Below are 112690 nucleotides of genomic sequence, written 5' to 3'. Positions count from 1 at the left end.
CCCGTCTTCCTTCGACGCAGAGCCTTCCTTTAGTACGTAGGAGAAGGTGCGGCCATTGGCGACGACCCGCGGCGAGCGCGCGGCCAGCGATCCGTCGACGACGCCATCCTCGGAAATGATGCCGGCGAGATACATCTCCGCCACGATCTCGATGATGCCGGAGCCGCAGATGCCGGTGACGCCGGTCGCCTGCACGCTGTCGAGGAAGCCCGGTTCGTCGGACCACAGTTCGGAGCCGATGACGCGGTATTTCGGCTCCAGCGTCTCCGGATCGATGCGCACCCGCTCGATGGCGCCCGGTGCGGCGCGCTGGCCGCCGGAGATTTCGGCACCCTCGAAGGCGGGACCGGTCGGAGAAGAGGCGGCCACGACCCGCTTGCGGTTGCCCAGCACGATCTCTGCATTGGTGCCGACGTCGACAATCAGCATCATCTCGTCCTGGCGGTGCGGGCCTTCCGACAGCGTCACCGCCGCCGCATCGGCGCCGACATGGCCGGCGATGCAAGGCAGCATGTAGAGCCGGGCGCCCTGGTTGAGCTTCAGGCCGATGTCGGAGGCCTTGATGCGCACCGCTCCGGAGACGGCGAGCGCGAAGGGCGCGCCGCCGAGTTCGGTCGGATCGATGCCGAGGAACAGATGGTGCATGATCGGATTGCCGACGAAGACGGAATCCAGGATGTCGTTGCGCTGGACGTTGCCTTCCGCGCAGACCTTGTCGACAAGGCTGGAGATCGCTTCGCGCACGGCGACCGTCATGCCTTCGCGGCCGTCCGGGTTCATCATCACGTAGGAGACACGGCTCATCAGATCCTCGCCGAAGCGGATCTGCGGGTTCGACGTGCCCGATGAGGCGGCGACGCGGCCGGACAGCAACGACACCAGATGCATGGCGATGGTGGTCGAGCCGATATCGCAGGCAAGGCCATAGGCCTCGTTCTTGAGGCCCGGCCACAGCGCGATGACCCGCGCTATGTCGCTTTCGGCATCCTTGTGAATGGCCGCGGTCGCGGTCCAGTTGCCCTTGCGCAGGATGCCCTGCACCTGCGGCAGCAGATAGAAATCGAATTCGAGGTTCTTGAAGCCCCAGTCCTTCATCAGCGCGATCTTGAGCCGATCGAGGTCGCCTGATGGATTGTGCATGTCGGGCTCTTCGATCTCGACATAGCACATGCGGATCGCCGTATCGCGGGCGATCACCCGGGTGTCGGCATCCTTGCGGATGGTCTGCGCATTGATGACCGTGTCCTGCGGCACGTCGATGACGAGGTCGCCGAGGATCTGCGCCGAGCAGGAGAGGCGGCGCCGTTCGGGCAGGCCGCGCACGCGCTCGTAGCGCTCTTCCTTGGGACCTTTGGGCGAAATGTGCTCGTTGGACGAGACGATCTTGTGCTTGGCGAAATTGCCTTCCTGCACCTCGACCTGGCAGCGCCCGCACGTGGCGCGTCCGCCGCACACGCTTTCGACATAGACGCCAAGCTGGCGCGCGGCATCCAGAACCGGCGTGCCGACAGGAAACCGCCCGCGCTTGCCCGATGGCATGAACAGCACGAGCGGATCGGTGATGTTTGCAGGTGAATTCACGATTGCGCGCTTATCCCCGGCCCATCCGGGCCTCACGACCGCCACGGCGGCGGCCACCATTGCCGGCGCCGTCGCCCGGCGCATTGACCTGCGTCGGCGCCGCGACCGCATGGCCGCCTTCGGCCGGCTTGTAATCCTTGTAGGTGCGGATCCAGTTGGTGCAGTTCTCATCGGTGCCGTTGAGCACATTGGCGCCGCGCACGGCTTCCATTTCCTGCGGACGCACCGGGTTCATGATCGCCGAGGTCATGCCGGCGCCGATCACCATCGGGATGAAGGCGGCGTTGATGCCGTGGCGGTGCGGCAGGCCGAACGAGATGTTGGACAGGCCGCAGGTGGTGTTGACCTTGAGTTCCTCACGCAGGCGGCGCAGCAGCGCGAACACCTGGCGGCCGGCATCGCCCAGCGCGCCGATCGGCATGACCAGCGGGTCGACGACGACGTCATGCGCCGGAATGCCGAAATCGGCACAGCGCTGCACGATCTTCTTGGCGACGGCGAAACGCACGTCCGGGTCCATCGAGATGCCGGTCTCGTCATTGGAGATGGCAACGACCGGCACATTGTATTTCTTGATCAGCGGCAGGATGGCTTCGAGCTTTTCCTCTTCGCCGGTGACGGAGTTGACCAGCGGGCGGCCCTTGGCGACCTTGAGCGCCGCCTCGATCGCGGCGGTGACGGAGGAGTCGATCGACAGCGGCAGGTCGACGAGGCCCTGGACGATCTCCAGCGTCTGCACCAGCAGCGCCGGCTCGGTTGCGTTGGGATCGACCGCGGTCACGCCTGCGTTGACGTCGAGCATGGTGGCGCCACAAGCGGCCTGTTCCAGCGCGTCCTTGATGACGGTCTCGAAGTTGCCGGCGATCATCTCGGCGGCGAGCTTCTTGCGGCCGGTAGGGTTGATGCGCTCGCCGATCACGCAGAAGGGCTGGTCGAAGCCGATGATGATTTCTCGTGTCGCCGAGGCGACGATGGTCCGGGTCATGAAATCTCTCCGTCGTGATATAAAGAGTTCTTTATATCGTTATCTCTTCTCGATCAAGCGAATGGTCGCTCTCCGCACGGATCAATGCGCGGTCTTCACCATGTCCACCTGGGTTTCGGTAATCTCGTCGTGCAGGATGTGGTCGAGCCGGTCGGCGACCATCTGGTCGTCGCGGCGAATCTCGCGCTTCCAGGGCTGGCGACCCTTGAGCACGCCCGATTCATCGACGATCTCGGCGACGTATTCCTCCTGGCGGTAGGCCATCACATGGATGCCCGAGACGCCGGGGATTTCCTTCACCTCGTTGATGATGTCGGTGCAGAGCTGCTTGCCTTCCTTTTTCTGGTCCTGGGCGCCCTCCAGCCGCTTGATGATGGCGTCCGGGATATGGATGCCCGGCACGTTGGAGCGGATCCACTTGGCCGTCTTGGCCGAGGCGAGCGGGCCGACGCCGCACAGGATGAACACCTTTTCTGTATGCCCCAAGTCCCGCGCCTTCTGCATGAAGGTCCTGAACATCGGCACGTCGAAACAATACTGCGTCTGTACGAACTGCGCGCCGGCGGCGATCTTCTTGCCGAGATGGATCGGGCGGAAATCGAAGGGCGGCGCGAACGGATTGACGGCGGCACCCAGGAACAGCTGCGGCGGCGTGGTGAGCTTGCGGCCGGACAGGAACTTGCCGTTGTCGCGCATGATGCGGCAGGTCTCGAGCAGCGACATGGAATCGAGGTCGAACACCGGCTTGGCGCCGGGCTGGTCGCCGGCCTGGACGCCGTCGCCGGTCAGGCACAGCATGTTGGCGACGCCCATCGCGGCACCGCCGAGCACGTCGCCCTGGATGGCGATGCGGTTCTTGTCGCGGCAGGCGATCTGCATGATCGGTGCATAGCCCATGCGGGTCAGCAGCGCGCAGATGCCGACCGACGACATGTGGCAGTTGGCGCCGGACGCGTCGACCGCGTTGATGGCGTCGACCCAGCCGTCGAAGATCTTCGCCCTGTTGTAGACGTCTTCCGGATCGGCGCTGTCTGGTGGATTGAGCTCGGTGGTCACCGCGAATTCGCCGCGCCGCAGCACGCGCTCGAGCCGGCCACGCGAGGTATGGCCGGGCAGGGGGTCGAGCGGCAGGTGAATGCCGGCCGGGTTCTCGTCACGCTGGCGGCCGATCATGCGGCGGCTCCGGTCTTGGCATCTGCGGTTTTGGCATCGGCCGCGGCCTGACGGGCCGCCGCCGCCTGCGCGGTGACGCGCAGCCAGGCCGAGGTTTCGCGCAGCGACTGGTCGACCGGCTTCTGCACGGCCAGGATCTTGTCGGAGTTGACCATGTTTTGCGAGCCTTCCCAGGCCTTGACCCAGACGCAAGGCATATCAGGCTCGACCTCGCAATTGCCGTTGGCGCGCACGCCGCCGCAGGGACCGTTGCGCAACTGCTTGGGGCAGTTCATCGGACACGACATGCCGGTCGAGGACAATATGCATTGGCCGCACATGCGGCAGTCGAACATGAAGCCTTTTACGCGCTTCTCGACGAACTTGATCGGGGCCTCGACGCGGCCGTAGCCGATGCCTTTCCACAAGGGATGCAGCAGCAGGAACATGTCGGCGAACCTGGAGTAGAACCATTCGAGCAATCGCGAGTGCCGGATCGACCACAGCCTGACGGCGAACGAGCGCTGCACGCGCCGCTGTGGCGACACGTCGGCCGGCTTGTAGTCGGATTTCGGCGCTGCCTTCTTGTTGAGCGTGGCCTGGGTAACCGCCGCCGCTTCGGTCTTGACGGGAGTGGTCTCAGACATTTTCTTTGCCGCCCGCCTTTACCAGAGCGACCAGCCGCTCACGGTCATACTTCGCGTCGATATCGTTGAATGCCTTTTCGACCTCGGCTTCGAGGTCGTCGCCGACCAGAACCGGATCGGCCTTGCGCCATTCGGCCAGATAGTCGTCCGTGCCGCCGGCGCCGGTGCGCATGGCGCACATGTCGATCGCCTCGGTGAAGCGTAAAGGCAGCTCACGCTTGGCATTCTGCCGGCCTTTCTTGACGATGACCTGGGCAGGGATGTCGCGCCAGTAGACGACGATCAGATCGGCCATGAATTCTCACTCCTCGAACTATCGAGCATTGCCGCATGCGCAATGGGCCCGCTTGTTATGGGACGACGCGCGCGCATTCAAAAGCGACGCATTTCGATGTCGTAAAATGAAAGGTGCGTTTATTCGTTTCCGGCACGGGCGACGGCAGGCCTGGCTCGACGGAAAAGCCGGCGTGCGGCAAGTGGCTCCGGACGAAGAATACGTTACCAGATGCCGGTTCTGATGCCTGTCCAGACGTAGAACCAGATCGTCGGGTGGTACCATTGCCGCGACGGCAGGCCGGGGTCGAAGGTGGCGAGCTTTCCGGCCAGCACGTCGCTGATGGCCTCGACGCAGATGTCGAGCGAGAATGCGGTCTGCCGGAGCGCATAGCTGGAAATAGTGTCGCCTGGTTTGGGCTGACCGCGCACCTGTTTCAGCACGGCACCGGTGTCGACGCCGGGATCGACCAGATGCACGGTGGTGCCGAAATTCTCGCGATCGCCCGATGCCAGGGCCCAGTAGCCGCCATTCATGCCGCGGTATTTCGGCGTGATGCCGGCGTGATAGTTGAGCACCGGGCAAGGCATCCTGGCCAACATGTCCTTCGACAGCAGCCGGCAGCCGTTGAGCAGGACGACGCCAGGCTGGAGCTTCTGGATCGCCTCGAGGCACTCCGGCCCGTTGGCCGAGGCAACATGGATGATCTCCTGGTCCCGCCTTGGCTCGGTCTCGAGTTTCTCCTCGGCGATCAACCGTGCGGCATGGCTGACGAGGAACCGTTTGCCCAGCCTGCTCAGCACCATCGTACCAAGCTGGCCGATGGCGGAGATCCAGCCCTGGCGGCGCGCCCGGCCAATCAGCAATTGCTTTTTGGATTCAGGCGTTTCGAGGACGACGCTTACAGGGCCGACGCGGTCCGCGATCGCGTTGATCATGGCCCAGACATGCTGGCCTCCTCCGGTGACGACCACGATCGGACGCGGACTGGACTGCGATGCTGCCATGGATCTTGCCACCCTCCAAGCGACCCGTTCTCGACAATGGGCGGATGCTAGGCGGGGCGGGTTAATTGTTGGTGTGTCCAAAGCTCGCCAGGCGAGACATCAACGGACCCGGTCAGCGCTTGAATTCGAGGATGTCGAGCTTCGATTCATAGTAAGGGGCGGGAAATTCGATGCGCCATTCGCTGGCGCCGGTGCGGAAGGCATAGCCGACCTGGTCGCTCTGCGGGCCGCTGCCGTAAGGCTTTGCCGGATCCTCGTTGACGGTGAAGGAGCCGAGATAGATCGCGCGCTTCTCGCTGTCGTCGAAAAACCGGCCCTGGGTTCGCTGCGAGCCGCTGATCTTTTCCAGCCGCCAGCCGGAGCCGTCGTCAGTCACCTTGCATTTGAACCAGCCATAGATGACGAGCGGGCTCAGGCCGCCGGCCTTGATGGTGCGGCACTTCCAGTTGCCGGTCAGGTCCTTGTCGGAAAAGGACACCAGGGGCTTGGCCAGCAAGGCATCGAGCTGCTTGACCTCGGCCGGGTTGCCGGCCTTCGCCTCGGTGAGGGCTGCCTTGCGCGTCTCGCCATATTTGTCGAGGCGTGTCTTGTCGGCCGGTGTGATCAGCTTCTGCACCTCGCCGTCGGCAAGGGCGGGCAGGGTGCAGCAGAGCAGGCCGATGGCGGCGAAAAGGGGACGAAGCATCATCTGGGACTCCCTGATAAAATGGCAATCGATAAAAATGGCAGTTAATGTCTGGAGCGGTGCCGCTGCCGGCCGATGCCTGACTTTACCGGGTCGCTCGCGCCTGTCATCCGTGCTTAACAGCGTCACCATCAAAAATCATGGTGTGAGGCATGCGAATCTTGCTGACGGGATCGTCGGGTTGGCTGGGCGGCGCGCTGGCGCCGCGGCTGCGGGGCCTTGGTCACGAGGTGATAGGTCTCGACCCCGTTCCATCTGTTGAAACGCAGATGATCGGCTCGATCGCCGACCGTGACCTGGTCATGCGGGTGGTCGGTGACAATCGTATCGAAGCCATCATCCACAGCGGCGCGCTGCACAAGCCCAACATAGAAAGCCGCGCCAACAGCGATTTCGTGACGACCAACGCACAGGGTACGCTGAACCTGCTCGACGCGGCGGTGGCGGCCGGTATGGAGCGTTTCGTCTTCACGTCGACGACCTCGCTGATGATCTCGCAGGCGATACGCGACGGGTTCAGTGGCGGTGCGCGCAAGGCGGCCTGGCTGACGGAAGAGATGTCGCCGGAACCGCGCAACATCTATGGCGTCACCAAGCTTTCGGCCGAACATCTCTGCCGCCTCTATCACCTTCAGCACGGCCTGCCGGTGGTCGTGCTGCGCACCGCCCGTTTCTTTCCCGAGGCCGACGACATGGCGCATGCCATCGAACAGTCTGATTCCAACACCAAGGCGAATGAATTGCTGTTCCGGCGGCTGACCGTCGAAGACGCGGCCGAGGCTCATGTCGCTGCCTTGGAGAAGGCGCCGCAGCTTGGCTTCGACATCTTCATCGTCTCGGCGCCGACCCCGTTTCAGCCCGGCGACTGCGACGCGCTGATCAGGGACGCGCCATCGGTCGTCGCGCGCTATTTCCCTGACTTTCCGGCGCTTTACGCGCGAAAGGGCTGGACGATGTTTTCCTCCATCGACCGGGTCTACGATGCGTCGCGGGCGCGGGACAGGCTGGGTTTCGTCTGTAAGACGAGCTTCGCCGATGTGCTGGCGGCGCTGCGGGTGGAAGAGAGTCCGGCTTAGATTAGCGCTGGCGCGGGGCGGCGCCAGCCGCGGCTTGTGCCATTCCGGCCGTCAGGTCGCCATAGCCCGTCGCGCGCCGCTCATAGGCGAGGCCGAGCAGGGCGGCGGCCTTTTCCGCGACCTTGTCGAGCTCCGGATCGTCGGTCTGGGCGAGATAGATCAGCTTCTCGTAATTGCCGAAATAGTCCTTGATCAGCTCCGGGTGCTTGTCGAGGCCGAGCGGCTTCATGAAGAAGGCGTCGAACTGACGACACAGGAAATCCGTCATGTAGAAGGACATCATGTCGTCGTCGTCGACCTTCGCATAGGCGTCCATGCCTTGGTAGAAGGCGAAGCAATGCGGGCCGTCCATGCGCTCGACGCCGTGCTTCTCGCAGACCCGGTCGAGCAGGCCGCCAGTGCCGCAATCGGCATAGCCGACGAAGATGTGCTTGTGGCCCTCCGCCTTGGCCTTCTCGATCGCCTTGTCCATGGCGGGCGCGATGCGGTCGGGATAGAAATGAAACTCCGCCGGCAGACAGGTCAATTCGAGGTGATCGAGCCCGAGCTGTTCCTTGACGGCCAACACCTCGCGCGCAATCATCCCGCAGGCGATGACGAGCAGCCTGTCTTCTTGATTCGGTTTCGTTTTCAGTGTTTTGGCCATGGAACCAGCCGAGCCGGCCTTCGTTGCTGTGGGGTTAATTTTTATCTTTTTGAGGGAGACACCATCCATGAAACTGCTACGCATCGCACCAATTGCCATTCTTGCCTGTGCGCTGGCCCTTACAGCTTGCGCGAACACTGTCCGCGGCGTCGGCAAGGACGTCAAGTCGACGGCCAGGGCGGTCAAGGATACCGTCAACTGATCGGCAGCCTCGTCCGTCATTTGGGAACAAAAAAGCCGCGCTGCAAGGCGCGGCTCTTTCCATCGGCCATGCCGGCCACTGTTCATGCCGGATTGGCCAATCAGGACGCAGCGCGCACATTGTGCTTGCGCTTCATGTAGTCCTTGGCGGTCTCGACCGCCACGGCGGCATCGCGGCAATAGGCATCGGCGCCGACGGCCTTGCCGAATTCCTCGTTGAGCGGCGCGCCGCCAACCAGCACGACATAGTCGTCGCGGATGCCCTTTTCCTTCATCGTGTCGATGACGACCTTCATGTAGGGCATGGTCGTGGTCAGCAATGCCGACATGCCGATGATGTCGGGCTGGTGCTGCTCGATGGCATCGAGATATTTCTCGACCGCGTTGTTGATGCCGAGGTCGATGACGTCGAAGCCGGCGCCCTCCATCATCATGCCGACTAGGTTCTTGCCGATGTCGTGGATGTCACCCTTGACGGTGCCGATCACCATCTTGCCCTGCTTGGGCGCTCCGGTGGCGGCCAGCAGCGGACGCAGGATGAACATGCCGGCCTTCATGGCGTTGGCCGACAACAGCACTTCGGGAACGAACAGGATGCCGTCGCGAAAATCCTCGCCGACGATGCGCATGCCTTCGACCAGCGCCTCGGTCAGCACCTTGTAGGGCACCCAGCCGCGCTCGAGCAGGATCCGCGTGCCTTCCTCGATCTCTTCCTTCAGCCCGTCATAGAGATCGTCGTGCATCTGCTGCACCAACTCATCGTCGGAAAGCTCGGAAAGGATGATCTCGTCGTCGGCCATTTTNGAGATCGTCGTGCATCTGCTGCACCAACTCATCGTCGGAAAGCTCGGAAAGGATGATCTCGTCGTCGGCCATTTTGATCCAACTCCTCACGGCATCGCGACTGCGTCGCAAGGCACAACAGATTTGCGTCCATACCTAACCCGCTGGGGGCGGGTATCCATAGCTGATTTGCGACTTCCCGCAAAAGGAAAGCGACTGGAAAATCTATTGGTTTTCTTGTCGATTTTGCGACAGGCGTTGGCGCGGACGGGCCGTTTCGAATAGGGTGCATGGCTACGATCCGGCGAAAGCCGCGCCATGCGGCCGCAACGGTTACGGACCGGTCCATATCGAGGCCCGGCCATATTCAGGGAAGAGCGATCATGAGCGAACACGCGGCAGTCGACCAGGAAGCGTCAAACGCGCGGCGTGGGCGAGGCGCCAGCGGTGGAGCGGCGGCCAGGCGCGCGGCGCGCTCCGGCGGCGGCCCCGGCACGCAGCTCACCTACATCAAGCGCAAGATCAACGTCTATGAGGTGCTCAACGAAGAGGGCCTGGCGCTGATCGAGAAGAACACCGACACGGTGCTGGAAGAGATCGGCATCATCTTCCGTGACGACGCCGAAGCGCTGCAACTGTGGAAAGAGGCGGGCGCCGACGTCAAGGGCGAGCGCGTGCATTTCCCGAAAGGTCTCTGCCGTTCGCTGCTGAAGACCGCGCCGTCCGTCTACATCCAGCATGCCCGCAATTCCGAGCGTTCGGTGCAGATCGGCGGCAATGCCACCGTGTTCGCGCCGGTCTACGGCCCGCCCTTCGTGCGCGATCTCGACGGTGTCAGGCGCTATGCCACGATCGAGGATTTCCGGAATTTCGTGAAGCTTGCCTATATGGCGCCGTCGATCCACCATTCGGGCGGCACGGTGTGCGAGCCTGTCGACGTGCCGGTCAACAAGCGCCACCTCGATATGATCTACAGCCACATCAAATATTCCGACAAGCCGTTCATGGGCTCGGTGACCGCGCCGGAGCGCGCCGAGGATACGGTGGCCATGGCCAAGCTGGTGTTCGGCGACGATTTCGTCGAGAACAACACGGTGCTGACCAGCCTGATCAACGCCAACTCGCCGATGGTATTCGACGAGACCATGCTGGGCGCGCTCAAGGTCTATTCGCGCCACAACCAGGCCTGCATCGTGACGCCGTTCATCCTGGCCGGCGCGATGAGCCCGGTGACGGTTGCCGGCACGCTGACGCAGGTCCTGGCAGAGGTGCTCGCCGGCGCATCGTTCACGCAGCTGATCCGGCCGGGCGCGCCGGTGCTGTTCGGCACCTTCGCCTCGTCGATCTCCATGCAGTCGGGCGCGCCGACCTTCGGTACGCCGGAGCCATCGCTGGTCTCCTACGGCGCGGCACAGCTCGCACGCCGCCTCGGCCTGCCGTTCCGCACCGGCGGTTCGCTCTGCGCCTCGAAAATCCCCGACGCGCAGGCGGCCTATGAGAGCGCCAACACGCTGAACTCGACCATCCTGGCCGGCACCAATTTCGTGCTGCATTCGGCCGGCTGGCTCGAAGGCGGGCTGGCGTCCTGCTACGAGAAGTTCATGATGGACATCGACCAGCTCGGCATGACGCAGAAATTCTCCGAGGGCGTCGACCTGTCGGAGAACGGCCAGGCGATGGACGCCATCCGCCAGGTTGGGCCGGGCAGCCACTATCTCGGCTGCGACCACACGCAGGCGAATTTCCAGACCGCCTTCTACCGCTCCAACATCGCCGACAACAATTCCTATGAGCAGTGGCTGGCCGAGGGCGAGAAGACCGCGCCGCAGCGCGCCAACGACCTCGCGCGCCGCTGGCTGGAAAGCTATGAGGCGCCGCATCTCGATCCGAGCATCGACGAGGCCCTGAAGGACTTCATCGCCAAGAAGAAGGGGTCGATGCCCGACGCCTTCACGTGAAAGGAGCCCGAGTCAGGCGGGGCTAAAGTCGCCAACATCATCCACAAGGAAGTCTGGCGGAGCGCGTTCTCCGATCCGGTCAAGAAGGAATGATGTTGTGCGCGGCATGATCGAGGAGATCACGGCCGCGCTTGGCGCCAATGGCCTCATCCTGCGTGGCGGCTTTGCGTTTGCAAACAGCGACGAGGCACCTGATGGCGTCTCGGGCGCGCCGGCAAAATCCGTCTTGCTGGTGGGGCAGGCGGGGGCGGATCCTTGGCCGCATTTCCTGCGCTGGCGCGAGCAGCAGCCGCAGCAAATCGCCAATCCGCTCGACAACTGGTCGCGCCAGGTCATCGGCGCGGTGGCGGAGGCATTCGGCGCACGCGCGGTTTCGCCCTCGGACAGGCCTTATTTGCCATTCCAGCAATGGGCAATGCGGGCGGAGGGGCTGAAGCCGTCGCCGCTCGGCATCCTCATGCACCCGCAATACGGGCTTTGGCATGCCTATCGCGGCGCGCTGCTGTTCGAGGACGAGATCGCGCTTCCGGAGCATAATGAGGCGATCCATCTTTGCGATGGCTGTGTCGAGAAACCGTGCCTGAAATCCTGTCCGGTCGACGCCTATTCCACTGAAGGGTTCGCCTACCAGGCCTGCCTTGCGCATGTGCGGGGAGCGAATGGCGGGCCGTGCCGCGGCGGCGGCTGCCTGGACCGCAATGCCTGCCCCTATGGTACGTCCAATCGCTATCCTCCCGAAGTCCAGGCCTTCCACATGGCGAGCTTTGCACGCCTGTAGATCCAGGCGGCATGCCGCACGAAATCTTGAACGCGCTTTGCGCCTTGCCCATCCGCCCAGCGCCGATATGTATCGCTCGACACCTAGTCGGAGCAGGCGATGACGAAGCAGGACCTTCAGATCAAAACCGGGGATGGCATTGCCAAGGCAGGGCTGTTCCGCCCGGCGGACCCTTCTCGAGCCAAGGCCGGCGTCGTGCTCTATATGGATGCGTTCGGGCCACGGCTGACGCTCGACGGCATGGCCGAGCGGCTGGCGAACGAAGGTTATGCGGTGCTGGTACCCGACCTGTTCTATCGCAATGCGCCCTACGGGCCCTTCGATGCCAAGACCGCTTTTGCCGTGGAGCATACCAAGACCGCGCTGACGGCGCTGATCAGCGGCACGACGCAGGAGATGACGATCCGCGACAGCGGCGCCTTCCTCGATGCGCTCGCCATGGAGGGCGTCACCGGGCCGGTCGGGACAATCGGCTACTGCATGGGCGGCGCGCGAGCGCTGAACGCGGCCGCGAGCTACCCCGATCGCATCGCCGTGGCAGCGAGCTTCCATGGCGGCAATCTGGCCAGCGACGCCGCCGACAGCCCGCATCGCAAGGCGGCCTCGATCAAGGCTCGTGTCTATGTCGGCACGGCCGGTATCGACAGGAGTTTCCCGCCGGAACAGTCGGGGCGGCTGGAGGAGGCGCTCAGAGCAGCGGAAGTCGACCATACGATCGAGAACTATGTCGGCATGGCGCATGGCTGGTGCGTGCCGGACCACAGCGTCTTTGATGCTGCCGGCGCGGAGCGGCATTGGAAACGGCTGATTACCCTGCTTGCGGAAACGCTGGGGTAGGACTGCGGCCAAAAAAATCTTTGCATCACCCCAAGGATCAGCCATTAGCCTTCGTCCAACAGGCAAATGATGGCGATGATGCTGGATGAGAGCGAAGCCTCCGACGCCGAACTGATCGGGCGGGCGAAGGGCGGAGACAGGGGGGCTTTCGGCACATTGCTGGAGCGTCACTACGACTTCGTCTATCGTGCCGCCTATCGCTGGTGCGGCAAGAAGGCGGATGCCGAAGACATCGCCCAGGAAGTCTGCGTGCGGCTCGGCAAGGCGATCCGCGACTATCGCGGCGGCGGCGCCTTCACGACATGGCTCTATTCCGTGACGATGAACGCCGCGCGAGACATGATGCGCAAGACCGCGCGCGAGACGGTCAAGACCGAGGCCTACGGCGTTCATGCGCTGATTTCCGGCGAGGCCTTGGCCGAGAGCGAGGATCCCGCCGAGGCCCTATGGGCAGCGGTGCGGCAGTTGCCGGACAAGCAGCGCGACGCGGTGCTGCTGGTCTATGGCGAGGGATTGAACCACGCGGCCGCCGCGGAGGCGATGGCGATCTCGGAGACGACGGTTTCCTGGCACATCCATGAAGCGAAGAAACGGCTGAAGACGCTGATGCGTTCGGCCGGGGAAGTGTGACCATGGTCGACGACAACGAACTCAAGAGACTGCGCGATGCAGCAGTACCGGCGCCCAGCGAGAACGCGAAGGCACGTGCCTTCGAAGCCGCCATGCGTGCCTATGATCAGGAAAATATTTCCGCCGTCACCCAAGGATCGGTTGGCGGTCTTCGTCTCACAGAGCGAGCACAAAAGCTCTGGAGCGAGATCATGCAAAAGAAACTCATTGCCACGCCGGCCCTTGCCGGGCTCGTCGCCCTGCCGATCGCCGGATACGCCACCTTCCATCTCCTAAGGGAACAGCCGCCTGAATTCGGCGGCGACGAGAAGATCACCGAGACGCTGGCCGACAAGCCGGCGACCGTGAGGCCGTTGGCCAAGCAGGCGCCGGGAGATCAGGCGGTCAACGGGCCGCTCGCAACGAGCTTGCCGGAGAAAGACAAGAAGGCGGACGCGGATGTGGAAAGCCGCGATGCGACGGATGCCCTTGTGGCACCGGCCTCGCCGCCGAAATCCGAACCCACTGTTGCTGGAGGTTTGGCGCAGCAGAATGCGCAGGGACAGGTTGCGCCGGCTGAACCGGCACCGGCGGCGCCAACGGGCGAATTCGCATTGGATAGCACTAGCGCGCCCAGCACATCGCGGGTCGCACGCATGCCTGCCGCCGAGTCCAAGCTGATGGCGCCGCAACAGCCTGCCACCGCACCGGCCGACCAGATCGCGCCCCAGGAAGAAAACCGCGACCGCGTCCAGGATTTCAAGACCAATCCGGTGCATGCGGCCCTGGAGGATCCGGTCTCGACCTTCTCGATCGATGTCGACACGGCATCCTATTCCTTCGTGCGCCGTTCGCTGAAGGAAGGCTTCGTGCCGCAGGCCGATACGGTGCGCGTCGAGGAGATGATCAACTACTTCCCTTATGACTGGAAGGGGCCGGACTCGGCGTCGACGCCGTTCAACTCGACTGTCAGCGTCATGCCGACGCCATGGAACACGCACACCAAGCTGATGCACGTCGCCATCAAGGGCTTTGACGTCAAGCCGGCCGAACAGCCGAAGGCCAATTTGGTGTTCCTGATCGACGTCTCGGGCTCGATGGACGAACCGGACAAGCTGCCGCTGCTCAAGTCGGCGTTCCGGCTGTTGGTCAGCAAGCTGAAGGCTGACGACACCATCTCGATCGTCACCTATGCGGGCGATGCCGGCACCGTGCTGATGCCGACGAAGATTGCCGAGAAGGACAAGATCCTCAATGCCATCGACAATTTGCAGCCGGGCGGCTCGACCGCAGGCGAGGCCGGCATCAAGGAAGCCTACAAGCTTGCCCAGCAGTCCTTCATCAAGGACGGCGTCAACCGCGTGATGCTTGCCACCGACGGCGACTTCAATGTCGGCCAGACCGATGATGACGACCTGAAGCGGTTGATCGAGCAGGAGCGCAAGACCGGGGTTTTCCTGTCGGTGTTCGGTTTTGGCCGCGGCAATCTGAACGATGAGATGATGCAGACCATCGCTCAGAACGGCAACGGCACGGCCGCCTACATCGATACGCTGGCCGAGGCCGAGAAGGTGCTGGTCGAGGATGCCTCCTCGACGCTGTTCACCATCGCCAAGGACGTGAAGATCCAGGTCGAATTCAATCCAGACAAGGTCTCGGAATACCGGCTGATCGGCTACGAGACCCGGGCGCTGAACCGCGAGGATTTCAACAATGACCGCGTCGATGCCGGTGATATCGGGTCGGGCCACTCGGTCACCGCGATCTACGAGATCACGCCCAAGGGCAGCGGCGGCGAGCAGATCGATCCGCTGCGCTATGGCCAGGCGGGGGTGAACAATGGCGGCGTCGCCAATGCGGACGAGTATGCCTTCGTCAAGATCCGCTACAAGCTGCCGAACGAAGACGTCTCGAAGCTGATCACCACGCCGGTGACCTCGGCCAACGAGGTCGCGTCCTTCGACCAGGCCAGCACCGACCAGCGTTTCTCCGTCGCCGTCGCGGCCTTCGGCCAAAAACTGCGCGACGAGGATGCGACCGCCAAGTTCGGCTACGACAAGATCATGGAGATTGCCACCGCCGCCCGAGGAGCCGACCCGTTTGGGTACAGGTCCGAGTTCCTTTCGCTTGTGCGCCTTGCCTCGGCGCTGGGCGGTAACCGGTAGTGGCAATACGCCGGTTCCTCTCAGACGGGGGTCGTTCTGATACGGGGAACCGGCCTACGGGCGGGTGAGGCAGGCCGGCGAGGGATCCATTCCCTTGCCGGCCTTTTTTGAATTTTCCCGGATCGTTAAATTGCACTCGATTTCCGGTACCGGATCGCAACTCCCCTCACGTTACACCGGCCATGTCTACGGGGCTTGAGGGAGCCGGAATTGCAGATCAGGACTATCGCCAACTCGACACCGCCGGCACGGGACGCTTCGGCGGTTTCATTAGCCCCATCATCCGAAGCCAGACGCATCAGCGACGATGTCGCGCAGGCGCGCAACACCGCCATGTCGGCTCTGACCAACGACCGCTTCCGCGTCATGCTGGAGCAGATCACCGACCCGGCTGCATCCGGCGCGCTGATGACGATGCACGGCGACAATGTGGTTGATTTCAAGTCGGCGCAGTCGAGCTACGCCGACAATAGCGAGTAACCGAACCCGACAAAGTCAGGCGCGACTGCGGCGACGCTCGCGACGGGCTTCGCTGGTCTCGGCGGTGTTTTCCGTCGCCACCTTGTTGCGCATCGGGCCGATGCGCTCGACAATTTTCTCAACCGTCGGACGATCCGCCTTGGTATGCGCATCGAGCGCCTTGCGCATTGCGGCAAGGTGCTGGAACGAGGTGCCGCAGCAGCCGCCGACGATTTTCGCGCCGGCATCGACGGCGAGACGGACATAGTCGGCCATCAGCTCCGGGGTGCCGGAATAGTGGATCTCGGCGCCACGAAATTCGGGAATGCCGCAATTGCCCTTGACGATCACCGTCGCCTCCGGCTTCGCGTCGGTCATGTCGAGCAGCGAGGCGAGGATATCGGAAGCGCCAACGCCGCAATTGGCGCCAACGCCGAGCGGCGATTGCGACAGGCCGTCGGTGACGCCGTGGATGTCTTTCGGCAGCAGGCCCATCATGGTGCGGCCGGCGGTGTCGAACGAGCCGGTGTAGGTATAGGGCAGTCCGACGCGGATCGCCGCTTCGGCGGCCGCGCGGATCTCGTCGGGCGCCGACATGGTTTCGATCCAGGCGACTTCGGCGCCGCCTTCCTTGAGACCCTCGATCTGCTCGGCGAAGGCGTTGACCGCTTCGTCATAGGTCATGGCGCCAAGCGGCATCAGCAATTCGCCGGTCGGGCCGACGGAGCCGGCGACGATCACCTTGCGGCCGGCCTTGTCGGCGACAGCACGGGCGATCTCGGCGGCGCGCTTGTTCAGCGCATGCACGCGGTCCTGCGCATGATGCAGCTTCAGCCGGTGACGGGTGCCGCCGAAGGAGTTGGTCAGGATGATGTCGGCGCCGGCATCGACGAAGTTCTGGTGCAGACTGGTGATGGTGTCGGGCGCCGTCTCGTTCAGCAGCTCCGGCGCCTCGCCGGCTTCCAGACCCATGGCGAACAAATTGGTGCCTGTGGCGCCATCGGCCAGCAGCACGCCTTTTTCAGCCAGCAGCGCATCGATCGGGTTGGTCGTCGTCATCGGATTGGCTTTCGTGTTTCGAATTCGAATAAGGATATAAAGAAGTCTTTATGTCCAGTCAATGAAATAGCAGTGAGATGGCCGGGGGCGATAGCCTGTTCGCGGCGCCACGATGATCAGAGAGTGCCCGACGGGAACGCCATGCCGGCCAGATTGCGCGCGAAGGCGGCCGCTTCATGCGGGTTGATGTCGGCGGCACGGATCAGATTGTCGAAATGCCGGGTCAGCGCCTGGACCGGCTGTGTGGCGTTCAGCACCACATACATGTCGCCGACATAGATGGCGGCGCGATAAGGACCGAAGATGGTGAGCGGGATCGAATAGCGCATGCGGCCGTCATAGAGAAACAGGCGGAAGGTCGGGTAGAGATCGTCAAGCAGCGTCGCCATATGGGCGAGCTGCTGCCGGCGGTCGGCCTCCGGAAAGCGGTCCCAGACGCCGAGGCCGCGCGCAAAGATTTCCAGTGTGTGGCGCGGCATGCAGACTTCCATGTCGGTTTCCGGGCGCCGGTTGTATTCGATGCGGTATTGCGTCTCGCTGGCCTGTGCCAGACGGCTCCTGTTGGTGATGTTGGCCTCATAGTCGACCAGCGCACGCGTGCGCAGAAGATCGGGAATGCCGGCCGGCACATAGCGGATCTTGGTGCCTGCAGCTTCAGCGAACCATTTGGCGAGCAGCGTTCGGTCGAAACCGTCGGGTGCCTCCTCGATCTCCAGGCTTTCGCGGATTTCACCGGTGACACCTTCGTCCTGGCTTAAGCCCAGCAGCCAGTCGAGCGACACCTTGAATTCGGCGGCGATGTTGAGCAGCGTCTCGGCCCGCGGCAGGCGCGTCGAGGCGCCCGACATCAGCTGCGACAACGCCGAGCGATCGATGCCGACAGCGGTCGCGAAAGCCGACTGGTTCAGGTCGGAGCGTGTCAGGAGCAGCTTCAGACGCTCCCGAAAGATTGCTGACAGGTCCCGTTTGTCCATCGCTTCGCTCCCCGAATCATGAGGAAAAATTTGCGCCGAAGTGGCCGAACCGGCGTCTTAGGCGTAAATGAATCCGTAGTGCTGTTTACAATGTATAACATGTGCGGTCAAAAATGCGCAATCGCAACATTTTGTACACTTTGTCTCGTTGAGTGGAATCACTTCTCCTGACATTATGCTGTCAGGAACCATTGGGGTTCCGGCGACTGAGGGGCAGTGGTCGATAGCATGACAGGCAAGAGCATCAAGCGACGCAACGCACCGGCCATCGAATGGCCAACCGTGGTCCTCGCTTTCTTCTGTTACGGAACATGGCTCGCCATCGGATTCCTGCTCTGGCCGTCTTATCCCATCCTGGCGCTCGCCATCCTTGGCTTCATCCTGGCATTGCAGTCGTCGATCATGCACGAAGTCCTGCATGGCCATCCGACGCGCAGCGCATCGATCAACGAGGCCTTCGTCTTCCTGCCGATCGGTCTGGTCTGGCCGTTCCGCCGCTTCAAGACGCTTCACCTGCGTCACCACGCCGATGAGCGGCTGACCGATCCGCTCGACGATCCGGAAAGCTACTATCAGGCGCTGTGGCATCATGACGACCTGCCGCCGACGATGAAGTTCCTGCTCAAGATCAACAACACGATGGTCGGCCGTTTCTTCCTCGGTCCGTGGCTGTCCTGCATCGGCTTCTTCATCGACGACGCCAAGCGTATGATTGCCGGCGACAAAGCGATCCGCAAAGCTTGGCTGCTGCATGCGGTCGGCCTCGCCATCGTGATGCCCATCGTGCAATTCGGCTTCGGTATTCCGCTGTGGCTCTACATCCTTGCGCCGGTCTGGCTCGGCCAGTCGCTGATCGCGATCCGCACTTTCGCCGAGCATCAATGGTCCGAGCACCCGGAAGGCCGCACGGTCATCATCGAGCGCTCGCCGCTGTCATTCCTGTTCCTCAACAACAATCTGCACTTCGTCCACCACAAGATCCCGACAGTGGCCTGGTACAGGCTGCCTCAGCTGTTCCGCGAGCGTCGTGAGGAATGGCTGCGGATGAACAATGGCTATGCCTACCCCAATTATTTCACGCTGATCAAAGCCTATGCCTTCAAGGCCAAGGAGCCGATCGTGCACCCGGTGCTGCGGCGCGCGCCGGAGCCGGGCAGGGCCTTCAAGCCACGTATCCGGGCGCGCAACATCAATGGGCTTGGCACCGCGCCGGTGCCCGCCGAGCCGCCCAAGGAATAATTCCGGGCATCCTGGAAACCCGTGTCGGCCAATTCTGATTGGGCGCCGTGTTTTTGCGATCCTTTCTCGATACACCATGATTGAGTGTCGGCATGAGTGAATTGGTTGCGGCCTTGCCGATGTATGACTGGCCGGAAGTGCGTGGCGAAGTCGACGCGCAGTGGGCAGGATTGCGCGATGTCTTCCGGCAGAGGGGCATCGACGCGCCGTCGACGATCGTTCGTCGCAATGGCGAGTTGCCGGCGGTACCAGGCGGCATCCGCGACGCCGAGGGAAAACTGATCGCGCCGGACCCGGCGACACTGCCACCGGACAAACTGGACTTTCACAAGCTTTGGCTGCACCCGGCGCTGCTGTTCGCGCAAACCTGCTGGGGCCCGATGGAGCTTGGCCTGTCCCGCCATGTGCAAGTGGTCGGCCAGCCGAGCTACGACGCCTATGAGGGCGGACAGGGCGAGCTCTATTCAAGCGCGCTGGTGATGCGGACAGGCGAAGGGCCGGAAGTGCGATCGCCGGCTGATGGCAGGGCCATGCTGCCGCTCGATCTGATCCGCGGCAAGCGCTTCACCTTCAACAGTCTCGATTCCATGTCGGGCATCATCGCGCTGACGCGTGATCTGGAAACAGCCGGCGAAAGCCTCGATATCTTTTCCTCGCGGAGTGAAAGCGGCGGCCATCGCGGCTCGATCGTCACTGTGGCCGAGGGCAGGGCGGATATAGCTGCGATCGACTGCGAAAGCTGGGCGCTGGCGCAGCGTTTCGAGCCGGCGGCGCGCAAGGTCGTGATCGTCGGCTGGACGGCACGGCGCAAGGGCCTGCCCTTTATCACCGCCAGGACAACACCGGAAAAAACGATCAAAGCAATGCGTGAGGCCCTTGTAGGGTTAGCCGAGCAGCCTCGCATCCAACGGGTAGGTTGAGAGCTGCTCGTTCCCGGTCTCTGTGATCAGGATCTGCTCCTCGATCTTGACGCCCTCGCGACCGCCGAGCCTGCCGATATAGCTTTCGACACAGAGCACCATGCCTGGTTCCAGAACGCCATCCGGCGTGTCCGGAGTCCAGTCGCTGGCATGCGGTAAGGTCGGGTATTCGTCGGCAAGGCCAACGCCGTGATAGAGCACACCATAGCGTGTCGGGAAGCAGTCTCCCGGCGGTACCGCTGAACGGTCGACAAGGTTTCGGAACGAGATGCCCGGCTGCATCAATTCGGTGTTGTGCTGGATCTGATCGGCGGCGATGCGGAACAGGTCGCGCTGTTCGTTCGAAGGTTCTGCATCGCCGCACAGCCAGGTGCGCGACAGGTCCGCGCAGAAGCCGTAGGGCCCGATCAGGTCGGTATCGAAGGCGACGAGGTCGCCCGCCTCGATCTTGCGCGAGGAGCATTCCTGGAACCATGGATTGGTGCGCGGGCCCGAGGCCAGTAGCCGCGTCTCGATCCATTCGCCACCGCGCGCAATGTTGCCGCGATGCAGTTCCGCCCACAGTTCGTTCTCGGAGATACCTGATATCAGCGCCTGTTCCATCTCGCCCATCGCCGCCTCGCAGGCGACGATGGCGCGGCGCATGGCGAGGATTTCGTCAGGCGATTTGATCAGCCGCGCGTTTTCCATCACCGCTTCGCCATTGCCGATCGAAATACCGAGGCGAGCGAGTGCCTCGACACCCTCCGGATTGATGTGATCGACGGCGATGCGGTTGTTGCCGCCGCCATGTTCCCTGACCAGGTCGGCGATGCCGGCGGCCCAGCGGCGAACCTTTTGCTCCGTGAGTTCGCCGCCATAGAGATAAATCCACGACACCGCCGGCCGCACCTCGTCGACGACGCCGGAATGGTCGGACAGATGCTCGCAGGAAAAATAGTCGAACAGCACCACCGGACCTTCGGTGGCAACGAAACAATGCCGCGTCGGGTTGTGCGCCACCCACAGCTGCATGTTGGTGCTGTCGGTCGCATAACGAATATTGACCGGATCGTAGAGCAGGGCGCCGGCATAGCCACTGCGCTTCAACTCGGCGCGGATGCGCTCCAGCCGATATTTGCGCATCGCCGGCAGGTCGGGGGCAGGAATGCCTGCCGCCGCCCATTCAGCTTCCGCTTGCGTGCCATAGCCCAGCACATGCTGGTTGAGTGACGCCGCCTTCTGGCGGGAGGCGTCGCGCAGGGCATCGATCGAGCCCGTCTCGAAGGGCATGATCTTGCGGTGGCGGCCGAAGCCGCCTTTGGGCCCCGCGCTGTCCATGGTCGAACCTCAGCTCCGCATCTTCTCGCCGCTCGGGTCGAACGGCGCCTCGACATTGATGCGCGCCGGCCGGCGGTGTCCGAGAATCTCGATCTCGAACAGCCCGGCGCTTTCGTCGTCGGCAAGCGCCGCCGGCACATAACCTTGCGCCATCGATTTCTGGACGTAGTGGGCATAGCCGCCCGAAGTCACCCAGCCGACCACGCGCCAGTCGCCGTCGATAATGCCGCGCACGGCGGAAGCGCCTTCCGCGGCCTTGGAGCCGCGCACTTCCTCGCCGGCATTGTCAAAGCGCGGCGCGCCGTAGCCGTGCGGCTTTTCCACCGTGCCAAAATCCTTGCTGACCTTGGCCCAGATCGGCTCGTCGCCCATCACGTCGGCATCGGCGGCGTCGACGATGAAGGAGACACGGCGCAGCTTCGGTCCTTCAGCCTGTTCCTTGGCGGCTGCCTCGCGGCCGATGAAGTCGTTCTTCTCGAGCTTGATGAAGCGGTCCATCGAGCCTTCGAACGGTCCGTAGATCGGCCGCAGCTCGCGGAACCAGGTCGGGAAGTTCTTTTCGAGGCGCATGGAAAGCAGGGCGCGCATGCCGAAATCGACCAGGCCGAATTCCTCGCCGGCGTCCTTGATCGCCTTGTAGACCAGCCTCTCATAGGCCGGCGCCATCCAGATTTCGTAGCCGAGATCGCCGGTGTAGGTGATGCGGTTGACCATGCAGGGCGCGCCGCCGACCGCCATCTCGCGAAAATCCATGAAGCGGAAGGCTTTTGTCGAGATGTCGACATCGACAAGCTTCTGCAAGAGGTCACGCGATTTTGGGCCGGCGATCGATAGACCCACCAGCGTCTGGTCGAAGCGGTGGATGCGTACGGACCCGTCCTTCGGCAGGTGCTTTTCGAACCAGCGCATATGGTACTTCTGCGCTGCCGACGAGCCCCAGATCATGAAGCGGTCTTCACCGGCCTTGGCGATGGTGAAGTCGCCGATCAGCTTGCCGAATTCGTTGATCATCGGGGTAAGCACGATGCGACCGGTTTTCGGCATGCGGTTGGTCATCAGCCGGTTGAGGAATTCTTCCGCGCCCAGGCCCGACACTTCGTATTTGGCGAAATTGGCGATCTCGGTGACGCCGACGCGCTCACGCGTGGCGCGCACTTCCTCGCCGATCGGACCGAAATCGTTGGAGCGGTGGAAGGAAACGATATCCTTGGGCTCTTTGCCTTTCGGTGCGAACCAGAGCGGCGTCTCGAGGCCCCAGGAGTCACCCATGACGGCGTTGTTGGCGAGCATCGTGTCGTAGAGCGGCGTCGTCTGCGCCGGACGTGCCGCCGGCAGTTCCTCGTTGGGGAAGCGGATGGAGAAGCGGCGAGAATAGTTTTCGCGCACCTTGGCGTTGGTGTAGCGCAGGCCGGCCCACTCGCCGAAGCGGGCGACATCCATGCCCCAGACGTCGAAGCCGGGATCGCCATGGACCATCCAGTTCGACAGAGCGAGACCGACGCCGCCACCCTGGCTGAAGCCGGCCATGACGGCGCAGGCGCACCAGAAATTGGTCAGGCCCTGCACCGGACCGACCAGTGGGTTGCCGTCGAGCGCGAAGGTGAAGGGGCCGTTGATGATCTGCTTGATGCCAGCCTTTTCGATGCCGGGGAAATGCTTGAAGCCGATCTCCAGCGACGGTGCGATGCGGTCGAGATCGGGCGGCAGCAGTTCATGGCCGAAATCCCACGGCGTGTTGACCGGCGACCACGGCTTGCAGGCCTTTTCATAGGTGCCGAGCAGGATGCCGTTGCGTTCCTGGCGCGTGTAGATCTCGCCCTTGAAGTCGAGCACGCCGATCATCTCGCGGCCGGTCGACTTGTTGAATTCCTCGACCTCGGGCATCGGCTCGGTGAGCAGGTACATGTGCTCCATGGCCAGCACCGGCAGTTCGACGCCGACCATGCGGCCGATCTCGCGCGCCCACAGGCCNAGGTACATGTGCTCCATGGCCAGCACCGGCAGTTCGACGCCGACCATGCGGCCGATCTCGCGCGCCCACAGGCCGCCGCAGTTGACGACATGCTCGGCGTGGACCGTGCCCTGTTCGGTGACGACGTTCCAGGTGCCGTCGGGCTGCTGCGTCAGGTCGACGACGCGGTTGCGCAGCACGATCTCGGCGCCGAGCTTCTTGGCCGCCTTGGAATAGGCGATCGTCGTGCCCGAGGGATCGAGATGGCCTTCGACGGGGTCCCACATGGCGCCGACGAAGTTGGTCTCGTCCATCAACGGGAACATCGCCTTGGCTTCGGACGGGGTGATCAGCTCGGTGTCCATGCCGAGATAACGGCCCTTGGCGTGGGCCAGGCGCAGGAAATCCATGCGCTCGGGCGTATCGGCCATCATCACGCCACCGGTCAGGTGCAGCGAGCAGGATTGGCCGGATATTTCCTCGATCTCCTTGTAGAGCTGCACGGTATAGGCCTGCAGCTTGGCGACGTTGGGATCGCCATTCAGCGTGTGGAAGCCGCCCGCCGCGTGCCAGGACGAGCCGGAAGTGAGCTCCGAGCGCTCGATCAGCATGATGTCGGTCCAGCCGGCCTTGGCCAGATGGTAAAGAACCGAGCAGCCGACGACGCCGCCGCCGATGACAACCGCTTTTACATGGGATTTCATGAAGATAGGTCCGTTTTTAGAGAGATTGAATCGAGTGAGTGCGGCGCGAAGACAAAGCGTAGGTCGGATACGGCGACGTTTTCCGCCAGCCTGCCATCAAGCGCGGCAAGAATGGTTTCACAGACGGGAGTACGATGTTTCAGGACGTCGTGGCTCCAGACACGCAAGATCGAATAGCCTTCGGCGCGCATGAAATCGTCGCGGCGGCGGTCAGAGGAACTGCCGGCGTGTTGTGAGCCGTCGATCTCGACGACGAGCCATTTTTCGCGGCAAGCGAAGTCTGCGAAGAAAGGGCCGATGGAGAATTGGCGGGTGAAACGATAGCCCGCAAGCTTGCGGGCTTTTAATTCAAGCCAAAGCAATGCTTCGGCTTGTTTATCGCCTTGCCTAAGGTTTCTCGCTCGCTGAGTTGTGTCCATCTTGCGGCGGCTGCGGGTTTCACGGGCGGCTCCCCCCACTCCGTCGCCGCTTCGCGGCGCCACCTCTCCCCCCTCCGGAGGGAAAGGACGGGAGCCAGCCTGCGCACGCTCGCGCCTTTCCTCTCCCCCGTCGATCAGGGGAGAGGTGGCGAGCGCAGCTCGACGGAGTGGGGGTCGACCGTTCATCAACAACATTGATCAGAAATCGGTCGGCGCGCCGCCCTCGGAGCGGCGCTTTTCGACGAAGGCGTTGAGTTCTTCACGGATCGCCGGGTCCATGTAGGGATCTTCGTAGGATGCCAGCCGTTCCTTCCAGACCTTGTTGGCCTTTTCCAATGCCGTTGGCGATCCGGCTTCCGCCCAGGTCTCGAAGTTGCGCCAGTCGGAGAGAATTGGCGAATAGAAGGCAGTCTTGTAGCGGTCCTGCGTGTGCTGGGTGCCGAAGAAATGGCCGCCGGGTCCGACAGACTGGATGGCGTCGAAGCCGAGCGCTTCATCGGACAGGTCAAGCGGGGTCAAAAACTCCGCCACCATCTGCAACAGGTCGATGTCGAGAATGGTCTTCTCGTAGGAGCAGCGCAGGCCGCCTTCGAGCCAGCCGGCGCCGTGCATCATCAGATTGCCGCCGCCCTGGATGGCGCCCCACAGCGAGAACACGCTTTCATAGGCCGCCTGCGCGTCGACCGTGTTGGCCGCGCATGTATTGGAGGTGCGGTAGGGGATGTTGTAGCGGCGGGCAAGCTGGCCGCCGACCAACTGCGCCTTCATGTATTCGGGCGTTCCGAAGGCCGGCGAGCCGGACTTCATGTCGACATTGGAGGTGAAGCCGCCATAGCCGACAGGCGCGCCTTTGCGCACCATCTGGGCAAAGGCGATGCCGGACAGCGCCTCGGCATTCTGCTGCACCAGCGCGCCGGCGATGGTGACGGGTGCCATTGCGCCCGACAGGGTGAAGGGCGTGACGACGACGACCTGGCCCTTGCTCGACATCTGGATGATGCCTTCCATCATCGGCACGTCGAGCTTGAGCGGCGAGTTGGTGTTGATGATGGTAAAGACCGATGGCTCCTCCAGCATCTGCTCATGGCTGATGCCGCGGGCGATGCGGGCGATCTCGATGCCGTCGACGTTGCGCTCCTTGCCGAGCGAATAGATGTGAAACACCTTGTCGGTCAGCGTGGCGAGGTCGCGTATGCATTCGAGGTGGCGGACCGACGGGTGAATGTCGGTCGGCTCGACCGGATAGCCGCCGGTGCAGTTCAGAATGTTGTGCATCTGCGCCAGGCGCAGGAAATTGCGGTAGTCAGCCTGATTGCCAGGGCGACGGCCGCGATCGATGTCGGAGCAGTTCGGCGCCGAGGCCATCATCGACAGGATTACATTGTTGCCGCCGAAGCGGAGATTGTGCGCGGGATTGCGGGCATGCATGGTGAATTCAGACGGGCAGTGCGACACCAATTCGAGGATCATGTCGCTGTCGAAGCGCACCCGCTCGCTGCCTTCGCGCACGTCGGCGCCATGCGCCTTCATGATGCGGCGGGCCTCGTCATGCAGCACGTCGACGCCGATTTCCCTGAGCACGCGCAAGGAGGCGAGGTGGATAGATTCCAGCTCGTCGTCCGAAACCAGCCTGGTCGGCGCCAGCGGGTTTTTCAGCTGGCGGAAAGGCGGCTGCTCGAACGCGGCCGAGCCTCCGGCGCGCTTCCCGGCGCGGCCGCCACGGCGGGCACGGTCGGGCGCCAAAGCCGGTTCTGCAGATTGTAGGGCGGCGGTCATGATGGTCCTCGTAGGATGCGATAGCGGGCGGCATAATGGACCGGCGGCCCGCCGACCATTGCGGAGGCGGCGACCACTAGGGCGAGGGAAGCGACATGACCGGACGGCAGCGGCGTGGCCGCGACATCGCCTCGATCATCCGACCATTGGCGCAAGCGGAATTCCCTTGCCGGCCCTTTCTTTCCCCCGGCCGAACCAGTAGCTGGTGACGCTTGCCGGCCGGGACGCCAGCCGGCATCCCACATGGATAATTACATGGTCGCAACCAGCACGAGCGAGGTCGAAGCGGGAACGCAGTGGGCAGCGCTCGCCGGCATCACCGCAGCGCTTGCCATGTTCGGCGCCGCGCAGGGGCTGAGCTCGCCGCTGTTCACGCTCCTGATGCAGAAGCAGGGCATGTCGCCGGGGTTGATCGGCCTGTCGGCGGCGATGATGCCGCTCGGTTTGATCCTGTCGGCTTCCTTCGTGCCGGCGGCGGTGCGGCTGGTCGGCGCGCGCGACCTCGCGGTCGGCTGTTCGCTGATCGGCGCGTTGTGCTTCCTGGGCGTCGGCTATCTGCAGAACTGGGTAGCCTGGTATGTCATCCGGTTCATCATCGGCGTGGTCATCAATCCGCTCTACATCCTTGGCGAGGTCTGGGCGCTGTCGCTGGCGGCGCCATCGCGGCGAGGCCGGGTCATGGGCGTGTTCAACACGCTGATGGGCGCCGGCTATGCGGCCGGGCCTTTCACCTTGACCCTGGTCGGTACGTCGGGCTGGGCTCCCTTCAGCGTCGGCATCGGCGGCTTCGTGCTTTGCGCGGTCATTCTGCGTCTTGTCTCGTCGAGGCTCACCGGTTTCGAAGATGACGGCCAGCCCGCCGGCAGTTTTTTCAGCTTCGCCCGCCTGGCGCCGGCTCTGCTGCTGGCCGTGCTGGTCTCGGCCGCCGTCCGGCAAAGCACCTATGCGCTTGTCCCGGTCTTCGGCGCCGCCTACGGCCTGCCGGAAGCGGTGCTCGCCGCGCTGGTGATGGCGCTTTCCCTCGGCAACATCCTGCTGCAGATCCCGCTCGGCCTGCTGGCGGAGCGGTTCGGCGGCCGCCCCATGATCCTGGCCTGCGCCATCGCAACCACCGTCTGCGCGGTTCTGCTGCCGCTGCTGATCATGACGCCGCTGGTCTGGGGCGTGCTGCTTGTCATGGGCGCGGTCGGCTACGGCGTCTACACGATGGCGCTGGTCGAACTCGGCAGCCGGTTCAGGGGCACGCTGCTGGTCACCGGCAATGCGGCCTTCGCCTTGCTGTGGGGCGTTGGCGGTGTTGTCGGCCCGCCGGGCGCGGGCCTGCTCATGCAGGGCATCGGCCCGCTTGGCCTGCCGATCGTGATCATCGGCCTCGACGCCTTGCTGGTGATCTTTGCACTCTATCGCTCGTCGGTCCGCCGGAGCCGGCAGACATGATCGCGGCCAGCCCCGGCAACGGCGAGGCAGGGATGCAATGGGCGGCGATCACCGGCGTGATCGCGACCGTCTCGGTGTTCGCCATCGCGCAGGGGTTATCCTACCCTTTGCTGAGCTTCATCCTGCAGCGGCAGGGCGTCTCGCCGGCGATGATCGGACTGTCGGCTGCCATGACGCCGATCGGCTTCATCGTCTCGTCGCCGCCCATTCCGGCGCTGGCACGCCGGTTCGGAGCAGGGCGCACGGCGCTCACCTGTGCAGCACTTTCGGCTGTCTTGCTGGCGCTGATCGGCTGGACGCAGAATGTCTATCTGTGGTTCCCGCTGCGTTTCCTGATCGGCGTCGTGACCAATCCGCTCTATGTCTTAAGCGAAATCTGGGTGATCGCGCTGGCGCCGCCGGCCCGGCGCGGCCGCATCATGGGCATCTATTCGACGATCATTTCGGCGGGCTTCGCGGCGGGTCCACTCTGCCTGCTTGCCGTCGGCACGCTGGGATGGCCGCCATTCCTGGTCGGCATTGGTGCTTTCGTGCTGTGCGGCATCTGCCTGGCGTCCGTGCTGCCGCGCCTGCCGAAAGTCGACGAGGCCGGTCACCAGGTTTCCATTCTTGGCTTCGTGCCGCTGGCGTGGCTGCTTTTGTTTGCCGTCATCGTGGCTGCCGGTTTCGAACAGGGAGCGCTGGCCTTGCTGCCGGTTTACGGCACGCATTACGGCATCGCCGAAGCCCGGATGTCGGCGCTGCTCACGGTGATGATTGCCGGCAACATCGCCATGCAGGTGCCGCTCGGCCTGCTGGCGGAAAGGCTGACGGCGCGGTTCGTGCGGCTGGTCTGCATAAGCGTTACGGCGCTAGGATGCGCGCTGTTGCCGTTTCTCATCGAGACACCGCTGATCTGGCCGATGATCTTCATCTGGGGCGCCGTCTCCTACGGCATCTACACGATGTCGATCATCGAACTCGGCGAACGCTTCACCGGTTCGACACTGGTCGCCGGCAATGCCGCCTTTTCGCTGATGTGGGGTGTCGGCGGCATCGCCGTGCCGCCGGTGGCGGGAAGCGCCATGGATGTGCTGGGCGCGGGCGGCCTGCCGCTTACGCTTGGCCTGCTGTGCCTGGCGCTGGCGGTTGCGAGCGTCGCTGGTCGCGAGAAAGCCTGAATCCTTGGCCTCGATGCCGCAGCTATTGAATATCGGACAAGGCATGTCGATGTTGCATGCCAAGACATGCCTATCGGAGATTCCATGACCAAGCCTATCGCCAAACCAGACTCCAGCACTGACGATCCCTTCCTCTGGCTGGAGGACAGGACCAGCAAACAGTCGCTGGATTGGGTCCACAGTCAGAACGAAGTCACGGTTGGGCAATTGCAGGGCGATCCGTCCTACCAGGCATCGTTCCAGACCGCGCTCGACCTAATGACGGCCGAGGACAACATGGCCGTGGGTGCGGCAATCGCCGGTTACGTCTATAATTTCTGGCAGGACAGGACCAATGCGCTTGGCCTGTGGCGCCGCACGACCGTCGCTTCCTACAAGACCGAGAAGCCCGAGTGGGAAACGATCATCGACTTCGACCAGCTCGCGGCGAAGGAGGGAATCAAATGGGTATTCAGCGGCGCCAGCCGGCTCTATCCGGAGTTCAGCCGCTGCCTGCTCTCGATGTCGCCGGATGGTGGCGATGCCAGCGAGATGCGCGAGTTCGACATCGAGACCAAATCGTTCATCGAGGGCGGGTTTCGTGCGCCGGCCTCGAAATCGGGATTTGGCTGGCTGGACAAGGACACGGTCATCGTCTCGGCGGCCTTCGAGGAAGGAGACAAGACAGAGTCCGGCTATCCGCGCGTGGTCAAGCTCTGGAAGCGGGGCACCAAGCTCGAAGACGCGGCGCCGATCTTCGAGGCAAAGACCGAGGATCTCGCCGTCGGCGCCGGTGTCGAGTTCGACGGCGAGAAGCGCCATCTGTTTCTGGCGCGGACACTCAACTTCTTCGCATCGCATAGTTTCGTGCATTTGCCGTCAGGCGAAAACAGGCACATCCCGCTGCCGGACGACGTCACCGACACCGCGCTTTTCAAGGACCAGATGGTGTTCGGGGTGCGCACCCCTTGGACGGCGCCGGATGGCACGGCCTGCCAGCCGGACGGGCTCTATTCGCTCGATTTCGCGCACTGGATCGAAACCGGCAGCCTTGGCGCCATCGAGACCTTGCTCCCGCCGGCGCATCGCGTGTCGATCGCGGGCCTTGCCCGCACCCAGGACCGGTTGTTCATCAGCCTGATGGACAATGTGCGCGGCAAGGTTCTCGTCTGCGAACGCAAGGACGGCGTCTGGTCGCTGACGCCGGTCGCTCTGCCTGAAAACGGCACCGTCGGCATCAGTCACGCTGAGCATTTCGGCTCCAGCGTCTCGTTCTCCTTCACCGATTTCCTGACACCGAGCTCGATCATCTGGTCTGACAACGATGGCGCGACGCTTGAAACCGTGAAGTCGCAGCCAGCGCGGTTCGATGCCTCGCCGCTGATTTCGGAGCAGTTCGAGGCGCGCTCGAAGGACGGCACGATGATCCCTTATTTTGTCGTCCGGCGGCGCGACCAGAAGGGCCCCGTGCCGACGTTGCTCTATGGCTATGGTGGCTTCGAAGTGCCGTTGCTGCCCGGCTATGCCGGCGTGCGCGGCAGGCTGTGGCTGGAGAAGGGCAACGCCTATGTGCAGGCCTGCATCCGCGGCGGCGGCGAATTCGGCCCGGCTTGGCATCAGGCGGCGCTGAAGGGCAAACGCCAGAATGGTTTTGACGATTTCGCTGCGGTCGCCGAGGACGTCGTCCGCCGCGGCATCGCCACGGCTGCCTCGCTCGGCATCCAGGGCGGCTCGAATGGCGGCTTGCTGACCGGTGTTTCCCTGACGCAGCACCCGGAGCTGTTCGGTGCCGTCATCGTCGAGGTGCCGCTGCTCGACATGCTGCGCTACACGCAATTGCCGCCCGGCGCCTCGTGGATGGCCGAATATGGCGATCCGTCGAAGCCCGAAGACGCCAAATGGCTTTCCGCCTATTCGCCCTACCAGCATGTCGATGCCGACGTCGCCTATCCGCCTGTGCTGCTGACCACATCGACGGCGGACGACCGGGTCCATCCCGGCCATGCGCGCAAGATGGCGGCCCGGCTGCAGGAGGCCGGTCACGCCAGGACGCTGTTCTTCGAGGAAACCGAGGGCGGGCATGGCGGGCGCGGCGACCGCCGGCCTCAAGCGATGCAGACGGCGATGAAATATGTGTTCCTGCAGAGGGCGCTAAGCAGCAAGGCCTAGCCACCACATCCCGTCATCGGCCAAGCAAAGGGTGGCTCACCGCCCTTTGCCCTGAATCCTTGTTCTGACGCAATTCCGGACGGAAAACCGTTTCACACTTTTCCTGGAATTGCTCTAAGGTGCCTGCCATGACTCTCGCTAGGCTATCAGCTCGCGCATTCCGGGTGGCGGTGACACCGTCATCGCGCACGCTGCGCGCCGAGCTTTTGCGGCTGTGCGCCCGCATCGGCTATTCGCCGCCTGCCATCCTCTGACGACTTCGCCCCGGCGCCAGCCGGAATGAATCCAGAGGAAAAATCAGACATGACCTATCAGAATTATTCGCTGAAGCAGCTTCAGCAGATCGACGCCGCGCACCATCTGCATCCCTTCACCGACCACAAGGAATTGCGTGAGGCGGGCGCGCGCATCATCACCCATGCCAACGGCCCGTTCATCTACGATTCCGAAGAAACGGAACTGCTGGACGGCATGGCCGGCCTGTGGTGCGTCAACATCGGCTATGGCCGCGACGAACTGGCCGAAGCCGCCTATGCGCAGATGAAGGAGCTGCCCTACTACAATTCCTTCTTCAAATGCTCGACGCCGACGCCGGTGCTGTTGTCCAAGAAACTGGCTGAAATCGCGCCGAAGAACGTCAACCAGGTCTTCTATGGTTCCTCCGGCTCGGAGGCGAACGATACGGCGCTGCGACTTGCCCGTCATTACTGGGTCCTGGAAGGCAAGCCGGAGAAGAACCGCGTCATCTCGCGCAAGATGGCCTATCACGGCTCGACCATAGCCGGCACCTCGCTCGGCGGCATGGATGCCATGCACAAGCAGCTCGGCGGCGCGGTGCCGAACATCGTGCATGTGATGATGCCCTATGCCTACGAGCTGGCGCTGCCGGGCGAAAGCGATCACGATTTTGGCCTGCGCGCGGCCAAGGCCGTGGAGGATGCCATCCTCGAGGCCGGCGCCGACAAGGTCGCTGCTTTCATCGGCGAGCCGGTTATGGGGGCAGGCGGCGTGAAAATACCGCCGATGAGCTACTGGCCGGAAGTGCAGCGCATCTGCCGTAAATACGATGTGCTGTTGATGCTGGACGAGGTCATCACCGGCTACGGCCGCACCGGCGAGTGGTTCGCCGCCCAGACTTTCGACATCGAGCCGGACACCATCACCACGGCCAAGGCGCTGACATCGGGCTATCAGCCGTTGTCGGCGCTGCTGGTCGGCGACCGCATCACCTCGACGCTGGTCGAGAAGGGCGGCGAGTTCAATCACGGCTACACCTATTCCGGGCACCCGGTGGCCTGCGCCGTGGCGCTGAAGAACCTGGAGATCATCGAGAGGGAAGGCCTGGTCGAGCGGGTCAGGAACGACACCGGGCCTTATTTCGCCAAGGCCCTGCAGGAACGCATCGCCGGGCATGATCTGGTCGGCGAGGTGCGCTCCATCGGCCTGATGGGCGCGATCGAGATCGTCAAGGACAAGGCGACCAAGGAACGGTTCCTGCCGTCGGGAAGTGCCGCGGTGACCGTGCGCGACCATGCGATCGCCAACGGCATGATGCTGCGCGCCACCGGCGACACGATGATCTTGTCGCCGCCGTTGATCTGGACCCGCGACACGATTGACATGGCTTGCGAGCGTATCGGCAAGGCGCTGGATCTGGCGCAAGCGGATCTGCGCAAGCGATAAGATATTGCAGGCGTCCCGTAGTTCGGGACGCCTGCCATCCGTCCTGAGCCGGTCTCTTGTTCGTCTTTCGCCGATGGCCCATGGGTTCCGGTCGTCGGCGCTATCGGCTACAAGCCGTCGAGGCCGTTCGCCGAAGGGAGAGTTGATGGCAGGACAACCGCTCAACCAGCCGGCTGAAATTCCGGCCGAGCTCGACCGCTGGAACTGGGGCGCCTTTTTCCTCAACTGGATCTGGGGCATCGGCAACAGCACCTTCATCGCGCTGCTGGCGCTGATCCCGTTGGTCAACATCGTCATGATCATCGTACTCGGCGCGCGCGGCAGTCGCTGGGCCTGGCGGAATCGTGCCTGGCGCGACGCCGAACAGTTCCGCAAGACGCAGCGGAACTGGGCGATCGCGGGACTGGCGGTGTGGGTGGTTGGGATCGGCGGCTGCGCGACGATGGTCGGCAGCATTCCTTTCGTTCTGAAAAGCAGCGACGCCTATCACATGACCATGGATGCCATTCGCGCCGACACGCGCGTGAAAGCCGCCATCGGCGAGGACGTGACCGACAATTTCTGGGTCGGAGGCAATCTCGACGTCAATGCGAATGGCGCGGGGGATGCCCAGTTCAGCATTCCGGTCCATGGCGCCAAGGGCAAGGGCACGGTGTATTCGCACCTGGTTCGCAACGCCGGCACATGGAGCACGCGCCTGCTCGTCGTCAGGGTGGACGGGGAGGATGCGCCGATCGTACTGACCAACGAAGATCACGTTCCAATCCCGAACGCGGCAATCGGAATATGAACCTCTGAAGCGGCAGAAACGCAAAAACCGCGCTCCATCGGGAACGCGGCTTTGCCAGATACGCAGGCGCTTCGCTACGCAAACATTTGCGAAACTTTATGGGCACTTGTCGAACTTACGGGCTCCGGTACGCGAGACCTGATCCGGAGCGCCGGGCGGATGTGATATGTCCGCCTCGCCATCCGTTTTATAGGGACATCGTTACCGCGGAGTTATCGAGAGCTTAAGCAAATCTAAATTTGCAATTTTTCTGACTGTAGAATTCAGAACATCTAATTATATCAGTTGGTTATGCGGGGTTCCCGCGCAAAAAATTAATTATGCCGGAGAAATCGGCGCCGCCGTTCCCTTGAGCGTTGAACAGGGCGTAGAGTTGGGCCGCCTCGGCGCCAAGCGGCGTCACGGCGCCGGAAGCCTGGGCGGCTTCCTGCGACAACTTCAGGTCTTTCAGCATCAATGCGGCCGCAAAGCCTGGCTTGTAGTCACTGTTGGCCGGCGAAGTGGGCACCGGGCCGGGCACGGGGCAATAGGTGGTCAGCGACCAGCACTGGCCGGACGATGTCGAGGCGACGTCGAACAGCGCCTGATGCGACAGGCCGAGCTTTTCCGCCAGCACGAAGGCTTCGGCGACGCCGATCATCGAAATGCCGAGGATCATGTTGTTGCAGATCTTCGCCGCCTGGCCGGCGCCGTCGCCGCCGCAATGGACGATGCGGCCGGCCATCGGCTTCAGGATCGGCTCGGCGGCGGCGAAGGCATCGTCTGAGCCGCCGGCCATGAAGGTCAGCGTGCCGGCCGTCGCACCGCCGGTGCCGCCCGAAACAGGCGCATCGATCGACAACAAGCCATGCCTTGCGGCTGTCGCATGCGCCTTGCGCGCCGATTCGACGTCGATTGTCGACGAATCGATGAACAGCGCGCCCCTTTTTGCCTTAGGCGCGATGTCCTCATAGACCGACAGCACGTGCTTGCCGGCCGGCAACATGGTGATGACCACATCGGCATCCTTCACCGCGGCCAAGGCATTCGCCATGACGACGACGCCGTGCTCTTTCGCTACAGTCAAGTTCTCGGGCACGAGGTCGAAACCGTTTACGGTATACCCGGCCTTGACCAGATTGGCAGCCATCGGATTGCCCATGTTGCCGAGGCCGATGAAGGCGATGGTGGTCATAGTGGCGCTCCGTCATTTGGGTAAGTGGGCAGTAGGCAGTAGGCAGTAGGCAGTAGGCAGTAGGCAGTAGGCAGTAGGCAGTAGGCAGTAGGCAGTAGGCAGTAGGCAGTAGGTGATCTATTCGGGTGCAAGCTTGAGAATAAGCTGGCGAAGCATTTTTCCGATGCCCTCGGTCGCCAACAGTGTCTGATAAGCTTGATCGTGCGTTGCAAGGCCAATGTGTTCAGCGATCAGGAGGTGTGTCTCGAACTCCTTCAGTGAGCCTTGGGCTATCCTGAGGAATTGCTGATAGGAGCCTCTATTGTCTCGGCCATAGCCTTCCGCGATGTTTGCAGGGATAGAGTTTGCCGAGCGACGGATTTGGCTGGTCAACCCGTACAGTTCTTCTTTCGGCCATGTCTTGGTAAGAGAATAGGTGGCGACGGCCAGATCCATCGCCTGCTGCCATACGATAAGATCCTTGTAAGAATTGATCTTGACGGCCATCTCGTTGCCTACTGCCTACTGCCTACTGCCTACTGCCTACTGCCTACTGCCTACTGCCTACTGCCTTACCGTCCGATTAGCGCCCGCGCGATGATGACGCGCATGATTTCGTTGGTGCCTTCGAGGATCTGGTGGACGCGCAGGTCACGCACCAGCTTCTCGATGCCGTAATCGTGCAGATAGCCATAACCGCCGAGCAATTGCAGCGCATCGTTGGCGACGTTGAAGCCGGTGTCGGTGACGAAGCGCTTGGCCATTGCCGACCATTTGCCGGCATCAGGCGCCTTGCGGTCGAGTTTGGAGGCAGCCGCATAAAGGAAGATGCGCGCTGCCTGCAACTCGGTCTCCATGTCGGCCAGCCTGAACTGCAAAGCCTGGAACTGATTGATCTTGGAGCCGAAGGCCTTGCGCTCGGCGGTGTAGGACAGCGCCTTGTCGAGTGCCGACTGCGCACCGCCTAGGGAACAGGCGGCGATGTTCAGCCGGCCGCCGTCGAGACCGGCCATGGCGATGCCAAAGCCGGCGCCTTCGCCCGACAAGAGGTTTTCCGCCGGCACCTTGCAATCCTCGAAGATAACCTGGCGGGTCGACTGCATGTGCCAGCCCATCTTGTGCTCGTTGGCGCCGAAGGAGAGGCCCGGCGCATCCCTGGGGACGATGATGGTGGAAATGCCTTTCGGACCATCGGCGCCAGTGCGGACCATGACAGCATAGACATCGCTGTCGCCGGCGCCCGAGATGAACTGCTTGGTGCCGTTGAGGATGTAGTCGCCGCCGCTCTTCACCGCGCGTGTCTTCAGCGCCGCCGCATCGGAGCCGGAACCCGGTTCGGTGAGGCAGTAGCTTGCCAGCCATTCCATCGAGGTGAGCTTGGGCAAAAAGCGCTGGCGCTGCTCTTCATTGCCGAAGCGGTCGATCATCGAGGCCACCATGTTGTGGATCGAGATGAAGGACGAGAAAGCCGGATCGGCGTGCGACAGCGCCTCGAAGATCAGCACGGCATCGAGCCGGCCGAGTGCGGAACCGCCAACATCGTCCCTGATATAGATGCCGCCGAGGCCGAGCGGGCCGGTCTCGCGGATCACATCGGCGGGGAAATGTTTTTTTCGGTCCCAGTCGAGCGCATTCGGCGCGACGCGGTCGGTGGCGAAGGCCCGTGCCATCTCTTGGATGGCGCGCTGTTCCTCATTGAGTTCGAACTGGCTGGTGCTCGCATCGACCGCGGCGTCCATGGCGTTCTCCCTGATGGTTTCGACCTGCTGGCCTGTCGTTTTTGGCTTTGCGCGCGCACCAATCTAGACCAATGATGCCGCCGCGCAACCCGACCCGCCGCGGAGCGGCTGTGCGCCAATGCATGTCCGGAGTGAGATGTGACGACAAAATTCGACGAACTGCTGGGGCGGTTCCACGCCTATCTTGGTTGCGTGGACAACGCGCTGGTGCGCGAGGCCGTGGCGCGCATCGGCTGGGATATGCCGGCTCGCCCACTGGAGGCACATCCGCTCGCTTGCCTTCGCCATCTCGATCGTGCCGCCGAACTGGCGCCGCCGAATGCGAAGCCTCTGGTGCGATGGCTTGCCGGGCAAAGCGGCAATCTGCATTGGGGGCAGACCTACAGCGAGTCGGATTTCGGCAGCGCATTCGTCGACAATTACGGCTGGCTGGAGGTATTCGGCACACGTGGCCACTTCGCCAATGACGAGGCCGCGGCTGGCCTGCTGATCCTTGGGCCTGACATCGTCTATCCCGACCATCACCATTTCGCCGAGGAGATCTACATTCCGTTGACTGGCGGCACGGAGTGGCGCATGGGCGAGGGTGGCTTTCGCATGCGAGAAGCCGGCGAGGTCGTCCACCACGCTTCCAATGTCAACCACGCCATGCGCACCGGCCAGGAGCCGCTGCTGGCACTCTACATCTGGCGCGGTGGGCCTCTGGCGCAGAAATCCGAGATCACCGGAACCACAGCGCAAGGCAGGGGCTGAACCATGGCCAAAGCCATTATGCTGCAGGGCACGGGTTCTGATGTCGGCAAGACGGTGCTGGTCGCCGGCCTGTGCCGTGCCGCGAAAAAGCGCGGGCTGAAGGTGCGGCCGTTCAAGCCGCAGAACATGTCGAACAATGCTGCTGTGGCCGACATTCCCGGCGACGGCAACCATGGCGGCGGCGAGATCGGCCGCGCGCAGTGGCTGCAGGCGATCGCCTGCGGCGTCGCGCCATCAGTTCACATGAACCCGGTGCTGCTCAAGCCGCAGACCGATGTCGGCGCGCAGGTCATTGTCCAGGGCAAGGTGTTCGGCGAGGCGCGGGCGCGCGACTATCAGGCGCTGAAGGGCCGGCTGATGGATGCCGTTCTGGATTCCTGGGGCAAAGTCGGCGAAGATGCGGATCTGGTCATCGTCGAGGGCGCCGGCTCACCGGCCGAAATCAATCTCAGAAGCCGCGACATCGCCAATATGGGCTTTGCGACGCGTGCGAACGTGCCGGTGGTGCTGGTCGGCGACATCGATCGCGGCGGTGTCATCGCCTCGGTCGCCGGCACGCATCTGATCCTGCCGGAAGAAGACCGACGCATGATCGTCGGCTACCTCATCAACAAGTTCCGCGGCGATGTCTCGCTGTTCGATGACGGCCTGAAGGCGATCGAAAAATTCACCGGCTGGCGCAGCTTTGGCGTCGTGCCGTGGCTGACGGCGGCGGCGCGGCTGCCTTCGGAGGATTCGGTCGTGCTGGAACGGCTCGTGTCCGGCGGGAAACGTGCGCTGAAGGTCGCGGTGCCGATGCTTGGGCGGATCGCCAATTTCGACGATCTCGACCCGCTGAAAGCCGAACCGCAGGTCGAAGTAGTGTTCGTGCCGCCGGGAAAGCCGTTGCCGGCCGATGCCGGGCTGGTGGTCATTCCCGGCTCCAAATCGACGATCGGCGATCTCCTGAAATTCCGCGAAAACGGCTGGGACAGGGATATTGCGGTGCATCGCAAGCGCGGCGGGCACGTCGTCGGCATTTGCGGCGGTTTTCAGATGCTTGGTCGGATGGTGCGTGATCCCGAGGGCATCGAGGGCAGCGTCACCGAGGCCGAAGGGCTCGGCCTGCTCGACATCGAAACGGTGATGGAGCCGGAGAAGACCGTGCGCAATGTCAGCGCGCGATCCGTCCCGTTCGATGTGCCGCTCGAAGGCTATGAGATCCATCTCGGCCGGACCACCGGCCCGGACACGATGCGACCGTCGGCAATCATCAACGGCGTCGAGGATGGTGCTGTTTCCACCGACGGCAAGGTGCTGGGCACCTATATGCATGGCCTGTTCGGCGCCGACGGCTTTCGCGGAAGATTCCTCGAAAGCCTGGGCGTCAAAGGCGGCGGCATCGATTATCGTGCCGACGTCGAGCGGGCGCTGGACGACGTCGCGGCCGAGTTGGAGACCCATCTCGACTGTGACGCGATTTTTGGGCTGGCTCGGTAGAGCGGCGTTACACTTTTTCTCCCGCCTTCGGCCAATCGGCCGGCGACCGAGCGATCCTGTTCCTTCCTGCGCTGCATCTCGATTGGCATCGGTCATCCTTCCGCCAAGGCAAATCCAGCAGAGCCTTCATTGGAATCAAAAGCGCCCGGCTTTTGGCCGGGCGCTCTCGGTCCCCACTTCAAGGGAAACTTGTCAGGCGCCGCGCATCAGACAGCCGGCGGCAAGCACGATGTAGGCGATGAGAACGATCCACACCGATGCGATTGGAATGAACGCAAGGACGCCAAGCGCGGCAAGAATGCCGATGATGGCGATGACAAGGGAAATGATGAAAACAATCTGGGTAGGCGCGCTGAGATTCATGTCTGGCTCCTCCAACATGATTCGAACAGCGTCATTCTATCAGGGCGTGTGGTCACACACCAATCATGACGCGCAGCGGGTTGGCCGGATCGGCCAGCAGCTTCACCGCCAGTGCGACGCAGACGACCACCAGCAGCGGCTTGATCAGTCTGGCGCCGATGCGCATGGCCAGGCTCGCGCCGACGCGGGCGCCGAGGAACTGGGCAATGCCCATCATCAGGCCGATCTTCCAGGAGATGACGCCGACGGCGGCAAAGACGATGAAGCCGCCGATGTTGGACGCGAAGTTGAGCAGTTTGGTATGCGCCGTCGCCTTGAGCACGCCGTAACCGGCCAGGGCGACGAAGGCGAGCATGTAGAAAGAGCCCGCTCCAGGCCCGAACAGGCCGTCATAGAAGCCGATTGCCGGCACAAGGGTCAGTCCAAACAGGAATGGCGACAGGCGTTCAGCGCGGTCGACGTCGTTCATGTTGGGCTTGAGCGCGAAATAGAGCGCGATGGCGATCAGAATCAGGGGCAGCAGGGCGCGCAGGAGATCACTCGGGACGATGGTGGCCAGCAACGCGCCTACGGCGCCTCCGGCGAGCGCCAGCAGCGCCGACGGCAATTGCCGGCGCAGATCGACATGGCCCTTGGAGGCATAATGGATTGTCGCCGATCCGGAGCCGAACATGCCCTGCAGTTTGTTGGTTCCAAGCGCCTCGACCGGCGAGAAACCGGCCAGCAGCAGCGCCGGAATGGTGATCAGTCCACCGCCGCCGGCAATCGAATCGACGATGCCCGCGGCAAAGGCGGCGAAGGCGAGCATGGCAACTGTCTGGATGCTGGGATCGATCATCGATGTGCGGAGCGTCCGGCCGGCGAGGATATCGGCGTTCGACCACGACCGCCCTGTTTGCGCAAGGCCGATTCCGCGCTAACTATTCCAACCGCGTCGCATCTCAATAGGAAAGAAGCCTGATGGCATTCGCATTGTTGGACCAGATACGCTCGATCTTCGATGGCGATCCCGGTGTGCGCAAGGTGGCGGACGATCCCGTCCTGTCGGCCGAACTTCTGATGCTGTTCCGCATGATCCTGGCCGACGGCACAGTCAGCGAGAGCGAGATGGTGGCCTTCCGGCGCATCTGCAAAGACGCCTTCGGCATCCAGGAAAGCAGCATCGACAGCGTTATCGAATATCTCAACGAGTTCGGCTACGAGACCAACGGCTCGCAGGCGATTGCACTGTTCCGCGATCTCGACGTCGAACGGCGCAAGCAATTGGCGCAGCATATGGCGGAGATCGCCAAGGCCGATTCGCAACTGGCAGAGACCGAGGTGCGCCTGCTGCGCCGCACACTCGACCTGCTCGACATCAGTCCAGTCGATGTGGTGAAGGCGGAAGAGTAGGGCGAACCGCCTTCTTAACCTTGCTCCCGCATCCGGCGCGCGATTGCCCTGTGCAGGTCCGGGGCGGCGGCAACCAGCGCCTTGGCGGCCTCGGATTGCGGATGATCGAGCACCTCGTTCGTCCTGCCGCGCTCGACGATCTTGCCGTCATGCATGACCAGCACCTCGTCGGTGATGGCTCGGGCGACGGTCAGGTCATGGGTAATGAAGAGATAGGCGATGCCAAGCTTCTGGTTGAGTTCGGCGAACAGATCGAGGACCTGGGCGCGGATCGAGACGTCGAGCGCCGAGACCGGCTCGTCGGCAACGACCAGCTTGGGGCGGGTGATGATGGCGCGGGCGATCGACAGGCGCTGGCGCTGGCCACCCGAAAATTCGTGCGGGTACTTGTCCATGTCGCTGATGCCGAGGCCAACCTCGTGCAGCGCATGCGCCACCATCTCGCGACGCTCGGCGCGGGTCGGTTTCTTTTCCAGCACATGCAGCGGCTCGGCGACCAGCCTTTCCACCTTCTGGCGCGGATCGAAGGAGCCATAGGGATCCTGGAAGACAACCTGCATGTCGCGTCGCGCCGGCTTCAGTTCTGGTTCGCGCTTGCCGGTGATGGTGTCGCCGCGAAACCGGATCGTGCCCGAACTCGGCCGATCCAGCGCCAGGATCATCCGGGCAAGCGTTGACTTGCCGCAGCCGGAGCGGCCGACCAGCGCCATTGATTGACCCGGCGCCATCGTCAGGGAGACATCGTCGACGGCGCGGATGTCGGGCGCGCGCCTGAACAGCGCGGTGCGCCGGCCGGCATAGTCACGGGTCACGTTCTCGACCTGAAGCAGGGGCTTGCCTGTTCCAGCGCCATGCGGCTTGGCGCGCGCCGGTACATGCATCGAGGCTTGCGCCAGTTGGCGCGTATAGGGGTGGAGCTGTTCGGACAACGTGCGCGCCGTGTCGCCGGCCTCCATCACCTCACCATGGCGCAGGATGGTGATGCGGTCGGCCATCTCGGTCACCACGGCGAGGTCGTGCGAGATCAGCAGCAGGCCCATGCGGCTCTCCGCCACGAGATCGCGCAGGAGGTCGAGGATCTGCGCCTGCAGCACCACGTCGAGAGCCGTCGTCGGTTCGTCGGCGATCAGCAGCTTCGGCTTCAGCGCACAGGCGATGGCGATGACGACGCGCTGGCGCTGGCCGCCGGACAACTCGTGCGGATAGCGCGACAGTGGAAATTTGGCCGAGGGAAGGCCGACGCGGTCGAGCATTTTTCGCGCTCGCTCCTCGGCTTCCGCGCGTGTGGCCTTGGTGTGCCAGCGTATGCCTTCGGCTACCTGTTCGCCGATGGTCTTGACCGGATTGAGAGCCGTCATTGGCTCCTGGAACACCATGCCGATGTCGTCGCCGCGCAGCGCGCACATCTGGTCCTCCGTCGCGGCGAGGATGTCTATGCCGTCGAATGTGACGCGCCCGGTGGCGCGCGCGGCGTGGGGCAGAAGGCGCATCACCGTCAGCGCGGTCATTGACTTACCGGAGCCGGATTCGCCGACCAGCCCCATGACTTCGCCTGATGCAACGGAGAGCTCCACGCCTTTCAGGATCGGCGTATCGCCGATGGCGAGCGACAGGTTCTCGATCTCCAGCAGGCTCATCGCCGCCGCCGCGATTTCGGGTCGAGAATGTCGGCGATGCCGTCGCCCAGCAGATTCAAGCCGAGCACGGCAACGACGATCGCCATGCCGGGAAAGATCGCCATCCACGGCGCCACCACAATGCGGGTCTGGGCGTCGAACAGCATGCGGCCCCAACTTGGCATTGGCGGCTGCGCGCCGAGGCCGAGATAGGAAAGCCCGGCTTCGGCCAGGATGCCCAGCGCGAACTGGATGGTGCCTTGCACCAGAAGCAGCGTGGCGATGTTGGGCAAGACATGCTCGATCGATATCTGCGTGCTGCTTTTTCCCGCGGCGCGCGCGGCCAGGATGAATTCGCGCGGCCAGATCGCCAGCGCGCCGGCCCTGGCGACCCGTGCGAACACCGGAATGTTGAAAATGCCGATGGCGATGATGGCGTTGACGGCGCCCGGCCCGAAGATGGCGGTGATCATGATCGCCGACAGCAGGGCGGGAAAGGCGAAGACGAGGTCGTTGATGCGCATCAGCGCCTCGTCGACGAGACCGCCGCGCGCCGCGGCAAAGGCGCCGAGCGGCACGCCGACGCCCATGCCGATGCCGACCGCTACAAAAGCCACCGCAATCGAATTGCGGGCGCCGACCATGATCATCGACAGGATATCGCGGCCGAAATGATCGGTGCCGAACCAATGCGCCGGCGAGGGCCCCTGCGTCTTGTCGGCTATGACCAGCTTCGTCACATCGTAGGGCGTCCAGACATAGGAGACGATTGCCATCACCAGGATGAGCAAGGTGATGACGAAGCCGGTGACGAAAGCGGTGTTCCGGAATGCCTTGGCCAGGATGCTGCCGAACGTTTCCTCGGGAATGTCGATGTGCAGGGTCATTGCCGGCTTCTCAGGCGCGGATCGACGACCGCATAGGAAAGATCGACGATGAGGTTGACGGCTATGACGGCGGCGACCAGCAGCATGACGACGCTTTCGACGACGATCAGGTCGCGCTGGGTGATGGCCTGGAACACCAGCCGGCCGAGGCCGGGGAGATAAAAAACATTCTCGATGATGATGGTCCCGGCAAGCAGGAAGGCGAATTGCAGTCCGAGTATGGTCAGCACCGGGATCATGGCGTTGCGCAGTGCATGCCGCCAAAGCACGGCGCGATAGGGCAGGCCCTTGGCGCGGGCGGTGCGGATGTAATCCTCGTTCAGCACCTCGATCAGCGCCGAGCGGGTGACACGTGCCAGGATCGCCGCTTGCGGCAAGGCAAGGGCGACTGCCGGCAACAGCAGCGATTTCAGCGCCGGCCAGACACCGGCTCCCCAGCCGGGAAAGCCACCGGCCGGAACCAGGCGCAGCCAGACCGCGAAGACATAGATCAGCATCAGCGCGAACCAGAAATTGGGCACGGCGACGCCAAGCTGCGCCGCGCCCATCGCCACGGTGTCGCCGGCGCGTCCGCGCCGGCTGGCGGAAAACAGGCCGACGGGAATGGCGATGACCGTGGACAGCACAAGCGCGATCAGCGCCAGCGGCAGCGACACGGCAAGCCGTTCGCGCACGAGATCGCTGACCGGCACCGAATAGGTATAGGAGCGGCCGAAATCGAGGCTGAGCAGGCCGCCGGCCCAGTGCAGGTAGCGCCAAGGCAGCGGTGCGTTGAGGCCCATCTGGTTACGCAGCAACTCGACCTGGTCTGCGCTGGCGTTCATGCCCAGCATCAGCCGGGCGGGGTCGCCGGGAAGGATTTCCAGCACCGCGAACACCACCATGGAAGCCAGCACCAGCGTGGCGAGCGCTATGGCGAGGCGCTTGAGGAGGTAGGCGGTCATGGGAGGTGGCGGAGCCCTGTTGCAAACGGGCGAAGGTCGAGTTCCCGCGCACCCCCCTCTGTCCTGCCGGACATCTCCCCCGCAAGGGGGAAGATCAGCAGTTTATGTATCGTCGACCAGTGTTCAACGTCGGCGATTGGCGAAAGCATAAAGGAGGACGCAATCTCCCCCCTTGCGGGGGAGATGCCCGGCAGGGCAGAGGGGGGTGTGACAGAGCGCAAGTTCCGCCAGACAGCCTGAGTGTTCACTCGCTCCACTTCACCTTGGTGAGGTCATTGGCCTGGATCGGGGCATTTTCCCACAGCCCTTGCAGCTTGGCGTCCCAGACTCCGACCTTGGGCAGTTCGTAGAGGAAGCCGACCACGGCGTCGTCGGCCAGGATCTTCTGCGCCTGTCCGAGCAACGCCTTGCGCTTGGCCGCGTCGGAGGTGAGGTTGAGGTCGGCGATCACCTTGTCGAAGGCCGGATTGTCATAGTTGAAATAGTAATCCTTGCGCGAATAGATATCGATGTCGTTGGGCTCGGTGTGGGAGACGATGGTCAGGTCGTAGTCCTTCTTGGTGAACACCTGGTCCAGCCACTGCGCCCATTCGACCGGTAGGATATCGAGGTTGATGCCGACGTCGCGAAGCTGCGAGGCGATGATCTCGCCGCCGAGCCGCGCATAGCCGGGCGGCGGCAGCTTCAGCGTGGCCTTGAAGCCGTTCTCCAGGCCTGCTTCCTTCAGCAATTCCTTGGCCTTGGCGACATCGTGCGGATAGCGGCCGGTGAGGTCGACATGGTCCTTGTTGGCCGGTGACATGTGCGAGCCGATCGGCTGGCCGAGGCCGGCCGAGGTGCCGTCGATGATTGCCTTGCGGTCGAGCGCGTAGGAGATCGCCTGCCTGACCTGCAGCTTGTCGAAAGGCGGCTTCTTGTTGTTGATCGACAGGATGGTTTCGCCCTCGGTCGAGCCGATCACCACCTTGAAACGCGGGTCGTCCTTGACCTGCGCCAGGCTGTCGGGATCGAAGAACGGGAAGGCCTGGATGTCGCCAGACAGCAGCGCTGGCACATTGGCGGCGGCATCCGGCACGATGCGGAACTCGACCTTATCGAGGAATGCCGGCGTGCCCCAGTAATGGTCGGCTTTCACCAGCGTGATCGACGATCCCTTGGCCCAACCCTGGAATTTGAACGGACCGGTGCCGATCGGGTTCTCCTTGTTGGTGTCAGCCGATTTTGGCGACACCATCACCGCGTCGCCCCAGCCCATATTGTAGAGGAAGGATCCTTGCGGGTTCTTCAGCGTGACCTTGATCGTCGCCGGATCGATGACATCGACCTTGTCGATGGCCGCGAACAGGTTCTTCTGAGCATTGACCGAATTGTCGGCGCGGGCGCGGTCCAGCGAGAATTTCACGTCGTCGGCGCTGAAGTCGGCGCCGTCGTGGAATTTCACGCCGGTATGCAGCTTGAAAGTGTAGGCCTTGCCATCGTCGGAAATGGTCCAGCTTTCGGCCAGGTCCGGCAGCACTTCGCCATTCGGGCCGATGCGCGTCAGGCCTTCGAACACATTGGCGTAGAGCACCTCATCGATGGCGGCGGCGGCGCCGGCGGTCGGGTCGAGATGCGGCGGCTCGAGCGGAATGCCGATGACAAGGTCGGTGCGCGCGGCAAAGGCCGGGCTTCCGGCGGCCAGTGCCAGGACGGCCGCGGCCAGAATGATTTTCCACAATCTCATCGTGCACTCCCATGCGTTCAGACACGTGCTCAAACCGGGCGATAGAAGCGTGATTTCGTGCGGGAGTAAATTGCGTTTCGTGCTGCCGGGCGTCGTGGTTGGGAAAGTTTTTCTCCTGGCGGCCGTTTCGATCGGTCGAAGCTTGTCCGGCGGGAGGCCTCAGCCCGCGGCCGTGCCGCGCAGCAGCACGTTCAGCCCGATCGCCATCACCTTGGCCGATTCCACCATGTCCGATATCCCGACCCACTCATCCGGCCGATGGGCAAGGTCGAGAATGCCGGGTCCATAGGCGATGCAATCATAGATGTGGCCAATGCGGGCAATGTGCTTCTGGTCGTAGGTGCCGGGAGAAATGACGTAGTCCGGCTCGCGGTCGAAGATCGCATGAATGCCTTGCGCCACGGCCCTGACCACGGGTGCGTCGCGCTCGGTCATCAGCGGCAGCACTTCCATGAGGTCGCGTATCTCGTAGTCGAACTTTTTGCGCTCGCGCTTCAGCCGGTCGAGAATGCCGGTCACTTCGCCTTTGACCGTGGCCAGATCCTCCTCGAGCAGGAAGCGGCGATCGATGGTCAGCCGGCAGGAATCGGGCACGTTGGGCGAGGGCAGGCCGGGCCGGAAATCCTCGGTCTGGCCGCCATGGATGGAATTGATGTTCATGGTCGAGCGCCTCGCCCCTTCAGGCACCACCGGCATGCGTGTCATCTTGCGGTCAAGCGCGGGGAACAACTCGTCCTCGAAAGCTTGCAGTACAGCGCCCATATGGTGCACTGCGTTGTCGCCGAGAAACGGCATGGAGCCATGCGCGATCTCGCCCTTGGTCTCGATTTCCGCCCACCAGACGCCGCGATGGCCAAGGCAGATCCGGTCCTTGTTGAGCGGCTCGGGGATGATGACGTGATCGACCCTGGGCTTCGAGAAGTAGCCGAGCCCGGCCAGATGGGCGACGCCGCCGAAGCCGCCGGATTCCTCGTCCACCGTGCCCGATATCTCGATGGCGCCGGGAAAGTCGGGGAATACTTCCATGAAGGCCTCGACAGCGATGATGGAGGCGGCGAGCCCACCCTTCATGTCGCAGGCGCCGCGGCCGTAGACCTTGCCGTCCTTGACGACGCCGGCGAAGGGATCGACGGTCCAACCATCGCCGGCTTCGACGACGTCGATATGCGAGTTGAAGTGGACGCAGGCGCCTGGAGAGCGTCCGTCAAATCGCGCGACGACATTGATTCGCGGATAGCGATCCGTATCGCCGGGCGTGCCTTCGGCGCGGATGAATTCCGTCTCGAAGCCGCGCTTCTTCAGCCGCGCACCGATGTATTCGGCGCATGGCCCATAGGCTTCGCCAGGCGGATTGATGGTCGGAAAACGGATGAGGTCGGCGGTCAGCGCAACGACATCGTCGCGCCTGTTGTCGATTGCCTTGAGGAGTCGCTCGTTCATATGACGAGTTGAGCAGCGATCTCGGCGGTTTTGCAAGCCCGCTGGTGATCAGGCCGGTGCGGCGTGTCGATGCGGCAACTATCGCGGGAAATCGTTCAAATTCTCTGCTTTGGATTGGCCAATTGGTCAATGAGTGTGTGTTACTTCATTCACCTGCCATTAAAAAGATGAAAAACATCGTGATGGCAGGCAGGCAAGCAAGGGGCAATCAAAGGGGTTTGATCGCATGAAAAAGACAGTTCTCATGGCGGCCGTATTTGTCGCGATGCTGTTCGGCGCTTCGGGGCAGGGCTGGGCAGCCAGCCTCGAGGCGAACATAGACGTATCTTCGCAGACGATGACGGTCCGGTATGGGCTGTCGGTTTACAGGTGGAGCGTGTCGACCGCGCGGACCGGCTATTTCACGCCGCGTGGCAACTATCGGCCGCAACGCACGGCCCGGATGTGGTATTCGCGCAAATACCATATGTCGCCGATGCCATATTCCGTGTTCTTCCATGGCGGCTATGCCATCCACGGAACCGGTGCCGTCAGGCAGCTCGGCCGCCCGGCTTCGCATGGCTGCGTGCGGTTGCACACGGCCAATGCCGCGGCCTTCTATTCAATGGTGCGGGAAGTGGGATTCGGCAACACGCGCATTGTCGTCTCCAACTGAGCGCTTGATTTCGCCGGTACATGATCGGCTGGCGTAAAACGCGTTTTCTTGCCATAGGCCTGGCTTAAAGCGCGTCGCGACGAAACAGATTCATGCGACGCGCTTTAAGTCTTTGGTTATGCATGTCGTTCTTCCAAAACCAGATCAGTTTGGGCGACATGCATTAGGTGTTTGCGACTGGAGTCGGCTTCGGGCGCTGTTTGCGACGCCAGTTGCTGATCTCCCACCTTTTGTGGAACCACATCCACTGGCCGGGATCCTCCCGCACCCAGCGCTCGACCACATCATTCAGCATCTGTGTGGTGGCGTGAACGTCGACGCTGCCGTTGGCGGTGCGCGGCAGGACCAGCTTGTCCTCGATCTCGAGCCGAAAGCGGTTGCCTGGCAGCCTGACGCAGCGCGCCGGATAGACATCGCAGTCGTAGTGGCGGGCGAGCGTGCCCAGCACGCGGTTGCTCTGGCAGGGACGGCCGAAGAAGGTCGTCTCCAGGCCGTTGGAGAATTTCTGGTCGACAAGGACGCCGATATTACCGCCGTTCTCCAGGATGCCCGCCAATGCGAACGAGGCGCCGGCCATCGATGGCAGCAGGGAACCCATGGTCGAGCGGCGCGTCGAGAGGATGTAGTCGGCAAGGTAGGGGTTGTTGGGCGGGCGAAACAGCGCCGTGATGTTCATGCCGAAGGTCGCGGCAGCCACCGGCAGCAGTTCGAAATTGCCGAGATGGCCGGTGAAGACGATATGCGGCTGTTTTTCGGCGGCTATCTCGACGAAGTGCTCCGTTCCCTTGACCTCGACGCGGCCGGGGTTGCTGGAGGCGGGGTCGTAGTCGAACAGGGCGTCGAGAAAGATGTATTCGGCGGCCAGCCGCGCCATGTTGCCCCACATGTCCGACGCGATGGCCTGGATCTCGCTTTCGCTCTTTTGCGGGTAGGCCTTGCGCAGATTGTCGATGGCGACCTGATGACGCCCGACCCAGGGGCCGATGCGGCGCGCGACGCGGTCGGCGAAATTCAGCGCGGCGTCGACCGGCAGCAGGCGCAGTATCGAGATGATGATCATCGCGGCGCGCGCAACCAGCCAGTAGTTCACCTGGCGCAGCTGTCTGCCGTAGCGAAACCTGAGATCGCGGCGAAACTTCTTGAGCACCGAAATCAAGGCTCTAGACGACGCGCAGGATGATCTTGCCGAAGACGTCGCGGCCTTCCATGCGCTTCAGCGCCGCATCGATGTCGTCGAAGCCGACCTCGGTGTCGATGACCGGCGAGACCTGGCCCGCCGCCATCTTCTGCATGGCGTTGGCCATGTTTTCCATGCGGCAGCCGAAGGATCCCAGCAGTTTTAGCTGCTGCTGGAACAGCTGCATCAAATTGATTTGTGTCGACACGCCCGACGTCGACCCACACGTCACCAGGCGGCCACCACGCTTCAGGCACAGCATCGAGCCGGCGAAAGTGTCGGCGCCGACATGTTCGAAGACGACGTCGACGCCCTTCTTCTTGGTCAGCTTGCGCACGACGCCTTCGAAACGGTCGTCACGGTAGTTGATGACATGGTCGGCGCCGAGCGCCTTGGCCTTGTCGATCTTGTCGTTGGAGCCGACCGTGGTGATGATTGTGCAGCCCATGCGCTTAGCCAGTTGGATCGCCGCCGAGCCGATGCCGGATCCGCCGGCATGGACCAGGATCGTCTCGCCGGGCTGAAGCCTGGCGTTGTCGAACAGCATGTGCTCGACGGTGCCGAAGGTCACGGGCGCCACTGCGGCCCCGATATCGGTCACGCCGGGAGGAGCGGGGACGAGCAGGCGCGCTGGCAGGTTGATCTTCTCCTGCGCGAAGCCGTCGAGGTGGAAGCCGTGGACTCCCGAGACATGCTCGCAGAGATTGTCGCGACCTTCGCGGCAGGCGCGGCAGAGGCCGCAGGTGCGCGCCCCGTAGATCGACACCAACTGTCCGGGCAGCAGGCTGGAAACACCGGGACCGACCGCCTCGACCTCGCCGGAGGCTTCGGCGCCGACGACCAGCGGCAGCTTGCGCTTGGCGAAGGCCATGCCGCGCCAGCCCCAGACGTCGATATGGTTCAGGGCCACCGCCTTGATGCGCAGCGTGACTTCGCCGAGTGCGGGTGGCGGCGGGGGCGGCAGGTCCACCGTTTCAAGACGGCGGTCCTCGATAAGTTGCAGTGCGCGCATGAGGCCTGTCGGTTCTGTATGGCTGAAAAAGGTCGCTTAGACCGGTTCCCGCGCCATGACAAGGCAAGTGTTCTGGCCACCGAAGCCGAAGGAGTTCGACAAAACGCTGCGAACCTCGGCATTGCGCTTCTTGTTCGGCACCACGTCGAGCACGATCGCGGGGTCCGGATTGTCGTAGTTGATGGTCGGCGGAATGACGCTTTCGCGCATCGTCATCAGCGAGAAAGCGGCCTCGACAGCGCCGGCCGCCGACAGCGTATGGCCGATCATCGACTTGTTCGACGAGACCGGCATGGAGCTTATGCGCTCGCCGAACACCGTCGACAGCGCCAGATGTTCCATCTTGTCGTTCTCCGGTGTCGACGTGCCGTGGGCGTTGACATAGTCGATTTCGTCTTCACCCAGGCCGGCATCGGCCAGCGCGGCGCGAACCGCGGCAATGGCCGGCGAAGCGTCCGGCTTCGAGCGGGTGCGGTGGAAGTCGTCGGCCTTTTCGCCGCAACCGCCCAGGATGCCAAGGATGGTGGCGCCGCGAGCCAAAGCCGCCTCAAGCGATTCCAACACCAGTGCTCCGGATCCCTCGGCCAGCACGAAGCCGTCGCGATCCCTGGAGAAAGGCTTCGATGCTTTTTCGGGAATGTCGTTGTGCGTAGATAACGCCGAAAGCAACGAGAAACGGATCAGTGCCTCGGCGGTCGCCGAGCCGTCGGCGCCGATCGAAAGCGCCCGGTCGCATTCGCCACGGCGGATCGCCTCGACACCGAGTTGGATCGCGGTGGCGCCCGAGGCGCAAGCCGTCGACAGCGTGATCGGAAGACCGCGCGTGCCAAGGCGGTCGGCAAGGCGGTCGGCGATCGAGCCGAACTGGGTCGTTTCGAAAATATCAAGCTCTTTCAAGCTGCGCGCCACCCGGAGCAGTCTTTCGGCGGCGGTGTCATCCTTGTCCTTGTCGGAATTGTAGAGCGAAAAGCGCTCGGCCCAGTCAAGTTCGACCGGCGGGGAGGCAAGGAAGAGCGGTCCGCCGAAATCGTTGGAATCAAGACCGGCTTCGGCCACGGCTTCGATACCCGCAAGCTCGGCCAACTCGTAGGTGAGGGGGCTCGCGCCTTTCGAACTCGACGGCAGGAAATCGACCATGCCGGAGATGCGGGTGTTCAATTGATCGATGGGAAAGCGGGTGATCGGATGGATGCCCGACTTGCCCGAGGTCAGTGCTGCCCAATTGTCCGATTTGCCGACGCCAAGCGAGGTCACCACGCCGATGCCGGTGACGGCGACGATTGGCCTGCCCATGTGATCTCTGAGATTGGCCATTCGGGAGCCCTCTTGTCGTTGCAGTATGGATCGTGGGGCCGCGTTACGCGGCGTTGACCAGCGCCATGCCCTCGAATTGGTGATAGCCGATCGCCGTTGCAAGGACGCTTACGGGAATGCCTTCGAACGATTTCTCGGCCGTGGCATCGAAGACAGGGTAGCCAGCCTTGCGGTCGACGGCGAGTGCGGCCAGGGCCACGGCGAACGGAAACTGCGCTTCCTTCATATGCCCGGTCAGTGTCGAGAAGCCGCGCGCCGCGATTGCCTCGACAGCATCGAGGGCCGCTTTCTCGGCGATGGTCGCCGCATGCGCGCCAGAGGCGCCGGACATCGCCAGCAGCTTGCCATTCGGCAAGGCCGCCCGGCTGAGCAGTGCCGCGATCTCGGCGTCGAGTTCCCCGCGCGAACGTCTCGCGCGGCCGGAGACGACCGGCCCGAGCTCGGCGTAGATCTTGCGCCCACGGCTTGCCGCGTGCTCGCGCTGCTCCAGCACCAGGAAGGCGCCGCCGGAGCCCGATACCACGCCACCGCCCTCGGCGCCCTGTCTTTGCCAGACGGGTTTCCAGGGGCCACGATGCAGGTAGCCGGCAAGTTCATAGCCGAGCAGCATGTCGGAATGTTCGGTCTGGAAGGCGCCGCCGACCAGGACATGCGTCGACTGGCCCGAGCGGATGCGCGCGGCCGCCGTCTCGACGGCCGAGACGCCGGCACCTTCCTCGCCCATGAAGGTGCGCGACGAGCCCGTCACCTTGTGGACGATCGAGATATTGCCGGCGAGCAGATTGGAGAGCTGGGCCAAAAACAAGGTCGGCCGCAATTCCGTCGTCAGCTTCTCGTTGAGCAGCACATCGCGGTCGTTGCGGCTTTCCGAGGCCGCGAGAATGGCGGCATCGACTGCCTCGTCGCGCTCGCCGCCGCCGGCGGCCACCACCATGTCCATGGTCGTGCACAGTTCGTCATTGCCCTTGATGCCGGCGTCATCCAGCGCAAGTCCCGCGGCATAGGTGCCGAGCCGCTGCCAGGTTTCCATCTGCCGCTGGTCGCCGCGCTTGGCGATCTGCAGGTTCCAGTCGATCTCGGGCAGTGGATGGACGGTGTAGGGCGCAAAGCGCGCCGCTTCGAGCACCGGCTGCAGGCCTGGCTGCGAGAGCTTCTGCCAGTGTGCGTCAGGGCCTTCTCCCAGCGAGGAGACAAGGCCGATGCCAGTGATGACGACGTCGTGGGGGCTGCTCATGAGCGGCTTTGTGGGTCAGGAGGCGCAGCCCGTCAAGGCCGCGCGCTTGCCCGATCTCAGGCGGTCTTGGCGGCAACCAGCGCGTCGATCTTGGCGCACAGGTTCTTCATGACGAAGTAGTCGTCGGTCGATGCCTTGCCGTCGTTGACTTCCTGGGTCCACTTTTCCAGCGGCACCTTGATGCCGAATTCCTTGTCGATGGCAAAGACGATGTCGAGGAAATCGAGGCTGTCGATGCCGAGATCGTCGATCGTGTGGCTCTCGGGCGTGATGGTGTCGATATCGATCTCGCTGGTGTCGGCAATGATCTTGGCGACTTTGTCGAACGTGGTGGACAAGGGCTTTTCCTTCTTTGCGGGCGGAATCTGTCCGCATTCGTTTGGGCGCTGTCTAATCGGTTTTTCCCGGCAGGAAAAGGCCTGATAAGCCGGGCGCAGATGGGAAGCGTGCCCAGGAAAGGCAAGAAGGGCCGCCGGTCAAACCTGCGGCCCTTCCCATTGACGTTGCGTCAGCCTTGTTTGGATGCATGTCGTTATCCCAAAACCGGCCCCACTTTTGGGCGACATGCATCAATCTTCGCGGAGCTTCACAAGGTCGTTGAGCAGCCCGCTCGTCCCGTTGTGGACGGTCAGCCGCTCGACCTTGCCGGCGATGGTTTCCAGAGCCTCGAGCTCCTTCAGCCGCAGCATCACCGGGTTCTCCGCCATCACCTTGGCCGTGTTGAGCAGGGAACGCGTGGCGTTCGTCTCCTCGCGACGGCGGATGACGTTGGCCTCGGCCTGCTTTTCGGCCGACACCACCTGGTTCAGGATCTCGCGCATCTCGCCCGGCAGGATGACATCCTTGAGCGCGATATCGCTGACCTCGACCCCGATCTCGGCCATATCGGCACGGACTTTGGCCGCCGCTTCCTCGTCGATCGTCACCTTCTTTTCCAGGATCTGGTCGAGGGTGAGCGAGCCAAGCGTCTTGCGGAAGGCGTACTGCAGGGCGCGGTAGAGGGCCTCGGAGAAGTCCTTCACAGCGCTCACTGCCTTGACCGGATCGACGACCCGGTATTCGGCGGCGATGTTGACGCGGATCGTGACGCGATCCTTGGTCAGCACTTCCTGCCCAGCGACATCGAGCGACTGGCGCTTGAGGTCGACGACCTTGATCTGCACCATGCGTCCGACATTCCAGAAGCCATGCACGCCAGCGGCGAGCGTGCGCACCAGCACACCGTCGATGAACAGCAGCCCGGCCTGGCCGTCGAGGACCGGGTGGACGGACATCAATTCCGCCTTCCGGGCCTGGCCGAGCCGGCGCATCACCGCCGGATCGATGGCGAGATCGGCCGAGGTGTCGACCAGCGTCACCTTCCACGGACCGGCATCCGTCCACAGCACCAGCTTGCGATCCGGCGCCAGAACGGCGTGCAGGTTGCCGTCACGCTCGATGATTGCGACATCCGCGCGACCGGTGCGAATGACGGTGAAATGACGTGCGGCCACATCCGGGAGCTTGTCGAACAACGCCTTCTCGTACGCCGAAACGAATTCCGGGTTCTTCAGATCGTGCCGCGACACTTCAAGGCTTCCACCCCGGTTGGCGAGCCAATGCTCGCCCGGCAGCAGGACAGCCTTGATCTCACCCTTGTAGAGGGTGAGGGCACGTTCATTTTCCTTCACGAGGACGCGCTGGCGTCCAAGAACCTTATCGAGAACAGTCATTGTCTTACTCCTGTCGGGCATGGCCCCATGCGAGGCGTCACGTCATGCGTCGATCTTCCCTTCGTTTCTCGTTTCACGTCGTCATGGTCCGGGCACGAATGATCCGGGGACTGGTGGCATCAATCCGCGGCGGGCCTTCGGGAGCGGATCGCGGGGGCAACGAAGCGGGCGCCGGAGGCCTTGGCCTCCCTTGCCGGCGACGCTGCGCCTTGATCGTCACCGCGGGCCTGGCCGCGAGCCGATGGCATCGGACCTTTCGATACGGCTGCGGCCCGAAGGCTTCTGCCGTCCGTCAGATCTTCAGCATTCCAGTCCCCGGACCGTTTTCAGATAACACCGTGATAGGGTGCTGGCTTTGAGGCCAATGGAGAAGGACTCGAACCTTCGACAGTCAGATTATGAGTCTGATGCTCTCCCAACTGAGCTATCCGTGGTGCAGACAGCGGGACTCGAACCCACAACCTCCGGACCAAATCCGGCGCTCTCCCAGTTGAGCTACATCCGCGATCCCAATCCCCGAAGCGGCGCCGTATACAGGGCGGCAAAGCCGCCTGCACGGGCGGAGGCAAAAGCTCCAACCGTTGTGCTCGCTTCGGTTTTCGTGACCGGGAGCGCGGCTATAGAGCCTGCGACGGGTTGTCGCAAGCGGCATTGTCGCGGCGAATTCGCGGCTTCTTCGGGTAGTGGTATTTCGGCAACACTGCCGCCGTCTCAAAACGTGACGCGGCCGAGCACCCGCAGGCCGTCGCCTTGCGGCTCGACGACCACGGCCTCGCCTTCGCGCGGCGAGATGCCGGTCAACGCCACGATGTCTTCCAGGTGGGTGACCATGACCAGATTGTCGGAGCCGGAATAGGCGCGGATTTCCTTCATGATCGCGGCGACCTGCTCTGCCTTCTGCGCATCGCCGCCCTTCAGCAGGTCGAGCGGCGCAAAGGGTTCCGGTTCGGCCTCGAAGGCGATGCGCGCGGTGTCGAGGCAGCGGCAATAGCGGCTGGACAGCACGCGCTCGATGGGAGCGGCGCGCGCGGCGAACAAGGCGCCGATCTTGCTCGCCTGTTGCTTGCCGCGCGCCGAGAGGTTGACCTGGGTGGCGCAGCTGTCGATGTCGAAATTGGCGGGGTCGGTGGTGCCGGTGACCATGGCGTGGCGAAGCAGCACGACATGGCCACCGTCACGCAGCAGTGCCCAGCCGGCATCCGTGGCATGAGCAGCGACGGGAATGACGAGCAGAAACAGCGCCAATGCAAATCGAATCATCGCAACCTTCCACGAGCGTGGCATCACGCTCCGGTCATTCGCATATAGGGATTGGAAAGCGGGCACAAAGACAAGCCGGGAGCTGCCCCTCCGAGTCTCCTGCCGCGTCTCCAGCCTCACTTTTTGGCGATCTGCTTCTTCACCAGGTCGATCTTCTGGTCGGTAAGCGGGATAGGCATGGTGTAGCCGGCCTCGGTAAAGCCCTGCTTGGCGTTCTCGAAGAATTCGATGGCCTTGAGATATTCCGGTTTGCCGCCGCCATAGCTGGCGCGGTTCCAGTGGATGTCGCCGAGATTGTTCTGTTCGAACGCCCATTGCATGGGCTGGCTTTCCCTGGTGAACACTTTCAGCGTCGCCGTGAAGGCCGCTTCCGCATCGTCGAGATATTTGCCGGTGCGCTGGATGTTCCCGAGGTTGAGCAGGCTCATGCCGATGCCGTTCTGGGCATTGGCCCAGTCGATGGGTGCCGTTTCCATGGTGAGAATTTCAAGCGCCGCCCGCCGCGCAGCGATCGAATCCTGCAAGGTCTTGGGATCGGCATTGCTCATGCTCAGCCAGTGCAGCGTCGATCCGATGCCGGCCTGGGTCAGCGCCCACTGCCGAGGGTTCGTCTCGCGCTTGTACTCGCGCAACGCATCGCGGTATGCGTCGACCGCTTGGCTGTAGTGCTCGGGTTTTTCCGTCACGCCGCCAAGAAGCTGCAGCGTGTTGCCGAGATTGTAGTAGCTCATGGCCCAGTCCAGCGGGAATTTCCGCCTGACATAGACCTGCCGGGCTGCCTGGAACGCTGCTGCCGACTGCTCGAGCTTGGCTGCGTCGCGGGTGCGCTGGCCAAGCGTCTGATAGATCGAGCCGAGATTGTTCTGGGCTGACGCCCAGTCCATCGGGAACCTTTGCCGGGTAAATACCGTCAGCGCATCGTCATAAGCTTCCGCCGCCTCTTCGAGCGTGCCGGTTCCCATGTCGAAGCGGGCGACGCCGCTCAGCGCATTGCCGAGGTTGAGACGGCTGGTGGCCCACGAGACCGGGAAGGTTTCACGGGTTCGCACTTCGAGCGCGGCGCGGAAGGCGTCGGCCGCCTCGTTGATCTTGGCCTTGTCGTTGAGCTGGATGCCAAGCGTCACAAGCGTGTTGCCGAGATTGTTCTCGACCATCGCCCATTCCACGGGTGCCTTTTGACGCGTGTATTCCTCAAGCGCCAGCCGATAGGCTGCTTCCGCCTGGCCGAGATGCTCGCCGGCGGGTTCGCGCTCGGAGAGCGCATAGAGCGCGAGGCCGAGATTGTTCTGCGACGAGGCCCAGTCGAGCGGAACCTTGTCGCGCGGGCGCTTCTCCAGTGTGGCGCGCATCGCCGCCACCGCTTCGTTCAGCCGCTTCGGGTCGCTTTCGCGCTCGCCGATCTTCAGCAGCACATTGGCCAAATTGTTCTGCGCGGCGGCCCAGTTAAGATCGTCCTTCACGCGATCGAACACGACAAGCGAATCGCGGAAGATCCGCGCTGCCTCTTCGAGGCGCGCGGTCTCGGTCTCGCGCTCGCCGATGGTCTGCAGCACCACCGCCATGTTGTTGCGGGTGATCGCCCAGTCGCGATTCTGTTCGCCATTGGGGATGAAGTTCAGGATGACGCGATAGGCCTCGATGGAATGCTGCAGCGCATCGAGGTCGCCGGTGGCGTAGCCATAGGCATTGAGCGCCTCCGCTTCCTGGTTCTTGTAGTTCCAGCGCAGCTTGTCGTCCCATTTCTGCGCCAGCGAAAACGCCTTGGCGTAATCGCCGGCGGCGGACTTGTAGTCGAACACCAGCGCCGAGGCGTCGGCGCGCCTGGCATAGATCGCAGCGTCCGCAAGGCGCTTCTGCTTGACAAGATCCTCGGCCTCGTCGACCGCATCGCTGGTCCGCTCGACCCGGCCGACCGCGTCGTCGAGGAACTTGCGCGCCGTCACGATCGCGCCCTGGCCGATGGCCTTGTCGGCGGAGGCGACCAGGCGCTTGATCTCCGGATCGTCGGTGCGCAGCGCGGCGCGATCGGACATCATCTTCTTCAGCCGCTCGGCCTGCGCGTCGAGCACTTTCTGCAGGTCGGTCGGATCCTCGGGGATCTTTTCCGTGCCAAGCGCCCTCAACACACCGTAGAGCGCGTCGAGCGGCACATTTTCCTGCAGCGAGGCCAGTTCCACTTGCGCCCGCTTCGGGTCGGGCAGGTCGGATATGGTCAAAAGCAGCTGCCGCCGTTCGCCGGTGATCAGCCCATCGTCGCCCGTCGGTTCCGGCGGCGCCACGCCGAAATAGAGCAGCCGGCGCAAGCTTTCATTGACCCAGGGGCGCTGCCTTGCCTTGGTGTCGAGATAGACCTCCTCGGTCACCATGCGCATGACCGAGCCGAACTCGGTGCCCTTCATCGCGGCGAGATGGCGCAGCAGCGCTGCCGCGTAGGGGCTGTTTTCGCCAGCAGCGCCATCCAACGCCGGGCGGCCGGGTTCGGCGGCGAAGCCGACCACCGTGCCGAGGCTGGCGTCGGCCGCCGGCGCGTTGCCGAGCGCCTTGGCGCCACGCACCGGCTCCAGTCCGCCAGCGCCAATCGGCTCGGCGGAGGCGGTCGGCGCCCGCCGGACCATGGCGTTGGCCGGGAAAGGGTTGGTGCGGCAGGCATCGAGCAGCACGATCGTCACCGGCACGGTCTTTTTCAACGCGTCCATGACGGCTGATATCGGCACCAACGCTTGGTCGGCATCTGCGAGCGACGACACGTCCGCATCGGTCGGAACCAGGTAGTTTTCGCCACCGGCTTCGATGCCGTGGCCGGAATAATAGATGAGGGCGACGTCGGCTCCCTCGGCATCTTCCGTAAAACGCTCGAGGTCGCGCTTGAGCTTGGCGGCATCGCGATTGCTGACATTGCGGGCGTCGAAGCCGAAGTCGGTCAGCATCTTGGCCATGTCGCGGGCGTCGTTGGCCGGATTGGGGAGGGCGGCGATGTGCTCGTATTGCGACTGGCCGATAATCAGCGCCACGCCTTTGAGGCTTTTGGTCTCGGCAAGTGAAAGCGTGGTCGCGGCAAGGCAGAACAGCGTGGCGACGAAAGCCGTCCGCCATGTCTGCCGGAAAAGATTACGCTTCGAGATTTCGACAAAGCCCATTTGTCGCCCGCGTCCGCCCTGATACTCCAACCCTGTATAACGCTGTCAGTCCACCGTGATCAAATTTGGGCGCGATTGCGCCACCGGCCTTGCTCGCCTATCCCTGAAAAATGTCTCCGCTTACCGAAACCGTGCTTTTTGTCTTTAGCCTCGTGGCGCTCGGCTATCTCGCCGGGCTCACGGGCTATCTCAGACCGGCGAGCGGCGAGGGGATAGCCGATTTCGCCGTCTCGGTGGCGATGCCGCTGCTTTTGTTCCAGACGATGGTGAACGCCGATTTCCACGGCGTGGCGCCATGGCCGCTGTGGGGCGCCTACTTCACCGCCGTGGCGATCACCTGGGCGGCGGGCCATGTCGTCACCACACGGGTTTTCGGGCGCGATGCACGCGCCGGCGTCGTCGGGGGCGTGTCATCAGCCTATTCCAATGTCGTGCTGCTTGGCGCGCCCTTCGTTCTCGGCATATTCGGCCCGAGCGGCTTCGAAGTGCTGTCACTGCTGGTTTCCGTTCATTTGCCTGTGATGATGATGGCATCGATCGTGCTGTTCGAGATGTTCGGCCGCGGCCGTGGCGAGCACGTGCATCCGCTGCGGGTGCTGCGCAGTTTCCTGCGGCGGTTGTTCATCAACCCGCTGATCATCGGCATTCTCCTGGGGCTGGCATGGCGGCTGAGCGGCGTGCCGCTGCCCGACCTCGTCATGCGGCTGGTCGATGCGCTGGCCGACACGGCAGGGCCGGTAGCGCTGTTTGCCATGGGGCTCAGCCTGCGCCGCTTCGGCATATCCGGCAATGTCCGCCCGGCACTGGCGCTTTCGTTGCTGAAGCTGTTCCTGATGCCGGCGCTGGTTCTTGCTTTCGTCTGGTTGCTTGGGCTGCCGCCGTTGACGGCCAAGGTCGCTGTCGTGGTTGCCGCCTTGCCGTCCGGCATCAATTCCTATCTCATCGCCGTTCAGTTCAACACCGGCCAGGCGCTGGCGTCGAACCAGATGACCATCGCCACGGCCTGCGCCGCTGTCACCACGGCTTTCTGGCTGACGGTTGTCTTGCACGTTTTCGGGTAGCTCTCGTCTCGCGCTGGCCCAAGCCCTATATGCCATCTTGCGATTGCTTGCGGGCCTTGCCCTAGGTAAAGAGCAGTGGCTCCGGCGTGCCGGCTTTTCCAAAGGCGTGGCGCCCGCTCACCGAAGAATTCACAGGCCGGCCCGTCAGTGCGCCGAACGGAGGATAGACCATGCTTCAGAAAACCAGCCATTTCATGCGGCAGGCCAATCTCATCAACGGCGAATGGGTGCAGGCCGACAGCGGCCAGACGGTCGACGTCAACAACCCGGCCACCGGCCTCAAGATCGGCACCGTGCCGAAGTCGGGCAAGGCCGAGACCCGCCGCGCCATCGAAGCNCGGCCACCGGCCTCAAGATCGGCACCGTGCCGAAGTCGGGCAAGGCCGAGACCCGCCGCGCCATCGAAGCCGCCAGCGAAGCTTTCAGGAGCTGGCGCAAGACCACCGCGCTCGAGCGCTCGAAGCTGCTGCGCAAGCTGCATGACGCGATGATGGATAATCAGGATGTGCTGGCCGAATTGCTCACCATCGAGCAGGGCAAGTCGCTGTTCGAATCGAAAGGCGAGATCGGCTCGGCCGCGGCCTACATATTGTGGTTCGCCGAGGAAGGCCGCCGCACCTATGGCGACGTCGTGCCGTCGCCGTGGGCGGACCGCCGCATCCTGGTGACCAAGGAACCGGTCGGCGTCATTGCCGCCATTACGCCGTGGAATTTCCCCTCCTCGATGCTGGCCCGCAAGCTTGGCCCGGCCCTTGCCGCCGGCTGCACCGCGGTCGTCAAGCCGGCCTCGCAGACGCCGTATTCGGGTCTGGCCTGGGGTGCGCTGGCCGAGGAAGTCGGCTTCCCCAAGGGCGTCGTCAACATCCTGACCGGTTCGGCCAGCGAGATCGGCGACGAGATCTGCGCCAGCCCGCTGGTGTCGAAGATCACCTTCACCGGCTCGACCGAGGTCGGCAAGCTTCTCATCCAGAAGTCATCGGTGACCGTCAAGAAGGTGTCGATGGAACTGGGCGGCAACGCGCCGTTCATCGTCTTCGATGATGCCGACATCGAGCGTGCGGTCGCCGGCGCGATCACCGCCAAGTACCGCAACTCCGGCCAGACCTGCGTCTGCACCAACCGCTTCCTGGTTCAGGCCGGCGTCTACGACAAGTTCGTCGAGAAGCTCGCCGCCGCCAGCAACGGGCTTAAGGTCGGTTCCGGCCTCGAAGAGGGCGTGCAGCAGGGACCGCTGATCGACGAGAAAGCGGTCGAGAAGGTCGAGGAACTGATCGCCGACGCCACGTCGAAGGGCGGCAAGGTCGTCGCCGGCGGCAAGCGCCATGCGCTGGGCGGCTCGTTCTTCCAGCCGACGGTCATCGCCAACGCCACGCCCAAGATGCGCTTCATGAAGGAAGAGATCTTCGGGCCGGTAGCACCCGTGTTCAAGTTCGAGACCGAGGAAGAGGCCGTCGCGCTCGCCAACGACACCGAATTCGGCCTTGCCTGCTACTTCTACACCGGCGATCTCGGCCGTGCCTTCCGGGTCATGGAAGGGCTGAAATACGGCATGGTCGGCGTCAATGAGGGCCTGATCACCACGCCGGAAGCGCCGTTCGGCGGCGTCAAGGAATCGGGCCTCGGCAAGGAAGGCGGGCATCAGGGCATCGAGGATTACCTCGATACCAAATATGTCTGCATCGGCGGTCTCGGCCTCTGATAGACTGCTCTGAGACGGGCCGGGCGGTGACCTGTCCACCTGGGCTTAAGAAAACCAGCCGAAGCCCTCTGGATCAATTTGGCATTTGCGGGCATGGCGATGAAAGATGGCGAGGTTTTCGGTACGACGCAGGCGGGCGAACCGGTGCGCCGCTTCACGATCAGGGGTGGCGGTCTCACCGCCAACATCATCGGACTCGGCGCCGTCATCCAGGATTTGCGGCTGGCCGGGCATGATGCACCGCTGGTGCTCGGCTACAACACCCTGGAAGCCTATGAGGCCGACAACGCCTTTTTCGGCGCGGTTGTCGGCCGCTATGCCAACCGCATCCGCGACGGCCGCTTCACCATTGGCGGCAACCGCTACCAGACCGAGCAGAATTTCCTCGACAAGCACACGCTGCATGGCGGCTCGCAAGGTTATGCGCGCCGCTCGTGGGCGGTTTCGCTGCATGGCAGGGACTTCGTTACGCTGACGCTACATGATCCCGACGGCGCGATGGGCTTTCCCGGCGCGCTCGATGTCACCTGCACCTACCGGCTGAAGATCCCCGGCACGCTCAGCGTCGAGCTGACGGCGACCTGCGAGGAGCCGACATTGTGCAATCTCACCCAGCATTCCTACTTCAACCTGGATGATGGCGGTGCCGGCGACGTTCTCGACCACAGGATGATGCTGAATGCCGGCGCCTATCTGCCTGTCGACAGCGATATGATTCCAACCGGCGTGGTCAAGCCGGTCGACGGCACACCCTTCGACTTCCGCCAGGCACGGCCGCTGCGCATGGAGACCGAGGGCGAACAGCTGCCTTATGACCAGAATTTCTGCCTCGGCGCGACGCGCGGGCCGCTGCGGCAGGCATCATGGACGCAAGGGGCGAGTTCCGGCGTCGAGATGGAAGTCTGGACCACGGAACCAGGCGTCCAGCTCTATACCGGCCAGTATGTGACGCCGCGCACTGGCCTGGAAGGGCGGGACTACAAGGCCTTTTCCGGCTTCTGCCTCGAGCCGCAGATATGGCCGGATGCGCCGAACCGGCCGTATTTCCCGCAAGCGACGTTGTGGCCAGGCGCGATCTACCATCATGTGACGGAATACCGGTTCAGACTGCCCTAAGATCAGCAGACCTCAGCGTCGAAGGCCGCTCTTAGTGTCTGGAACGGCGCCAGCGCGCCGCGCACCTGCACTACCGCGGCGGCGACGCGGTGGCCGCGTCGCGCGGCTTCCACCGGCTCATGGCCGGCAAGGCGGGCCGCAAGATAGCCGCCGTTGAAGGAATCTCCGGCTCCTGTCGTGTCGACAGGGGCGGCGACATGGATCGCCGGCACGTCGTGCAGTGTCCCCTCACTGGCAACCAGCGCGGGCGCCTCGCCGTTCTTGACGACCACCTCATCGACCAATTTGCCGAGACGGTCCGCCGTCGCTCGCGGGGTTTCGTCGCCGAACAGCATCTGCTCATCGGGGAAGGTCGGCAGTGCGATGTCGGTGACACCTAAGGCTTCGACGATCGCTGCCTGGGCGTCCTCGCGGCGCCGCCAGAGCCGTGGCCGATAGTTGGGGTCGAAGGCGATCAGCGAGCCTGCCGCCCGCGCCTTGGCGATGGCCGCCAGCAATGTGGCGCGCGCGGCATCGTCCAGAATTGCCAAAGTGATTCCGGAAAAGTACACAAGAGACTGATTTTCAATGTTTTTTGAAAGGGCTTTGGGATCCGAAGCAAGCTGCCGGGCAGCGGCGTCGCTGCGCCAATAGGTGAAGGAGCGCTCGGCGCCGGTCAGCGTGATCGCATAGAGGCCGGGCCGTGCGCCGGGTATGACCGGGCTGGAGCCGATGCCGATGCCATTTTCGGCGAAGAAGCCGATCTGGCCGTGCGAGAAGGGATCGTCGCCGAAGGCCGAGACATAGGTTGCCGGCCGGTCGCCGCTCAGCGCATGCAGCGCCCACAGCGTGTTGAATGTGTCGCCGGCAAAACCCATGCGCCAGTTCGGGCCCGTCTGACCCGACAGTTCGAGCATGCATTCGCCGATCGAGGCGACACCGTTTCCAGCCATCCAGAATCCTCCAGTGATTTCGGTGCTGTAGCTTTTTGCCACCGGCAGCGCCATGCTTGGCAAGCAGGCTTTTTTGCGCCACAGCGTTTTCCCACAGCCGACGGGATGCGATCCGCCCGGCAAACGTTGTCTGCAGAAGAGGAACCGGTTTGGCATCGTTATGGCGTTATCTGTTAGCGGGTCTTGGTCTGGCTGCCTTGCTGGTCAGCATCCTGGCGGTCGTCTACCTGACCGCGCCGCACTCGGCGCTGCCCGCCGGCCCGGATGTGTCGCGCACGAGGAACAGCGACAACGGGCTGTTCACGGCGAGTTTTTCGCCGGAGCGGGGCGTCGTGCGGCAGGGCGAGCTGGAATCCTGGCTGCTGACCCTGAAGACAAAAGCCGGCGTTCCGGTGGAAGGGGCCGCGATCGCGATCTCCGGAGGCATGCCGCTGCACAATCACGGCCTGCCGACCAGCCCGCAAGCGACCGACTATCTCGGCGACGGACGCTACCGGATCGAAGGGGTCAAGTTCACCATGAGCGGCTGGTGGCAGTTGCATTTCGCCATATCGGCCACCGCCGGTTCCGACACGGTGCTGTTCAACGTGGTGCTGTGAGCGAGCGATGAGGCGCCTTTCTTATTTTCTGGCGCTGATGGTGGCCGTTGTCCTCGCGGGCTGCGGCAAGCCGGATTTTTCCGACGCGGAGAAGAAGACGATCGCTTCGCTGGCGCTAAACACATTGCCGCCACTGAAGCCCGACACGACGAACCGATTTGCCGATGTGCCGGCGGCAGCCGCGCTCGGCTCGACGCTGTTCTTCGATCTCGGCATGAGCCGCGGCGGCACGGTGTCTTGCTCGACGTGCCACAAGATCGACCGCCAGTTCCAGGACGACCTGCCGCAAGCCGTCGGTGTCGGCCGCACCAACCGGCGCACCATGCCGTTGGCCGGCGTGGCGCGCGATCCCTGGTTCTTCTGGGACGGCCGCCGCGACAGCCTCTGGGCGCAAGCGCTGACGCCGCTTGAAAACCCGCTGGAGCAAGCGGGAAACCGCGCCGCTTACGCGCATTACATCAAGGCGCGCTTCGGCGAGCGCTATGAGCGCATCTTCGGGCCTTTGCCCGATTTTTCCGGCATTCCGGCGAATGCCAGTCCGCTTGGCACCGATGCCGAAAAGGCGGCCTGGAGCGCGATGAGCGACACGCAGCGCGACGCGATCAACCGCGTCTTTTCCAATATCGGCAAAGCGATCGCGGCCTTCGAGCGGTCGATCGAGCCGGCACAGACGCGCTTCGATCGCTTTGCACTGGACCTTGCCACCGGCGCAGAGCCGAAGGGCGATGCCGCCTTTTCCCGGGAGGAAATCCTCGGGCTGAAACTGTTCATCGGCAAGGCCAATTGCGTGACCTGCCACGACGGCCCGCGCTTCACCGACAACAGTTTTCACAACACTGGCGTGCCGCCCGTGACGGGCCTGCCACCGGATCGCGGCCGCGTCGACGCGGTGACACAGGTCGAGGCGGATCCGTTCAATTGCTTCGGTGCCTATCGCGACGGCGATGCCGGCGCTTGCGGCGAGCTGCGCTTCATGGTCAAGGATGCGCCGCAACTGGTTCGCGCCTACAAGACGCCGTCGCTGCGCGGTGCGGCGGCGCGACCGCCCTACATGCATGCCGGGCAGTTCTCGTCGCTCGACGAAGTGGTGGCTCATTATGCCAAGGCCGCGCCCACCATCGAGGGGATATCCGAGATTCACCCGCTGGAACTGTCCGATCGAGAGCGCGCGGCGCTGGTGGCTTTCCTGAAGACGCTGTCGGAGTGAGGTTGCCGAGTATCGGCGATTGAAAAATATTGCAAAAAAGGTATACTGGGCGGGATGAGTTGGTCAGTCGCATTTCTCAATATCGAGGTGAGGCGGGAGCTTGAGGCCCAACCGAAAGATATCTTGGCCAGTTTTCTCCGGATATCGCGTTTGATCGAGACGCATGGACTGCAAAAAGTCCACGAGCCCTATGTAAAGCATCTGGAAGGCAAGCTTTGGGAAATGCGCATGAAGGGCCGGGATGGCATCGGTCGTGCGATCTATGTGACTGCGGCCGAACGCCGTGTGATTGTGGTGCGTGTGTTCGCTAAAAAGACCCAGAAGACACCACGAAGCGAGATCGAGTTGGCTCTTAAACGAGCAAAGGAGGTTCTATGAGCCGGAAAACAATCCCTGTTGAGGATGTTGCCAAGGAATGGTTCAGAGATCCGGAATTCGTTGCTGAATACGAGGCGTTAGAGGAGGAGTTCGCGATCGCCGAAGCTCTGATCAAGGCCCGAGGTGAGGCCGACATGACGCAGGAAGAGGTCGCTACCGCCATGGGAACGACGCAGGCAGTGATTGCTCGCCTGGAGAGCGGTCGAAACATGCCTTCGACCCGAACCCTGCAGCGTTTCGCCAAGGCGACAGGCTCGAAGCTTCGCATCAGCTTCGAGCCTGAAAAGTCGAAATCGCGTATCGGTCATTGAACTCTATCGATCCTTCACCGTCTCCATCGCCACGAAGGTCGAGGTCTGGGCGACATGGGGCAGGGCGGAGATGCGCTCGCCCAGCACGCGGCGATAGGCGGCGATGTCCTTCGTGCGCACCTTCAGCAGATAGTCGAAGCTCGATGCCATCATGTGGCACTGCTCGATCTCGGGCACGCCCTGCACCGACCGGTTGAAAGCGTCGAGCGCCGCGGAGCGGGTGTCGGACAGTTTCACCTGGACGAAGGCGACGTGGCCTTCGCCCATGCGCTGGCGGTCGACGATTGCCTGATAGCCCCTGATATAGCCGTCCTTCTCCAGCCGCTTCACCCGTGCCTGCACCGGCGTTTTGGACAGACCGACCTTTGCCGCCAGTTCGGACATGGAAAGTCGGCCATTGCTTGCCAGTGCCGACAGGATGTTCCTGTCGATGCGGTCCAATTGGTCTTCAATCATCGAAAAGGCAGTCTATTTGTTAGATTTCGACCGTAATGATAGATCAAATGACCTGCCAAGTCGATTTCTTTGGACCGGCTGAAATTTCGCGCCTGTGCTAGCTTGCGCCATTCGGTCCGGTGACCGCCGGCCCGCTCTCCGATGCTCGCTCCGCAGGACCGCCATGCCGCTCGACACCATCCGCCAGCAGATCCGTGCCAACTACCTGCCCGACGAAGACGAGGCCGTGAAGCGGCTGGCGGAGACGGCAGCGCTGTCCGCGAAAGACCGCAAGGCGATTTCGGCGCGTGCCGCGGATCTGGTGCGCGCGGTGCGCGGCTCGTCCGATCCGCGGCTGATGGAAGTCTTTCTCTCCGCCTATGGCCTCTCCACCAAAGAGGGCGTGGCGCTGATGTGTCTGGCCGAGGCGCTGCTGCGCGTGCCGGACACCGAGACGATGGATGATCTCATCGCCGACAAGATCGCACCGCACGACTGGTCGTCGCATTCGGGCGGTTCGAGCTCGATCTTCGTCAACGCTTCGACCTGGGCGCTGATGCTGACCGGCCGCGTCCTCGACGAGGGCGAGGGCGGCATCGAAGGCACGCTGCGATCGATGGTGCGGCGGCTGGGCGAGCCGGTCATCCGCAAGGCGGTGGCGGCCGCGATGCGCGAAATGGGCGAACAATTCGTGCTCGGCCGCACCATCGCCGAAGCGGTCAAGCGCGGCCGACCGATGACGCAGAAGGGCTATCTGTATTCCTTCGACATGCTGGGCGAAGCGGCCCGCACAGAAGCCGACGCGCTGCGCTACCACAAGGCCTATGCCGACGCCATTTCCTCGCTCGACAGCGGTTCCAACGGCCCCGATATCCGGCAGAACCATGGCATCTCGGTCAAGCTGTCGGCGCTGCATCCGCGCTACGAGGTGGCGCAGAAGGAAGAGATGCTGCCGGTGATGGCCGAGCGGCTGCTGTCGCTGGCGCTGGCCGCACGGCATTCGCGTATGGGTCTCAACATCGACGCAGAGGAGGCCGACCGGCTCGATCTATCGCTGGACGTCATCGAGCGGGTGCTGGCCGAGCCGGAGCTCGCCGGCTGGAACGGCTTTGGCGTCGTCGTCCAGGCCTATGGGCCGCGTGCGGCCTTTGCCATCGACTGGCTCTACGCGCTGGCCAAGAAATACGACCGCAACATCATGGTGCGGCTGGTCAAGGGCGCCTATTGGGACACTGAGATCAAGCGGGCGCAGACGCTCGGACTATCGGGCTATCCTGTCTTCACCCGCAAGGCCAACACCGACGTCTCCTACATCGCCTGCGCGAAAAAGCTGCTTGGCATGACGGACCGGATCTATCCGCAATTCGCCACTCACAACGCCCACACCGTCGCCGCCATCCTGTCGATGGCCGACAGCCGCGACGCCTTCGAGTTCCAGCGCCTGCACGGCATGGGCGAGGCGCTGCACGAGACGGTGCGCCGGTCCGAACGCACGCGCTGCCGCATCTATGCGCCGGTCGGCGCGCATTCGGATTTGCTTGCCTATCTGGTTCGTCGACTGCTGGAGAACGGCGCCAATTCCTCCTTCGTGCACCAGCTGACCGACGAGGACGTCGAGCCGGAGGACATCGCGCGCGATCCGCTGGAAACCGTCGAGAGCCAGGGCCCTGCCGCCAATCCAGCGATTGCCCGGCCATCCCAGATTTTTGGGGCCGGCCGCCGCAACTCCAGGGGATTCGACATCACCGACACCGTGACGCTGGCGGCGATCGACAAGGCCAGGGCGGCCTTTGCCGGTTCCGACCGCTGGCATGCCAAGCCGATCACGCGCGCCGCCGGCTACGGCAAGCAGCGTCCGATCGTCAATCCGGCGAAGCCTGACGAAGTGGTCGGTACGGTTCACGAGGCCGCCGCCAAGCAAGTCGCGACCGCCGTGCGCATCGCGGTCGAGGCGCAGCCGGCCTGGGCCAAACGGCCCGTGGCCGAGCGTGCCGCCATCCTCAACCGCGCCGCCGATCTCTATGAGGCGAATGCCGTCGAGTTTTTCGCGCTCGCCACCCGCGAGGCCGGCAAATCGCTGGCCGACGGCGTGGCGGAAGTGCGCGAGGCCGTGGACTTCCTGCGTTACTACGCGGCCGAGGCGGCCAATGCCGAGCCGGGCACGCAGGCGCGTGGCGCCATCGTCTGCATTTCGCCGTGGAATTTCCCGCTCGCCATCTTCACCGGCCAGATCTCGGCAGCGCTGGTCACCGGCAATTCGGTGATCGCCAAGCCGGCCGAGCAGACGCCGCTGATCGCCTTCCGCGCCGTCGAACTGCTGCGCGAGGCCGGCGTGCCGGAAGACGTGATCCAGTTGCTGCCCGGCGACGGCCCCTCGGTCGGCGGGCCGCTGACCGCTGATCCACGCATCGCCGGTGTCTGCTTCACCGGTTCGACCGAGGTCGCCAAGCTGATCGAGAAACAGCTCGCCGAGACCGCCGCGCCCGACGCGATGCTGATCGCCGAGACCGGCGGCCTCAACGCCATGATCGTCGATTCCACCGCGCTGCCCGAGCAGGCGGTGCGCGATATCCTGGCCTCGGCCTTCCAGAGTGCCGGCCAGCGCTGCTCGGCGCTGCGCGTGCTCTATGTGCAGAAGGACGTCGAGAAGAAGATGCTGGAGATGCTGAAGGGCGCGATGGAAGCGCTCAACATCGGCGATCCCTGGCGGATCTCGATCGATATCGGTCCGGTCATCGACGACGAGGCGCAAGCTTCGATCCGCGATTATTGCACCACGATGGGCCTGCAGGGCCGCCTGATCGCCAAGCTCGAGGCGCCGAAAGACGGACGCTTCGTCGCGCCGCATGTCTTCCGGGTCAAAGGCATCGAGGAGATGCAGCGCGAGGTATTCGGCCCGGTGCTGCATGTCGCCAGCTTCGACGCCGACGAGATCGATACGGTGATCGCCGCCATCAACCGCAAGGGCTATGGCCTGACCTTCGGCCTGCACACCCGCATAGAAGGCCGTGTCCAACATTTCGTCGACGGCATCCATGCCGGCAACATCTACGTCAACCGCAACCAGATCGGCGCCGTCGTCGGCTCGCAGCCGTTTGGCGGCGAGGGGCTGTCGGGCACCGGGCCAAAGGCCGGCGGACCGCACTATCTCCGGCGCTTCCGCAGGGGGCCGGAAGCCGGCACCGAAGTTGGCGAGGGCCACAAGGTGACGGCGACCGAACTGGCCGACAACCTTCCCGATCCGACACTCGGCGGCTGGTCGACGCGGCCTGATCGCATCGCCATCCTGAGGAAGCATCTGCGCGGCAAGGGCGCGGCCGCCATTGGAGCCGCCGCCGGTATCGACTTCGGCCAGGTCGACCTTCCCGGGCCGACCGGCGAGGCCAACACGCTATCGTTGTCGCCGCGCGGACGCGTGCTGTGCCTCGGTCCCGACGCCGATACGCTGCTTGCCCAGACGATCCAGGCGCTTGCCGCCGGCAATGCGGTCCTGGCCGTGGCGCCGGGCGCACCGGCCGCACTCTCGGCTTTGACCGGCAAGGGATTGCCGCTGGCCGCGATCGACGGCCGGCCGGATCCAGTCGAGGCGCGCTCGCTGCGCGTCGATGTCGTCGCTTTTTCGGGCACGGCTGAAGCCGCGCGCATCGTGCGCAAGGTCATTGCCGACAGGGCTGGTCCGATCGTACCGCTGGTCAGCGAGGTGCTCAATCCGGCGGCCTATGCGCATGAGCGGGCCGTCTGCGTCGACACGACGGCGGCGGGCGGCAATGCGAGCCTGCTCGCCGCGGCTTAGGAGGAAGGCTTTCCCTTGCCATCGGCTTCGGGTCCCTTGTCATCGGCTTCGGGCCGGTGCAAAGGGCAAGAGCCCGAAAACCTGGGCGTCCATCGGGGCAAGCCACGCATGCCAAGCACGACCGTGCTATTCGAGCTTCCTCGAGTAGGCGTCATCATCACTTGTCACAATTATCGCGCCTATGTCGGGGATGCGATCCGCTCGGTATTGGCGCAGACCTATCAGAAATGGGATTGCGTCATCGTTGACGATGCCTCGACGGATGGTTCGGCCGAACATGTGCGCCAGCTTCTCGAAACGATTGGCGACCCACGCCTGCGTCTACTGGTGCGGCCGCAAAATGGCGGCCAGATCGCAGCGTTCCGTGACGGTTTTGCCGCCGGCGATCAGCCATTCGTGGCTTTCCTCGATGCTGACGATGTCTGGCTACCGAATTTTCTCGTCGCGCATCTGTCGGCTCATCTGAACACGATGCATCCGGCATCTCTGTCCAGTTCCGATGCTTTTCTGGTTGATCGCGACCGTGTCGCCCTGAGCGGCACCTACCTTGGGCTGCGCAAGCCACGTTCCGGGGAGAACCCGATTGGCGTTGCCGTGCCGTCCGTCAATCGGATCGGTGAGGTGGCGCCGGAGATCGCCTATTCATCGGAATATCCAATTACCTATCTGGGCCCCAAAACCCCCGGCTGGATATGGGCACCGACATCATCGATGGTTTTCCGGCGTGGCGTGCTGGAACCGGTGCTGCCTTTCCCATTCAAGGTGAGGACGGGGACAGACTATCTGGCGGCGACTTGTGCGCATATGGTGGCCGGCAGCCTGCTGTTGTCGGAATCTCTAGGCCTCTATCGTCTGCACGGTGCCAATATCTCCACCAACGGCGCATATGAGGGCGGACATGTGCAGCTGTTGCCGGCGAACAAGGTCAAGCAAATCGCTTTGGGCGCCGATGTTCTCGACTATGTTGTGGCTAATGCCGAACGCCTCGACGCGATAAACGGCAAGGGTTTCGTGTCAGAAGTGCTTGCCCATCATTTAAGGCGATTTGGCAAGCTGTTTGACGATCCACGCATAGCGCCCTTTCTGAGCCCAAGAAACCGTTGGCGATGGTGGCGCAAGCGTGCCGTCAGGCATCTGCGGCGCTTGTTTGGCCAAGCCTGAAAGTTGGTGCCGTGGTCGCTGAGACCTACGCCTCTTCCGGGGCGCAGCCGAAAATGCAGCGGCGGCACTTCGCCGCCCTGATGTAAGCAGGACGAGACTTCAGGCGGCTTGCACGACGTTTCCGTCGTCAGGCACCCTCGACGACGGAAAAGCCCTCGAATTGCGGGTGGCCGAGATAGTGGACCTTCGTCGTGCCGACGTTCCTGTGTGCGGCACGGAAATTCTCGGACTTGGTCCAGGCGACGAAATCGTCGTGGCTCGCCCACACCGTGTGCGAGGCGAACAGCGTGTAGCCTTCGGTCTCGTTGACCGGGCCGCGCAGCAGATGGAATTCGCGGAAGCCTTTCATCCCGGCAAGGCTGGAATCGCGGTTCTTCCAGACGGCTTCGAAATCGGCTTCCGAGCCGGCCTGCACCTTGAAGCGGTTCATGGCGATGTACATGGGGTTCCTTTCATGCGGACGTTGATGGTTGGCGCCGCGGCAGTTCGTTCCGGGCGTATTCAAAATGGGCCGATTTCAGCCTCGAACTCCAAACTCGAGCTTGCGGCCTGCGGCGGAATTGGAGGAAAGGGCGCGGCCTTGCGCACGATGCCGAGGGCGGTCTGATCGAAGTTGGGAGATCCTGAACTTTGCAGGATGCGCAGTTCATCGATGCCGCCCCGGCTGCCGATGACGAACGTCACCACGGCGTTGTTGCGTGCGGTTCGTTGCACCGAAGGCGGGACGCTGCGGTTGACACGGCTAAGCTTTCTGACGACGTCACTGCGATAGCTGAATTCCGCGTCGCGGCCTGCTTCCTTCTGCTTTTTACCCTTGCTGGCCGGCGGTGCCAGCTCATCCCGGCCATCCGCCGTGCCGCGCTTCTCGTCCGCTGTTGTTGAAGGGGCGGCAGCCGGGGTTGGCCTGGCGCTGGGGATTGGCGGTTGGTCTGGAACGGCGACAGGCATTTCGACGGTTTCGGCCTGGACGCCCGGCTGTACCGGCGTTTCGGTCTTGGCGGTCATATTCTCAGCGGCGACGCTCTGGTTATCAAGGCGCGGCGTTGCCGCCACCAGTATGTCTGGCGTGGCCACAGACTGTTTGGCCGGTTCCGGCGAGGGCTCCGATGCCTGCTTCGCCGCGTCCCGGACAGGCTCGGGAGCATGCGTCACGGTTTCTTGCTCAGGCTGCGAAGGTTTTGTCGGGGGTACCGGCCTAGCTGCCCTTGCGGGTTCCGGTTTGGCTGGCGGCGGGCTTGGCACCAGCTTGACGCTCACTGCCGCCGGATCCTTGTCCAGTGCGCTGCCGGCTATCTTGTCTCCGACCTGATCGCTGCCTTCCGGCTGCACCGAATCCCTGGAATCGAATGATCCCGAGGATGAAATCAGAAAAGCCACGGCGGCATGGAGCAGGCCGGAGATGACGATTGCCGTCGCCCACTTGCCGGTGCCAGCGGTCGGCCCCACCAACGCAAGCGGTTCGATTGGTTTTATAGCCAGCTCGGCGCTGGCGTCGGGGAGCGGGCTGATGTCCTGCATGTCTCGCGACGAGACCTGCAGCGACCCGAGCAAAATTGTCAAATCAAGTTCGTTCGCTGACGGCGGTATCTGGTCATGGCCGGCCAGCGGCCAGGCCGCGGTGTTTCGCGTGAATGCGGGATGCAGTCCCAACGCCGTTCTCAGACGCCGAACGCGATGCCGGTCTTGGTGCCTGTCTTCAGCTTGCGCATGCAGGCATTCGGTTCGACACCGTTGCCGGTGCATTCGGTGGCGCTGTTGATCAGCACGCGGCTGATCTTGGCGCAGTCGGTGCCGGCGAGATCGAAACGCGTCACCTTGGTCTTGCCGGCCGGCAGGTCCTTGAAGTCGAGCACGGTCAGCCGGTCGACGACATCGGCCTCGTTGAACAGCGCGATCTCGAACGCCGCCTTGGAGAGGTCGGCGCCGAGACTGTTGTTGACAAGGAAGGTCAGCCGGCAGCCCTTGTCGGAAGGTTGCGCGGCATTGAGTTCGAGGGTGAGCGCGGGGACCGGCGCGGGCTCCTCAGCCCACGCCGGAACCATCGCAAGCGACACCGCCAGCATCGAGGTCAGCAGACGAAGGGATGTCGTCAAGCTCGTCATGGTCATCAGTCTCCAAAGCGCATGGTTGCCGCCAGCTTCAACATTACGCCGGGCTCGTAAACGGCGACTGTCGTGCTGCCGTTCAACGGGTTGACGTATTTGACATCGAACAGATTGTCGGCTCGGAAATCGACTTTGAGATTGTCGGTGGCCTGGTAGCTGGCGAAGGCATTGACCAGCGTATAGTCCTCGGCCACCGCATTGCCCTTCGGCTTGCCATTGTATTGCACTTCGCCACCGACGGTCAGCTTGTCCTCAAGGAAGCGCAGTCCGAGCTGCGCCGTGACCTGCGAGGAGGGGATGGTGGCGAGGTCCGCCCGGTCGCCTTCATACGATATGGTATGGCCGTTGGTGATCGAGGCAGAGAGACCTGCATAACCCCATGCCGCGTCGTACACGCTTTCCAGTTCGAAGCCGTTGATCTTCGCCTTGGCAAAATTCTGGTACTGGAAGCAGATCGGGATGCCCGGCCCAAACGGGCAGCCGCTGGTGGGGTCGAACGGCGATAGCGTCACGCCATCGATATAGTCGTCGACGTCGTTGTTGAAATAGGCCGCCTTGAGACGGAACGCGTCGCCGGCCTCAAGGATGTCGTTCTGCTTGTAGTTGACGCCGAATTCGGTGGTCTTGCCTGTCTCGGGCCGCAGATTGGGGTTAGGCAGGAAAGGAAAGCTGACGCCGGCCGGATGATTGCCGCTGATCAGCGTCTCCGTGATCGATGGCGAGCGATAGCCTTCCGCATAGGTGCCATAGAACTGAAGGCCTGCAAGCCCGGCGGACTCGAACGGCGAGATACCGACGGTGATGCGCGGCGATACCCTGTCGCCGGAAATGTCGTGGGTATCGTCCTTCAGGCTGTAGCTGTCGTAGCGCAGGCCGCCGATCACCTCGAGCCACTCCCAGGTGAGCTTGTCCTGGACATAGGCGCCGGACACGTTGCGCTTGCCCGAAGGCGTATAGAAGCTGTCGCCGCCGGCAGCGCCGCCGGTCTTGACGTCGTCGCCGACCCAGTCGCCGCCATAGGTCAGCTCATGAGCGACACCGCCCGTTTCGAACCGGGACGTATTCCAGATGTCGATGCCGGTCGTGCCGACGTCAAATGTCGACTGCGATCCTGCCGGGAGAACCACGGGCAGGCCGGTGACCGGATCGAAGCGGTTTTGCGCAACGAGGCTGGTCAGATCGAGATTGGTCTTGTTGTAGGAGGTGTTGATGTGGAGATCGAGCCAGCTCTTGTCCTCATCCGTGATGTTGTAGCGGGCCGTGAAGGTGTCCGACTTCAGGTCGACATCGTTGACCGGCACGCCGCCGCTGGTTTCGTTCCAACCGTCGCTGGAGCCGACCCAGCCGAGCTTTAGTTCACTGTTGTCGGTCGGACGGATGGTGGTCTTGAGCAGGCCGCTCAGCACGTCGAAGCCGGTGCCGTTGACGGTATCGCCGCCGCCATCCTTGTAGTTGTCGTAGTTGCGGTAGACGATATTGCCGAGCGCATCCCAGTTCTCGTTGAAACGGTAGGCGCCGGAGGCGCTGGTGGTCCAGCCCTTGCCATTGCTCTCATAGCGTCCGGTTACCGAAGCGCCCCATGTTTCCTCCGGCTTGAGGAAGTCCACGGCGTCCTTGGTGTCGAAGAAGACGACGCCGCCGATGGCGCCCGAGCCGTAGGTGTTGGCGACAGGGCCACGGATCACGTCGACGGATTTGACGAGCTCCGGGTCGATGTAGAAGGTCGACTGGGTGCCGTGGTCCGAACGCTGGAAATCCTGCCGCGCGCCATCGACGATGATCGCGACGCGGCCGAAATCCTGCAGGCCGCGTATGTTGATGCTGGTGCTGACGCGCCTGGCGTCGGCCTGTGTCGCAACACCGGGAACACCGAGCAGCATCTCGTTCGGCGTCGTCGCCATACGACGGTCGAGTTGCTCCTGGTCGACATGGCTGGCCGAGGCCAGCGATTCGATTGCCGTTTCACCGGTGCGGCTGATGACCAGCACCTTGTCGAGCAGCGTCGCGCCCGCAGGCGCCGCTTTTTCCTGATCGGTCTTTTTCGCCTCATCCGTCAGCTGCGTTGCCTGCTGGGCGTTGGCAAGTTGCGCCGACAAGGCGATCGCCGCCACGCTTGTCAGCAAGGCCGCCGCACCGTTCGCCGCCGACCGTCCGCGCCGTTCCCAATTCATCAACCCCATGCCCCAACTCCAAATTCCAGGTTCGATGCTGGCTCGCCCGGGGCTGGCTGGCATTTTTGATCGTGTCCGGCGTCTTAAATCTTGACTCGTTTGCTCCGGTATTGCACTGACTAGTAAACATGATTATTCGAGTCAAGAAATGAATCGGCAATTATGCAACGCCCAGCCAGATGCCCGGCACAGGAAAGGGATCGACCCAGATGAACACGCACAATCCCAACGATTTTCGCCATCGCGTCCGCCGTTCCGATGACACCGCAGTCCGTTTCGACCGGGTTCCGCTGGCGGTGCGGACCCTGTCCAGCAACACCCTTTTCCAGGGCGAGCACGAGATCGGCATCGAGCACCATGGTGCTCTCTACAGGCTGAAGATCACCCGCCAGGGCAAGCTCATTCTCAACAAGTAAGGCAAGGCAATAGGGGTAAGACATGGACCAGCGCGTAAAACCCGCCCCGCATGAAATCCGGCGGGCACGGACGGAAAATCCGAAAACGCGCGAGCGCGACCTGGCTGCCCAACTCGGCATTTCGGAGGCCGAGTTGGTCGCTGCCCATTGTGGCGACGGCGTCGTCCGCGTCGAGCCGCGCGTCAACGACCTTCTGACCGGCCTCGAGGCCGTCGGGGAGGTGATGGCGTTGACCCGCAACGGAAGCGCCGTGCATGAAAAGATCGGCGTCTACGACAAGGTCGTCACCGGCAACCACAATGCGATGGTGCTCGGCGAGAATATCGATCTGCGCATCTTTCCGAAAGTCTGGGCGCACGGCTTTGCCGTCGAAAAGCGCGATGGCGAAGAGATCCGCCGCAGCCTGCAGTTCTTCGACGCGGCGGGCGAGGCGGTGCACAAGGTGCATTTGCGGCCGGGCTCCAGCCTCTACGCCTACCAGAAGCTGGTCGCCTCCCTGGAATCATCGAACCAGGAGCCGACGATCGACATTTCAGGACCAATCTCCGAAGAAAGCGAGGCTTCGGCGGCCACCGCCAGTCTCGACGATCTGCGCGACCGCTGGAGCCGGCTGACGGACGTGCACCAGTTCTTCGGCATGCTGAGGACGCTGAAGCTCAGCCGCCGCCAGGCGGTGCGCATGGTCGGCCAGGATTATGCCTGGCTGCTCGACAATGACGCGGTCCAGGCCATGTTCCATCACGCCGCCCAAGGCGAGATGCCGATCATGTGCTTTGTCGGAAACCGCGGCTGCATCCAGATACATTCCGGGCCAGTCAAGTCGATCAAGCCGATGGGGCCGTGGATCAACGTGCTGGACGAGACCTTCCACCTGCACCTGCGGACCGACCACATTCATGAGGTCTGGGCGGTGCGCAAGCCGACCAAGGATGGCCATGTCACATCGCTCGAGGTCTACGCCGCCGACGGCAGCATGATCATCCAGTTCTTCGGCAAGCGACACGAAGGCGAAAGCGAGCGCGACGACTGGCGGTTCCTGGCCGAGAACCTGCCGCGCATCCCAAACCCTACGGCAGCCTGAGGACAAGTGATGCGTTCTTTCCTCAACATGCCGGCCCTGAGCCTGCCGGCAGTACGCGGATCAATCCTTGCGCCGATGATCGGCCTATCCCTTGCTTTTGCCACGCTGCAGCCGGCCGGCGCCGCCGAAGGCGTCGCGGTCTTCTCCGACCCGTCGAAGGTCGCTGCGATAGGCGGTTCGATCACCGAAATCGTCTATGCGCTCGGCGAGGAGAAACGTCTGGTGGCCCGCGATTCCACCAGCAATTATCCAAAGGCCGCGCTCGACCTGCCCGATGTCGGCTATATGCGCGCGCTCTCGCCCGAGGGCGTGCTGTCGGTCAATCCGACAGGCATCCTGGCGGTGCAGGGCAGCGGCCCCAGGGAAGCCGTCGATGTGCTGAAGAAGACCAGCATTCCGTTCATCGAAGTGCCCGAGCACTATAGCCACGAAGGCATTCTCGAGAAGGTCCGCATTGTCGGCAAGGCACTCGGCGTCGACGCCAAGGCCGAGGTGCTGGCCAAGGAGCTCGATGCCAAGCTCACGGCCGCCGAAAGGCGGACGGCCTCGATCAAGGAGCGCAAGCGCGTCCTGTTCGTGCTGTCCGTACAGGGCGGCAAGATCCTGGCGGCCGGCAGCGACACCGCGGCCGACGGCATGGTCAGGCTGGCGGGCGGGGTCAATGCCATCGAAGGCTTCTCCGGCTACAAGCAACTGTCCGACGAAGCGATCATCACCGCCGGGCCGGACGTGATCCTGATGATGAGCAATGCCGGGCCGCCGGTGTCGGACGACGAATTGTTCGGCAATCCGTCGATCGCCTCGACGCCGGCGGGTGCCGCGCGCAAGCTGATCCGCATCGATGGCGGCTATCTGCTCGGCTTCGGGCCGCGCACGGCGGATGCCATCCACGATCTCGCCGTCTCGTTCTACGGCGCGCAGGTCACGGACTGAGCATCATGGTCGATCAGTCGATCGCCGGCCCGGTAAAGGTGATGGCGAATGCATCCGAAGGCGACCGCTCGGGTCGCGCCCGCATCGTCATCCTGCTGTTGTGCGTGGGGCTCGCGGCTGCCGTGTTCCTGTCGCTGACATCGGGCGCGTCGGACGCATCGGCCGTCAACGTCATCGGGGACTGGCTGACTGGAGCCGTTCCAGGCGATGCGACGCTGAGCGCGCGCGACAGCCTGATCGTCTACGACATCCGCCTGCCGCGCGTCATTCTCGGCATGCTGGTTGGTGCGGCACTCGCGGTGTCCGGCGCAGTCATGCAGGGCCTGTTCCGCAATCCGCTGGCCGACCCCGGCCTGATCGGCGTTTCGGCCGGCTCCAGTCTCGGCGCGGTGGCCATCATCGTGCTCGGTGGGACAATGTTAGCTCCAGTGACGGCCTTGCTCGGCACGCTTGCGTTGCCGCTGGCGGCGTTCTTCGGCGGCCTTGCCACGACGCTGGTGCTTTATCAGGTTGCCACCCGGCGCGGGCAAACCTCGGTCGCCACCATGCTTTTGGCCGGCATCGCGCTGGCAGCCCTTGCCATGGCGCTGACCGGCATCCTGATCTTCACGGCTGACGACCGCCAGCTGCGCGACCTGACCTTTTGGTCGCTCGGATCGCTCGGCGGCGCGACCTGGGGCAAGATCGCTTCGGTCGGGCCGATCATCGTGCTGGCATTGGCGGCGATGCCGTTCCTGGCGCGCGGCCTCAACGCACTGGCGCTGGGCGAGGCGACCGCCGGCCATCTAGGCATTCCGGTGCAGCGGTTGAAGTACACGGCCATCGTCGGCGTTTCGGCGGCGGTCGGCGCATCGGTCGCCGTCAGCGGCGGCATCGGCTTCGTCGGCATCGTGGTGCCGCATCTGCTGCGCCTGCTGATCGGCCCGGACAATCGTTACCTGCTGCCGGCTTCGGCGCTGCTCGGCGCCTCGCTGCTGCTGCTCGCCGACGCTGTCGCCCGCACCATCGTGGCGCCGGCCGAATTACCGATCGGCATCGTCACCGCGATAGCCGGTGCACCGTTCTTCCTGTGGATCCTGCTGCGCAAGCGCGGCGTGATTGATTTGTGAGGCTTGGGTGATGAGGGTTGGGATTGTGAGGTTTTTATGATCGATGCGAGGGATGTTTCGGTTGATATCGCCGGCAAGCGCATCGTCGGCGGTGTCGATTTCGATGCACGGCCAGGTGAGGTGGCGGCGATCGTCGGTCCCAATGGGTCGGGCAAGACGACCTTCCTCAAGGCCCTGTCGGGCGAACTTGCCTTTACCGGACGCGTCGTTCTCAACGGCTGCGATCTCTCGGCCATGAAGCCGGTCGAGATCGCCGTCCAGCGGGCGGTGCTGCCGCAGGCGACGACGCTGTCGTTTCCGTTCACCGTGCGCGAGGTGGTCAAGCTTGGCCTTGTCGTTGGCCGCTCGGGTGCCTTGCCGGGCGAGGATGCGCGGCTGTCGGAGCGGGCGCTGGCGCGTGTCGATCTCGACGGCTTTGCCGGGCGTTTCTACCAGGAGCTTTCGGGCGGCGAGCAGCAGCGCGTCCAGCTTGCACGTGTGCTGTGCCAGGTCTGGGCGCCGGTGCTCGACGGCAGACCGCGCTATCTGTTTCTCGATGAGCCGGTTTCCAGCCTCGACATCAAGCACCAGCTGATCATCATGAACATCGCCCGCGATTTCGCCAGAAGGGGCGGCGGCGTGGTCGCTATCCTGCACGACCTCAATCTGACGGCCATGTATGCCGACCGCATCTTCGTCATGCATCGCGGCCGGCTGGCCGCGACCGGTTCGCCACGGGATGTGCTGAGCGATGATCTGATCGAGAAGGTTTTCGACTGCCGGCTCCGGGTCGGTGTGCTGCCGACCGGCAACATGCCGTTCGTGCTGCCGCAATCCTCGGTCAGTTGATATTCAGGTAAGGCCGGCCTGGCCAGGTCAGGCGGCCGGGGCGCGGCGCTCAAGCATATCGATGCCGAGCAGGCTGCGGACATTCGGGCGCGCCGCCACCATATCGGCGATCGTGTAGCGCTCCAGCACCGCGAAGAACGCGTTCAGCGCTTCACGCAGCGCCGAATTCAGGGCGCAGCTGTCGACCAGCGGGCATTCGGCGGCATCGTTCTCGAAGCATTCGGCCATAGCGAAGCTCTCTTCCGTCACCCGCACGACGTCGAACAGGCTGATCGCTTCGGCAGCACGGCCAAGCCTGACGCCGCCATTGCGGCCACGCACGGTCTCGACAAGGCCGTGCTCGACCAGCGGCTGCAGGATCTTGAACAGGAACAGTTCCGACACCGAATAGGCGGCTGCGATCTCCGGAATGCGGCTCAGCCGGTCGTTGTTGGCGGCACAATACATCAGGATGCGCATGGCATAATTGGTCTGGCGTGTAAGCCGCATTTCGTCCTCACTCAGCGCTGGTGCGGTGCAACCACGCCAGATTCCAGAACTCTGCCGGCGCGGCTTTGGGATTCGCCGCGCTGGCCTCGGCCGAATATGGCCTATACCTTGGAATAATTCCAGACTAGCCGGGCCTTATAGATGAATATTCTCGTCAACTTTATGTGCGGAGCCGGGCAAAACGCGGTGCGATGTGGCTGTCACGGGCATTTCGGCGGCCGCAACACTAGATAGGCTCGGGATCGCCCCGCGAGTTCGATGAGGAGCAGTTCATCCATGGCACAATCGGCTTCGTCCCTGGCGCCGGTCCGTTTCGATGCCGACGCTGCCGCCAAGCTCTCCGCTTTGCGGCGGACGAAGTTCGTCGCCACGGCCGCGCTGGCGCTTTGCGTGCTGGTGTTCGCGTTGGCCAAATCGTTCGAACACTCCTATCCGTGGCTGGGATTCGTCGCGGCCTTTGCCGAGGCGGCGACCATCGGCGGTCTGGCTGACTGGTACGCGGTGGTGGCGCTGTTCAAGCGGCCGCTCGGGTTGCCGATCCCGCATACAGCCATCATTCCCGAGAACCAGCACCGTATCGCCGACAATCTCGGCCGCTTCATCGAGGTGAACTTCCTCGCCCCGGAACCGGTGCGTGAAAAGCTTGCCGAGGTCGATTTTTCGGCGCTGGTCGCCGACTGGCTGGCCGACGGCGAACGCGCAGCCGGGCTGTCGCACTTCGTTGTGCGGCTGGTGCCGCAGACGCTCGCCGCGGTCGAACAATCCGGCCTGCGTGGCTTCATCACCAGCCGCATGATCGAGCAGATCGAAAAGGTGCCGCTGGCGCCGCTCGCCGCCGAACTCTTGTCTGCGCTCACCGACGACCGCCGCCACCAGAAACTGTTCGACGAATTCACCAAGGTGATCGGGCGGTTCCTCAATGACGAACAGGCGTTGGCGACGATGCGCGAAAAAATCCGCGAGGAGCTGCCGTCGCTGTTCAACCTGTTCCGGGCCGACGCTTATCTCCTGAAGAAGATCGTCGCCTCGGCGGGCTCCCTGCTCGACGAGGTGCGGGCCGATCCCGACCATCCGATGCGCGCCGAATTCGACCGTTTCGCCCAAGGCTTCATCGAAAAACTCAGAACATCGAAGCAATACGCCAAACGCGCCGAGCAGATGAAGCGGGATTTTCTGGCCCGGCCGGAGGTCAAGGGATTGGCCGGCGACATGTGGGCAAGCCTCAGCCTGTTCATCGAGCAGGACGCCAAGGCGCCGAATTCGATGATCCGCGCGCATCTCGCCAACATGTTCGTCGAGGTCGGGCGCCATCTCGCCGGCGACGCGCAGATCCGGGCCGACATGAACCAGGGGTTCGTCGTGGCGCTCGCCTCCTTCGTCGAGAGCCAGAAGAGCGGCGTGTCGAAATTCATCGCCGACCAGGTCAAGCGCTGGGACCTTGCGCAACTGACGCGGCTGATCGAGATGAACATCGGCAGGGACCTGCAATACATCCGCTTCAACGGCATGATCATCGGCGGGCTGGCGGGTATCGCGCTCTACACGATCGAGCTGCTGCTCCCGGTCAATTGATGCGCATCGGTCGCCATGCCCGTGTTCGAAATGGACACGCGGCAGCCGAGTGCTATGCTCCCGACGAGGCACCCGCATCCGCGGCACAGGGGAGAAGACATCATGGCCAAACAACCGGAATCCGATTCCTTCATGGATATGTTCGGCAGGTTCGGCCGCGACCTGAAGGTGCCCAATGTCGATGTCGAGGCGATCCTTGCCCATCATCGCAAGAACCTCGAAGCCCTGGAGAAATCGGCGCGAGCCGGCGCCGCGGGCGCGACCTCGCTGTTGTCGAGGCAACGCGAGATGTTGCAGGACACGCTGCGTGAGGTTGCCGACATGGCGCAGGGTTACCGGGCGCCGGGCAATCCGCAGGAAATCATGGCCAAGCAGACGGAGTTCGCCAAGAAATCCTTCGAGGCCGCGCTGAAAAATGCTGGGGAAGTGGCTGAATTGGCCCGGAAATCCGGCACCGAATCGATCGATATCCTGCGCGCGCGCATCAAGGAGGCGATGGAGGAAATCCGCGCCGGTTATGGGCAGAAATAGGCTCCTGAGGCCTGTCGCTTCGCCTTCATCCGGGCAAGCCGGTTCGCAGTTCCGCGACCTTGCGCGCAGTTGCATCCAAGCCAGGGGACAAGCACCAGGCAGGAATTCGACCCTGCCATTGAATCGCAAGGAATCGCGAGGCATGGCACGATTCCGCTGGAGTTCGGCGGAACGGATTCACGCAGGGCGAATTGACAGAGGCCGTCAGTTCGTGGTCCGGAGGCGCTGAAAGCGATCGGGAAAGCAGGAATGACAGAAATACGGCCTAAAACGCCGCCGACCTACGAGCAGTTAAGGATGATGTCCGGGCAGGAACTCGGCGTCTCGGAATGGACCACTGTCGACCAGGACCGTATCGACCAGTTCGCCGAATGCACCGGCGACCATCAATGGATCCACGTCGATCCGGAACGGGCGCGGCGGCAAAGCCCGTTTCGCACCACGATCGCGCATGGCTACCTGACGCTGTCGATCATCGGCGCGCTGGCGCTCGGCATGGGGATCGTGCCGGAGAATACGCAGGCTGCGTTCAACTACGGCTTCGACAAGGTGCGCTTCCTGGCGCCGGTCAAGGTCGGCGCGCGCATCAGGTTGCGTACGGTGCTGCTGTCCATGGAAGACAGGGGGCCCGGCCAGTATCTGATGAAGGCCGCCAACACGGTCGAGATCGAAGGCGAGGAAAAGCCGGCGCTGACCGCTGAAACATTGGTCTTGCTCTACGAGCGCCGCAAACGGGCAGGGGCCTGATATCCATATTCAGGTGAGGCCGGCCTGCAAACGCTGGCCTCCGGCGCTTCCCCGTTCTACTGCGTCGCAGTAGAACTGTGGTCACGTACTTCAGTACGCTCCGCTCCGGCTCCCGGAAACCACCACTATTGTGAGGCCAACGTGCTAGGTATCCGGCTGGCAAAACGGGCCGAAAGAACTGCCAGGACCAGCGCAGCTAGCACCATGCCGGTTGCCGCTCCGAAAGTGGTCTGCATTCCCTGCGCGGCCGCGGCCGGCGACAGAATGGCCGTGTCCGCAGCGTCTTGCCCCGACGCGACCGCGAATATCGCCCCCATCAAGGATGCGCCTGTGATCAGGCCGAGGTTGCGCGACAGGTTGAGCAGGCCTGATACGACGCCGCGTTCGCCGGCTCCGACACCGCCCATGACGGCTGCATTGTTGGATGTCTGGAACAGGGCGTAGCCGAAGCAGGCGACGGTGATGGGAACGACATAGCTGGCAATGCCGAGCTTCGTCATCGCGAGTGACAGCAGGAAGGTGCCCATGGCGAGGCTGAGCAGGCCGGCGACCATCATCCTGTGAGCTCCAAAGCGATCGGCAAGACGTCCCGCCAGCAGCGCCGACAGGGTCGAGACCAGCGGCCCGGTGGAAAGCACCAGGCCGACCATCGCGGCATCCAGCCCGAGACCGCGCGACAGATAGAACGGGGCTACCACCAGGGTCGCCATCATCACCGTGGCGACGATCAGGCTCATGACCAGGCTGGCGCCGAGCTGGAGGTCGCGGAAGTTGGCGAGTTGGACCAGCGGTGTTTTCACTCTCGCCTGCGCAACGGCAAACAGGATGACGCCGATGCCGGCCGCGGTCAGCAGGCCGATGTTGAGCGCGCCGAAACTGCCCCGGCCAAGCGTCATCGCCATCGCATAGGCGCCCAGGGTCAGGGCGAGCAGCGCCGTGCCTGTCGCGTCGAACTTGCCTCCAGCAGCTTGCGTTCCATTGCTGCGAGCGGGCAGGGCACGCCAGGCGAGCGCGAAGGTCAGGAGGCCCAGCGGGACATTGACCAGGAAGATCGCCCGCCAGCCGAGGCCGGCGATCAGCAATCCGCCGAGCGAAGGGCCGAGTGTCGTTCCGATCGCCGACATGGCGCCGAGCAGGCCCATGGCGCTGCCGGTCCGGTCCTTGCTCACCGTTTCGGCGACAAAGGCCAGGGTCAGCGCCATCATCAGCGCCGCCCCCAGCCCTTGCACGGCTCGCGCGGCGATCAGCAGCCACAGTGTCGGCGCCAGGCCGCAGAGCACGGACGCCGCCGTGAACAGTGCGATGCCGCCAAGCAGCAACGGTCGGCGCCCGACCATGTCGGCCAGCCGTCCGGCGCTGACGATCAGCGTGGTGATGGCAAGGAGATAGGCCAGGACCACCCATTGCACGGCCTGGAACGAGGCCCCGAACGTTTGCATCAGCGACGGCAGCCCGACACTGGCAATGCTGGTTCCGAGCGACGACAAAAGCGTGGCGAGCGACAGGCTGGCCAGCGCCCAGCCGGCGGATTCTTTCTGTTGCGGCGCTGATATCAGCCCTTCTTGCTCGGCGACAGCCATGACGATCTCCTTTTGTCGGCTCCGGTACCGGAGCTGTCGGAGATGTAGCCCTGTGGCTGATATGGCGGAAGGCGCAGCATTTGCATCATATTCGTGCATCAAACGCCATATCATATGCTATGATCGGCCGATGACGTCACCCGATCTCAATCTGCTCTTTGCGCTGGACGTTCTGCTCGCGGAAGGCAGTGTGGCACGTGCCGCGCGCCGTTTGCGCTTCAGTCCTTCGGCCATGAGCCGGACACTGGCACGGCTGCGCGAGGCAACAGGCGATCCCCTGCTGGTTCGCGCCGGGCGCGGCCTGGTGGCGACACCGCGCGCGGAAGAATTGCGGCGGCAGGTTGGCCCTGTCGTCCAGGACGCGGAGGCGCTGCTGCGCCCCGCCGAACTGCTTGATCTCTCAAGCCTGGACAACGTCTTCACATTGCGCACCAACGAAGGCTTCGTCGAGGAATTCGGTCCTCGTCTCGTCGCCCGCATCGAGGTCGATGCGCCAGGGGTGCGGCTGCGTTTCGCGCCGAAGTCCGACAAGGATGCGATGTCGCTGCGCGAAGCGGCGATCGACTTGGAAATCGGCGTCGCCGGTGAAACCGGACCCGAAGTGCGTATCCAGACGCTGTTTCGCGACCGCTTCATCGGTGTTGTTCGAGCCGGCCATCCCTTGGGCGAAGGCACGGTGACGCCGGAACGCTTTGCGGCGGGCCGGCACATCAACGTCTCGCGGCGCGGCCGCGAGAGAGGGCCGATCGATGAGGCCCTGAGTGCGCTTGGCCTGCAGCGGACGGTCGTATGCATGGTGTCGGGTTTCTCGGCCGCGCTCGCCATGGCGCGTGGCTCGGACCTGATCGCCAGCGTGCCCGAGCGGCATACGGTGGGTGCGCGCGCCGGCATGCACAGTTTTCCGCTGCCGGTCGCCATCGTGGATGTCACCATATCGATGCTCTGGCATCCGCGCCTCGATGCCGACCCGGCGCAACGCTGGTTGCGCGACTGCGTGCGGGAGGTTTGCGTCAGCCGCTGAGATCAGCGCGCCATCGCCGCCTCGATTACCTTGAAAATCCGCTTGTCTTCGCACTGCGCAACGTTGAAGCGCAGGAACCGGCTGGCGGTCTGGGACAGGCTGAACGCGTTGCCGGGCGCCAGCACGACATCATCCGAAAGGGCGCGGCGTGCGACTTCGGCCGCGTCCACGCCATCGGGCAGGCTGCACCACAGGAACAGGCCGGCCGGCTGGTCGATCCAGGGCGTGATGCCGATCGCCTTGAGGCGGGTGCTGGTCTCGCTCATGACGCGCGCAAGCTTGGCGCGCAGCAGGTCCATGTGCTTGCGGTAGCTGCCGTCCTTCAGCAGCGTCAGCACCAGTTCTGCCGCCAGCCGTCCGCCACCGAAGGTCGTGGCGATCTTGAGGTCGGTCAGGCCCTCGATCCAGTCGCGGGGCGCGGCGATGAAGCCGCAGCGGACCGAGGCCGACAGTGTCTTGGAGAAGCTGCCGATTTGGACAACGCGGCTGAGACCATCGAAGGCCGCCAGCCTGGGGGCGGGGGCATGTTCGAAATCGGCGAAGATATCGTCCTCGACAATGGTCAGGTCCGATTGGTCGGCGATTTTCAGCAGCCGGTGCGCCGTGACCGGCGACAGGATCGCGCCGGTCGGGTTGTGGATGGCGGAATTGGTGATGTAGAGCCGCGGCCGGTGCTCAGCCAGCGCCTGCGCGAACAGCTCGATATCCGGACCCGACGGCGTGTAGGGAACGCTGACCACCTTGGCGCGGTGGGCGCGCAGCAAAGCGTGAAAATTGAAATAGCAGGGATCGTCGACCAGCACCGTATCGCCGGGCTCGATCAGGAACCGGCACAACAGGTCGATGGCCTGTGTGCCCGATTCGGTTAGCATGATCTGTTCGGGCGAGACTTCGATGCCATGCCCGGCCATGCGCCGCGCCAGCAATTGCCGCAAGGGCGGCAAGCCGAGCGGCGTGCCGTAATCGGCGAGCGCGACATCATCGGCACGCGCCACCGTGCGCAGCGCGCGACGCAAGGCGGACTGGGGCATCCAGGCGGCCGGCAACCAGCCGCAGCCGGGTTTCAGGATCTCGTCGCCGGCTTCCAGCGATTGGCGCGAGACCCAGAGCGGATCGATGGCGCGGTCGAGGCGAGGGCCGATCTCGGCCAGCGATAGCGGCGCCAGCGAGCCGGCGGCATAAAAGCCCGAGCCCGGCCGGGAGCGGATCGCGCCTTCGGCTGCGAGCCGCTCATAGGCCTCGACCACGGTGGATTTCGACACCTGCATGGATTTGGCGAAGGCACGGATCGAGGGCAGTCGCGCTCCCGGTGTCAGGCTGCGTGCCGCGATCCGCTGGCGAATGGTCGCCATGACAGTCTCGACGAGGGTGGTCGTGACAAGGGTGTGTGCGCCGTCCGTTTCCAAAGCGGGTTCAGGCATCTGTACTGCTCGACTGTTCATTACAGTTTCGTGAAATTGTACCCCATTGTCTCTGGCTGCACCATGGGTGTCTGCCCGATAGAGGGCGAAAGACATGGAGCCTGGAATGGACAAGATCGCGAGCGGCTGGCTGAACGGATTTATCGGCGTGCTGATCTTCAGCGGCTCGCTGCCGGCGACGCGCGTGGCGGTGGTGGATTTCGATCCGACATTCCTGACATCGGCCCGCGCCGCGATTGCCGGGCTGCTTGGCCTGGCCATGCTGATCCTGTTCCGGCAAAAGCGCCCGGAGCGTGGGGATTTGCTGTCGCTGGTGATCGTCGCACTCGGCGTGGTGGTCGGCTTTCCGCTGCTGACCGCGCTGGCGCTGAAGCATGTCACCTCCGCCCACTCGATCATCTTCGTCGGGCTGCTGCCGCTGGCAACCGCGATCTTCGGCGTGCTGCGCGGCGGTGAGCGTCCACGACCGGCGTTCTGGCTGTTTTCCTGCGTGGGCAGCGCGCTGGTCGCGGGCTTTGCGCTGACGCAGGGCGTGACGGCCTCGCCGGTCGGCGACGGTCTGATGCTCGCCGCCATCGTCGTCTGCGGCCTGGGCTATGCCGAGGGTGCCGCGCTGTCGCGCAAGCTCGGTGGCTGGCAGGTGATCTGCTGGGCGCTGACGCTGTCGCTGCCGATCATGCTGGTGCTGACTTTGGCGACCTTGCCGCCGTCGTTTGCCGCCGTCGGCTCCCACGCCTGGATCGGGCTGGCCTATGTCTCGCTGTTCAGCATGCTGATCGGCTTCGTCTTCTGGTATCGCGGCCTGGCGCAAGGCGGCATCGCCGCCGTCGGGCAGCTGCAGTTGCTGCAGCCCTTCTTCGGCCTCGCGCTAGCGGCGAAGCTGCTGCACGAGCAGGTCAGCCCGCTAATGGTGGTTGTCACGCTCGGCGTGGTGGCCTGCGTGTTCGGGGCGAAGAAGTTTGCGCGGTAATTCGAGAAGCGAACTTAAAACTTCGTCACAACCCCAATGCCGATTCCCTCGAAACCACCCATCGCCATCAGCGCGGCGGGCGCCTCGTCGAGGCTGATCTTCTTGCCGACCAGCAATTCTGGCTTGAGCTTGCCGTGGCGGATCATCTCCATCATCGCCGGGTAGCGATAGGCCTGCATGCCATGGCTGCCGAGGATTTCGAGTTCGAAGGCGATCACCTTGTCCATCGGCACCTGCGGGCGGGCGTGATCGCCAAGCATCAGCCCGACCTGCACGTGGCGGCCGCGCCGGCGCAGATTGGCGATCGAGTTGAACGAGGTGGTCGGGTGGCCGAGCGCGTCCATCGACATATGCGCGCCGCCATTGGTGATCTGCTTGACTGCCTTGACCACGTTCGGCGTCGTGGACGCATTGATGGTGGCGACGGCGCCGATCTTTCTGGCGAAATCCAGCTTCTCGTCGGTGAGGTCGATGGCGATGACATTGGCGCCCATCGAGCTGGCGATCATGATCGCCGACAGGCCGACGCCACCGCAGCCATGCACCGCCACCCATTCGCCCGGCGTCACCCGGCCCTGGTCGACGATGGCACGAAACGAGGTGACGAAGCGGCAGCCGAGGCTGGCGGCGGTGGCGAATTCCATCTCGTCGGGCAGGCGCACCAGATTGGTGTCGGCATGCTCGATGGCGACATATTCGGCGAAGGAGCCCCAGGCGTTGAAGCCGGGCTGCGATTGATGTTCGCAGACCTGGTGATTGCCCGAATTGCATTCGAAGCAATGGCCGCAGCCGACGGCGAACGGCACCGTGACGCGCTCGCCGGCCTTCCAGCGGGTCACATGCTTGTCTGCCGCGACGACGATGCCGGCCAGTTCGTGGCCCGGCACATGCGGCAGGCGGATATCGGCGTCATGGCCCATCCAACCATGCCAGTCGCTGCGGCAGAGCCCGGTCGCCTCGACCTTGATGACGACGCCATCGGCAGCCGGTTTCGGATCGGGAACGGTCTGGATAGTCGGCGCTTCGCCGAATTTCTCGAAGACGACGGCTTTCATCGGTCACTCCACCCTTAAGACGGCACGCATTGCGGGAAACGATAGCCGATTCCTTGTCCGGTCAAGCGGAAATCGATTCCGCCGGACAGGTCAGTCCATGTCCTTTGGCGAAGGCTCGGTATCGAGCAACGGCTGGCGCGCTCGGAACCAGTCGCTGGCGTCGGCCTCCCATGGCCAGACCCCTTCGGTCGTGGGAAAGATCAGCTGCATGACGCGAAAATCGAGCCCATCGTAGAACCAGATATCCCAGCCGAAATGCTCGCGATAATGCTCCACATGAACGGTGCCGAACTGGCAATCGAAGCCGTTGACGAAGCCGGACGCTCGCTGTCCTGGTTCGAAGATCTCGCCTGATCGGACTCGCCTGCAATATTCGTTGATGATGGATTGGGAGATTTCAGGCTTCAGGCCGATGACGATCAACTCTGGAGCCTTGAAGTTGTGCTCTATGCCAACTGAGTAGCTGAACGGTGGGTTGTCGTCCTCTTCCAACACGTAGAGAATGTGGCAGCCATATGCCTCGACATCGGCCAGCGCCTTGGCTTCCGCGGGATCTTTGGCTTCCCTATTCGGCATCGATTTGTTTCTCAGGCGCGGCCTTCTGGAAGGCTGGCAGTGCCGTGCAGGCGGCGTTGATGCGTGCGATTGTCGGGTAGGGCGCCAAGTCCACGCCGAAACGGGCGTTGCTGGCGATTTGCGCAACCAGGCAGATATCGGCGAGCCCCGGCGTCTCGCCGTGGCAGAATGTTCCGGTCTGCGGCGACGACGCCAGGAGCTTTTCAAGCGGCCGGAAACCTTCGTTCACCCAGTGGCGGAACCAGTTGGTGATGTCCTGGTCGCCGGCGCCGAACAGGGTGCGCAGCGAGGTCAGCACACGCAGATTGTTCACCGGATGGATGTCGCAGGCGATCATCTGCGCCAGCATTCTCACGCGCGCCCGGCCAAGTGCGTCCCCAGGCAGCAGCGGCGGTGCGGGCTGGATCTCGTCGAGATATTCGATGATCGCCAGCGACTGCGTCAAAAGGGTCCCGTCGCCCAGCACCAGCGCCGGCACGAGCCCCTGCGGATTGACCGCGAGATAGGCCGGTTCCAGATGGTCGCCATGGCGCAAATGGTGCGGGACATAGTTGTAGTTCAGCCCCTTCATCTCCAGCGCGATCCGCGCCCGGTAGGAGGTGGAGGACCGATAGTAATTGTGCAGGACGAACTCGCTCATGCGCTTACTTCGGCTGGCCAATGGTCACTTCGATCGTGCCGATGCCGTCGACGCCGCCGGTCATCGTCTCGCCTGGCTTGATCGCGCCGACGCCGGCGGGCGTGCCGGTGAAGATCAGGTCCCCGGCTTCGAGCTCCATCGCCTCGCTGCAGATCGAGACGACGTCGGCGATCGGCCAGATCAGCTCGGCGAGGTCGGCATCCTGCCTGACCTTGCCGTCGACCGCGAGCCAGATGCGGCCCTTTTGCGGGTGGCCGGATTTCTGCGCCGGGACGAGCGGGCCGCACGGCGCCGAGCGGTCGAATGCCTTCGACCAGTCCCAGGGACGCGCCGCCTTCTTGGCCTCGTCCTGCAAATCGCGGCGGGTGAGGTCGATGCCGACACCATAACCCCAGACATGATCCAGCGCCCGCTCACGCGGGATGCGGAAGCCCGGTCTGCCGATCGCGGCGACCAGCTCGATCTCATGGTGCAGGTTGGCGGTGAGCGGCGGGTAGGGAATGGTCATACCGGAATCGACCACTGCGTCGGCCGGCTTGGTGAAGAAGAAGGGCGGATCGCGCTCATCATTACCGAATTCGCGCGCGTGCGCCGCGTAGTTGCGGCCGACGCAGAAGATGCGGCGCACGGCGAACCGCTCGGTCGACCCGCTGACGGCGACAGAAGGCGTTGGCGGGACGGGGAGAACGAAAGCGGTCATGGCGGTCTCTGTCTTGGACGTCGGATGCCGGGTACCTTCGGCCGAATTCAGGGGCCGGGCAAGGCGTCGCATTTCACAGGGCCCGCGCGTCGCGGTGCCTGGATGCGAATCCGGCTATCAACGGTAGACTATTTGGCAATAATCCGGTCATGCTCGTGGGATTAGCTTGTGCTGGAAACTGAATACGGGGCTTCGGAACGAATGTCATGACCGCAGTCAATGATCGCGCCCGGTTCCTCATCATCGATGACCATCCGCTGTTTCGCGAGGCGCTGCACAGCGCCGTCCAGATGGCCTATCCGGAAGTCGATACGGTCGAGGCGCGCTCGATCACCGAGGCGCTCGATCTCCTGGCCGACGCCAAGCCTTTCGACCTGGCGCTTCTCGATCTCTCAATGCCCGACGTGCATGGCTTCGACGGCCTGCTGCAGCTCAGGACCCGTTATCCACGCCTGCCGGTGGTGATCGTGTCGGGATATGAGGAGCCGAGGATCATCTCCGAGGCCTTGTCCTATGGTGCGGCAGGCTTCATTCCGAAATCGGCGCGCAAGAGCGACCTGGCGGCCGCCATCCGCTCGGTGATGGATGGCGCCATCTACGTCCCGCAAACCTATGAGGGCCAGCCGGCGGACGCCGACAGCAGCGACCGCGCCGACATGGTCCAGCGCCTGTCCAAGCTGACGCCGCAGCAATTGCGGGTGCTGCAGATGCTGCGCCAGGGCTTGCTCAACAAGCAGATCGCCTACGAACTGCAGGTCGGCGAGACCACGGTCAAGGCGCATGTCTCCGAGATCCTGCGCAAGCTCAATGTCTACAGCCGCACGCAAGCGGTGATCGAGGTTTCGAAGCTGGACAATGCGGAGCTGTTTCGGGATCAAGCAGGGTTTTGATCTTTTACCCTCCCTTGTGGGCAGGGTCGATCCGCGAAGCGGAGCGGGATGGGGGAGCTTGGCGCCGCACCCCACCCCGGCGCTCCGCGCCGACCTCCCATCGAGGGGAGGGTAGCCTAAGCCAGCAAATGTGCCAGCAGCGCCCTTAGTTGTGCTGGTTTCAGCGGTTTGCGCATCAGTTCGATGCCGCCCGCGCGGGCGGCCTTGGCAATTTCCTCGGAACTGTCGGCGGTGACGATCAGCGCCGGCACGGCGCGGCCGATATAGTTGCGGACCTCTGATATGGTGGCGGTGCCGAGATCGCCGCCGTCGAGATGCTGGTCGGCGATGACGATGTCGGGCACCCAGTCGGTGTCGCCAAGCATGTCCAGCGCATCGTCGGTCGAGGTCGCGGCCCGCACCAGGCATTGCCAGCGTTCGAGCAGGAAGGTCATCGCCTCCAGCACCTCGATGTCGTTTTCGACCAGCAGCACCTTGGTGCCGAACAGGCCGTAGCCGCGCGGCCGCTCCAGGCTGGCGGCGCTGGCGATGGCGTCGGCGGGGGCGCCGATGCCGACAGGAACATCGATGTGGAAGATCGTGCCGTGGCCTACCTTCGACGAGAACGTCACGGGGTGCCCGAGCGCGCCGGCCATGCGGCGCACGATGGCGAGCCCGAGCCCGAGACCGCCGCCGTCGAGCTCGGCATTGGCAGGCAAGGTGCCGCGATGGAACTCCTCGAACACCGCCTCGCGCTGGTCCTCGGGAATGCCGCAGCCGGTATCGGCGACATCGATGCGGATCGTGTCGCCGCGATGCCTGGTGCCGACAAGGACGCCACCCGAACGGGTATAGCCTAGCGCATTGGAAAGGATGTTCTGCAGGATGCGACGCAGCAATGTGCGGTCGGAGCGGACCACGGCATTGACCGGCCGGAACTTCAGCGACAGCTGCTTGAGTGCCGCCACCGGCTGGAAATCCGAGCGCAGTGACGAGAACAACGCCTCCAGGCTGACGTCGCCGATGTCGGGCTTCACCACGCCGGCATCGAGCTTGGAAATGTCGAGCAGGGTGCGCAGCAGGTCCTCCATCGTTTCGAGCGAGCGCTCGACCTGGCGCACCAGCTTCCTGCCCTCGTCGCTGGTCTGCACTTCAGCCAGCGCCGAGACGGAGAGGTGGGCCGCGTTCAGCGGTTGCAGCACGTCGTGGCTGGCGGCGGCGAGGAACCTCGTCTTGGACAGGTTCGCGAGCTCGGCATTTTCCTTGGCGGCGCTGAGGTCGATGTTGGATTGCTCCAGTCGGCGCAGCGTCGAATGCAGCTCTTCGGTGCGCGTGCGCACGCGATTTTCCAGCGAAATCGCGGTCTGGAACAGCGAGAAGGCGTTGCCTTGCTGGTCCATCGACCGCTCGACGCGGCTGACCAGGGCGGCGTTGATCTTCTTCAGCTTTTCAAGGTCGTTTATGTCCCTGAGCGGCATGTTGTCCGGCCGCCTTATTCTGCCGCCTGGCGGTCGCCGAAAGCGATGCCGGTGAAGGTCTGGTTCAGATGCATCGACCGGTACTGCTCGCCATAGGTGCCGAAGCCGACGACATTGTTGATCCGGTAGAGTTCCGAAATGTCGCGAAAGACCTGCCGGTTGCGCGCATCGAGCCGGCGCAGCACGCAGTCGAAGCCGAGGATGAGGTCGATACCACCCAGCCGCTCCTCGACCTCGCGCAGGGCGGCGCGTGTCGATTCCACCATGTCCTTGGGCTGGGCGATCGACAGCACGACGCCGTCGTCGATGGCGCAGAAGAACGACAGCGAGCCGTCCGCGTGCATTCTCTGGATCGAGCGGCAGTAATATTCGCCGCCCACCTTCACCACCACCGGATGCGAGGCGAAGCTCAACGGCGTCAGGGTCTGCGGGAGGATGCCCACGGAAGCGGCATATTCGTCTGCCGCATTGGTGGCGTTGAACTCGCGCACGATGCGATGATCGGCATCGGACGCCGTCACCACCAGCTTTTCGTCGGTCGGAACGAAATTGTCAGTCTTGAAGACGTGGAAAGGGATTTCCGTGGCGATCAGCACGATGATGGCGCTGTCCGAGGTGACCCTGCCGTTCGAGATCAGGCGTGTCGTCTCGAACTTCAGATCGTCGCCGGCCGAGCCGCCGAGCAGGGGAATGTCGTCAAGGCCCCAGTGGATGGCGGAGCTGACCGCCTCCTCGGCATAGGATAGCCCGTCGATGAAGCAGAGCGCGAAAGTGTTCCTGGTGTGCTCGCCGCCGACCCGGCCACGCAGGTTGCGCCTCAAGGCTTCAACCTCGCCGGTGATCCTGTCCATGCCCGACGAGGACAGATCGTCGACCATGGTGCTGACGGCGGTGAACGCCGCGGAGGGCAGCAGCATGGCGAGCACATGGCCGTCCTCGAGGCCCTGTGGCGTGATCTCGCCGGCGGTCGAGCAGCCGGCATGGTGGAGCCCCGGTGCGTGGGTCAGAAGTGCCTGTGACAGGGCGTCGGCCTCGACGAGGCTCTGGGAGAAGAACAGCAGGGCAAAACCAGCGTCGATGGCGGCGGCCTCGGCCGCCACCGCGCATGCAAATACGTCCATGTCGGGCTCGTCCGTCGTCAGCGCCGACAAGCCGCATGCGTAGCGCGTCCGTGAACTCGTCAGCGGCGTTCTCCCGCATTTCCTCCGACGCTGTTTTTATGCGCTGCTGTTTCTACAAGCTTCCGGCGCGCGGGCGTCGAAGGACATTGTTGCTTCCAACCGGCGTTTTGGCAATGGGGTGAGGGGAATGCATCCTTGGCCCTGGCCATGACCGAAAGTACAATGATCCCGCTTTTCCGTCGCGCTGTTTTTTGTGCATTGTGCGGTGTACGAATGACGCATGGCCGAAGTGCCACAGCGCGTCGGCAGCGTGATGACCAAGGTTGATACCCAGGGAGGGACCATGTCGGACGTTTCGTTGATGGTGAACGGCAAGCGGGTCAGCGGCGCTGCCGAGGATCGAACGCTGCTGGTTCACTTCCTGCGCGAGAATCTCGGCCTGACCGGCACGCATGTCGGCTGCGACACGTCGCAATGCGGCGCCTGCGTCGTCCATGTCGATGGCAAGGCGGTCAAGTCCTGCACCATGCTCGCGGTCCAGGCGTCCGGCTCCAGCGTGGTGACGATCGAAGGTCTCGCCAACGGCGCCGACCTGCATCCCGTGCAGGCGGCGTTCAAGGAACATCACGGCCTGCAATGTGGCTTCTGCACGCCAGGCATGATCATGACGGCCACCGACATGATCAAGCGCCATCCCGAAGGCCTCGATGAGGCGACGGTGCGGGCCGAACTGGAGGGCAATATCTGCCGCTGCACCGGCTACCACAACATCGTCAAGGCGATCCTCGCCGCATCGAAGACGATGTCGAAGGGGACCAAGGGTAAAGCGAAACAAGCTGCGTGAACGAGGCAGTAGGGCAGTAAGGCAGTAGGGCAGTAGGGAACCGGAGCCAATTTTCCCTACTGCCGTACTGCCCTACTCACCTACTCCCCTACAATCTCGGGAGGGAATTTCTGATGGGCATTGAAGGTGTTGGCGCTCGCGTGGCGCGCAAGGAAGACAAGCGCTTCATCACCGGCGCGGGCCGCTATGTCGATGACATGGTGGTTCCCGGCATGAAGCATGCGGCGTTCGTGCGCAGCCCGCACGCGCATGCGCAGATCAAGAAGATCGACGTCAAGAAGGCGCAGGGCATGCCGGGCGTCATCGGCGTGCTAACCGGCAAGGAACTCAAGGCCGACGGCATCGGCAACCTCATCTGCGGCTGGATGATCCATTCCAAGGACGGTTCTCCGATGAAGATGGGCGCATGGTCGCCGCTGGCCGTCGACAAGGTCCGCTATGTCGGCGACGCCGTCGTCATCGTCGTGGCCGAGACCAAGGGCCAGGCGCGTGACGCGGCCGAGGCGGTCGAGATCACCTACAAGGAACTGAAGGCCGTCGTCGACGCCACCAAGGCGCTCGAAAAGGGCGCGCCGCAGGTCCACGCCGAGGCCGAGAACAATTTGATCTTCGACTGGGAGATCGGCGATGCCAAGGCGACCGACGCCGCCATCAAGGCGGCGGCGCATGTCACCCGCATGAAGATCGTCAACAACCGGCTGGTGCCGAACGCCATGGAGCCGCGCGCGGCTCTCGGCCACTACGACAAGGCGGAAGATCACTATACCTGCTGGACGACATCGCAGAACCCGCATGTCGCGCGGCTGGTGATGAGCGCCTTCTACAATGTCGCGCCGGAAAACAAGCTGCGGGTGATCGCGCCCGATGTCGGCGGCGGCTTCGGTTCCAAGATCTACATCTATCCCGAAGAGATCGTCTGCCTGTGGGCGTCGAAGAAGACCGGCGTGCCGGTCAAATGGGTCGCAGACCGCACCGAAAGCTTCCTCACCGACGCGCATGGCCGCGACCATGTCTCGACCGTCGAGATGGCGTTCGACAAGAACAACCGGATCACCGGCTTCAAAGTCGATACGATCGCCAATCTCGGCGCCTACATGTCGCTGTTCTCGTCCTGCGTGCCGACCTATCTCTACGCGACGCTTTTGTCGGGGCAGTACGATATTCCGGCCATCCATGCCAATGTGCGCACCGTCTATACCAACACGGCACCCGTCGATGCTTATCGCGGGGCAGGGCGGCCGGAGGCCACCTATCTCCTGGAACGCACGATGGAAGCAGCAGCGCGCGAACTCGGCGTCTCTCCGGCCGAACTGCGGCGCAAGAACTTCATCACCGTCTTTCCGCACCAGACCCCGGTGATCATGAACTATGACGCCGGCGACTATGGCGCCTCGCTCGATGCGGCCATGAAGACCTCCGACTATGCCGGCTTTGCCAAGCGCAAGTCCGCGGCGGCAAAGCAGGGCAAGCTGCGCGGCATCGGCATGAGCTGCTACATCGAGGCGTGCGGCATCGCGCCGTCGGCGGCGGTCGGCTCGCTCGGCGCCGGCGTCGGCCTTTGGGAATCGGCGGAAGTGCGGGTCAACGCGGTCGGCACGATCGAGGTGCTGACCGGCTCGCACAGCCATGGTCAGGGCCATGAGACGACGTTCGCGCAATTGGTCAACGAGCGTTTCGGCGTGCCGATCGATTCGGTTTCGATCGTCCATGGCGATACCGACAAGGTGCAGATGGGCATGGGCACCTACGGGTCGCGCTCGGGTGCGGTCGGCATGTCGGCGATCGCCAAGGCGCTCGACAAGGTGGAGGCCAAGGCCAAGAAGATCGCCGCGCATCTGCTCGAGGCCGACGAAGGCGACATCGTCATCGAGAACGGGGCGCTGAAGGTCGCCGGCACCGACAAGAACGTGCCGTGGTTCCAGGTGGCGCTTGCCGCCTACACCGCGCACAATCTGCCGGCTGGAATGGAACCCGGGCTGAAGGAAACGGCCTTCTACGATCCGTCGAATTTCACCTTCCCGGCGGGCTGCTACATCTGCGAGGTCGAGATCGACCCGGAAACCGGTACGACCGAGATCGTCCAGTTCGTGGCCGCCGACGATTTCGGCAACATCATCAACCCGATGATCGTCGAGGGCCAGGTGCATGGCGGCATCGCCCAGGGCGTCGGCCAGGCGCTGCTGGAAGGCGCTCACTACGACGCCAGCGGGCAGCTGCTGACGGCGAGCTACATGGACTACACCATGCCGCGCGCGGACGACCTGCCTTCATTCAAGGTCTCGACGTCGAACACCCCATGTCCGGGCAATCCGCTCGGCATCAAGGGCTGCGGCGAGGCCGGCGCCATCGGCTCGCCGCCGGCGGTGATCAACGCCATCACCGATGCCATCGGCATCCCCGACATTGCCATGCCGGCTTCGCCGTCCACCGTGTGGGCAGCGATCCGTGCCGCGACGAAGCACTGAAAAGAGTGAGCAGGGAGTAGGGAGTAGCGAATAGGGAAGCGCTTCATCAACAACGGCAGCTGAGCATTCACTACCGACTACCCATTACTGACTAAGCACTCTCAAGGAGGACCCCATGTACGCAGTCAACTACCACCGTGCCGCCTCGGTCACTGAAGCCGCCAAGCTGATCAAGACGGACGACGCCAAGCTGCTCTCGGGCGGCATGACCTTGATCCCGGCCATGAAGACGCGGCTGGCGGCGCCTTCCGATCTCGTCGATCTGTCGCGCATCACGGAGTTGCAAGGTGTCAAAGTGTCGGGCAAGACGATCACCATCGGCGCCGCTACGACGCATTTCGACGTCGCCAATGACGAGAAGCTGAAGAAGGCGTGCCCGGCGCTTGCCCATCTGGCGTCGCTGATCGGCGACCCGGCGGTACGCCACAGGGGCACGATCGGCGGCTCGATCGCCAACAACGATCCGGCGGCCGACTATCCCGCGGCGCTGCTGGCGCTGGGAGCCACCATCGTCACCAACAAGCGCGAGATAGCCGCCGACAAGTTCTTCAAGGGGCTGTTCGAGACCGCATTGAAGGATGGCGAGATCATCACCGCGGTCACCTTCACCGCACCGGCGAAGGCCGCCTATGAAAAATTCCGCAATCCGGCCTCGCGCTACGCGATCGTCGGCGTGTTCGTGGCCAAGGGCAAGGATGGCGTCAGCGTCGCCGTCACCGGCGCCGGCGACGACGGCGTCTTCCGCTCGAAGGAGATCGAGGCGGCGCTGGCGAAGAGCTTCGATGCCGCGTCGCTCAATGGTGTGAAGGTGTCTGCCAAGAACCTGATGACCGACATCCACGCTTCCGCCGACTATCGCGCCAATCTGATCTCGGTGATGGCCAAGCGCGCGGTGGCGGCAGCCAACGCCTGACATCATCGGTTTTGGACAAGGAGAGGGGCCGCCACGGCCCCTCTTTCGTATGCGGCGACTCTTAGCGGTCCAATTCCCCTAGGGAATCGACTCCTGCGCAGTGCCTTTGCTTGAAGCAATGACGGCCAGCTAGTTCTCCTGGTACTGCCCGGGTCGCAATCTCGCACTTGCACAAATTTATCTTGCACTGCAATATGACATGGGGCGGGAATGCGAGCCGGGTTCGGAGCATGCACCGCCGTGCCTTTCGCATGTCCAACGCGAAGGGATCGGCATGTCCGAAGTTTCCGTCACCCATCTGGCTCCGCCGCTATCGGTCGCCGGCAGATCGGCCAGAACCAGGCTGGCCTATCTCGACGGCTGGCGCGGACTGTCGATCGCCCTGGTGCTGATCGGGCATTTCTTTCCGGTTCCCGGAATCAATCTCGGGGTGCTGGGCGTCGAATTTTTCTTCGTGCTCAGCGGCCGGCTGATGGGCGAGATCCTGTTCATCGAACGCTACCCTCTGAAGAAGTTCTTCAAACGCCGCTTCTCGCGCATCTATCCGGCACTTCTGGTGTTCGTTGCCGTTGCCATGGTCGCGCTGTCGGGCACGTTCATCGCCTTCAAATGGAAGGCGGCGCTGACGGCGCTGACATTCACCTACAATTACGCCGGAATTCTCGTCATCCGGGCCGGTGCGCTGGACCATATCTGGTCGCTCTGCGTCGAGGAGCATGCCTATGTGATCCTGGCCCTGATCAGCGCCACCGTTGCCAGGCGCGATCGCGTCATCCCGTTGCTGCTGGCGCTGGCCTTGCTCGCCATGGCGAACGGGGCGGTGTCTTATTGGGTGTTCAGACTGGACTACGAGACCACCTATTGGCGCACCGATGTGCACATCGCCTCGATCCTGCTGTCGGCATCGATCTGCCTGCTCAAGGCCGATGACAGGCTGCCGGCCATGTTGAAGGGACCCTATGTCGCCCTGGCGGCTGCAGCCGGCGCGGTTTTGCTGTTCATGGACCCCGTGCCGACGCCGATCCATTACCTTGTCGCCGTGCCGCTGCTGGCGATTGCCGTCAACGCGCTCGATTTCAGCACCCAATTCTTTTCCGGATTGCTGTCGTCCTGGCCGATGGCGACGTTGGGCCTGTGGTCGTATTCGCTCTATCTGTGGCAGCAGCCATTCTACAAATTCGTCTCCGAACAAGGCAGCGACCCGTGGCTGATGCTGGCCGGGGTTTTTGCCTGCGCGCTCTGCAGCTACTACGTCATCGAGCGGCCGGCGCGCGAATGGCTCAATCGCAACTGGTGAATGCGGCACGCAAAGGTCGTACGATCGCGGCGCGGACGGCACGCCAGCCATCCCTACGGGCAGGACGAATTTTCGCCTTGACCGTTAGCCGATCGTCTCATTTCTCGGCCAGATGGCGCCACCAGCGCCACAGGATTAGGCAACGATCTGCCGCGCGTAATAGCGCACCGCCTTCTTGCCGCCATGGATGACCGCGTCGCCGACTTCGGCGAAGCCGAGCGCGGCGTGGAAGGCGTCCGAGGCGGGGTTGGGCGGGTCGCTGTTGACCTCGCAGGTGACCAGCGTGTGGCCGGCGCGCCGGGCGTGGTCGAACAGATCCTGATACAGCAGGCGCGCGTGGCCGCGCCCCCTCGCATGCGCGGCCACCACGACACGGTCGACATAGACGAAGCGTTCGTAGCGTTCGCGGAACCAGACAAAATTCGGACTGTCGTAGCTGGCGTCCTGGTCGAAGGTCATGATGAAGGCTTCGAGATCGCCGATGCGCCTGGCGTAAAACGCTTCGCCGAGCAGGAAGGACAGCCGCTCTGCTTCGAGCCACGACAGTTCGGCGGCATGCTCGTTGTTGAGGGCGAGGATAGAGGCTTCGTCGCCCTGCGATACGCGGCTGATAGGGGAGGTCATGCCTTGGCCGCCGCGATCGTTGCCGCCACCAGCGGGGTGTCGGTCAAAATATTGCGGTACTCGCGGTCGAGATCGGAGCCGCCCATACCAACCCTTGGGTTGCGGTAGCGCATGGCGCTCGGCACCTCCTTGAGGGCGGCGAAATGCATTTCCGCCAGCCCGGTCTTTGCGCGCACCTCGGCGATGTTGCCGAGATCGAGCCCGCCGCAACCAAGGATGATGATCCGGTCACCTGCCTGTCGCACCAACTCCGCCAGCAACGGCAGGCCTTCGATGGCGGTGTCGCGCTGGCCGCTGGTCAGCACGCGGCCAACCTTGCAGCGTATCAGCGCTTCCAGCGCCTCGCTGGGATCGCGCGTCATGTCGAAGGCGCGGTGACAGGTGACGTTCAGCGGACCCGCCGCCTCGGTCAATTCGCCCATGCGGCGTTCATCGATGGTGCCATCGGCGTTCAGGCACCCATACACCACGCCGGGCACGCCGAGGTCGCGGAGTGCTGCGACATCGGCGAGCATCGAGTGGTATTCGGTCTCGCTGTAGAGAAAATCGCCGCCGCGCGGCCGCACCATGACGTGAAACGGCACGGTGGCCTGATCCAGCGCGGCGCGCACCGTGCCTAGGCTCGGCGTGATGCCGCCTTCGACAAGGCTGGCGCACAGTTCGACCCGGTCGGCGCCGGCCTCCTGCGCGGCGAGCAGGCCATCGATGCCTTCGACACAGATTTCGATCAGCGGTGGGCGAGTTTCAGCGGTCAAGGGATGATCCAGTCCATGATGTCGCGGAAAGCCCTAGCACCCGGGCGGCCGGCGCGAAAGCGTGAACGGCAGGCCGCCATTTGGACCAGGCGGGCATTTCCCGGCTTGACAGTTGTATAACTGCGGAGTTATAGGTTAATTCATAGCTGGCGAGTTATTGATTTCGCCCCAGCAGCGCGAACACGGCAAGGAGGAACAAGGCATGACGCAAACCAAATCGATCGTCGTCGAGCGGCTGATTCCGCATTCGGCGGAGAAGATATGGCGCGCACTGACCGTGCCTGAACTCGTTGCCGAGTGGCTCATGCAGAACGATTTCGCGGCGCAGGAGGGGCATCGCTTCACCTTCCGGGCGGCACCGGTGCCAGGCTGGTCCGGGGTGACGAACTGCGTGGTGCTGAAAGTCGAGGCGCCGCGCCTGCTGGCCTATAGCTGGGGCGACGGAAGCGAATCCGACAGCGGGCTGAAGACCATGGTGACCTGGTCGCTCACGCCCGAAGGTGCGGCGACCCGGGTGCGGATGGAGCATTCGGGGTTCCGGCCCGCCGACGAGCGCGGATATGTCGGTATGGGAAGCGGCTGGCCGCGTATTCTGGAACGGCTGGAGCAGGTGGCCACGAAGCAAGGCTGACGGCCGAACCCTTTCTCGACCAAACCGGTCGGCACGCTGCCGATCGCAACACTTCGCGCCCGGAGGCTCCGCTTCCGGGCTCGGCAAAACACGCCCTACCGAAACACGGTTTCAAAGGAGAAGACCATGCAAGCGAGAATCAAGAACCCGGTGATGCTTATCCCAGGCGCACTGCAGGCGTTGCTGGCGCTGGACAAGTCGACCGAGGCGGCCGACGTGCCCTATGTGACGCGCAAGCTGATCCATCTGCGCGCCAGCCAGATCAATGCCTGCAGCCTATGCGTCGACATGCATGCGCGCGAACTGAAGAAGGCCGGCGAGAAGGACGAGCGCATCTTTGCGCTGGCGGCATGGCGGGAGACGCCATACTTCACCGATGCCGAACGCGCGGCCCTGGCGCTGGCGGAGGCCGGCACAAGGCTCGCCGACCGGGCAGACGCCGTGCCGGACGATGTCTGGGACGAAGCTGCCCGGCACTATGACGAAAAGGCGCTTGCCGCGCTCGTTGTCCAGATCGCCCTGATCAACGCTTTCAACCGGCTGAACGCGACGACACGACAGATGGTCGGCTCCTGGGGCTGAGCGCTGGATCGAGCGCTTGGGGCGGGCCGATTGTCGGCGACCGGGGGAAGGCGGGCGGCGCATCGCGTTCCCGCCTTCGGGGCGCAGGCATCGCCTTGGCTACTGGCGCAATTCCGTATTCTTGGTGCCTTCCTCGACCTGATCGATCACCAGCAGCTTGACCGGGCCATCGCCGATGTTGGTGGCCTGATGCCACTGGCCGATCATTTCGATGATGAAATCGCCCGTCTTGTAGGTGTTGCTGTTGCCGGTCTCGACATTGGTGACCTTCAGCGTCCCGGCCTCGACATAGGCATAGCGGGGGAAGGGGTGCCGGTGGACCGGCAAGGTCGCGCCCGCCGCGATGTCGTAAGTCGATACCAGCACCTGCACGTTCTTCTGCGGCAGCGTGATCGGCTGCCCGGACGCGGTGGTGGTGCGCGAAGCCAGCGGCGTGACCACGACAGGCGTGCCGCTGCTGTCGAGTGCCAGGGCACAATTCGCGTAAAGCGCAGCCGCGAGCAGCAGCACCGATGCCGAGATTCTCCCCATGATTCCTCCCTGAACCGGCACATCTATCGCGCGGCGCACAACCGCGCGCAAGCCGTGAGCGCTTGTTGATTTTCCGGATCGGAGTTCTGGAACCGTAGGCTCGCCGGAGCCGATCAATCGGCCATGATGACATCGAGCCGCGTTGCCGAAGGCGAGCCGAGAAGACGGAAGAGCGAATGACTATTTTCAGTCGCCCCGGAGAGATCCGCGTCCTTTGCCATTCAAGGCCTCGCGCTCGGCGAAGAGGCGGGTGACCTCGGCCATGTTTTCCGTGCCCCAGGAGCATAGCGGTACGAGGGCCTCGGCCAGGCCGCGGCCCAAGGGCGTGAGACTGTAATCCACCCGCGGGGGGATCTCCTTGTAGTCGATCCGCTTCACGAGATCGTCGCCCTCCAGCTCCTTGAGCTGCTGAATCAACATCTTGTCGCTGACGTCGCGGACGGCTCGCCGCAACTCACCGTAGCGGATCGGGCCGTCCTGAGCGAGGAAGTAAAGGATCAGCGGCTTCCACTTGCCGGCAATGAGCCGCAGGGTCGCGTCGAGGCCGCAGGTGAAACCAGGCATCGTCGGCGTGCAATTTTGTGCTGGCGGCGGAGCCTGTGTCCGCGACGAGGCCGGCTCTGAGCGATTTGATGACATTTCTACCCACTTACCAAAAGGTGCATACTTGTCAATAAGTGGGTGGGTGGCCAAGTGAGTGCAACCTCAACAAAGGAGCACATCATGAGCAGACTACAGGGCAAGACGGCAGTGGTGACGGGCGGCGGAAGCGGCATCGGACTCGGAGCCGCCCAGCGGTTCATCGACGAAGGCGCGTTCGTCTACATCTTCGGTCGGCGGCAAGAGGCGCTCGATGCCGCGGTGGCGCAGCTCGGCCCCAATGCAAGGGCGGTGCGCGGTTCGGTAACCCACATGGCCGACCTCGACCGGCTCTATCAGACGGTGAAGGCCGAGCGCGGCGGGGTCGACATCCTGCTCGCCAACGCCGGGACCGGCGCGTTCGCGCCGCTGGGCGAAATCACGCCCGAGCACTATGACAACATCTTCGACCTCAATGTGAAGGGGCTGGTCTTCACGGTGCAGAAAGCCCTGCCGCTCATGGCCGAGGGGGCGTCGATCATCCTGACCGGTTCGAGCACGAGCGTGATGGGGACGCCGGCGTTCAGCATCTACAGCGCGACCAAGGCGGCGGTCCGCAACCTGGCGCGCAGCTGGGCGCTGGACCTGCGCGGAACGGGCATCCGCGTCAATGTGCTCTCACCGGGGCCGACAACGACCGAACTGGCGCTCGAGGTCTTGGGCGAAGAGGGGATGGAAGCGATGGGAGCGACCACCGTGCTCGGGCGGATGGGCGACCCCTCCGAGACAGGCGCCGTGGCTGCGTTCCTGGCGTCCTCGGACAGCAGCTTCATGACCGGCGGCGAGGTTTTCGTCGATGGAGGCCTGGCGCAGGTCTGAGCCCAAGCTAGAGGGCTTCGGATTGGAGAACGAAGCCCTCGCGCTCGGGTGAAAACAGCGCATTCTCCCGCTGGGAATATCGCCTGTATGCGTTCCGAAAAAATTTTAGCAACGACCTCTTGAAGAGAAAAAACGCGATTCCCAGATCGTTTTCCGTCGAGGCTACGGCTCGACAAAATGGCGCCGCGGCGACGCCGCGGCGGCCTCATAACCCCATGTTGCTTCACGGAGGATATGGCTATGAGAAGCTTTGATTATGCCCCCCTTTACCGCACAACGGTCGGTTTCGACCGACTCTTCGACATGCTCGAAAACAGCGTGCGTTCGGACTGGCCTCCTTACAATATCGAGAAGAATGGCGACAATGATTATCGCATCACGATGGCTGTCGCCGGCTTCGGTCTCGACGAAGTGGAGCTTGTGCAGAACGGACCCGAATTGTCCGTGATCGGACAGAGGAAACCTGATCAGGAAAATCGGGAAATCCTCCATCGCGGTCTGGCGATAGGCAACTTCAAGCAGGTGTTCAAACTTGCAGACCACGTCAAGGTCAAGGCAGTCAATCTCCAGAATGGCCTGCTGTCGGTGGACCTGATCCGCGAAGTGCCCGAGGTACTCAAGCCCCGGCGCATCGAGATCAGCTCCGAAGCCAAAGGGCTTCCCCTCAAGAAATCCGACAAGAAGGAAGCCATCAAGCTGAACGCAGAGCCGGAGCGCGAAGTAGCTTGACCCTGCAATCCAGTTTGTCGCCTGCCTCCTGGCTCTGCCGGGAGGCACAGATTGCGGAGAATGGAGATGAGATCCGAAGCTTACGATTATCATGAACCTGAACCGAAAAATCTCGCCGCGGAATACGCTGGGCTGCAGACGCCTGATGACGTGCTGAAAGAGGAGATGACGATCGGCGCAAAACGGGCTTTGCTCGCTTTTTGGGCTTCCGATGTCCATGCGGTTCCGGGCAGGCCTGCCTTACGTCGATTGGACAACGGCGCCATTGTGGAGGTCGGCGATATTCTTCGTGCTCTCAACCAGTTGGACAAAATTGGACGCAAGCCGCCGGTTTCCAGGGTGCAGGAGAGCGGCGGCCGATCCTCAGATCGGCGTCGCGACAAAGCCAGGCGCAGCTGGTTGCGGTATCCCTGGCGAGATGACGACGATGATCCGCCGCCGGTTCCCGCGTATGTCGCGGTCCCGCCCAGACGCGGAGATGGTGGCGTGTTCGCGGAGCCTGAGCATGCAGCCGCGTGACAAGCCGATTCAGCAAACTGGTTCGCTCAACCGAAAGGAGGTCTAGATGGGCGATAGGATGTTCGATCAACCGGTGTTGGTAAGCAATGGCCAGTTCATTCAAGAGCTGGGATGTCTCGAAGACGCTTTCGACTTCTTGCATGATTGGCCACGGGAGCGGCGGGGCCCGATTTTCGAAACCGCCTTCCGGGCCTGCCAGCGTGCTTACGACGGCCAGGTTTCACTGTCGGTCGCGCGTGATGCTGTCGCCGGGTTCGCAAGATCCGTCAAAATCCTGCAAGAGCCGCTTGCTCCGCTCCCCTGGATGGGCGGCATGAATTCCGACCGCGGCGGGATCGCGGCTTGATTTCGACAATGATGGCGGCGCCACGAAGGTGGCGTCGCTGCCGCTATGCTCTCTTCCGGATGTCTGCGCCGCCGTGCAACTTTCCGGGGATCGGCGGGCCGAGGTCCGATAGCTTCGTCATCCCCATCGAACTTTCAGTTCATCTAAAATGTTCCCGGAACTACTTTAGCGCGATACCCATCCCTCCGTTCCGTCAAAGTCTAATGATCAGGAACGCACACTGGAAAGCACGTGCGGTAACGGTTGATTCAACCATCGATGGTAATTTGGTGTGCAGTGGCGGCTCCGACNTGGGGGCGGGCGCTTGAGTGCCGGAGCCGCCTGCGCAGCCCGGTTGGGGTTTGACCGCGCCGTCCTAGAATGGGACAGCGCGGTCAACGATTCGTTAAAATTTTCCGGAACTAATTAAGCGCATCCTAATTGAGTCGCGATTCGCGAGTCAGTTTCATGCGTTGGAAGTTTATCCATCCGATGGAGCCCGAACTGGTCGATACGCCACCGCACGGCGATGACTGGCTCCACGAGATCAAGTTTGATGGCTACCGCACCCAGGTCATCAAGGACGAAGACGGCATCCGGCTGATCACCAAGAACGGCTACGACTGGACGGGCCGCTACATCCAGCTCGCAGGCGAAGCGGCGGCGATCGAGGCGGAAGACTTCATCATCGATGGCGAGGCGATCACCATTAGTGAGGCGGGCCTGTCCGACTTCCACGCGCTTCAGTCAGCCGTCACCAGCCGCAATCCATCGCGCGACGTGTATCTGGTTGCATTCGATCTTTTACACCTGAACGGACACGATCTGCGCGACATGCCGGCAGAGGACCGTCGCGAGATCCTTCAGGAGCTTGTTCCTACCGGCGACCGCATTCAGTTCAGCGAGGCTATGCCAGGCACGGGGGATGCTGTCTATCACCTTGTCGACCAGGCTGGTCTGGAGGGGATGGTGTCGAAGCGCAAGGACAGCCCGTACCGCAGCGGCCCGACGATGAACTGGCAAATGGACATCATTGGCGTGCAGCGGGAAGCCGGCAAGCCGGCGATGGTGCTGATGGCCGACAAGGGTCGGTATGCCGGCGCCGCCTTCGTTACCTTCAAGGCAGACAAGCGGCAGCGCCTTTGGGACCGCGTCCAAGGCAAGATAGGCGGACCGGCGCCTGTAAGGCTCAAGAGCGACAAGGCCGAATGGCTGAAACCTGGTCTAGTCGGCCGGGTGCGGTTCCTGAAGGGCGAGGAGAAGCTGAGCCATGCCAAGCTGCTGGATTTCAGGGATACGCAAAAGACCAGACCGCTCCACCTCACTTGAGGATGAAGTAGGGCGGGACAAGCATTGAAAATGCTGCGACGCCAGTGAGGAAAAGGTCTGTGATCATGAGCCCCCGCTCGGAAATTCATGAACTACTTCCACAGCCAATTTAGCTAAAATGCAAGGAGCGCTCCGCTTTGGCGATCCTTTTGCGCGGATTGGTCCAAATTCACATCCTTGGACTTTTTTCGCGCAACCTCAAGGTAGTGGCAGGCGAGGCTGAAGCAGGAATATAATCCTAATTATATACGTGACATAGCGACTTTCCGCTGCTAATGATTCGAAGGACAGGCCGGCATGTAATGGAACTTAGGAAGATTTCCCGTGGCCAACGACAAAGCAGGACGTGCGAGGAAAATCTTAGCCGCTAGGCTTGCCGATCTGGCTGCGGTGCACGGAAATGATTGGCCCGAGATCGTGAACGGGCTGTTAGATCACAATGCTGGTTTGCTCATTGCGGCTGGTAGTATCGACCCACGTTTCAACGAATTTGCTCGCGAGACAATTTTCAATCTTCGTGGCGTGATCGAAAGCCTCGAAGTATGCGAACAGCGCGCAATGGAGCACTTCGCCGAGATAAGCCCGTCAGAGCGCTACTAGCCTAAGATCGGCACCGACCTCCAGCGGACGTGTGTCCTTTTCATCAAGGTCCAGTGCGGGGTCACAACAATCGCTGGCCAAGAGGTCGGTATCAAACACAGGTACAACAGCGCCACCAAATCCTCCTTGCATGTTCCAAAGTCCGTTCGCCGACACACAAAGTTTTCCGTCTGGTCGCTTCATTACTTTCAGTTTGGCAACAGGTCCGCTGGCAAGCGTAATCTCCGTGCCATGCATAGCGACAAGCGAGAAAAGAACGAGGCCGCGCTCTACGGGTTTTAGCTGCTTTTCCTCGCCATCTCTTAGCAAGTTATTCTTTTTTAGAACGAAGCAAAAATCACGCCATAGGGCAGACTGCGATAGAGCTGTCTTAGGGAAAAACGAATTGAGGGCGCAAGACAGAATTAAATCTTCTTCTTTTGTCATTTTAGTTTGCAAGTTTAGTGTCCCGTTCGCTCCAACGGAAAATTTTTTGAGGGCAGACTCAATGGCAGCCTTGGCGGTCTTTCGTTTCAAGCCCGTCGGCTTGATTTCTGAGGAATCAAGCTGGTTGAAGCGCGCCATCACGATCTCCCGGAAGTCGGGAGGGAGGTCTTTCAGTTCGATTTGCAAGAACGCCGGCTTTTTTCCTTTTTCGTTGGGCCTACTCGTTCGAAGTTCCAGGTAACGGAAAAAGTCTCTTAGATCCTGGGTTACGACACCTTTCGTCTTCGTGTCCGAGTGCGCAACGAAATCGCCAATCTCCCGCACTGAGGAAACGCCATAGCTTCGCTCTCGCAGCCACAGAAGCAGTTTTGTGATATCGTCGTCGCGAAAGCCTTCGGCCAGAAGCCGTTCGACCCTCTTTCGCATCTCGTCGTTTCTGGCCATTGCCAACCTGATAGGACTGAATTGATACGCCATGACACCAACGGGACAAAGCGAACCGCACGATCAACGGCTTGACGAACGACAGATTGAGCAACGGCGCGACGACGCATTACGTCGCGCAATGAAAACCCCTCCGTCCAAGCACGAGACGAAGGGGAAGCCAAAGAAACAGAAGAGTCAATCTTCGGATCGAAAGCGCTGACGCTTCCGCCAGCGCAAGAATGCCTTGGCCTTCTGCCTAGGCGTGACCGGCTTGGTCAGTTTGTAGATAGGTCAGCCGCTTTCCAGACGTGCCACGGATCAAATCGTCTGACCGCTCGCTGTCGGTAACACCGAGTGCGGCGCGACGATTGTAGCGGAAATCGAACTCGGCAAGGTAGCGGTGCAGATGAGCCTCGCCGCAATGCTGATACACGCCAACCATGCCGCGCTTGAAGACTGAGAACACGTTCTCAATCGTGTTGGTGTGGACGATGCGGTCGGCTTCGTAACGAACGTATTCGCCGCCAGTGTGCTTGACCGTAGCGTGGTCCGCGAACTCTTTGCCGGTGATCGGATAGAAGTTGGACTCGTCGGTCATGAGCGTCGATTTACGGTCGGCATTGCGGACCAGAACGTCGCGGACAGACGCCTTGGTAGCGCGCTCGACATGGAAGGAACGGACAGAGCCGCCGCGCTCGACCAGCGCCACGATAGAACGCTTGGACGAGTTGGACGGCTTGCCGCGAATGGTGCGCTTCTTGATCGTGTCTTTCGGCCCGAAATAGGTCTCGTCGGCTTCCACGATCTTGCCTTCGCCACCAAGCGGGCCAGACGATGCAACATCTTCCTTCATGGCTTCGCGGATACGGTGCGCCATGAACCAAGCGGTCTTGTAGGTGACGCCAAGCATGCGGTGAAGCTGATGAGCGCTCATGCCTTTCTTGGATGAGGCATAGAGATGGAAGCCAAGCACCCACTTCGCCAGCGGGATTTTAGAGCGTTCCATGACGGTGCCAACGGTCACGGTGAAATGCTCACGGCAAGCGTTGCACTGAAACAGGCCGGGCCGCGTGGACTTGCCAGCCAGCTTGCGGATCGTCTCACCGTCCGTGTTGCCGCAATGTGGGCAATAGACGCCATCGGCCCAGCGGATCGCTTCAAGATGCTCGCGGGCTGCATCGTTGTCGTGGAACATGGTTGCGGTGAGGTTCATCGGTCTAACTCCTTGGAATCATTTATCGTCCAAGGCGTCAGCTATGTCAAGTATATAATTAGGAATATAATCCTCCCGTTGCGGCGAACCCCTCAACGGAGATCGTCTTGCCTCAGAAGACCCTCGCCGACACCCTGGCCGCCCGCGAAACAGTCTATGTCACCTGTGGGCACCCTATGTGCTGCAGGTCGACCCGCCTCGACATCCAAGTGCCGATTGACCGCTCGGACCGGATCACGGGTCAATGCATCAGGATCTAGCCGGATTGTTCATCTGCTCGGCATGCGAAGCTGCTGGTCGTGATCGCCGGCCGGTGTTCTTCACATCTGTCCCTGACTACGAAAGCCACACGCGAAGCTCAACAGCGACTGGAAGCCGACGTTCAAACGATAAGATGGCCACCGGCAGGGCGGGCTGGCAAGATCTGGCAAGATCGTACGCGTCCACCGAATGTGACATTGGGGCAACCTGATCGCGCGAACGAACATGCGAACGGAACAGTCGCTTGACGCTCGAAGCAGACTGCGAGAGCGTTGTGCTGTCCGGGGGTAAAGCGGCGCACGGCTCGTCGAGAGCTGTTAAAGGCGGGGGCCTTTCTCGACGAGCCTGCCTTCGGACATAGGCGCTCGGTAACGGAGATCGGCGACAAGGTGCGGGTCGAGGAGGCACCCCACATGGACAAGCGGCAAAACAGGATCGTTGAGGCGTATTGTTTCATCGCCGTTCCCGGCATCAATGCTTCTCACGATTGTGCTAGCTCAAATGATCCTTGGCTGAGAGCGCTAGGCGTCATGGCGAAAGGCTGGACGTACCATAAGCCCGTGAAGCCCTATGCCGAAGAGAGCATCGGCCGACGTGAAGTGATAGAAAATGGTCATGTCGTCCGCAGCCTAGCTCCGGTGCCTTCGCCATTCGTGATGTCAACATTGTGCGCAGCGTAGGCCGCGACGATCTTTGCCTTCGTGGTCTCGCTCGCATTTCCGGTCTGTTCGTAGCGATGAACCGTCGTGAATGCGATACCAGCTTTCTCGTCAAGGTCGCGAACTGACCACCTCAGGATAGCGCGGGCGGCTCTGTTTGCTTCAGCGCCCGCTCGGGTCTAGGGCAGGGGCGGCTTCTTGCGAAGTGTATTATATTAGCAATGCACGATATATTAACGGCTTCTGATGCAGCCTTCCGCACGGAGGACGGGTATACGACGTACCAACGCGCGCCTGTAGCGCCGGGGACGCTCGACCAATGCGGAGCAAGCGCATGAGTGTCGGAACAGCTCTCGAACAATTGCTGCGGTTGATTCATCGCCGAGCCATGAAATTAGCGGCGCTGCCAGAGGATGAAAGGGATTTACACTACGATCTCATCCGGCTGTCATGTTGCAAAGCCGCCGAGCACATTGGGCAAAGTCCCGACGAGGCAGCCATCACGGCAAACGATATGGTTGGGTTTGTTCGCGCACTGGTCGGAATCGTTGAGGTGGGCTGTCGATCAGATCAAGGGCGAAGCGACGATCGGCCGCCGCCGATACGACATTTTGGTGGTGGGGAGAATGGCACTACGCGCATCTAGAGATGGCCCGCTGCCTCACGCGGGCTCAGAGTGGAGCGGCGGCTGTCCACATGTCGACGTAGGCCGGAATCTTAAGCACTGCGACTTCGGCCGGCACCACTGTTATCGACGCTGGGGACCTCGCTGCCAGATCCTTGAATGACTGACTCACATTCCAGACCTTGGCATCATCGACGATAATAAGTCGATCATGCAGCAGTCGGGCGCCCGTGGTTCGCGCCTCGATCGGGCGCTTGGCGTCATATTGGGCTGACCATCGTCTAACAGCCGGCGCCAGTGTGGCCTTCACAGAGGCGCCGTCGCATAAAAGATCGATCTTCACGCCTTCGGCGCCCATTGGAGCGAAGTCGGTCAGAATCGTCTCATCCAGATAAGGGTCGACGATGAGCAGCCTGGATCGAGCTTCCTTGAGAACCTTGCCGATGGCGGACATGGCGTCCATGGCATTCCCTACCGGCAGAAACGCCCCAGAGGTCGCGGCCGGCGCCGCGAGTTCAGCGCGCGCCAGCGCCCTTTGAAGAATGCCCCAGACGCTTGGACCGTAAATTGCCGGATGGGTTGGATACCACTCAGCCACCTCTGTAATACGACCCATGTCAACCAGATCCCCAACAGCTTCGACCAGCGCGACAGCCTTGCTGATCCAGACCTGCTTTTCCGGACTGTAAGCCTCCATGCGGGCCGGCATCGCCGACAGATGATGTCCTATGCGCACATAAAGTTCGTGTGCGTCGATCGATCGGGAAAGCATGAGATGTAGCCCAGATGGGGTTTTGGCTGAAGGAACCGAAGGGCAGTCTATAAGCTAAGTGCTTGGTGCCCTTCCCGAGAGATGGGTGACAGTTCATTCCGGATAGATGGGTTACACTTTGGGCCCTTTGCAAGGAGAGCAAGGTGCCTTGGAAGGAGTGTAACGTCATGGAAGAGCGGCTGAAGTTC

Annotated in this window: 110 protein-coding genes, 2 tRNA genes and 1 pseudogene (1 of these 113 cut by a window edge); 56 read left to right on the top strand and 57 right to left on the bottom strand. The window is 63.1% G+C overall.

The window, feature by feature from the left end; translation table 11 throughout:
• The 7 genes from X741_RS139360 to X741_RS139390 all read right to left on the bottom strand — a co-directional run.
• Positions 1-1641 carry the 5' portion of an ASKHA domain-containing protein gene (locus tag X741_RS139360; RefSeq protein WP_032928370.1) on the bottom strand. Its footprint begins 507 nt before the window's first position, so 1641 of the gene's 2148 nt are visible here — the first part of the coding sequence; the start codon lies at positions 1639-1641; the stop codon falls past the left edge of the window.
• Positions 1592-2566, bottom strand: a complete 975-nt coding sequence (locus tag X741_RS139365) for a methyltetrahydrofolate cobalamin methyltransferase (RefSeq protein WP_023780425.1) — start codon at positions 2564-2566, stop codon at positions 1592-1594. The genes X741_RS139360 and X741_RS139365 overlap by 50 nt, the downstream gene beginning before the upstream one ends.
• An 81-nt stretch (positions 2567-2647) precedes the next feature.
• Complete coding sequence (locus X741_RS139370; protein ID WP_013894976.1) at positions 2648-3739, bottom strand: methylenetetrahydrofolate reductase; 1092 nt, start codon at positions 3737-3739, stop codon at positions 2648-2650.
• On the bottom strand, positions 3736-4365 hold the full coding sequence (locus X741_RS139375) for a methylenetetrahydrofolate reductase C-terminal domain-containing protein (protein WP_023780424.1): 630 nt from the start codon (positions 4363-4365) through the stop codon (positions 3736-3738). The genes X741_RS139370 and X741_RS139375 overlap by 4 nt, the downstream gene beginning before the upstream one ends.
• Positions 4358-4660: a virulence factor gene (locus tag X741_RS139380; protein WP_023780423.1), complete on the bottom strand. Its 303-nt coding sequence runs from the start codon at positions 4658-4660 to the stop codon at positions 4358-4360. Before X741_RS139380 ends, X741_RS139375 begins: the two co-directional genes overlap by 8 nt.
• Positions 4661-4863: 203 nt before the next feature.
• Complete coding sequence (locus X741_RS139385) at positions 4864-5646, bottom strand: formyl transferase (protein WP_023780422.1); 783 nt, start codon at positions 5644-5646, stop codon at positions 4864-4866.
• Between the two features lie 112 nt (positions 5647-5758).
• A complete protein-coding gene (locus tag X741_RS139390) occupies positions 5759-6334 on the bottom strand; it encodes a DUF4893 domain-containing protein (protein ID WP_023780421.1) in 576 nt (191 codons plus the stop codon).
• Between the two features lie 149 nt (positions 6335-6483).
• On the opposite strand from X741_RS139390, the gene X741_RS139395 reads away from it, so the two are divergent.
• Complete coding sequence (locus tag X741_RS139395) at positions 6484-7407, top strand: NAD(P)-dependent oxidoreductase (RefSeq protein ID WP_023780420.1); 924 nt, start codon at positions 6484-6486, stop codon at positions 7405-7407.
• A 1-nt stretch (position 7408) separates the two neighbouring features.
• Here the strand turns inward: X741_RS139395 and X741_RS139400 are convergent, their stop codons facing one another.
• On the bottom strand, positions 7409-8053 hold the full coding sequence (locus X741_RS139400) for a DUF1638 domain-containing protein (protein WP_023780419.1): 645 nt from the start codon (positions 8051-8053) through the stop codon (positions 7409-7411).
• Positions 8054-8120: 67 nt separating this feature from the next.
• On the opposite strand from X741_RS139400, the gene X741_RS03025 reads away from it, so the two are divergent.
• Positions 8121-8255 (top strand): entericidin A/B family lipoprotein, encoded by a 135-nt coding sequence (locus X741_RS03025; protein WP_013894983.1) that lies wholly within the window; start codon positions 8121-8123, stop codon positions 8253-8255.
• A 100-nt stretch (positions 8256-8355) separates the two neighbouring features.
• On the opposite strand, the gene X741_RS139405 is transcribed toward X741_RS03025, so the two are convergent.
• Positions 8356-9054 (bottom strand): B12-binding domain-containing protein, encoded by a 699-nt coding sequence (locus tag X741_RS139405; protein ID WP_023780418.1) that lies wholly within the window; start codon positions 9052-9054, stop codon positions 8356-8358.
• A gap of 13 nt (positions 9055-9067) precedes the next feature.
• Here X741_RS139405 and X741_RS1000000170110 point away from each other — a divergent pair, with 13 nt between their 5' ends.
• The 7 genes from X741_RS1000000170110 to X741_RS1000000170580 all read left to right on the top strand — a co-directional run bounded on the left by X741_RS1000000170110 (position 9068) and on the right by X741_RS1000000170580 (position 15864).
• Positions 9068-9322: a hypothetical protein gene (locus X741_RS1000000170110; protein ID WP_156937958.1), complete on the top strand. Its 255-nt coding sequence runs from the start codon at positions 9068-9070 to the stop codon at positions 9320-9322.
• Between the two features lie 98 nt (positions 9323-9420).
• Positions 9421-10995: a trimethylamine methyltransferase family protein gene (locus X741_RS139410; protein WP_023780417.1), complete on the top strand. Its 1575-nt coding sequence runs from the start codon at positions 9421-9423 to the stop codon at positions 10993-10995.
• Between the two features lie 97 nt (positions 10996-11092).
• The gene (locus X741_RS139415; RefSeq protein ID WP_023780416.1) at positions 11093-11773 is read left to right on the top strand and encodes a 4Fe-4S dicluster domain-containing protein; all 681 of its coding nucleotides are present in this window, start codon (positions 11093-11095) and stop codon (positions 11771-11773) included.
• A 99-nt stretch (positions 11774-11872) separates the two neighbouring features.
• Entirely contained in the window at positions 11873-12610 is a 738-nt protein-coding gene (locus X741_RS139420) for a dienelactone hydrolase family protein (RefSeq protein WP_023780415.1), read from the top strand.
• A 69-nt stretch (positions 12611-12679) separates the two neighbouring features.
• The gene (locus tag X741_RS139425) at positions 12680-13240 is read left to right on the top strand and encodes an RNA polymerase sigma factor (protein ID WP_023780414.1); all 561 of its coding nucleotides are present in this window, start codon (positions 12680-12682) and stop codon (positions 13238-13240) included.
• A 2-nt stretch (positions 13241-13242) separates the two neighbouring features.
• Positions 13243-15384 (top strand): VWA domain-containing protein, encoded by a 2142-nt coding sequence (locus X741_RS139430; RefSeq protein WP_023780413.1) that lies wholly within the window; start codon positions 13243-13245, stop codon positions 15382-15384.
• A gap of 210 nt (positions 15385-15594) precedes the next feature.
• Positions 15595-15864, top strand: a complete 270-nt coding sequence (locus X741_RS1000000170580; RefSeq protein WP_023780412.1) for a hypothetical protein — start codon at positions 15595-15597, stop codon at positions 15862-15864.
• Positions 15865-15879: 15 nt separating this feature from the next.
• On the opposite strand, the gene bmt is transcribed toward X741_RS1000000170580, so the two are convergent.
• Together bmt and X741_RS139445 are read right to left on the bottom strand one after the other, a co-directional pair.
• A complete protein-coding gene (bmt, locus tag X741_RS139440; RefSeq protein ID WP_023780411.1) occupies positions 15880-16902 on the bottom strand; it encodes a betaine--homocysteine S-methyltransferase in 1023 nt (340 codons plus the stop codon).
• Between the two features lie 116 nt (positions 16903-17018).
• Entirely contained in the window at positions 17019-17876 is an 858-nt protein-coding gene (locus X741_RS139445; protein WP_023780410.1) for a helix-turn-helix transcriptional regulator, read from the bottom strand.
• A gap of 228 nt (positions 17877-18104) precedes the next feature.
• Here X741_RS139445 and X741_RS139450 point away from each other — a divergent pair, with 228 nt between their 5' ends.
• Positions 18105-19115: a fatty acid desaturase gene (locus X741_RS139450; protein WP_031250602.1), complete on the top strand. Its 1011-nt coding sequence runs from the start codon at positions 18105-18107 to the stop codon at positions 19113-19115.
• A 92-nt stretch (positions 19116-19207) separates the two neighbouring features.
• Complete coding sequence (locus X741_RS139455) at positions 19208-20035, top strand: PhnD/SsuA/transferrin family substrate-binding protein (protein ID WP_023780408.1); 828 nt, start codon at positions 19208-19210, stop codon at positions 20033-20035.
• On the opposite strand, the gene X741_RS139460 is transcribed toward X741_RS139455, so the two are convergent.
• The 4 genes from X741_RS139460 to X741_RS139470 form a co-directional block, all read right to left on the bottom strand.
• On the bottom strand, positions 20000-21355 hold the full coding sequence (locus X741_RS139460) for a Xaa-Pro peptidase family protein (RefSeq protein ID WP_023780407.1): 1356 nt from the start codon (positions 21353-21355) through the stop codon (positions 20000-20002). The genes X741_RS139455 and X741_RS139460 overlap by 36 nt on opposite strands.
• A 9-nt stretch (positions 21356-21364) precedes the next feature.
• Positions 21365-24010 carry an FAD-dependent oxidoreductase gene (locus X741_RS139465; protein WP_023780406.1) on the bottom strand — a complete coding sequence of 882 codons (2646 nt, stop codon included), beginning with the start codon at positions 24008-24010 and terminating at the stop codon, positions 21365-21367.
• Entirely contained in the window at positions 24007-24492 is a 486-nt protein-coding gene (locus X741_RS03095) for a DUF559 domain-containing protein (RefSeq protein ID WP_023780405.1), read from the bottom strand. Before X741_RS03095 ends, X741_RS139465 begins: the two co-directional genes overlap by 4 nt.
• Positions 24493-24627: 135 nt before the next feature.
• Entirely contained in the window at positions 24628-26205 is a 1578-nt protein-coding gene (locus tag X741_RS139470) for a trimethylamine methyltransferase family protein (protein ID WP_023763412.1), read from the bottom strand.
• 255 nt (positions 26206-26460) lie between these two features.
• Here X741_RS139470 and X741_RS139475 point away from each other — a divergent pair, with 255 nt between their 5' ends.
• From X741_RS139475 to X741_RS139495, 6 genes are all read left to right on the top strand, one after another.
• On the top strand, positions 26461-27642 hold the full coding sequence (locus X741_RS139475) for an MFS transporter (RefSeq protein WP_023780404.1): 1182 nt from the start codon (positions 26461-26463) through the stop codon (positions 27640-27642).
• Positions 27639-28802: an MFS transporter gene (locus tag X741_RS139480; protein WP_023780403.1), complete on the top strand. Its 1164-nt coding sequence runs from the start codon at positions 27639-27641 to the stop codon at positions 28800-28802. Before X741_RS139475 ends, X741_RS139480 begins: the two co-directional genes overlap by 4 nt.
• 84 nt (positions 28803-28886) lie before the next feature.
• Positions 28887-30950 (top strand): prolyl oligopeptidase family protein, encoded by a 2064-nt coding sequence (locus tag X741_RS139485; RefSeq protein WP_023780402.1) that lies wholly within the window; start codon positions 28887-28889, stop codon positions 30948-30950.
• Positions 30951-31078: 128 nt separating this feature from the next.
• Positions 31079-31204 carry a hypothetical protein gene (locus X741_RS1000000169185; protein WP_023780401.1) on the top strand — a complete coding sequence of 42 codons (126 nt, stop codon included), beginning with the start codon at positions 31079-31081 and terminating at the stop codon, positions 31202-31204.
• A gap of 49 nt (positions 31205-31253) precedes the next feature.
• Positions 31254-32633, top strand: a complete 1380-nt coding sequence (locus X741_RS139490) for an aspartate aminotransferase family protein (protein WP_023780400.1) — start codon at positions 31254-31256, stop codon at positions 32631-32633.
• Between the two features lie 145 nt (positions 32634-32778).
• Positions 32779-33423, top strand: a complete 645-nt coding sequence (locus X741_RS139495; RefSeq protein ID WP_023780399.1) for a cytochrome c oxidase assembly factor Coa1 family protein — start codon at positions 32779-32781, stop codon at positions 33421-33423.
• A 289-nt stretch (positions 33424-33712) separates the two neighbouring features.
• Here X741_RS139495 and mmsB read toward each other — a convergent pair whose 3' ends face one another.
• The 3 genes from mmsB to X741_RS139510 form a co-directional block, all read right to left on the bottom strand.
• Positions 33713-34597, bottom strand: a complete 885-nt coding sequence (gene mmsB / locus X741_RS139500) for a 3-hydroxyisobutyrate dehydrogenase (protein ID WP_023780398.1) — start codon at positions 34595-34597, stop codon at positions 33713-33715.
• A gap of 117 nt (positions 34598-34714) precedes the next feature.
• A complete protein-coding gene (locus tag X741_RS139505; RefSeq protein ID WP_023780397.1) occupies positions 34715-35083 on the bottom strand; it encodes a four helix bundle protein in 369 nt (122 codons plus the stop codon).
• A 65-nt stretch (positions 35084-35148) separates the two neighbouring features.
• Positions 35149-36315, bottom strand: coding sequence for an isobutyryl-CoA dehydrogenase (locus X741_RS139510; RefSeq protein ID WP_023780396.1), 1167 nt, complete (start codon positions 36313-36315; stop codon positions 35149-35151).
• Positions 36316-36453: 138 nt separating this feature from the next.
• On the opposite strand from X741_RS139510, the gene X741_RS139515 reads away from it, so the two are divergent.
• Together X741_RS139515 and X741_RS139520 are read left to right on the top strand one after the other, a co-directional pair.
• Positions 36454-37068 (top strand): dimethylsulfonioproprionate lyase family protein, encoded by a 615-nt coding sequence (locus tag X741_RS139515; RefSeq protein ID WP_023780395.1) that lies wholly within the window; start codon positions 36454-36456, stop codon positions 37066-37068.
• A 3-nt stretch (positions 37069-37071) separates the two neighbouring features.
• The gene (locus X741_RS139520; protein WP_023780394.1) at positions 37072-38547 is read left to right on the top strand and encodes a cobyric acid synthase; all 1476 of its coding nucleotides are present in this window, start codon (positions 37072-37074) and stop codon (positions 38545-38547) included.
• A gap of 192 nt (positions 38548-38739) precedes the next feature.
• Here X741_RS139520 and X741_RS1000000169180 read toward each other — a convergent pair whose 3' ends face one another.
• Both X741_RS1000000169180 and X741_RS139525 read right to left on the bottom strand, forming a co-directional pair.
• On the bottom strand, positions 38740-38910 hold the full coding sequence (locus X741_RS1000000169180) for a hypothetical protein (RefSeq protein ID WP_023763422.1): 171 nt from the start codon (positions 38908-38910) through the stop codon (positions 38740-38742).
• Positions 38911-38962: 52 nt separating this feature from the next.
• The gene (locus tag X741_RS139525) at positions 38963-39748 is read right to left on the bottom strand and encodes a TSUP family transporter (protein WP_023780393.1); all 786 of its coding nucleotides are present in this window, start codon (positions 39746-39748) and stop codon (positions 38963-38965) included.
• Positions 39749-39870: 122 nt separating this feature from the next.
• On the opposite strand from X741_RS139525, the gene X741_RS139530 reads away from it, so the two are divergent.
• Positions 39871-40302 (top strand): TerB family tellurite resistance protein, encoded by a 432-nt coding sequence (locus X741_RS139530; RefSeq protein ID WP_023763424.1) that lies wholly within the window; start codon positions 39871-39873, stop codon positions 40300-40302.
• Between the two features lie 14 nt (positions 40303-40316).
• On the opposite strand, the gene X741_RS139535 is transcribed toward X741_RS139530, so the two are convergent.
• From X741_RS139535 to X741_RS139555, 5 genes are all read right to left on the bottom strand, one after another.
• Entirely contained in the window at positions 40317-41939 is a 1623-nt protein-coding gene (locus tag X741_RS139535; protein ID WP_023780392.1) for a dipeptide ABC transporter ATP-binding protein, read from the bottom strand.
• Complete coding sequence (locus tag X741_RS139540; RefSeq protein ID WP_023780391.1) at positions 41936-42805, bottom strand: ABC transporter permease; 870 nt, start codon at positions 42803-42805, stop codon at positions 41936-41938. The genes X741_RS139535 and X741_RS139540 overlap by 4 nt, the downstream gene beginning before the upstream one ends.
• Positions 42802-43749 (bottom strand): ABC transporter permease, encoded by a 948-nt coding sequence (locus tag X741_RS139545; protein WP_023780390.1) that lies wholly within the window; start codon positions 43747-43749, stop codon positions 42802-42804. The genes X741_RS139540 and X741_RS139545 overlap by 4 nt, the downstream gene beginning before the upstream one ends.
• Positions 43750-43993: 244 nt before the next feature.
• Positions 43994-45472 (bottom strand): ABC transporter substrate-binding protein, encoded by a 1479-nt coding sequence (locus X741_RS139550; RefSeq protein WP_023780388.1) that lies wholly within the window; start codon positions 45470-45472, stop codon positions 43994-43996.
• Positions 45473-45631: 159 nt separating this feature from the next.
• Positions 45632-46912 carry an acetylornithine deacetylase/succinyl-diaminopimelate desuccinylase family protein gene (locus X741_RS139555; RefSeq protein ID WP_023780387.1) on the bottom strand — a complete coding sequence of 427 codons (1281 nt, stop codon included), beginning with the start codon at positions 46910-46912 and terminating at the stop codon, positions 45632-45634.
• Between the two features lie 8 nt (positions 46913-46920).
• Here X741_RS139555 and X741_RS1000000170100 point away from each other — a divergent pair, with 8 nt between their 5' ends.
• Positions 46921-47142: a hypothetical protein gene (locus tag X741_RS1000000170100; RefSeq protein WP_156937957.1), complete on the top strand. Its 222-nt coding sequence runs from the start codon at positions 46921-46923 to the stop codon at positions 47140-47142.
• On the top strand, positions 47139-47567 hold the full coding sequence (locus X741_RS139560; RefSeq protein ID WP_023780386.1) for a L,D-transpeptidase: 429 nt from the start codon (positions 47139-47141) through the stop codon (positions 47565-47567). The genes X741_RS1000000170100 and X741_RS139560 overlap by 4 nt, the downstream gene beginning before the upstream one ends.
• 163 nt (positions 47568-47730) lie before the next feature.
• On the opposite strand, the gene X741_RS139565 is transcribed toward X741_RS139560, so the two are convergent.
• From X741_RS139565 to X741_RS139610, 10 genes are all read right to left on the bottom strand, one after another.
• A complete protein-coding gene (locus tag X741_RS139565; protein ID WP_023780385.1) occupies positions 47731-48714 on the bottom strand; it encodes a lipid A biosynthesis lauroyl acyltransferase in 984 nt (327 codons plus the stop codon).
• Between the two features lie 13 nt (positions 48715-48727).
• Positions 48728-49756 carry a zinc-binding dehydrogenase gene (locus X741_RS139570; RefSeq protein ID WP_013895022.1) on the bottom strand — a complete coding sequence of 343 codons (1029 nt, stop codon included), beginning with the start codon at positions 49754-49756 and terminating at the stop codon, positions 48728-48730.
• 36 nt (positions 49757-49792) lie between these two features.
• Positions 49793-51070, bottom strand: a complete 1278-nt coding sequence (locus X741_RS139575) for a beta-ketoacyl-ACP synthase (protein ID WP_013895023.1) — start codon at positions 51068-51070, stop codon at positions 49793-49795.
• Positions 51071-51113: 43 nt separating this feature from the next.
• Positions 51114-52304, bottom strand: a complete 1191-nt coding sequence (locus X741_RS139580; protein ID WP_023780384.1) for a beta-ketoacyl-ACP synthase — start codon at positions 52302-52304, stop codon at positions 51114-51116.
• A 56-nt stretch (positions 52305-52360) separates the two neighbouring features.
• Complete coding sequence (locus tag X741_RS139585) at positions 52361-52642, bottom strand: acyl carrier protein (protein ID WP_010909964.1); 282 nt, start codon at positions 52640-52642, stop codon at positions 52361-52363.
• A gap of 231 nt (positions 52643-52873) precedes the next feature.
• The gene (locus tag X741_RS139590) at positions 52874-54016 is read right to left on the bottom strand and encodes a slipin family protein (RefSeq protein ID WP_023763433.1); all 1143 of its coding nucleotides are present in this window, start codon (positions 54014-54016) and stop codon (positions 52874-52876) included.
• Between the two features lie 361 nt (positions 54017-54377).
• Positions 54378-54445, bottom strand: a tRNA-Met gene (locus X741_RS139595).
• A gap of 2 nt (positions 54446-54447) precedes the next feature.
• A tRNA-Gln gene (locus X741_RS139600) sits at positions 54448-54521 on the bottom strand.
• Positions 54522-54727: 206 nt separating this feature from the next.
• Entirely contained in the window at positions 54728-55276 is a 549-nt protein-coding gene (locus X741_RS139605) for a histidine phosphatase family protein (protein WP_023780383.1), read from the bottom strand.
• A 116-nt stretch (positions 55277-55392) separates the two neighbouring features.
• Positions 55393-58413, bottom strand: a complete 3021-nt coding sequence (locus X741_RS139610; protein WP_023780382.1) for a caspase family protein — start codon at positions 58411-58413, stop codon at positions 55393-55395.
• 110 nt (positions 58414-58523) lie between these two features.
• Here X741_RS139610 and X741_RS139615 point away from each other — a divergent pair, with 110 nt between their 5' ends.
• From X741_RS139615 to X741_RS139620, 3 genes and pseudogenes are all read left to right on the top strand, one after another.
• Positions 58524-59474, top strand: a complete 951-nt coding sequence (locus X741_RS139615; RefSeq protein ID WP_023780381.1) for an AEC family transporter — start codon at positions 58524-58526, stop codon at positions 59472-59474.
• A gap of 170 nt (positions 59475-59644) precedes the next feature.
• A pseudogene (locus X741_RS01000000167235) lies at positions 59645-61173 on the top strand (NAD-dependent succinate-semialdehyde dehydrogenase).
• A gap of 93 nt (positions 61174-61266) precedes the next feature.
• The gene (locus tag X741_RS139620; protein WP_023780380.1) at positions 61267-62289 is read left to right on the top strand and encodes an aldose epimerase family protein; all 1023 of its coding nucleotides are present in this window, start codon (positions 61267-61269) and stop codon (positions 62287-62289) included.
• A gap of 2 nt (positions 62290-62291) precedes the next feature.
• On the opposite strand, the gene X741_RS139625 is transcribed toward X741_RS139620, so the two are convergent.
• On the bottom strand, positions 62292-63221 hold the full coding sequence (locus tag X741_RS139625; RefSeq protein ID WP_023780379.1) for a sugar kinase: 930 nt from the start codon (positions 63219-63221) through the stop codon (positions 62292-62294).
• Between the two features lie 149 nt (positions 63222-63370).
• On the opposite strand from X741_RS139625, the gene X741_RS139630 reads away from it, so the two are divergent.
• Genes X741_RS139630 through X741_RS139645 form a run of 4 tightly spaced genes read left to right on the top strand, consistent with a single transcriptional unit; the run spans position 63371 to position 65716 of the window.
• Complete coding sequence (locus X741_RS139630; RefSeq protein ID WP_023780378.1) at positions 63371-63820, top strand: FixH family protein; 450 nt, start codon at positions 63371-63373, stop codon at positions 63818-63820.
• A gap of 7 nt (positions 63821-63827) precedes the next feature.
• Positions 63828-65027: a cytochrome c peroxidase gene (locus X741_RS139635; protein WP_023780377.1), complete on the top strand. Its 1200-nt coding sequence runs from the start codon at positions 63828-63830 to the stop codon at positions 65025-65027.
• A gap of 54 nt (positions 65028-65081) precedes the next feature.
• Complete coding sequence (locus tag X741_RS139640; protein WP_023780376.1) at positions 65082-65405, top strand: type II toxin-antitoxin system RelE/ParE family toxin; 324 nt, start codon at positions 65082-65084, stop codon at positions 65403-65405.
• On the top strand, positions 65402-65716 hold the full coding sequence (locus X741_RS139645) for a helix-turn-helix transcriptional regulator (RefSeq protein ID WP_023763442.1): 315 nt from the start codon (positions 65402-65404) through the stop codon (positions 65714-65716). Before X741_RS139640 ends, X741_RS139645 begins: the two co-directional genes overlap by 4 nt.
• 3 nt (positions 65717-65719) lie before the next feature.
• On the opposite strand, the gene X741_RS139650 is transcribed toward X741_RS139645, so the two are convergent.
• Positions 65720-66172: an Lrp/AsnC ligand binding domain-containing protein gene (locus tag X741_RS139650; protein ID WP_023780375.1), complete on the bottom strand. Its 453-nt coding sequence runs from the start codon at positions 66170-66172 to the stop codon at positions 65720-65722.
• 163 nt (positions 66173-66335) lie between these two features.
• On the opposite strand from X741_RS139650, the gene putA reads away from it, so the two are divergent.
• The gene (gene putA / locus X741_RS139655; protein WP_023780374.1) at positions 66336-69944 is read left to right on the top strand and encodes a bifunctional proline dehydrogenase/L-glutamate gamma-semialdehyde dehydrogenase PutA; all 3609 of its coding nucleotides are present in this window, start codon (positions 66336-66338) and stop codon (positions 69942-69944) included.
• Positions 69945-70052: 108 nt separating this feature from the next.
• Complete coding sequence (locus X741_RS139660; RefSeq protein WP_031250597.1) at positions 70053-71105, top strand: glycosyltransferase family 2 protein; 1053 nt, start codon at positions 70053-70055, stop codon at positions 71103-71105.
• Positions 71106-71232: 127 nt separating this feature from the next.
• Here X741_RS139660 and X741_RS139665 read toward each other — a convergent pair whose 3' ends face one another.
• Genes X741_RS139665 through X741_RS139680 form a run of 4 tightly spaced genes read right to left on the bottom strand, consistent with a single transcriptional unit; the run spans position 71233 to position 75390 of the window.
• Complete coding sequence (locus X741_RS139665) at positions 71233-71547, bottom strand: antibiotic biosynthesis monooxygenase (RefSeq protein ID WP_013895038.1); 315 nt, start codon at positions 71545-71547, stop codon at positions 71233-71235.
• A 59-nt stretch (positions 71548-71606) separates the two neighbouring features.
• Complete coding sequence (locus X741_RS139670; RefSeq protein ID WP_245272796.1) at positions 71607-72755, bottom strand: TonB family protein; 1149 nt, start codon at positions 72753-72755, stop codon at positions 71607-71609.
• An 8-nt stretch (positions 72756-72763) separates the two neighbouring features.
• Positions 72764-73207: a hypothetical protein gene (locus tag X741_RS139675; RefSeq protein ID WP_023780372.1), complete on the bottom strand. Its 444-nt coding sequence runs from the start codon at positions 73205-73207 to the stop codon at positions 72764-72766.
• A gap of 5 nt (positions 73208-73212) precedes the next feature.
• Positions 73213-75390, bottom strand: coding sequence for a TonB-dependent hemoglobin/transferrin/lactoferrin family receptor (locus tag X741_RS139680; protein ID WP_023780371.1), 2178 nt, complete (start codon positions 75388-75390; stop codon positions 73213-73215).
• Positions 75391-75590: 200 nt separating this feature from the next.
• Here X741_RS139680 and hemP point away from each other — a divergent pair, with 200 nt between their 5' ends.
• Genes hemP through X741_RS139705 form a run of 5 tightly spaced genes read left to right on the top strand, consistent with a single transcriptional unit; the run spans position 75591 to position 79748 of the window.
• Positions 75591-75797, top strand: coding sequence for a hemin uptake protein HemP (gene hemP, locus X741_RS139685; protein ID WP_023780370.1), 207 nt, complete (start codon positions 75591-75593; stop codon positions 75795-75797).
• Positions 75798-75819: 22 nt separating this feature from the next.
• Positions 75820-76878, top strand: a complete 1059-nt coding sequence (locus X741_RS139690; RefSeq protein WP_023780369.1) for a hemin-degrading factor — start codon at positions 75820-75822, stop codon at positions 76876-76878.
• Positions 76879-76887: 9 nt separating this feature from the next.
• On the top strand, positions 76888-77811 hold the full coding sequence (locus tag X741_RS139695) for a hemin ABC transporter substrate-binding protein (RefSeq protein ID WP_023780368.1): 924 nt from the start codon (positions 76888-76890) through the stop codon (positions 77809-77811).
• Between the two features lie 5 nt (positions 77812-77816).
• Entirely contained in the window at positions 77817-78920 is a 1104-nt protein-coding gene (locus tag X741_RS139700; protein WP_023780367.1) for an iron ABC transporter permease, read from the top strand.
• 36 nt (positions 78921-78956) lie between these two features.
• Positions 78957-79748 (top strand): heme ABC transporter ATP-binding protein, encoded by a 792-nt coding sequence (locus tag X741_RS139705; RefSeq protein WP_023780366.1) that lies wholly within the window; start codon positions 78957-78959, stop codon positions 79746-79748.
• A 27-nt stretch (positions 79749-79775) separates the two neighbouring features.
• Here the strand turns inward: X741_RS139705 and rirA are convergent, their stop codons facing one another.
• Positions 79776-80237, bottom strand: a complete 462-nt coding sequence (gene rirA, locus X741_RS139710; RefSeq protein ID WP_013895047.1) for an iron-responsive transcriptional regulator RirA — start codon at positions 80235-80237, stop codon at positions 79776-79778.
• A gap of 276 nt (positions 80238-80513) precedes the next feature.
• On the opposite strand from rirA, the gene X741_RS139715 reads away from it, so the two are divergent.
• The 3 genes from X741_RS139715 to X741_RS139725 all read left to right on the top strand — a co-directional run bounded on the left by X741_RS139715 (position 80514) and on the right by X741_RS139725 (position 83087).
• The gene (locus tag X741_RS139715; RefSeq protein WP_023780365.1) at positions 80514-81809 is read left to right on the top strand and encodes a DUF445 domain-containing protein; all 1296 of its coding nucleotides are present in this window, start codon (positions 80514-80516) and stop codon (positions 81807-81809) included.
• A 102-nt stretch (positions 81810-81911) separates the two neighbouring features.
• Positions 81912-82340: a phasin family protein gene (locus tag X741_RS139720; RefSeq protein WP_023780364.1), complete on the top strand. Its 429-nt coding sequence runs from the start codon at positions 81912-81914 to the stop codon at positions 82338-82340.
• 249 nt (positions 82341-82589) lie between these two features.
• Positions 82590-83087: a MaoC family dehydratase gene (locus X741_RS139725; protein ID WP_013895050.1), complete on the top strand. Its 498-nt coding sequence runs from the start codon at positions 82590-82592 to the stop codon at positions 83085-83087.
• Between the two features lie 125 nt (positions 83088-83212).
• On the opposite strand, the gene X741_RS139730 is transcribed toward X741_RS139725, so the two are convergent.
• Positions 83213-84667 carry an MFS transporter gene (locus tag X741_RS139730; protein WP_023780363.1) on the bottom strand — a complete coding sequence of 485 codons (1455 nt, stop codon included), beginning with the start codon at positions 84665-84667 and terminating at the stop codon, positions 83213-83215.
• Between the two features lie 130 nt (positions 84668-84797).
• Between X741_RS139730 and X741_RS139735 the strand changes: the two genes are divergently transcribed.
• Positions 84798-85688, top strand: coding sequence for a LysR family transcriptional regulator (locus tag X741_RS139735; RefSeq protein WP_023780362.1), 891 nt, complete (start codon positions 84798-84800; stop codon positions 85686-85688).
• 2 nt (positions 85689-85690) lie between these two features.
• Here X741_RS139735 and X741_RS139740 read toward each other — a convergent pair whose 3' ends face one another.
• Positions 85691-87109 carry a PLP-dependent aminotransferase family protein gene (locus tag X741_RS139740; RefSeq protein WP_023780361.1) on the bottom strand — a complete coding sequence of 473 codons (1419 nt, stop codon included), beginning with the start codon at positions 87107-87109 and terminating at the stop codon, positions 85691-85693.
• 106 nt (positions 87110-87215) lie between these two features.
• On the opposite strand from X741_RS139740, the gene X741_RS139745 reads away from it, so the two are divergent.
• On the top strand, positions 87216-88079 hold the full coding sequence (locus X741_RS139745) for a DMT family transporter (protein ID WP_023780360.1): 864 nt from the start codon (positions 87216-87218) through the stop codon (positions 88077-88079).
• Between the two features lie 14 nt (positions 88080-88093).
• Here X741_RS139745 and X741_RS139750 read toward each other — a convergent pair whose 3' ends face one another.
• The 4 genes from X741_RS139750 to X741_RS139765 all read right to left on the bottom strand — a co-directional run bounded on the left by X741_RS139750 (position 88094) and on the right by X741_RS139765 (position 91050).
• The gene (locus X741_RS139750) at positions 88094-89134 is read right to left on the bottom strand and encodes a zinc-dependent alcohol dehydrogenase family protein (RefSeq protein ID WP_023780359.1); all 1041 of its coding nucleotides are present in this window, start codon (positions 89132-89134) and stop codon (positions 88094-88096) included.
• Positions 89135-89224: 90 nt separating this feature from the next.
• Positions 89225-89710 (bottom strand): DUF4262 domain-containing protein, encoded by a 486-nt coding sequence (locus tag X741_RS139755; RefSeq protein ID WP_023780358.1) that lies wholly within the window; start codon positions 89708-89710, stop codon positions 89225-89227.
• Positions 89700-90350 carry a maleylacetoacetate isomerase gene (maiA, locus tag X741_RS139760; RefSeq protein WP_023780357.1) on the bottom strand — a complete coding sequence of 217 codons (651 nt, stop codon included), beginning with the start codon at positions 90348-90350 and terminating at the stop codon, positions 89700-89702. The genes X741_RS139755 and maiA overlap by 11 nt, the downstream gene beginning before the upstream one ends.
• Before the next feature lie 4 nt (positions 90351-90354).
• Positions 90355-91050 (bottom strand): fumarylacetoacetate hydrolase family protein, encoded by a 696-nt coding sequence (locus X741_RS139765; RefSeq protein ID WP_023780356.1) that lies wholly within the window; start codon positions 91048-91050, stop codon positions 90355-90357.
• Positions 91051-91256: 206 nt separating this feature from the next.
• Between X741_RS139765 and X741_RS139770 the strand changes: the two genes are divergently transcribed.
• A complete protein-coding gene (locus X741_RS139770) occupies positions 91257-91940 on the top strand; it encodes a response regulator transcription factor (RefSeq protein WP_013895059.1) in 684 nt (227 codons plus the stop codon).
• Between the two features lie 116 nt (positions 91941-92056).
• On the opposite strand, the gene X741_RS139775 is transcribed toward X741_RS139770, so the two are convergent.
• A complete protein-coding gene (locus tag X741_RS139775) occupies positions 92057-93397 on the bottom strand; it encodes a hybrid sensor histidine kinase/response regulator (protein ID WP_023780355.1) in 1341 nt (446 codons plus the stop codon).
• 14 nt (positions 93398-93411) lie between these two features.
• The gene (locus tag X741_RS139780) at positions 93412-94518 is read right to left on the bottom strand and encodes an FIST signal transduction protein (protein WP_031250595.1); all 1107 of its coding nucleotides are present in this window, start codon (positions 94516-94518) and stop codon (positions 93412-93414) included.
• A gap of 343 nt (positions 94519-94861) precedes the next feature.
• Here X741_RS139780 and X741_RS139785 point away from each other — a divergent pair, with 343 nt between their 5' ends.
• The 4 genes from X741_RS139785 to X741_RS139800 all read left to right on the top strand — a co-directional run bounded on the left by X741_RS139785 (position 94862) and on the right by X741_RS139800 (position 100037).
• Positions 94862-95362 (top strand): (2Fe-2S)-binding protein, encoded by a 501-nt coding sequence (locus tag X741_RS139785; protein WP_023763466.1) that lies wholly within the window; start codon positions 94862-94864, stop codon positions 95360-95362.
• Positions 95363-95475: 113 nt separating this feature from the next.
• The gene (locus X741_RS139790; protein ID WP_023780353.1) at positions 95476-97827 is read left to right on the top strand and encodes a xanthine dehydrogenase family protein molybdopterin-binding subunit; all 2352 of its coding nucleotides are present in this window, start codon (positions 95476-95478) and stop codon (positions 97825-97827) included.
• Between the two features lie 115 nt (positions 97828-97942).
• On the top strand, positions 97943-98740 hold the full coding sequence (locus X741_RS139795) for a xanthine dehydrogenase family protein subunit M (protein ID WP_023780352.1): 798 nt from the start codon (positions 97943-97945) through the stop codon (positions 98738-98740).
• Between the two features lie 274 nt (positions 98741-99014).
• Positions 99015-100037 (top strand): acyltransferase, encoded by a 1023-nt coding sequence (locus tag X741_RS139800; RefSeq protein WP_023780351.1) that lies wholly within the window; start codon positions 99015-99017, stop codon positions 100035-100037.
• A 135-nt stretch (positions 100038-100172) separates the two neighbouring features.
• Here the strand turns inward: X741_RS139800 and X741_RS139805 are convergent, their stop codons facing one another.
• Positions 100173-100661, bottom strand: a complete 489-nt coding sequence (locus tag X741_RS139805) for a GNAT family N-acetyltransferase (protein WP_023780350.1) — start codon at positions 100659-100661, stop codon at positions 100173-100175.
• Positions 100658-101416: a copper homeostasis protein CutC gene (locus tag X741_RS139810; RefSeq protein ID WP_023780349.1), complete on the bottom strand. Its 759-nt coding sequence runs from the start codon at positions 101414-101416 to the stop codon at positions 100658-100660. The genes X741_RS139805 and X741_RS139810 overlap by 4 nt, the downstream gene beginning before the upstream one ends.
• A gap of 202 nt (positions 101417-101618) precedes the next feature.
• Between X741_RS139810 and X741_RS139815 the strand changes: the two genes are divergently transcribed.
• Positions 101619-102047 (top strand): SRPBCC domain-containing protein, encoded by a 429-nt coding sequence (locus X741_RS139815; protein WP_023780348.1) that lies wholly within the window; start codon positions 101619-101621, stop codon positions 102045-102047.
• Positions 102048-102173: 126 nt separating this feature from the next.
• Positions 102174-102629 (top strand): carboxymuconolactone decarboxylase family protein, encoded by a 456-nt coding sequence (locus X741_RS139820; RefSeq protein ID WP_013895073.1) that lies wholly within the window; start codon positions 102174-102176, stop codon positions 102627-102629.
• A 99-nt stretch (positions 102630-102728) separates the two neighbouring features.
• Here the strand turns inward: X741_RS139820 and X741_RS139825 are convergent, their stop codons facing one another.
• Complete coding sequence (locus tag X741_RS139825) at positions 102729-103160, bottom strand: cupin domain-containing protein (RefSeq protein ID WP_023780347.1); 432 nt, start codon at positions 103158-103160, stop codon at positions 102729-102731.
• A gap of 186 nt (positions 103161-103346) precedes the next feature.
• Positions 103347-103724, bottom strand: coding sequence for a helix-turn-helix domain-containing protein (locus tag X741_RS139830; RefSeq protein ID WP_023780346.1), 378 nt, complete (start codon positions 103722-103724; stop codon positions 103347-103349).
• Between the two features lie 159 nt (positions 103725-103883).
• Between X741_RS139830 and X741_RS139835 the strand changes: the two genes are divergently transcribed.
• The 6 genes from X741_RS139835 (at position 103884) to X741_RS139860 (ending at position 108120) form a co-directional block, all read left to right on the top strand.
• On the top strand, positions 103884-104618 hold the full coding sequence (locus tag X741_RS139835; RefSeq protein WP_023780345.1) for an SDR family oxidoreductase: 735 nt from the start codon (positions 103884-103886) through the stop codon (positions 104616-104618).
• A gap of 240 nt (positions 104619-104858) precedes the next feature.
• A complete protein-coding gene (locus X741_RS139840; RefSeq protein ID WP_023780344.1) occupies positions 104859-105347 on the top strand; it encodes an Hsp20 family protein in 489 nt (162 codons plus the stop codon).
• 66 nt (positions 105348-105413) lie between these two features.
• Positions 105414-105866, top strand: coding sequence for a hypothetical protein (locus X741_RS139845; protein WP_023780343.1), 453 nt, complete (start codon positions 105414-105416; stop codon positions 105864-105866).
• A gap of 46 nt (positions 105867-105912) precedes the next feature.
• Positions 105913-106212, top strand: coding sequence for a DUF982 domain-containing protein (locus tag X741_RS139850; protein WP_023780342.1), 300 nt, complete (start codon positions 105913-105915; stop codon positions 106210-106212).
• Positions 106213-106659: 447 nt separating this feature from the next.
• Positions 106660-107520, top strand: coding sequence for an ATP-dependent DNA ligase (locus X741_RS139855; protein ID WP_023780341.1), 861 nt, complete (start codon positions 106660-106662; stop codon positions 107518-107520).
• A gap of 324 nt (positions 107521-107844) precedes the next feature.
• Positions 107845-108120 (top strand): hypothetical protein, encoded by a 276-nt coding sequence (locus X741_RS139860; RefSeq protein ID WP_023780340.1) that lies wholly within the window; start codon positions 107845-107847, stop codon positions 108118-108120.
• Here X741_RS139860 and X741_RS139865 read toward each other — a convergent pair.
• Positions 108106-108990, bottom strand: coding sequence for a hypothetical protein (locus X741_RS139865; RefSeq protein WP_156937955.1), 885 nt, complete (start codon positions 108988-108990; stop codon positions 108106-108108). The two genes, X741_RS139860 and X741_RS139865, sit on opposite strands and share 15 nt — an antisense overlap.
• A 238-nt stretch (positions 108991-109228) precedes the next feature.
• Positions 109229-110185: an IS1595 family transposase gene (locus X741_RS139870; protein ID WP_023780338.1), complete on the bottom strand. Its 957-nt coding sequence runs from the start codon at positions 110183-110185 to the stop codon at positions 109229-109231.
• A 674-nt stretch (positions 110186-110859) separates the two neighbouring features.
• Between X741_RS139870 and X741_RS1000000170090 the strand changes: the two genes are divergently transcribed.
• Together X741_RS1000000170090 and X741_RS1000000170085 are read left to right on the top strand one after the other, a co-directional pair.
• Entirely contained in the window at positions 110860-111126 is a 267-nt protein-coding gene (locus tag X741_RS1000000170090) for a hypothetical protein (protein ID WP_156937954.1), read from the top strand.
• Between the two features lie 313 nt (positions 111127-111439).
• Positions 111440-111751: a hypothetical protein gene (locus X741_RS1000000170085; protein ID WP_140780136.1), complete on the top strand. Its 312-nt coding sequence runs from the start codon at positions 111440-111442 to the stop codon at positions 111749-111751.
• Between the two features lie 25 nt (positions 111752-111776).
• On the opposite strand, the gene X741_RS01000000167230 is transcribed toward X741_RS1000000170085, so the two are convergent.
• Positions 111777-112502: a hypothetical protein gene (locus X741_RS01000000167230; RefSeq protein WP_023780337.1), complete on the bottom strand. Its 726-nt coding sequence runs from the start codon at positions 112500-112502 to the stop codon at positions 111777-111779.
• Positions 112503-112690 lie beyond the last annotated feature (188 nt).

Origin of the sequence: Mesorhizobium sp. LNHC221B00, assembly GCF_000502935.1 — a bacterium.
GTDB classification, from domain to species: Bacteria; Pseudomonadota; Alphaproteobacteria; order Rhizobiales; family Rhizobiaceae; genus Mesorhizobium; species Mesorhizobium opportunistum.
The sequence above is the reverse complement of the archived record's forward strand: the minus strand, read 5'-3'. Positions and strand labels throughout refer to the sequence as shown.

Coding starts and splice junctions, on each gene's coding strand:
- X741_RS139715 (WP_023780365.1), top strand. CDS start 80,514: ATGGCACAATCGGCTTCGTCCCTGGCGCCGGTCCGTTTCGATGCCGAC.
- X741_RS139490 (WP_023780400.1), top strand. CDS start 31,254: ATGACCTATCAGAATTATTCGCTGAAGCAGCTTCAGCAGATCGACGCC.
- X741_RS139555 (WP_023780387.1), bottom strand. CDS start 46,912: ATGAACGAGCGACTCCTCAAGGCAATCGACAACAGGCGCGACGATGTC.
- rirA (WP_013895047.1), bottom strand. CDS start 80,237: ATGCGGCTTACACGCCAGACCAATTATGCCATGCGCATCCTGATGTAT.
- X741_RS139750 (WP_023780359.1), bottom strand. CDS start 89,134: ATGAAAGCCGTCGTCTTCGAGAAATTCGGCGAAGCGCCGACTATCCAG.
- X741_RS139485 (WP_023780402.1), top strand. CDS start 28,887: ATGACCAAGCCTATCGCCAAACCAGACTCCAGCACTGACGATCCCTTC.
- X741_RS139705 (WP_023780366.1), top strand. CDS start 78,957: ATGATCGATGCGAGGGATGTTTCGGTTGATATCGCCGGCAAGCGCATC.
- X741_RS139615 (WP_023780381.1), top strand. CDS start 58,524: ATGTCTCCGCTTACCGAAACCGTGCTTTTTGTCTTTAGCCTCGTGGCG.
- X741_RS139645 (WP_023763442.1), top strand. CDS start 65,402: ATGAGCCGGAAAACAATCCCTGTTGAGGATGTTGCCAAGGAATGGTTC.
- X741_RS139405 (WP_023780418.1), bottom strand. CDS start 9,054: ATGGCCGACGACGAGATCATCCTTTCCGAGCTTTCCGACGATGAGTTG.
- X741_RS139505 (WP_023780397.1), bottom strand. CDS start 35,083: ATGGCCGTCAAGATCAATTCTTACAAGGATCTTATCGTATGGCAGCAG.
- X741_RS139780 (WP_031250595.1), bottom strand. CDS start 94,518: ATGGACGTATTTGCATGCGCGGTGGCGGCCGAGGCCGCCGCCATCGAC.
- X741_RS1000000170085 (WP_140780136.1), top strand. CDS start 111,440: ATGAGTGTCGGAACAGCTCTCGAACAATTGCTGCGGTTGATTCATCGC.
- X741_RS139795 (WP_023780352.1), top strand. CDS start 97,943: ATGTACGCAGTCAACTACCACCGTGCCGCCTCGGTCACTGAAGCCGCC.
- X741_RS139790 (WP_023780353.1), top strand. CDS start 95,476: ATGGGCATTGAAGGTGTTGGCGCTCGCGTGGCGCGCAAGGAAGACAAG.
- X741_RS139680 (WP_023780371.1), bottom strand. CDS start 75,390: ATGGGGTTGATGAATTGGGAACGGCGCGGACGGTCGGCGGCGAACGGT.
- X741_RS139735 (WP_023780362.1), top strand. CDS start 84,798: ATGACGTCACCCGATCTCAATCTGCTCTTTGCGCTGGACGTTCTGCTC.
- X741_RS139390 (WP_023780421.1), bottom strand. CDS start 6,334: ATGATGCTTCGTCCCCTTTTCGCCGCCATCGGCCTGCTCTGCTGCACC.
- X741_RS139520 (WP_023780394.1), top strand. CDS start 37,072: ATGGCCAAAGCCATTATGCTGCAGGGCACGGGTTCTGATGTCGGCAAG.
- X741_RS139470 (WP_023763412.1), bottom strand. CDS start 26,205: ATGACCGCCGCCCTACAATCTGCAGAACCGGCTTTGGCGCCCGACCGT.
- X741_RS139455 (WP_023780408.1), top strand. CDS start 19,208: ATGAGTGAATTGGTTGCGGCCTTGCCGATGTATGACTGGCCGGAAGTG.
- X741_RS139745 (WP_023780360.1), top strand. CDS start 87,216: ATGGACAAGATCGCGAGCGGCTGGCTGAACGGATTTATCGGCGTGCTG.
- X741_RS139850 (WP_023780342.1), top strand. CDS start 105,913: ATGGGCGATAGGATGTTCGATCAACCGGTGTTGGTAAGCAATGGCCAG.
- X741_RS139740 (WP_023780361.1), bottom strand. CDS start 87,109: ATGCCTGAACCCGCTTTGGAAACGGACGGCGCACACACCCTTGTCACG.
- X741_RS139625 (WP_023780379.1), bottom strand. CDS start 63,221: ATGGCTGGAAACGGTGTCGCCTCGATCGGCGAATGCATGCTCGAACTG.
- X741_RS139765 (WP_023780356.1), bottom strand. CDS start 91,050: ATGACCGCTTTCGTTCTCCCCGTCCCGCCAACGCCTTCTGTCGCCGTC.
- X741_RS139610 (WP_023780382.1), bottom strand. CDS start 58,413: ATGGGCTTTGTCGAAATCTCGAAGCGTAATCTTTTCCGGCAGACATGG.
- X741_RS139475 (WP_023780404.1), top strand. CDS start 26,461: ATGGTCGCAACCAGCACGAGCGAGGTCGAAGCGGGAACGCAGTGGGCA.
- X741_RS139495 (WP_023780399.1), top strand. CDS start 32,779: ATGGCAGGACAACCGCTCAACCAGCCGGCTGAAATTCCGGCCGAGCTC.
- X741_RS139800 (WP_023780351.1), top strand. CDS start 99,015: ATGTCCGAAGTTTCCGTCACCCATCTGGCTCCGCCGCTATCGGTCGCC.
- X741_RS139550 (WP_023780388.1), bottom strand. CDS start 45,472: ATGAGATTGTGGAAAATCATTCTGGCCGCGGCCGTCCTGGCACTGGCC.
- X741_RS139370 (WP_013894976.1), bottom strand. CDS start 3,739: ATGATCGGCCGCCAGCGTGACGAGAACCCGGCCGGCATTCACCTGCCG.
- X741_RS01000000167230 (WP_023780337.1), bottom strand. CDS start 112,502: ATGCTTTCCCGATCGATCGACGCACACGAACTTTATGTGCGCATAGGA.
- X741_RS139770 (WP_013895059.1), top strand. CDS start 91,257: ATGACCGCAGTCAATGATCGCGCCCGGTTCCTCATCATCGATGACCAT.
- X741_RS139395 (WP_023780420.1), top strand. CDS start 6,484: ATGCGAATCTTGCTGACGGGATCGTCGGGTTGGCTGGGCGGCGCGCTG.
- X741_RS139720 (WP_023780364.1), top strand. CDS start 81,912: ATGGCCAAACAACCGGAATCCGATTCCTTCATGGATATGTTCGGCAGG.
- X741_RS139450 (WP_031250602.1), top strand. CDS start 18,105: ATGACAGGCAAGAGCATCAAGCGACGCAACGCACCGGCCATCGAATGG.
- X741_RS139480 (WP_023780403.1), top strand. CDS start 27,639: ATGATCGCGGCCAGCCCCGGCAACGGCGAGGCAGGGATGCAATGGGCG.
- X741_RS139660 (WP_031250597.1), top strand. CDS start 70,053: ATGCCAAGCACGACCGTGCTATTCGAGCTTCCTCGAGTAGGCGTCATC.
- X741_RS139640 (WP_023780376.1), top strand. CDS start 65,082: ATGAGTTGGTCAGTCGCATTTCTCAATATCGAGGTGAGGCGGGAGCTT.
- X741_RS139430 (WP_023780413.1), top strand. CDS start 13,243: ATGGTCGACGACAACGAACTCAAGAGACTGCGCGATGCAGCAGTACCG.
- X741_RS139870 (WP_023780338.1), bottom strand. CDS start 110,185: ATGAACCTCACCGCAACCATGTTCCACGACAACGATGCAGCCCGCGAG.
- X741_RS139590 (WP_023763433.1), bottom strand. CDS start 54,016: ATGACTGTTCTCGATAAGGTTCTTGGACGCCAGCGCGTCCTCGTGAAG.
- X741_RS139805 (WP_023780350.1), bottom strand. CDS start 100,661: ATGACCTCCCCTATCAGCCGCGTATCGCAGGGCGACGAAGCCTCTATC.
- X741_RS139605 (WP_023780383.1), bottom strand. CDS start 55,276: ATGATTCGATTTGCATTGGCGCTGTTTCTGCTCGTCATTCCCGTCGCT.
- hemP (WP_023780370.1), top strand. CDS start 75,591: ATGAACACGCACAATCCCAACGATTTTCGCCATCGCGTCCGCCGTTCC.
- X741_RS139510 (WP_023780396.1), bottom strand. CDS start 36,315: ATGGACGCCGCGGTCGATGCGAGCACCAGCCAGTTCGAACTCAATGAG.
- X741_RS139375 (WP_023780424.1), bottom strand. CDS start 4,365: ATGTCTGAGACCACTCCCGTCAAGACCGAAGCGGCGGCGGTTACCCAG.
- X741_RS139690 (WP_023780369.1), top strand. CDS start 75,820: ATGGACCAGCGCGTAAAACCCGCCCCGCATGAAATCCGGCGGGCACGG.
- X741_RS1000000170090 (WP_156937954.1), top strand. CDS start 110,860: ATGGACAAGCGGCAAAACAGGATCGTTGAGGCGTATTGTTTCATCGCC.
- X741_RS139865 (WP_156937955.1), bottom strand. CDS start 108,990: ATGGCCAGAAACGACGAGATGCGAAAGAGGGTCGAACGGCTTCTGGCC.
- X741_RS139410 (WP_023780417.1), top strand. CDS start 9,421: ATGAGCGAACACGCGGCAGTCGACCAGGAAGCGTCAAACGCGCGGCGT.
- X741_RS139855 (WP_023780341.1), top strand. CDS start 106,660: ATGCGTTGGAAGTTTATCCATCCGATGGAGCCCGAACTGGTCGATACG.
- X741_RS139545 (WP_023780390.1), bottom strand. CDS start 43,749: ATGACCGCCTACCTCCTCAAGCGCCTCGCCATAGCGCTCGCCACGCTG.
- X741_RS139825 (WP_023780347.1), bottom strand. CDS start 103,160: ATGGGGAGAATCTCGGCATCGGTGCTGCTGCTCGCGGCTGCGCTTTAC.
- X741_RS139840 (WP_023780344.1), top strand. CDS start 104,859: ATGAGAAGCTTTGATTATGCCCCCCTTTACCGCACAACGGTCGGTTTC.
- X741_RS139820 (WP_013895073.1), top strand. CDS start 102,174: ATGCAAGCGAGAATCAAGAACCCGGTGATGCTTATCCCAGGCGCACTG.
- X741_RS139540 (WP_023780391.1), bottom strand. CDS start 42,805: ATGACCCTGCACATCGACATTCCCGAGGAAACGTTCGGCAGCATCCTG.
- X741_RS139420 (WP_023780415.1), top strand. CDS start 11,873: ATGACGAAGCAGGACCTTCAGATCAAAACCGGGGATGGCATTGCCAAG.
- X741_RS139785 (WP_023763466.1), top strand. CDS start 94,862: ATGTCGGACGTTTCGTTGATGGTGAACGGCAAGCGGGTCAGCGGCGCT.
- mmsB (WP_023780398.1), bottom strand. CDS start 34,597: ATGACCACCATCGCCTTCATCGGCCTCGGCAACATGGGCAATCCGATG.
- X741_RS139835 (WP_023780345.1), top strand. CDS start 103,884: ATGAGCAGACTACAGGGCAAGACGGCAGTGGTGACGGGCGGCGGAAGC.
- X741_RS139620 (WP_023780380.1), top strand. CDS start 61,267: ATGGCGATGAAAGATGGCGAGGTTTTCGGTACGACGCAGGCGGGCGAA.
- X741_RS139460 (WP_023780407.1), bottom strand. CDS start 21,355: ATGGACAGCGCGGGGCCCAAAGGCGGCTTCGGCCGCCACCGCAAGATC.
- putA (WP_023780374.1), top strand. CDS start 66,336: ATGCCGCTCGACACCATCCGCCAGCAGATCCGTGCCAACTACCTGCCC.
- X741_RS139815 (WP_023780348.1), top strand. CDS start 101,619: ATGACGCAAACCAAATCGATCGTCGTCGAGCGGCTGATTCCGCATTCG.
- X741_RS139445 (WP_023780410.1), bottom strand. CDS start 17,876: ATGGACAAACGGGACCTGTCAGCAATCTTTCGGGAGCGTCTGAAGCTG.
- X741_RS139775 (WP_023780355.1), bottom strand. CDS start 93,397: ATGCCGCTCAGGGACATAAACGACCTTGAAAAGCTGAAGAAGATCAAC.
- X741_RS139575 (WP_013895023.1), bottom strand. CDS start 51,070: ATGGCCAATCTCAGAGATCACATGGGCAGGCCAATCGTCGCCGTCACC.
- X741_RS139725 (WP_013895050.1), top strand. CDS start 82,590: ATGACAGAAATACGGCCTAAAACGCCGCCGACCTACGAGCAGTTAAGG.
- X741_RS139570 (WP_013895022.1), bottom strand. CDS start 49,756: ATGCGCGCACTGCAACTTATCGAGGACCGCCGTCTTGAAACGGTGGAC.
- X741_RS139385 (WP_023780422.1), bottom strand. CDS start 5,646: ATGGCAGCATCGCAGTCCAGTCCGCGTCCGATCGTGGTCGTCACCGGA.
- X741_RS139425 (WP_023780414.1), top strand. CDS start 12,680: ATGGCGATGATGCTGGATGAGAGCGAAGCCTCCGACGCCGAACTGATC.
- X741_RS139830 (WP_023780346.1), bottom strand. CDS start 103,724: ATGCCTGGTTTCACCTGCGGCCTCGACGCGACCCTGCGGCTCATTGCC.
- bmt (WP_023780411.1), bottom strand. CDS start 16,902: ATGACGACGACCAACCCGATCGATGCGCTGCTGGCTGAAAAAGGCGTG.
- X741_RS139755 (WP_023780358.1), bottom strand. CDS start 89,710: ATGCCGAATAGGGAAGCCAAAGATCCCGCGGAAGCCAAGGCGCTGGCC.
- X741_RS139695 (WP_023780368.1), top strand. CDS start 76,888: ATGCGTTCTTTCCTCAACATGCCGGCCCTGAGCCTGCCGGCAGTACGC.
- X741_RS139635 (WP_023780377.1), top strand. CDS start 63,828: ATGAGGCGCCTTTCTTATTTTCTGGCGCTGATGGTGGCCGTTGTCCTC.
- X741_RS139535 (WP_023780392.1), bottom strand. CDS start 41,939: ATGAGCCTGCTGGAGATCGAGAACCTGTCGCTCGCCATCGGCGATACG.
- X741_RS139380 (WP_023780423.1), bottom strand. CDS start 4,660: ATGGCCGATCTGATCGTCGTCTACTGGCGCGACATCCCTGCCCAGGTC.
- X741_RS139400 (WP_023780419.1), bottom strand. CDS start 8,053: ATGGCCAAAACACTGAAAACGAAACCGAATCAAGAAGACAGGCTGCTC.
- X741_RS139580 (WP_023780384.1), bottom strand. CDS start 52,304: ATGAGCAGCCCCCACGACGTCGTCATCACTGGCATCGGCCTTGTCTCC.
- X741_RS1000000169180 (WP_023763422.1), bottom strand. CDS start 38,910: ATGAATCTCAGCGCGCCTACCCAGATTGTTTTCATCATTTCCCTTGTC.
- X741_RS139365 (WP_023780425.1), bottom strand. CDS start 2,566: ATGACCCGGACCATCGTCGCCTCGGCGACACGAGAAATCATCATCGGC.
- X741_RS139560 (WP_023780386.1), top strand. CDS start 47,139: ATGAAAAAGACAGTTCTCATGGCGGCCGTATTTGTCGCGATGCTGTTC.
- X741_RS1000000169185 (WP_023780401.1), top strand. CDS start 31,079: ATGACTCTCGCTAGGCTATCAGCTCGCGCATTCCGGGTGGCGGTGACA.
- X741_RS139675 (WP_023780372.1), bottom strand. CDS start 73,207: ATGACGAGCTTGACGACATCCCTTCGTCTGCTGACCTCGATGCTGGCG.
- maiA (WP_023780357.1), bottom strand. CDS start 90,350: ATGAGCGAGTTCGTCCTGCACAATTACTATCGGTCCTCCACCTCCTAC.
- X741_RS139530 (WP_023763424.1), top strand. CDS start 39,871: ATGGCATTCGCATTGTTGGACCAGATACGCTCGATCTTCGATGGCGAT.
- X741_RS139650 (WP_023780375.1), bottom strand. CDS start 66,172: ATGATTGAAGACCAATTGGACCGCATCGACAGGAACATCCTGTCGGCA.
- X741_RS03025 (WP_013894983.1), top strand. CDS start 8,121: ATGAAACTGCTACGCATCGCACCAATTGCCATTCTTGCCTGTGCGCTG.
- X741_RS139700 (WP_023780367.1), top strand. CDS start 77,817: ATGGTCGATCAGTCGATCGCCGGCCCGGTAAAGGTGATGGCGAATGCA.
- X741_RS139845 (WP_023780343.1), top strand. CDS start 105,414: ATGAGATCCGAAGCTTACGATTATCATGAACCTGAACCGAAAAATCTC.
- X741_RS139525 (WP_023780393.1), bottom strand. CDS start 39,748: ATGATCGATCCCAGCATCCAGACAGTTGCCATGCTCGCCTTCGCCGCC.
- X741_RS139730 (WP_023780363.1), bottom strand. CDS start 84,667: ATGGCTGTCGCCGAGCAAGAAGGGCTGATATCAGCGCCGCAACAGAAA.
- X741_RS139665 (WP_013895038.1), bottom strand. CDS start 71,547: ATGTACATCGCCATGAACCGCTTCAAGGTGCAGGCCGGCTCGGAAGCC.